Below are 114,680 nucleotides of genomic sequence, written 5' to 3' on the forward strand. Positions count from 1 at the left end.
CCCGGACGTTCGGCTTCGAGCCTTTAGTGGCTCGAAGCCGAACTTTTCGTACCGCTGGCCCGATCTCCGCAGAAGACTGCGCGAGGCTGATCTTCGTGCGTGCCGGATCGGTTCTGTTGCACAACGAGCTGGGTGTGCAACAGGCGAACGTTGGAGACGTCATCACATTGGGGTCAAATGCCATGTTCGGCTATGAACCGGAAGGCTTCGTGACCGTGACAACGATCTGCCTTGATCTCGACTACGTTATCGACCAAGTGTTCTGGCAACATGCCGCCAAGTTCACCGACCGGCTGGAGGCAAGAACCTTTTACGAACTGGAGTATGTCAAGCCTGCTCAACTTCTTCGGATTGGCGAACATCGAACGGAAATGCTCGCGCCTTGGCTGGACAACCTTGTTGCGTTGAGTCTCGACGGGTTGTCGTCAGACCGCTTTCACCGGGCGCAATCGTTGCTTTCCGCAATCCTCGACGTCGTCTTTACTTACCACAACATGGAGACTGAACCTGTCGGCGCCGTCCGGCCTGCGCGTCGCGAAGCCCTACATGTTTCGGGCCTACTCGCCTCTGATCTCTCGCGCCGCTGGTTAGCCTCTGAACTTGCTGAGGCGGTGTACCTCTCAGAATCACAGCTGCGACGGGTGTTTTCAGAAGCCTTTGGGAAACCACCGCTTGCATACTTGACGACACTCCGAACGCTCAGAATGGCGCAGCTGCTGAGAGACACGGCTATGCCGATCGCAGAGATTTCTTTCACGGTGGGGTGGAGTGATCCTGACTTCGCTGCCCGTCAGTTTCGTCGGTATGTTGGGCGTTCACCAAGTGAGTACCGACGATTCGAGCAGAGCCGAAACTCGCAACCGTACCCGGAGTGAACACGCAATCCCGCACGGCGAAACGATCGTACTTACAGAGTGGCTCAGTGGGATCACCGCTTATGCGATAGACCAAGTCTGACCACGTCGGGTTCAGTGATGCACCTGGCGGTCGCACACTTTAATGTCCGTCGTCCGTCTCGATTTCGTTTCCTGAGCTCCTTCGCGCACCTTCTGGTCGCAGAGGTCACCCGTCGTGTGTGGGTGTCTGCGGGAGGAGGATGCAATGACAACGGTCGAGGAGGCGCGGGCGGCGCGGGATGCGAAACTCGACGCCCTGCACGAACAGCTCACTGGCGCGGTGGAGTCGTTGGTATCGGGCGAGGATTGGAAACGAGCGTTGGAGTTCGCGGCTCGGTTCCGTGCCCGGTCGTTCAACAACACGCTGCTGATCTTCGTGCAGCATCAGGCGGCGTTCGAGTCGGGCCGGGTGCCGGAACCGGTGCCGTCATATGCGGCGGGCTTCAAGCAGTGGCAGGCACTTGGCCGGCAAGTCTCAAGGGGCCAGTCGGGGTACATGATCCTCGCCCCTGTGACGGGCCGGTTCGCGTCGTTCACGCCGAAGGTGGCGGAGTCGTGGCGCAGGCTCGGCCGGTTCGAGAAACCGAAACCGGGTGAGGCAGTGCGCTCCCGCATGGTCGGCGTCCGCCCCGCCTACGTCTGGGATGTCTCCCAAACTGCCGGCGACCCGATTCCCGCGCCGCCATCACCGCGGCTGCTGGAAGGCGAAGCGCCCGACGGGCTGTGGGAGGGCATCGCACGTCTCGTGGAGGCGGAGGGTTTCAGCGTGTTGCGGGTGCCGCATGAGGGCATGATCCACGGTGCAAACGGTCTCACTGACTTCGGTGCGCGGTCGGTGGCGGTTCGGGAGAACATGCCCGAGGCGGCACAGGTGAAGACTCTCGTGCACGAGCTCGCCCATGTGCTGCTGCACGGGCCGGACAACGTGGATGCGACGGGGCATCGCGGGATTGGTGAGGTGGAGGCGGATTCGGTGGCGTTGATGGTCGCCGCAGCGCACGGCATGGACACCAGCGACTACACGGTCCCGTATGTGTCGGGGTGGGCGGCGACAGTGCCGGAGAAGTCTCCGGTCGAAGTCGTCCAGGCCACCGGCGAACGAGTCCGAAAAACCGCAGCTAGCATTCTTGATCAGCTCCCCACCGTGCAGATCGGCAACGGTGACCCTCCTGGCCTCACCCGGGACGCCCCAGCGAACAAACGCTCCGATCCGGTGGTCGAGGCGACTGCTGATCCGTTGGCGGAGGGACCGCGCCGCGCGGTGGCGTCGTCGGTGAGGAGCCTGTGATGGGTGCCGCCGATCTGTTCACCGAAGTCGGCGGGATGCCGCTCTCGGAGGCAGCGGCGCGGTTCGCTGCGGCGGGGGTGCCGGTGTTTCCATGCTTGCCCGGTGAGAAACGCCCTTTGGTGCTCCGCGGGTTTCATGATGCCACCGCTGATCCGGCGCAAGTCGCGGAATGGTGGTCAAGGTGGCCGTCCGCGAACATCGGCATCCCCACCGGTGCCGTGTCCGGGGTGGAGGTTGTCGATGTCGACGTGCATCCGACTGGCACCGGATTTCCTGCTTTCCGCGAAGCGCACCGTCAAGGCCATGCCGCGGGGTGGGCTGCGCTCGTGCGCACCCCCTCCGGTGGCCTCCACGCTTACTACCCGGTGAACCCTGACCGTGCGCAGTCGTCCTGGCAGGCCGCGCGGGCGCATGTTGATTTCCGTGGTGACGGCGGCTACATCATCGCGCCGCCGTCGAAGGTGCTGCGCCCCGGCGGGGTGCGGGCAGCGTACCGGCTCATCGTCGCATCAGGTGATACCCCGGTGCCAGTGGATGCGGTGCGGCTGCGCGAGTTTCTGGACCCGCGCACTCCGATCTCTATCGACCGTGTGCGTGCTGCTCGGTTTGAGCGGCGGGGGTCGGATGCGAAGGTGCTCGCCGGCTGGGTGGCGGGGCGTGGTGAGGGTGAGCGGAACCGGGGCCTGTTCTGGGCCGCGTGCCGACTCGCAGAATCCGGCACCCCACTCGACGCAACCCTCGACGCCCTGGGCCCTGCGGCGGAGCACGCGGGACTGGGGCCGCGGGAGATCATGGCGACGATCCGATCCGCCTACCGCACCACCCACCCCACACCGCATACGTCTGTAGAGCCCGGAGCGGACGAGCGGCGTGTGGTGCGCGGATCACCAGGGCGGGTGATCTTATGAACACCACCGAGGCTGTTTCGCCGCGGGGTCGCCGGTTGGCGGTGGTGACGGCGATCACGGGCACGGTGTTCATCGCAGCCGGCGCGTTCTGGCTCAGCTTTACGGCGCTTGCCGACCTTGCCCGCCGGTCTGGGATCGATGCGGGGCAGGCGTGGGCGTGGCCGTTGATCGTGGACGGCATCATCGTCGTCGCAACTGTCGCCGTCGTCGCCCTCGCCAGCCAGTCCCGCCCGACCTGGTACCCCTGGACGCTTCTCGCCGCCGGCGCCGTCGTGTCGGTGACGGCGAATGCGATCCACGCGATCATCGCCTCAGACACCGACGTCCCGCCGGTGCTTGCCGCATCGGTCGCGGCGATCCCGCCGCTGGTGCTGCTGTCGATCACACACCTCACCGTCTTCCTCACCCGCCCCACCACCACACCGGGCGCAGACGTGATCGAGGCCGCTCCTGCCGAGACGGTCGCCCCGTCTCAAACGGTCGCCGTACGAGAAATGGAGCCGAAATCGGCAATGGAGTTTCCGGTGGTATCGGTGAGTGAGCGGCGGGCGGAGGCGACGCAATTGCGGGACGTGGAGGGGTGGTCGAACAAGCAGATCGCCCGGCACCTGGGCGTGCACCCCTCCACCGTCGGCCGCTGGTTCACCCCAGCCATCAGCAAGGAGGAAACCCCATGAACGACCACACAGAGACACACCGCACTGAGCTACCGGAGACGCGGCCAGAAATGGTCGAGGGTGCGGAGGCGGAGCGGTCTGCGTTCGCCGTGCACCGCGACCCCTCACTCACCAAAGTAGGCGCTGATCCTGGTTCGCTGGTGGGGCGCGGGATCGCGTGGGTGCGTCCGACTGATCTGATCGCGTCGAGCACCGCCAGGATCGCGGGCCGCGGCATCAACTTTCAGACCGCCCTCGCGCACCGTGCCCGCCGCGCGCCAGGTCACGCCTACCGTGCGACCCGGGATCATGCGCGCGACATTCGGGATCGCCGAGCCGAACGAGCGGCACCCGCGGGGCCGGCAGTATTCGAGTCATTCGATGTGTTCGAGCCACAGGATCGTCCGCGCTCGTCGTCGTGGGTGCGGCCGTCCGGGATCGGGCTGGGGTGAACGGCTATGCGCAGAAGACGGTGGTGGGGTGGCGGTGGGGAGCCGGTGCGCACCTGCCTGTCAGGAGGTGCCACCATGCCACAACGAAACACTCCACGTCGCGATGGTCGCGGGCGTGGGTTCGAGAACTCAGAACGACTCCGCGAACTCCTCACCCGCCTCGACGCTGAGGGGCCGGACGCCTGGCGGAATGACCCGGTCGCTACCGAACTCATGCGGTACGCGGCCGACAAGTACGCCGCGCTCGCGCGCAAGCACGGTCTTGATCCGTGGGAGGCGGCGACCGCGGCGTTCGAGGCGATGCGTGCGCCCTCGGTGCGGCGGGCGGATGATCCGTGGGCGGTCATCACCCGTGCCGTGCAGATCACCTGCATCGCAGAAAACCGCGCCAACGGACTCCTGTGCTCCGTGCACCAGGCACGCAGACCCAGATACTCGAGTTTCCATGACGCCGAACGCTTCTCCGACCGCGAAAACCTCCTCACCGACTACCACCCCGCATTCCGCGCCGACCCCTTCACTGACGACGACGAAGACGACGCTGACGACGAGGTGGAAGCGTCAGGGGCGACGGGAGTGGAGTCAGCGGTCGAAGACACAATCGCACTGCTGTGCTGGTACGGGTGGGAACCAGTGGTCGCCCGCGCGGCGATCGAGTGCATCTGCGCACGCCTCGCAGAATCCGTCTCACGAGCGGGAGCATATGAATCGCTGCGGCGTGATCGTCACGCCCGGGCACTCCTCGATATCCCCGCACCGTCCTGGTATCGGCTGCTGCGCATCGTCCTCGGATCACCAGACGCAAGCCTGACCGGTACGAATGCGAGCCGTGGCGTGCTGCTGCGGCTCCTGATTGGCGAATCACTCCGGCATCTCCTCACTGATGTTGACCTCGCGGTCGCCGTCACGGTTGCCGCGCCCGGGGTGATGCGAGACCGGCCATGACCACGCCGGGGCATATCGAGCTGGAGCGGGCCGTCGAGTCGATCTGGTCCGGCCGCCGCCACCGCGAGGACTACGGCGACATCGACGCGCTGGTGGAGTCGATCACGCGGGATGGGCTGTTGCAGCCGATCACGATCACCCCGGACGGGATGCTGATTTGCGGTGCCCGCCGTTTGGCTGCGATCCGCAGGCTCGGGTGGAAGACGGTGAACGTGTGGGTGCGCTCCGGTATCTCCACCACCCTCGGGCAGCTCCTCGCCGAACAGGACGACAATCTCCTGCATAAGCCCCTCACCCGTACCGAGGAAGCCGCTCTCTATGCCGAATTGAAAGCGCTCATGGTCGAGGATGCGACGGGCCGACAGGAAGCGTCACGGTTCACCTCGAAACAAGAAAACCCCAGGTCACACGGTGGGGCCACGGTGGCCCCACCGTCGGCCGGGAGTATCGGGAAGACCCGCGAGCAGGCCGCGCTCATGGTCACCGGCCGCAACGCCTATACCTCGCTCGAACGCATCAACGAGTTGCAGAACCTTGCCGCTGACCCGGCACAGACCGACGACGTACAGCAGCGGGCACGGGAGGAACTTGACCGGATCGACGCGGGCGGGTCGATCACCGGAGCGCAGCATCGCATCAAAGCCGCGCAAGCCCTCGCCGAACTCGACACCCTCGCGGGCGACCTCGCACAACCGGCAGGCATCCGCGACACCGCAGCCGCAGGCGCGACCCGGATCCGGGAGCTCGAAGACACGGCACGGCCGGCCGATCTGGAACGGCTCGCGGTACTCGCTGTCGAGCGTGCGAGGACTGCGACGAAGAAGCGCCCCTCCCAGCTCGCATCCGCACGCCTTCACGCGGTTGAGGAGCAGCCGCGGGAGTTCCTGCCGGTGCGGTCGTTCGTCTACCTCTGGGATGAACTCTCCACCTGGACCGAACGCTACGACCCCGAAACCATCGGCCCAGCCCTGTCTGGTGAGCAGTGGGCGATGTTCGAGAACGCCGTCACTGCAACCGTCGCGTTCCTGGATGCCGCCCGCACTGCACGAAACGTGCGCCGCGAAACCGCCTGACCCTCCGCCGCCTCCCTGCCCTGAATGCTGTGGTGCACCTGTCTGGTGATCCGAATCTCGTCGGGAAGGACACCAGGATGGACCCCACCGCTCGCCGCCGCCGCACCGTGCTCATCGCCGCCACAGCTGTCGGCCTGATCCTGCTCCTCCTCATCGGCGTCGGGGTCTACGGACTCACCCGCGGCCCCCAGACCACCGAACCCGCCCGTCCCGATGGGCCGACGGCAACGAACCCGGCACACGTCCCGGCAGAACCGGAAGCCGTGGTCACCCTCGGTGGGTCGGAAAAGTTCGCAGGCGCGGTTGCGGAAGCGCTGTTTACCTGGGATACGACCAGTGGGTATGGGCCTGCCGATTACGCGCAGATGCTCGCCGATGTAACCGCCGACACGGAAGCCGACGCGGCTGCATCCGATGTCCGTTCCTATCTGCCGACCCAGGAGGCATGGACGCAGCTCCGCACGCATCAGACGCGGCAGTGGCTCACCATCGACACGATCGAGATCCCTGCCGCGTGGGAGGATGCGGTGGTGCAGGCGGCGCCGGGGCAGATTCCTGACGGTGCGGTCGCGTATACGATCACCGGCACCCGCCACCGCACCGGCTACTGGGGCACCGACCCGGTCACGACAACGCACCCGGTCGCGTTCACCGTGTTCCTCACCTGCACACCCGAACGCACCTCCGCACCGGCGCCTGCCGCTCCAATCACTGAAACGTGCGCGGTGTTGCGGTTGTCGCAGCTCGACAACCCGCTGCGGTGACCGGCCATGCTCAAGAAACTCCTCGCCGCCCTCACCGTCGCCGCCGTCTGTTTCGGCCCCGCGACCGTGCTCCTGTCCGTCGCTGTCCTCGTCAATCCTGCTGTCGCTGCGTGCGCGCCGGGGTCGTTGATCGTCGGGCCGATCCCGGACTCGCTCACTGCGACGACGCGCAATGGTGAGACGGTGACGTTGAATCGTCAGCAGCTCACCCACGCTGCGACCGTCATCACGGTTGGTGGGCAGACGGATGGGGTGGGGCGTCCGGGGGTGGTGATCGCGTTGATGGCGGCGCTCACGGAGTCGCACCTGCGGATGCTCGCCAACACCGGCACCTACCCAGAATCCGCGAACTACCCCAACGACGGGGATGCGTCCGATCACGACTCTCTCGGTCTGTTTCAGATGCGCCCGCAAGCAGGGTGGGGCTCTGTCGCGGAACTCATGGACCCGAACTATCAAGCCCGCGCCTTCTACGGCGGACCCACCGGACCCAACTACCCCTCACCGCGCGGGCTGCTCGACATTCCGGGGTGGCAGCAGCTCGACCCAGGCGAAGCGGCGCAGGCCGTTGAGGTGTCGGCGTTCCCGGACCGGTATCAGAACTATCAGCCCGTCGCCGAAGCGATCCTCACCGCACTCACCCGCCCCGCGCCATCAACCGGCGGCGGTGGAGGCGGTGAGGTGGTGGTGCCGGAGACCACCAGGGTCGTGTTCCCGTTGCCGGAGGGCTCCTGGGTGCGGACCAGCCCGTTCGGGTGGCGCACCGACCCGATCACCTTCGAGACCGCGTTCCACTCGGGCAGCGACTTCGCCGCGCCTGACGGCACCCCGATCTACGCTGTCGCCGATGGGATCGTCACCCAAGCCGGATACACCGGCTCCTGGGGTGGGCTCATCATCGTGGAGCACACCGTCGGCGGAGAGCGGGTCGCGTCCTATTACGCGCATATGTGGGAGCACGGCATCCACGTCACCGAAGGCATGACCGTCACCGCCGGGCAACACATCGGCGATGTCGGCTCCTCCGGAAAATCCACCGGGCCCCACCTCCACCTCGAAATCCGGCCCGGAGGTCAAGGGCAGCCCGCGATCGACTCCGACCAATGGCTCACCGACCACGACGCCGAAGGCATCACCGGCGGCAACACCTCCCGTGCATCCTGCACCCTGAACGGAGGTGGGCGCTGATGGACGTGTTCCCTGACTTCGGCGGCGTCGGCGCAGCCGACGACCTCCGCACGGTGATCGGTGCGCTACTGATGTTCGTACTCATCATCGCCGTACTGATGCTGATTATCTCCGCGATCATCTGGGCCATCTCATCTTCGACCGGTAACCCGCACACCGCCACAAAAGCCCGGCTCGGGGTCTGGGTGGCACTCGGCACGGCAGCCCTCGCCGGAGCCGGTGTCGCCTGGGTCAACTTCCTCCTGGGCGTCGGCGACCGCTTGTAGGCGTGTCGGTGACAGGAGGTTGCGAGGTACCAGTCTTCCTAGAACGGGAGTGCGGGCGAGGATGCATCTGAAGCGGTCTGTGCTCGTTCGTCTTCGGTGTCGTTCTGCCACTCAGTTTTGATCGCGATGATGAGTTCACGGTCGGAGCCCAGTTTTGCCATTGCCTTCTTGAACGCCTGAGAACGCGTGCTTGCTGTTCCGATGAATCCGCGTGAGATGAGCTGGGTGAAGGCCCCTCGCCCGAGGTACTTGGTGTTGTTGTAGGTCACTCGGAAGCCAGATCGTGGGCCGGCTTTGAACGTCGAATCAGTCATGGCGAGCCGCATCCAGTCAGCGGAGACATACATGCCTTTGAGCGTCTTCCCGTCGAGTTTTCGACCAGCGTCTCCGCGCACGAACTTGAACCAAAATGGGGTATCGAAAGCTCGCCAGTCGATGGTCTTCCTCGGGACTTCACGGCCTTTCGGCATGAGATTGAGTTGTTTCTCTATCTCGTTCTTACGTCGATAAACCCACTCGTAGCTGCCGCTCCCGTCGCCGCTGTCAGCTCGTTCCAGTCTCTTGTATTGAACGAAGGTGAAAGCGTCGTGAACCTGATCCCAGTAGAGAAGGTCGACACCAAGCTCTTCCTCTATGGGTTTCTTGTTGACAGACATGACGAGGAGCTTCCGTTGGCCGCTGCGATCCTCGAACACGGCGAGGCTGGCCGCCCGTTGATCGGCGATCAGCTTGCCATCGAAACGTTGAAGATCGAGCGGCAGAAGCTCCTCCTCCATATCTCGCTCATACCCAGCGTTTAGCACGGTATCGAGAAGTGTCTCTTTTTCCTCGACGCTGGGCGGCTCGCTGAAAGCATCCGCGGGCAACGGAATCTCAGCAATCTGCGAAGCCAGCAAGACCGCATCACGCGCTTCAACTCTCGATTGCTGCACCTCGTCATCGAAGGTGCGCGGCGATCTGAATACGGAATCCAGCCACGGTCCGACCGTTGGGTCAACCTGTCTGAGATGTTCGAGGAGAGCTCTTGCTGTAGGACTATCGAGTCGACGTGCGTAGAAGCGCTGCGGCATTGACGGCATCGAGACTGCCTGTTCTCTCAGTTCTCCGAACTCAAGAGGCGCGAGCAGACGAAGGATCGGCGACAAGGTCGCGCGTAGCGTTCCGCTCGCAATGCCGGCGACGCCGCGCGTGACAGCCAACCCGATCAGATAGTCCCCGGTGCCGAGTTCTTCATCTCCTTCGCGCACGATGGCGCAGAGGGAACCGAAGGTCGGGGTGGATTCTTTGTCGAACGCTTCGCTGATTTTCTCGACGCTCAGATAGCTGATCCGGTTCGCGCCCTTCGCGTGGACGACGTACATCACTAAAGGCGGCATCGTCTCGGTGCGTCCGGTCATCTCCTCATTTTAGGTGAGCTCCCAGATGCGCGATGGGGGCGCGGGTGCACCTGGCTGGCAAGTTCGCCATTCCCTGGCGTTTGTGAGCTGAAGGAGCATCCCTGTGATTGATATTGACCCGAACGGTACCGGGCTTCCCGGTATCGAGCAGTTGCGCATCATCGTCGGCGCGGTGATGACCGTCGGCCTGATCCTCTCCGTCCTCGCCCTGATCGTCTCCGCGATCGTATGGGGCTTCGGCGCGAACAGCAGCAACCCGCATCTCGCTTCGCGCGGGAAGGTCGGCGTGCTCGTGTCCTGCGGCGCGGCGATCATCTGCGGCGCGTCGGTGACGCTCATCAACTTCTTCTGGGGCGTCGGCCAAGCCGTCTAACCCCACCACGGACGAGGGAAGGAGGATGCGGTGAGTGTGTGTGATGTGCCGGTGATCTCGGCCGTATGCGACACCGTCGGGCAAGGAGCAGCGACGTTGATCGCGGCCCCGTTCGACTGGCTCGCCCAGGCAATGGGCGGGGCGGCGGCGTGGCTGTTCGAGGCGGTCTGGACGGTATTCGACACCACTACCCTCGTCGACGTCACCGACGAAGGCTACGTCGGAGTCTACAACATCCTCTTCGGGGTCGCAGTGTTCGTGGTGCTGATCTTCTTCTGCCTGCAACTGATCACCGGCCTCGTCCACCGCGACCCCACCGCCCTCACCCGCGCCGCCCTGGGAGCTGCGAAAAGCATCCTCGGCTCGTTCGTCGCGATCGGTCTCACGGGGCTGTTGTTGGAGATCACGGATCAGCTCGCGGTCGGGATCGTGCAGGCCACGGGGAACACGATGGAATCTATCGGCGACCGCATCACCCTCCTCGCGGCAGGGTTCGCGGGGATCAACATCGCCGCCCCCGGTGTCGGGGCGATCGTCACGATCTTCCTCGCAGGACTCGCCATCAGTGCGGCTGCGATCGTGTGGTTCTCCCTCCTGATCCGCAAAGCCCTCCTCCTGGTCGCGATCGTATTCGCCCCGATCGCTCTCGCGGGGTTCTCGTGGGATGCGACCAAGGGGTGGTTCGGGAAATGGGCGACGTTCGTGATCGCGTTGATCTTGTCGAAGCTCGTGCTGGTGGTGATCTTCCTCGTCGCGATCACCCAAGTGTCTGCGCCGATTGAGCTTGATCTGGCGTCGATCAGTGATCCCATCGCAGGTGTGGTGTTGATGTTCATCGCTGCGTTCGCCCCATACATGACGTACAAGTTCGTCACGTTCATCGGCTTCGATATGTATCACTCGATGAGCGCCGAACAAGAAGCCAAATCCGCCCTCAACCGCCCCATCCCCGTCCCGTCAGCACCGAAGGCGGACGGGACGAAGAAGGTACTCGACGGCGCCGACAACGGCGGTGGTGCGGCACCACCCAGTGAAGGCACCCCACCCGCAACGACGGCCACTCCCGCTACAGGAGGGGGCGCAGCGGGTGGTTCTGGTGCCGCAGCTGGTGCGGGGGCTGGGAGTGCGGGCGGCGGTGCTGGCGCAGCTGGTGCCGGGGCCGGCGGGGCTGCTGCTGCGGGGCCTGCGGCGGCGGTCGTTGTCGGGGCTCAGGTGGTCGGTGCGGCAGCGACCGCGGGGCCGAAGCTCGGTGGCAAGGTCGGCGGTGCTGCGGAAGGGCACGCGGCCGGGGCCGGTGAGACCGTGCAACCCGCACCACCACCTGCGCCGAATCACACACCGACCGCACCACCGGCACGACCTACACCCTCGACGCCGCCGCCTGTGCCGTCACCGAAGCCGTCTGCCGGGAAGGAATAATCGATGTCGACTCAGCAGAACACGAGCAGTGCAGGGTTTGGGCTGCGGGCGGTGCAGTTCTCCCGCCTCACCCGCCGCGGCATCCTCCTCGGCCTCTCCCTCCCGCAACTCATCGCCCTCGCCACAGGCGTCCTCTCCATCGTCGGCGCCCTCTACGCCGGCGGCGGGATACTGCTGGCCTGGACCGCACCCATCTGGCTCCTCTCCGCCGTCCTCGCCTGGACCCCGGTCGGGGGCCGGAAACTCATCGAATGGGTGCCCGTCACCTTCCGGTGGGTTGCCCGCACGCAGGCACGGCAGACGGTGTTCCGGCGGCGGGTCGTGAAACCGCGTCCTGCGGGGACGCTCGCTCTTCCAGGTGATGCGGCGTCGCTTCGGGAGTGGGAGGACCCGGAGACCGGGGCGGCGATGATCCACGACCCCCATCACCAGACCCTCACCGCGATCGTCGGCGTCTCACATCCCGCGTTCGTGCTCCTCGACCCCGGAGAGCAGGAACGCCGCGTCGCCACCTGGGGGCGCGTGCTCGCCACCACCTGCCGGTCCGGGCGGATCGCCCGCCTGCAAGTGTGCGAACGCACCCTCCCCGATGGGGGTTCCGGGCTGGTCGAATGGTGGCAACGCCACGGCACCGATGACGGTTCCTGGACCTCCACCGTGTACCGGGAACTCATCGACCGTGCCGGTCCCGCCGGGGAACGCCACGCCACCACCATCAGCCTTGCCCTCGACCTCAAAGCCTCAGCCCGACAGGTACGCACCAACGGCGGCGGAATCAAAGGTGCCGCCGCCGTCCTTCGCCAAGAGATGACAACGCTCGTGACCGCGTTTCGGGCGGCGGAGCTCACGATCACCGGGTGGCTCACCCCCGCTCAGGTCGCGGTGATCCTCCGCTCCGCCTACGACCCCGCTACCGCGGCGATCCTCGAACGGAACACCGACATCGGGCGTTCCCTTGCGACTGCGGGGCCGGTCGCGGTCACCGAGTCGTGGGATCGCCTGCGGTCGGATTCCGCGCACCATGCGGTGCTGTGGGTGTCGGAGTGGCCGAGGTCGCAGGTGTATCCGGGGTTTCTCGCCCCGGTGTTGTTGTCGTCGGGGATTCAACGTTCGTTCTCGCTGGTGTGCACGCCGATCCGGTCGGATCAAGCAGCCCGTGACATCAGGAAGAAGAAGACCGAACTGATCTCAGATGCGGCGCAGCGGCAGAAAATGGGGCAGATCGAAGACGCCTCTCAAACCGCCGAATACGGTGATGTCCTCCAACAAGAAGCCGACCTCACCGCCGGCCACGGTGTGCTCCGCTACACCGGCCTCATCAGCGTCAGCGCGCCGTCCCCGGAAGAACTCGACACCGCGGTCGCGGCGATCGAACAGGCCGCGATCCAAGCGTCTTGTGAGACCCGCCGTCTTGTTGGGCAGCAGGCGCAAGCCTTCACGGTCGCAGCGTTGCCGCTGTGCCGCACCGTCTGAGAGCAAGTAGGAGCCCGTCATGCCGACCTTCCAGAACCCGACCGCCGACGCCGCGGAAGCGTCCGAAGCGCTCCGCGGCCTCGCACATGCGACCCGTACGTTTGAGAACCCCGCCGACACCTACACTGTGCTCGGTGATCTCCTTGCCGGGGTGCGATCCCTCCGGCAAGTGCTCGACCAGCTCGCCACCGCCCACTCCACGAACCAAGTGCGCGCTTATGACGACGCCGGGAACCAAGGTGTCGGCGCAAGTCACGCTTTCACCGCGGCCGCCGAACTGCGGCAGGCCGCGGCGTTGCTCGATGGGGTGCACGACCAGGTGGATGCCGCCATGGGCGCCTCGGGGCGTATCGCATGGCGCCCCGCCCCTTCAGACTCTGTCCCTGCCCGGCGGGTGGGGATCGTGTTCCTGCAAGGACAGGACGCCGACGAGGTGCTGGCCATCATCGACCGTGACGGCACTGATGCGGCGATCGAGCACCTGGCCGGGTTCGACATGGGCGAAGAGACCACACAGGCGGCGCTCGTCAACGGATACGTCTACGACACCATCCCCGCCGGCCCGCTCGACCGCACCACCACCGCAGGCATCTACACGCTGACGTACAACCATGACCACGGGCACGTCTCCCTCCTCCGCACGCACCCGGAGACACGAGAACCGGATGCCGGAGCTCCGGCGACGCGGACTGCGCCGAGCCATCCACAGCCACGCCGCCAAGCGCCCGTGGTCGAAGACGAGGATGACTGGTTCGCACCGTCGCAGTCCTCCTCGGTGTCTCGGGGGCGAGCGCTGTGACCGATCGGCAGAAGCTCCATACCGCGGCGTTGGTCGAACCGGCCGGGGAACGCCGCCGGCAGCGGAAAGCACGCAAGCACGCGGCCACGAAGATCGAGACCAACGCACGCCGCACTGAGCAGTCGGCAGAGCGTGAACGGGTGGCCGCTGAGCGTGCCGAACGCCGAAACACCACCTACCTGCCCGCCGCAGGCGAACCAGGGGCAGCGGCGTTACGGACGCCGGGCAGGTTGCGATTGCCGCGGCATCAGGACACGTCCGCGACGCTCGCGGGCGCCTACCCGTTCCTCGCCGAAGGTGGCCTCGGTGCTGACGGCGTGTTCATCGGCCAGGACCTGTACTCGGGTGGCTCGTTCGTCTACGATCCCTGGACTCTGTACGCCCGCGGGGTCATCACCGCACCCAACATTGTCCTCGCTGGCATCGTCGGGTCCGGTAAATCCTCACTCGCGAAATCGCTCTATGCGCGGTCGATCCCGTTTGGTCGCCGTGTGTATGTGCCCGGCGATCCGAAGGGTGAGCATACGGCGGTGGCGGAGGCTGTTGGTGGGCGAGCGATCGTGCTCGGGCATGGGCTTCGCAACCGGCTCAACCCGCTCGATGAGGGCCACCGCCCGTCCGGGGTGAGCGATGCGGAATGGGCGGCGCAAGTCGCGTCCCGCCGCCGGGAACTCATCGGCGCGCTCGCAGAAACCGTGCTGGATCGGGTGCTGTCGCCGTTGGAGCACACCGCGATCGACCTCGCTCTCCAAGACAGCGTCCGCACCGCTGACGTGCCGATCCTGCCTATGGTGGTCGACCGCATCCTGAGCCCCGATCCTGCGACCGACACGGATGGCCGGCTGGCAGAAGACGGCAGGCTCGTCGGCCACGCCCTCCGCCGCCTCGTGGCGGGCGATCTTGCCGGATTGTTCGATGGGCCATCGACGGTCAGGTTCGACCCATCGCTCCCGATGGTGAGCTTGGACCTGTCCCGCGTCGCGGAGAACTCGACGCTGATCTCCGTGCTGATGACCTGCTCCAGCGCGTGGATGGAGTCGGCGTTGATGGACCCGAACGGCGGGCACCGGTGGGTGATCTACGACGAAGCCTGGCGACTCATGGCCTACCCAGCTCTCCTGCGCCGTATGGACGCGCAATGGCGGCTCGCCAGGCATTACGGGATCGCGAACATGCTGATCTTCCACAAACTCACCGACCTCGACAACGTCGGCGACCAAGGCTCCGCGATGCGCGCCCTCGCCAACAGCCTGTTGGCGAATGCGGAGACCAGGATCATCTACCGGCAAGAACCCGACCAGCTCGGAGCCACCGCCGCAGCCCTCGGACTCACCGGCACCGAACAGAAACTCCTCCCAGGACTCGGCACCGGGCAAGGACTCTGGCGCATCAAAGAACGCTCCTTCGTCGTCCAGCACCAACTTCACCCGGCCGAGCTCGCCGCGTTCGACACCACCGCGAGGATGAAGGGCTAAATGCTCAGGTTCAGGATTTCTGAACTCTGATTCCGCGTGATTCTGCGGGTTTTGGCCGATCTGTGGGGTGTTGTGAGGGTGCAAGTTCCCGCGCCCACCGATCCTCTCGTAATGACTGTTTCGGCGTGCCGGTTCGCACCTATCCCTCGATTGACACGCCATGACCGAGGGAGCAGCACTGATGGACACGATCAACGAACTGGCAGCAGATGAGAGCACCGCGAGGATCATCCTCGCTATCGCGTCCGAACCAGGAGATGCGGTGACGGGGCGGATGATTCGCACCGTCGGCGCATCCGAAACGGTCGCCCGCGTCCTCGCCGATGAAGTCCCGGCAGGGCCCGACGGTGACACCTGGCAGCGCCGCCTCGCACCACGCCTCGACGCCGCACAAATCCAGCGGGTGCTTGCTGAGACAGAGCGGCACGGGATGCGGGTGCTGATCCCCGGCGATGCTGAATGGCCTGCCGGGATCGACGCGCTCGGTGATGGCGCGCCGGTGGCGTTGTGGGCGAAAGGCAACCCAGGGCTGCTGACCGGACCGATGTGGGATCGCCTCACCATCACCGGAGCCAGGGCGTCCACCGCCTACGGGGAACACGTCACCACGGAGCTGGTGCAGTCGGCGGTCGCCGACTCCCGTGTGGTGTTTTCGGGCGGCGCGTATGGGATCGATGGTGCCGCGCACCGTGCCGCACTCGCCTCGAATGGCTCAACGGTCGCCGTGCTCGCAGGCGGCTTGGATCGGCTGTATCCGGCAGGGCACACTGATCTGCTGACCCGTGTCGGCAAGGACGGCCTGTTGCTGTCGGAGTTGCCGCCGGGTGCGGCGCCGACGAAGTGGAGGTTCCTGCAACGAGGCAGGCTCCTCGCCGCGCTCTCCGGCACCGTCCTCATCGCCGAGGCCGGGTACCGTTCCGGCACCCTCCACACCGCCGCCCGCGCCGCCGAACTCGGCCGCCCGGTCGGGGCTATCCCCGGGCCGATCACGAGCGCCACCTCTACGGGCTGTCATCGGTTGCTGCGTGACGGCCTCGCCACGGTGGTGACTGGCTATGAAGATGTGCGCGAGTTGCTGCATGGGGTTCGTGACCGGGCTCACCGTGCCGTGCGGGAGCGTGCGGGACTCGAGTCCGACCCGCTCGAGGCTGGGCCGTCGGCGCAGGGGCGGGATTTGAGGGGGCCGGTGTTGTGAGGCGGGTGGTGCACCTGGTGTGAAGGCGGCCGGCTCTGGTCGCTGATGAACACACACCAGGAGGTATCTCGTGTCAGGATCACTCGCCCACATCACGCAGCCGGAGGCTGCGCCACCCAGAACGGGGGTGCGGCGCTGGCTGTCAGCGCTGCTCGCGCTCCTGGTCATCGCGGGTTCGTTCGCGCTTGGCTCCCAGGCTGCCCATGCGGGCAGTGAAGGGGTCGGGTACTGGTCAGATGGTGCGTTCCTCGGCGCGTACAACACGGATGTGGACGGCCGGCAGGCGTATTGCGCGGACCTGGACGCGGACCCGCCCTACGGCAACACATCGGGGCCGGAACGGATCACGGCGTTGGATTCGCTGTCGCGGCAGCAGCTTGCCGAGTTGAACTATGTGATGGACCGGTGGGGGCAGTCGGGCGATCCGAACGTCACCGCCGCGGTCGCGCTGCATGTGTGGTCGGTGGCGAGCCCTGGCCGGTATAACTCGCACGGCATGTCCGGTGACGACTACTACGTTGCCCGAGCCCCCGCGTCGGAGCGGGGAACGATCCTCGCGAACCTCGCCGCGATGCGGCAGGAGGCCGCAGCAAACGCGGTCACCGACCCGTCACTGTCGCTATCGCTTGAGATGTCGGATCAGTACGCGGGCACGCTCACCGTCGCCACCCACCCCGCAGGCCTCACCGGTGCTGCGACCTTGTCGGATGCGGTCTTCGCTAACGGTTCCTCGGCGCGCACGATCGGCTCCGGGGCGCACCCGATCACCGGCACCCCCGCAGTCGGTGTGCCGTCCTACCGGGTTGGCGCGTCGATGAGCATCGATGCGGCCGGGTATGGTGCGGCGCTTGATCTCTACACGACTCCTGGGAAGCAGCGTTTGATCGCCGCCGTCGCAGGGTCATCCACCGGGTTGTCGGCGTCGGTGGAGTCGCCGGTGATTGAACTGGATTTCCAGCCGGAGATCACCACCCAGGTCGCCTCCCGCTACGTCGCGGAGGGTGATGCGTTCGTGGATGGGCTCACGGTGTCGGTGTCGAAGGGTACCTGGATTCACCTGGACGGCAACCCGATTGAGGTGACCGCGACCGGCACCTTGTATGGGCCGTTCGATGAGCAGCCTGCCGAAGCCGACACCCCACCTGCCGGAGCCCTCGTCGCAGGCGTCGAGACGGTGACGTTGACGGGTGCGGGGTCGTATACATCGCCGGGCACGATCGTTGCGCCGGAGTCGGGGTTCTACACGTGGGTGTGGAGCATCGACAAGACCGCGCACGGTGAGAACGCGAAGTACCTCACCGACTCGTTCACCGACCGCTTCGGCCAAGTCACTGAGACGTCGGTGGTGCCGTTCCAGCCCGAAGCTGTCTCCAAGGCGGATCAGCGTCTCGCTGTCCCCGGTGATGCACTCACGGACACGATCACCGTTAGTAGCAGTAATGGTGCGTGGTTGAAGAAGGACGGCGCGCACATTCCGGTGGTGTTCGAGGGCACCGCCTACCAGGTGCCCGGCACGCTGCCCCCGGCGCAGAACGCCGCGATCGACCCGAACGCGGTGCCGCTCGGTACCGTGACGGTCACCGCAGACGGCCCCGGCGTCTACACGTCCCCGTCGGTGGTCGCGCCGACGGGCGGGTTTGTGACCTGGGTGTGGGAGGTTCGGAAGACTACGCAGCCGGAGTGGGTGCGCGACTACCTCGCGAACGACTGGCAGGACGAGTACGGGATCACGGTGGAGACGACGTCGGTGCGGTGGCCGGTCACGGTGACCTCGCTGATGCGGGAGTACAACGTGCACCCCGGCGGACGCGCCTTCGATGTGATCACCGTCACCGGGTTCCCGGCGAACCACGGCGATTTCACCGGCGACGGCTACTGGAACGCCGATGTCGATGAACTGCATCACACCGTCTACGGCCCCTTCGCGTCAGATACGGAACTCACCGACGATCTCGACCTCACCAGCGCGCCGGTGCTGGCGGAACTGATGACGCCGGCACGCAATGGGGTCTACAAGCTCGGGTACACGGATGACGACAAGATCGTGCCGACCGAGCCCGGCTTCTACGTCCTCGTCACCACCTTCACCGGCGACGACCGCGTGCAGCCTTACTCCTCGTCTCCGGTGGACGTGCTGGAACGCTTCTACGTCCCACCCACCGGCAGAGAGGTGCCTGTGTCCGTGGTGACGCAGGCGACACCGGAAGCGTTCGTCGGCGAGCCGTTCTCGGATACCGCGCTCGTGCAGGGCACGAAGATTCCCGACGGTTCCTACCTGGTGTTCCGTGCCTACGGACCCCACCTGGCAGACGCGGAAGCCCTGTGTGAGGCGCCGTTCTACGAGAGCGAGGAGATCCCGGTCACCCAGGCCGGTGTCTACCGTTCCGGCACCACCACCGTCGATACCGCGGGGAACGTGTACTGGGTCGAATCCCTCTACAACGCCGACGGCGAGATCATCGCCGAGGGTCTTTGTGGGGCGTCGGGTGAGACGACGGTGGTGAAGGAGCAGCCGGAGGAGCTGATCGTGAAGACGAACGCCATGGCGAACGTGAAGCTGGGTGATCCGGCGCATGATGTTGCGACCGTCACCGGCACCGTCCCCGACGGGGCACGCCTGATCTTCGAGGCGTACCGGCAGGACAGTGACACCGCGACCTGCACCCCGGAAGAACTCGTCTTCACCTCCACCACGATTGATCTCGATGGGCCAGGTGAGTATCGCTCCGACGAGGTGATCTTCGACACGGTCGGCATCTACTACTGGGTGGAGACCGTCACCGATGAGGACGGCACGATCCTGCACCGTGGGGTCTGCGGTGCACCGGATGAGACCACCACCGTCACCGACACCCCAGACGTAGCAGGCACGCCGGGTGAGCTCGCGCACACCGGCGGCGGTGACTGGTGGCCGATCGGTCTCGCTGGTGGGCTGATCGCTGCGGTTACCGGTGGGGTGTTGCTGTTCGGGCGTCGCCTCGCGATCACGCGCGACCGCGCCGGGTACGTCCGTGACGAGGACCTGTCGTTCGAGGAGTTCAAGGCCCAGTTCGAGGGAGCAAAGGAGGACTAACCACAGGCTGCCGACCCTCCGGCACCCCCACCCCAGGGCGGGTCGGTATGGGAGGGCACGAACCACCCCAGGTTCGTGCCCTCCCACCTGCGTTTCGGGGGCGGTGCTAGTGCACCTGCCTGGCGACACCCCTGCACTCCACGGAGAGGAACCCTGTGACGCCGAAGCCTCGCTACCGCCGCACCCACCCCGACCACCAACCCCCGAAAGCGCCGAAGCCACCGAAGACTGAGCCCGGTGGACCGGTCGTCGTGCCGGTGGTGGAGTTCACCATCACCGCTGATGGTGCGATGACGGTCACGGTCGACGGGCGCCCGTATCTCCCGGAGCCGTTCGCTCCGGGATGGCGGCGCGAAGCGTTCCCGACCATCCTCGACGCCCTCACCGCCCAGTACCGGTCGCCGCTGCGCGTGCAGGTACACGAGGCCGACGGGTCAACGTTCACCGACATCATCACCCCGCCCCGCGAACGCACCACCCCAAAGCCCTGGGAAGCATCAGCACCGGCACCGGTGGCTGTGGTGTCGCCTCCGGTGCCAGCCGCGCAGCCGGTGCTGCATCAGGTGGCAGGGGCAGGGTTCGTTGCGGGTGAGGATGTCGCCGTCGCGATCATCCACGCCCACACCGACGCCAGCAGCGACGGCACCGCCCGCACCCTCCTCACCGCAGAGCAAACCGCGCTTGCGGTGACGGGTGAAGTGATCCTCCTCGGCCGCATCTCCGGCACCCTCACGGTCGGGAGAATCCAATGAGCACCCCGCGGCAGGGTGGGGCGCTTGGGGATGAGCTGGCGAACCTCGGAATCATCGCCCTCATCGCCGCCGCCGTCCTCGCCGTCATCCTCCGCGTTGCGGGAACGATCACCGCGTGGGTTACCGGGATTGCGCAGCCGCCGGGCGGGATCGAAGCCGGCCTCGGCGTGCTCCTGCACCCCTCCGACCCCGGTAGCGCACTCGCTGCCGACGAGCTGAACCCGGTCGCGTACTGGATCGTCACCGGCATCCTCATCGTCGCGGTCGGGAGTGCGGGGTGGTGGGTGTGGCGGTTCTTCCGCGAGCACGCACGACAGACGAAGGTCGACCCGTACCGGATCGTCGGGATCGCCACCCGCACCGACGTCACCACCGCCGCATCAGAGAAAGCACTGCTGCGTCGGGCCGGGCAACTCCGCCCCTCCATCCAGCAGCCTGCGGTCACCGATGTCGGATACCTCCTCGGCGCATCGAGGAACGTAAACGTGTGGGCGAGTGTGGAGGATTCGATCCTGCTGATCGGGCCACCACGATCGGGGAAGGGGTTGCATGTGGTCATCAACGCGATCCTCGACGCCCCAGGCGCCGTCGTCACGACCTCCACCCGCCCCGACAACCTCACTGCCACTCTCACAGCACGCCGTGCGGAGGGGCGGCCAGTGGCGGTGTTCGATCCGCAGCACCTCGCCGAAGGCGTCCCCGCAGGCTTGCGGTGGTCACCGATCCGGGGATGCGAAGACCCGCTGACTGCGATGATCCGCGCCACCGGCCTCGCCGCAGGCACCGGCCTGTCCGCTGGCGGTGTCGAGGGCGGGGATTTCTGGGAAGGGAAAACCCGCACCGCCCTCCAAGCACTCCTCCATGCCGCAGCCCTGGACCAGCGTGCGCCTGCCGAGTTGTTCCGGTGGACCCTGGACCCGGCTGCGGCGTCCGATGCGGTCGCGATCCTTACCGCGAACCCTCGGGCGGCGACGGGGTGGGCGGATTCGTTGCAGGCGATGATCGACTCAGACCCCAGAACCCGCGACTCCATCTGGCAAGGCGTGTCCCTGTCTCTTGCCGCGCTCGCAGATCCCCGCGTCCTCGACGCGGTCAGCCCAGGCCCGGAGGAGCGGTTCGATCCGGAGGAGTTTCTGCGCAAGCGCGGCACCGTGTATCTGCTCGCGACAGGCGCCGGGGCGAACAACAGTGCCGCACTGGTGTCAGCGTTCGTGGAAGACCTCGTCGAAGCCGCCCGTCGCCTCGCCGCACGCTCACCGTCAGCACGTCTCGACCCGCCGCTGCTGCTGGCGCTGGATGAGATCGGAAACCTCGCCCCACTGCCATCGCTCCCGACGTTGATGGCAGAAGGCGGAGGTACCGGGATCACGACCATGCCGGTACTGCAATCCCTCGCACAGGCACGCGAGAAGTGGTCGGATAACGCTGCCGGCGCGATCTGGGACGCATCGATTGTGAAGATCATCCTCGGTGGCGCATCCAACTCCCGTGACCTTCAAGACCTCACCACCCTCATCGGTGAACGCGACGAGATCACCGACTCCACCACCATCGGCGACCACGGCTCCCGCACCGCACAACGCTCCATCCGCCGGGTAGCGATCATGCCTCCCGACGTGATCCGCACCCTCCCATTCGGTACCGGACTGATCCTGCTACGCGCCGCGCCACCGATCGTCGCGAAACTGCGTGCTTGGACGCGCCGCAAGGGCGCGAGCGACCTGCAGGGTCAGCGGCGCGTGGTGGAGAAGCTGCTACAAACCGGTTCTCCGGCATCCGCGGGTGATGAGGGGCCGGTGGGCGCACCTGAGTGACAGAGCACCCTGACCGGGGGTGCCGCTGTCACGAGGAGTGTCCAATGGCTATCCACACACAAGAGTCCCTGTCCGGGTTCATCGCTTCCGAACCGCACCTGTCGTTCACCGAGAAAGGTGACGCACGACTGTTCGTGAAGATCGGGCAAGAACACTACCGCCGCGAAGACGATGGCTCGTTCACGCAGACCGAGACCACCTTCCACGACCTCGTCGCGTTCCGGAAGACCGCCGAACGCGCCCACCAGCGCTTCGCGAAAGGCGACAAGTTCGTCGCCGAGGGCTACACCCACCACTACGACCGCACCGACGACACCGGGCAGACCGTCAAGGCAGAAGAGTTCATCGCGAAGAAAATCGGGCACGACCTCGCCCGCACCCGCTACACAGTCGACCGTCCCCGACGCACACAAGCAACCGACTCATTGGATGCCGGACTCGAGGACGCTGCACTGTCACCCGGCGCACCACGCCGCGCGCCCGCTGGTGCAACCGCGGTCGGAAGGTGAGGACGGATCATGGTCGATGAACTGCCCGACACGGGCGAAGTTGATCCGGGCGAAGTGGCGGAGGACGAGTTCGATGAGAGCTACGACCCCGACACCGAACCCTCCACCGCGGAGGATGAGGGGATGGCGGGTCCGCCGGGGCCGGTGAACTGGAATCTCCTCACCGCCGACGCCGCAGAAGAAGAATGGCTCGCGCTCAACGAATGGGTGCACTGGCTTCGCCACACCTACGGCCTCTCTGTCGCCGTCTGCCCGCCGTTCTGGCACCGCCACCCGGCACTGGTGTGGGAACTGTCCGCGTTGCACATCCACTGGCTGTGCGCGATCCACCCCGAAGCCAAGGGCTCCGCCATGCTCATCTGGCATCGCGACTTCACCGAAGCCCAAGAACGCCTCCGGCACTGGACCGCAGCCTGCGGCACGCGCCTGACCACCGACCGCCCCACCCGCCGCATCGCCTGGCCCGGAGAATCCGACACCGACACCATCGATGACATCGTGATCCCGAACCGCGAGGAAGACTTCGTGGAATACATGCACGCTGATGTGGAAGCGCGGCGACGTGCCGAGGACCAGTTCATCGCAGGTCTCGTCCTGAGCACGGGAGAAGTACCATGAACCGGCGTGAGCGCAGGCGGGGTGAGGATCGACGCTTCACCGTCAAAGCAGTGCCACGCAGTCAACCTGACCTGCACAAGCTCGCGCAGGTGTTCCTCGGCATGGCGGTCAGCAGATCGAAGGCGAACGACGCGCCCACGCCGGATGACGCCGATCCTGGGCGTTCTGAGCCCGACAAGGTAGAATAGAACCCGACGCCGCGGCCTTACCGGGCCGGGTGCGCAGTCTCTTTGCCCTTGTGGCTTACCCCGGTTCCTTTCCGGCGGACGTGTTTCCCGTTTACGAGTCGCACCGCGTGACGCTTCGCCGTCGCGTTGGCTCCCACCCTTCCGGTGAGAGGAAACAAGACTCATGACTCTGGCACCCCCAGCGCCACCCACCAGCATCGACCGACTCGGTGAGACCACCACCCTCGCCGTCTCCTACCTCCGCGTCTCCACCAAGGAGCAGGCAGAGCGCGGCGGCCGCGACGAGGGATTCTCGATCCCCGCGCAACGCGACGCGAACCTCCGCAAGGCCCGTGATCTGAACGCGATCGTCGTGGAGGAGTTCATCGACGCAGGCGAGTCCGCACGCAAGGCCGACCGGCCAGAACTGATGCGGATGATCGAGTACGTCAAGACCCACCAGGTCGCGTACTGCATCGTCCACAAAGTCGACCGGCTCGCCCGCAACCGTGCCGACGACGTAGCGATCCACCTCGCGCTTAAAGACGCCGGCGTGATCCTCGTGTCCGCGACGGAGAACATTGACGAGACCCCGTCAGGGATGCTGCTGCACGGCATCATGTCCACGATCGCGGAGTTCTACTCCCGCAACCTCGCCAACGAGGTCGCCAAGGGCATGACCCAGAAAGCCGCCATCGGCGGCACCGTCGGTCGCGCCCCCATCGGCTACCTCAACGTCCACAAGCGCGACGAACTCGGGCGCGACATCCCCACCGTGATCCCTGACCCCGACCGCGCTGCTTTGGTGCGGTGGGCGTTCGAGGCGTACGCGACGGGGAACTACTCGACCTCGATGCTGCACAGAGAACTTGTCGACCGTGGCCTCACGACCGTGCCGACCCCGAAACGGCCTGCGAAGGCTCCGGGACTGTCCACGATCCAGCAGATGCTCTCCAACCCGTACTACAAGGGCGACGTGATCTTCCGTGGCGCCCGCTACGACGGACTCCACGAACCGCTGGTGAGCGCGGAGCTCTGGTACCGGGTGCAGAACGTCCTCACCGCGCACCAGGTGTCCGGGGAGAAGACGCAAACCCACGAGCACTACTTGAAAGGCTCGGTGTACTGCGGCGATTGCGGCTCCCGTCTGATGGTCACCCACGCGAAAAACGGCAAAGGCATCGTCTACCCATACTTCATCTGCGCAGGCCGGCACTCCAAGCGCACGAACTGTGTCCGCCAGGCCATGCCGATCGAGCACATCGAACGACAGGTCGAGGACTACTACCGGCGCGTGCAGATACCCGAGCACATCGTCACCGCGCTGCGGCACATGCTCGTGCGCCAGTTCGATGACCTCCACGCCGCGAACAAAGCAGAACGGCACACCCACGCCGTCGAGCGCGACTGGCTCCGTGACGAACGCCGCAGCCTGCTCCACGCCCACCACGCCGGAGCCGTCCCGCTGGACCTCCTCAAAGAAGAACAAGACCGCATCGCACGCCGGCTCGCGTTCCTCGACGCGCAGATCGATGCAGGGCAGATCGAGTACGATCAGGCCAAAGCACACCTCGAAGACTGCCTCGCTCTGGCCGGTGACATGCACGCGATCTACATGAGCATCGATGACTCACTCCGGCGCATCTGCAACCAAGCGTTCTTCGAGCGCATCCATGTCTACGAGGTCGAGAACGCCGATCGGGTGGAAACGGAGCCGGGTGAGCCGTTCGACACGCTGCTCGATCCGGCAGTCCACGCGGCAGCGCTGGCCTATGAGGCCAGCGTGCGCGCGGGGAAGGATGTCAAACCTGCGGATGTCGCATGTTTGAACATCGACACTTGGGTGGGCCCGGTGGGGCTCGAACCCACGACCAGCGGATTAAAAGTCCGACGCTCTACCGACTGAGCTACAGGCCCGTGCGACAAGCGTAACCTCGCGAACGGGGGTCATCCTCCAGACGGACTCCGGGAACCCGCCCTGTTGCCGAGGCCGCGCATCCGCCAATGTGGGGTCGTCCCTCCCCGCTGACAGGAACCCGCATGACCGCTGACACCCCCGCGCGCACCACCGAGCCGTCGACTGAGGCGGTCATCGGGGCTCCCACGGGGGCGGCGGTCGGCGAGGTCGAGCAGCAGCGGCTGCTGACCACCACCGACCCGCGCACCGGCCTCAGCGACGCCGAGGTGGCGGCGCGGGTCGCCGACGGCCGCGTCAACCGCATCCCGGGCGCGAGCAGCCGGTCGCTGTGGTCGATCCTGCAGGCCAACCTCTTCACCCTCTTCAACCTGGTGATCGCGGTCTGCACGGTGGTGCTGCTCGTCCTCGGCCGCTGGCAGGATGCGCTGTTCTCGTTCGCGGCCATCTCGAACGTCGTGATCGGCGTGGTGCAGGAGTACAGCGCGAAGCGCAAGCTCGATCGGCTCGCGCTGCTGCACGTGTCGCGCTCGACGGTGCTGCGCGAGGGCGAGCAGCGCGACATCGCCATGGAGCAGCTCGTGCAGGACGACATCCTGCTGCTGCGCCGCGGCGACCAGGTGCCCGCCGACGGCGTGATCGTCGAGAGCACGGGGGTCGACCTCGACGAGTCGCTGCTGACGGGGGAGTCGGAGCCGCAGCTGAAGCACGTCGGCGACGGCGTGCTGTCGGGCTCGGCGGTCTCGTCGGGCTCGGCGTCGGTGCAGCTCACGAGCGTCGGCGGCGACTCGTTCGCGGCTCGGCTCACCGCCGAGGCGCGTCGCTTCTCGCTCGTGCACTCCGAGCTGCGCAGCGCCCTCGACCGGGTCGTGCGCTGGATCTCGCTCGCGCTCATCCCGCTCATCGCGATCGTGCTGAACGGCCAGATGCAGGCGCGCGGCGGCTGGCAGGCGGCCATCGAGACGGGCGCCTGGGAGGAGGCGGTCGTGCTCGCGGTCGCCGCGATCTCGGCGTCGGTGCCGCAGGGCCTCATCCTGATGACCTCGATCGCGTTCGCGGTCGCCGCCGTCAAGCTCGCGCGCAGCCAGGTGCTCGTGCAGGAGCTCGCCGCCGTCGAGGGCCTCGCCCGCGTCGACGTCATCTGCCTCGACAAGACCGGCACGCTCACCGAGGGCGACATCGAGCTGCTCGACGCCACGCCCGTCGATGCCGACGGGGTGGTGGCGGATGCGGTGCGCGCCGACGCGCTGCACCTCCAGTCGGGCGCATGGCTGGCGGCGCTCGGCTGGTTCGGGCACGACCCGAACGCCAACCCCACCGCGCTGGCCGTGCGGCCCCACGTCGCCGATCCATCGATCGGCGACCCGGCGCTGCGCACCAGCTCCCAGATCGGCTTCTCCTCCGCCCGCCGCCTCAGCGCGGTGGCGTTCGCCGACGGCGCGCTGCGCGGCACCTGGATCCTCGGCGCGCCCGAGTCGCTGGTCACCGAGGAGGCCGCGCACGCGGCGGTGGTCGAGCGCGCGCTCGAGACCGCCGCGATGGGGCGCCGAGCCCTCGTGCTCGCGCACGCACCGCATCCGCTCTCTCCTGCAGAGGCCGAGCGGCTCGAGCTGCCGGAGGCGCGACCGGTGGCGGTGCTGGGCTTCGGCGAGCACGTGCGCGACGACGCGGCCGAGACGCTCGACTACTTCCGCGACCAGGGCGTGGAGGTGCGCATCATCTCGGGCGACCACCCGCGCACGGTCGGCGCCGTCGCCCGCCAGGTGGGCATGCCGCTCGTCGGCGACGCCTTCGACGCGCGGCACCTGCCGAGCGATCCGGAGGCGCTCGCGACGGTGCTCGTCGACCACCACGTGCTCGCCCGCGTCACGCCCGGCCAGAAGCGCGGCATCGTCGAGTCGCTGCAGGCGCTCGGCCACACGGTCGCGATGACCGGCGACGGCGTCAACGACGCGCTGGCGCTGAAGACCGCCGACCTGGGCATCGCGATGGGGGAGGGCGCCGCCGCGACGAAGGCGGTCGCGCGGCTGGTGCTGCTCGACGGCCGCTTCTCGCACCTGCCGCGGGTGGTCGACGAGGGGCGGCAGGTGATCGCGAACATCGAGCGGGTCTCGCGCATCTTCCTGACGAAGACCACCTACGCGTTCACGATGGCGCTGCTGTTCGGCGTGCTGCTGCTGCAGTACCCGTTCCTGCCGCGCCAGCTGTCGGCCACCGACGGGCTCACCATCGGCATCCCCGCGTTCTTCCTGGCGCTGATGCCTGCCGCCACCCGCTACGTGCCCGGGTTCCTGTTCCGCAGCCTGCGCTTCACGGTGCCCTCGGGCGTCACGGTCGCGGTGGCGATCCTGGCGACCACGATCCTCGGCCGCTCGATGCAGCTCGACGAGCGGCAGGTGCAGACCGCCGCGGTGCTCGCGCTGACGGTCGCCGGCCTGTGGGTCCTGGGCATCGCATGCCGCCCCTTCACGCCGGTCCGGGCGCTCATCATCGTGGTGATGGTCGCGGCGCTGATGGTGGCGGTGACGGTGCCGCTCATTCGCGACTTCTTCGAGTTCCAGCTGCCGCCGGCCGACATGATCGGCTGGGCGGTGGGCATCGGCCTGGCCGCGAGCGCGCTGATCGAGGTCTGGCACCGGCTCGCGCCCAAGCTGCCGCCGGCGGTCGTCCGCACCACCTGAGCCGCGATCGGCCGCGCCGCGCACCGCGCGGGTTTGGGATGATGGAGGCCATGGCTGACGACTTCCACCGCCCCACCCGCTTCTCGAACGACTGGTTCGAGCGCGTCGAGGGCGACGTCGACCCGCTGCTGCGCCTGCAGCTGGCGAGCGAGACCGCACAGGCGCTGCTCGCGCGCGTGCGCACCGGCGCCGACCCCGAGGTGGTCGAGCGGCTGCTGCGCCTCGCGAAGGTCGACGGCATAGACACGGTCGCCGAGCTCTGGTCGCACGCGCGCCCCCACTCGCTGCCCGGCGCGCTCTGGCGGGTGCACCTGCTGCACGCGCTCGTGTCGCAGCGCGCCGACGAGGCGGCGCTGCTGTACCAGCGGGGGGCGGATGCGCTCCACACGGCGGCACCGGTGGTCGCGGGAGTGCCGGCGCCGGCGAGCCCCGCTGAGCTGCGGGCGCTCACCGAGACGATCCTGCGCGGGGTCTTCGCGGGCGACTTCGCGCTCGCCCTCGAGCGCGCCGCCGCCTTCGCGGTGGTGACGGCGGCGGGCGCGGTGGAGGCCGCGCACCTGGACGAGGCGACGCATCCGGAGCGCGCCATCGATCGCACGCGGCTCGCGGCCTCGCTGACCGACATCGCCGGAGACCTGACGGTGTGCGCGCGGATGTGGCGCTCGGACAGCCTGGACTGACGGCGGGTTCCGCGCGCCGGCGGGCGCCGCGCCGTAGGCTCACAGCGGCCGGTGTGCTGTCCCGGCGTCGCTGAACAAGGAGATCCGCCATGGCCCGCCGCCCGCTCGCAGCCCTGCTCGTCGCCGGAGTCGGTGCTCTGACGCTCTCCGGCTGCCTGATCCTGCCGCCGCCGATCCCCGAGGCGCCCGTGCTGCCGACCGCCGCACCGCTCGAGCCGACCGTCGAGCCGCTCGACCCCAGCGAGTCGGGCGAGGCCGACCCGGGGCAGCCCGTCGACGACCTGGCACCCACCGCCGGCTTCGGCGAGCCGGTCACGATCGACGACGGCGCGGGCGACGCCTGGACGGTGACCGTGACGCAGCTCGAGCCCGACCCGCCGCTGCAGGGCGGTGGCGCCGAGCCCGGCACGCGCATCGTCGCCGTGGTGCTCGATGCCCAGCGCGTGGAGGGCGACTTCGCGTTCCTCGACCTGTTCGAGATCTTCGTGGTCGGCAGCGACGGCGTGGCGTACGACTACTTCGACACCATCACCGAGATCACGCCCGAGAACGACGTCTACCTCGAGGAGGGCGACAGCTTCACGGGTGCCCGCGCGGCGGTGCAGCTGCCCGAGGGCGTCGACCCCACCCACGTGGTGGTGCGCTCGTACTACGGCAGCCCGGAGGTCGCCGACACGGTCATCGCCGTCCAGTAGCGACGCGGCCGGCACGCTGGCCCGGCATCCTGGCCCGGCATGCTGGCCGCAGCGTGGAACGCCCGGCCCCGGCCGGGCGTTCCCGCGTTCGCGGGGAGCGCATCCGCCGTAGTGCCTCACGTCAAGATGCTCGCGAACGTTGATCGCGTGCCTCATCTGGTTTTGCTCGCGAAACGGTCTTGTTGAGGACGTCGGTCTTGGCGGCGGCGAGGTGGATGAGGCGGGTCTGGATNCACCGACACCGCCGCCGCCGTGACGGGCGCTGCCCGGTCGGCCGACGCATCCGCCACCGATGCCGGCGCGCCCGACACCGGCTCGGCGACCGGCCTGCTGCGCGCCGTCGGCGCCGCGACCCTCGTCGCGGGCCTGCGCTACGGCGAGAACAGCCACCAGCAGGCGGGCCTCTTCGCGCTGCCCGGCGGCACGGGCATCACGCAGGCCGAGCTGCTGCACGGCAAGCCGATGTCCTTCAACAACTACGTCGACGCCGACGCGGCCCTCCGCGCCGCCTTCGACTTCAGCGAGCCGGCCGTCGCGATCATCAAGCACGCGAACCCCTGCGGCATCGCAATCGCGGCGCCGAACGCCGCCGATCCGATCGCCTCGGCGCACGAGCGGGCGCACGCGTGCGACCCGGTCTCGGCGTTCGGCGGCGTGATCGCCGCGAACCGCGTCGTCACCCGCGCGATGGCCGAGACGGTGAAGGACATCTTCACCGAGGTCGTCGTCGCGCCCGACTTCGAGCCCGAGGCGCTCGAGCTGCTGACGGCCAAGAAGAACATCCGCCTGCTGCGCCTGCCCGCCGGCTATGCCCGCGAGGGCAGCGAGCTGCGGCAGGTCTCGGGCGGCGTGCTCGTGCAGCAGCCCGACACCTTCGAGGGCTTCTCGTCGCACACCTGGCGCCGCGTGACGGGCTCGCACGTGTCGGATGCGGTGCTCACCGACCTCGAGTTCGCCTGGCGGGCCGTGCGGTCGGTGAAGTCGAACGCGATCCTGCTGGCCTCGGGCGGCGCCTCGGTGGGCGTCGGCATGGGGCAGGTCAACCGGGTCGACTCGTGCAAGCTGGCCGTCGAGCGCGCGGGCGACCGCGCCGCCGGCTCGGTCGCCGCCTCGGATGCGTTCTTCCCCTTCGCCGACGGCCTGCAGATCCTGCTCGACGCGGGCGTCTCCGCGGTCGTGCAGCCGGGCGGGTCGGTGCGCGACGAGGAGGTCATCGCCGCCGCGAACGCCGCCGGCATCACGATGTACTTCACGGGCGAGCGCCACTTCGCGCACTGAGCCGGCTGGGCGGCCCGCCCACCCCGAACACAACGCAAGCCCAGCAGCCGAGATCAGCGGCGAATCCTGGCGCAGTGCCTGGAGCACCGCTGGTCGGGCTGCTTCGGCTTGCGTTGTGCATCGGTGGTCTCGGCGGCGGCGGCGGCGGCGGCGGGGCGGCGGTACGGTCACTGCGTGAGCGCGGCGACCATCGACGACGTGCGGCGTGCCCGCCGCATCCTCTGCTTCGGCGCGACCGGCTCGGGCAAGTCGACGATGGCGCAGGCGCTGGGGGAGCGGCTGCGGCTGCCGGTCACGCTCGTCGACGACCTCTGCTGGGATCCCGGCTGGGTGCAGCGCACCCGCGAGCAGATCGACGCGAGCGTGCTCCCCGTGCTCGACCGCGAGGCGTTCGTGATCGACTCGGTCTACCGCTTCCACAACGAGCATGCGCTCGCGCGTGTCGACGCGATCGTCGCCCTCGACTACGACCGGCACGTCTCCCTGACGCGACTCGTGCGCCGAACGGCACGACGCATCCGCACCCGTGAACCCGTCTGCAACGGCAACGTCGAGACGCTCCGGCTCGCGCTCGCGCCCGACTCGGTGATCTTCTGGCACTTCCGCTCGTGGCGCTCGAAGCGCGAGCGGATGCGTCGGTGGCACGCGGATGCGTCGGCCCCGCCCGTGCTCCTCCTGTCGCGTCCCGCCGAGGCCGAGGCCCTCCTGGCGCGGCTCTGACGGCCGGTCCGAGGGGACTGATTGGGAGATGCCGATCAGGGGGCGTAGTGCCTCATGTCAAGATGCTCGCGAACGTTGATCGCGTGCCTCATTTGGTTTTGCTCGCGAAACGGTCTGGTTGAGGATGTCGGTCTTGGCGGCGGCGAGGTGGATGAGGCGGGTCTGGATGTCGACGATGCGGCGGGTCAGCTCGGCCGGGTTGGTCGCGTCGAAGATCGCCTCGAGCTCGGCCTGCTTCTGGTCGCTGAGAACGCCGCTGTCGATCACGCGCTGGTACGGGGTGCGGGGCTTGTCGTAGACGCGCGTGGCCTTGCCGTTGCGGTTGACGCGCCAGCCGGTCGCTTTGGTGGTGGCGGTGAACATGTTGAACCGGATCCGGACCAGGTCGTAGAGCTCGTTCAGCAGCCGCAGCTCCATCGCCGTNTTTGAGCTCGGCGCGTTTCTGGTCGGTCAGGACGCCGCTGTCGATCACGCGCTGATATGGGGTCCGGGGCGCGTCGTAGACACGCGTGGCCTTGCCGTTGCGGTGCACGCGCCAGCCGGTCGCGTTGGTGGTGGCGGGGAACATGTTGAACCGGATCCGCACCAGGTCGTAGAGCTCGTTCAGCAGCCGCAGCTCCATCGCCGTGTCGTAGCGGTAGTGGAACGCGAACCGGCGGACGACGTCGCCGTTCTTCTGCTCCACGTGCGCGTTGTCGTTCGAGTGGTAGGGGCGGGCGCGGGTGAAGAACAGGTCTCGCTCGCCGGCCCAGTTGATCAGCGCGTCGTTGATGAACTCGCCGCCGTTGTCGGTGTCGATGCCGGTGAGCGGGAACGGCAGGCGCTGCTCGATCAGCGGCATCGCTTCGAGCACCCATCGGTGCGCGCCGTTGCGCAGCGCCCGGTTCTCGGTCCAGCCGGTGGCGACGCTGGTGACCGTCAACGAGCGGCAGAACTCGCCCTTGAGCGTCGGCCCGCAATGCAGCACCAGATCCAGCTCGCAGAAGCCGGGATCCTGCTCGTGCTCGTCGCCGGCCTTGCGGACCTGGATCGAGTTGCGCAGCAGCGGTCCGGGCTTGGTGCCCGAGATGCCGGTCAGCCGCATCCCGTCGCGGGTGGGCTTCAGCAGCCGGTCGATCGTCGCGCCCGAGACCGCCAGCAGCTGCGCACGGGTGTGATCGTCGAGCCGCTGCGTGTCCTCGCCGAACTCGTGGTGCTGCTCGAGCTTCGGCAGCCACAGCGGCATCGTCACGGCCAGATACTTGCCGGCGGGCTGGCCCGCGAGCATCCAGACACGGATCAGCAGCCGCAACGTGTCGTAGCCGTACGTGCGCGGCCGCGGCGCACGTTGCACGGCCCGCTGCGGCCCCTTCCGCGCCATCGCCGCGTGCACCTGCCGCGCGAATGGCTCATCGCGGCTTGACAGCAATAGGAGCATCATGGCCTGTCGCCGTTGCGACGACTGTAGGTGGGGCCACCATCACGCGATCCCGTCGCCGCGAGTGCTCTGGTGCGCCGCGCAGACTCGGCCTAGCGTGGTCGCCATGTGCAGGAACATCACCGAGCTGCGCGGCCTCGAGCCCGCCGCGAACGACGACGAGGTCGAGGCCGCCGCCCGACAGTACGTGCGCAAGGTCTCGGGCATCACGCATCCGACCGATCGCACCCGGGACGCCTTCGAGCGCGCGGTCGCCGAGGTCGCCCACATCACGCAGCACCTCCTGGCCGACCTGCCCGACCGGCGGCAGCCGCCCAAGACCGTGCCGCCGCTGCGTCGGCCCGAGGTGCAGGCGCGCATCGCCGCCCGCGAGGCTGCGAAGGCGAGCGCCGCGTAGTCAGTCGGCCAGCTGCCGCCTGATCTCGTCCATCACCCGCATGATGGCGACGGTCTCGTCGAGCGGCATGAGGGGGCTCTCGAGCTCGCCGGCGGCGATGCAGCGCTCCACCTCGATCGCCTGGAACTGCATGCCCCGACCGGCGATCTCCGGCACGAAGCTCTCCTTCTCGAGTGTCGCGCTGCGGCGGGTGAAGCCTGTCCACACATAGAAGGCCGGATCGAGCTCGATGACGCCCTGCGTGCCCGCGATGGTGGCACGGTTCGAACCGAGCGTCTCCATCGAGAACGTGACCGTCGACATCCGTCCGCCCTCATGGGTCAGCATGGCGGCGCCCCGATGGTCGACGCCCGCCGCGTCGACCACGCCGGCGGCGCGCACGCGCGTGACCGGTCCGAGCAGCGCGTGGGCGAGCGAGACGCAGTAGACGCCGAGGTCGAGCAGGGCGCCGCCGCCGAGCGAGGGCTCGATGAGGCGGCTGCCGGGGGAGAGGTCGAGCATCTGCGAGTGGTCGGCGGTGACGCTGAGCAGATCGCCGAGCTCGCCGGCGGCGATGCGCTCGCGGACGGCGACCATCGTCGGAAGGAAGCGCGTCCACATCGCCTCCATCGCGAAGAGGCCGCGAGCGCGAGCAGCATCGACCACCGCCTGCGCGTCGTCGCCGGTCGTCGTGAACGCCTTCTCGACGAGCACGTGCTTGCCGGCCTCGATCGCGAGCAGCGCGTGCTCGCGATGGTGCGAGTGCGGGGTGGCGATGTAGATGACGTCGACGTCAGGGTCGGCCACCAGGGCCGCGTATCCGGCGTGCGCGTGCGGGATCCCGTGAGTGCCGGCGAAGTCGCGGGCTCGCTGCTCATCGCGGCTGCCGACGGCGGCGACGCGGTGGCCGCCGAGCGTGAGATCGCGCGCGAAGGCGCCCGCGATGCCGCCCGCCCCGAGGATGCCCCAGCCGGGGGAGTTGGTCGTCATGGCGCGACTCTAGTGCTCGCTCCGTCGCCTGGTGGAGGTGGTGCTCGACCGCCGCTCGTAGCGTGGAGGCATGGCGAGCAAGCGCGACTTCAATCCTTCGATGATGGGGGTGGGGCTCGTGCTGGGCATGTCGATCGGCGTCTCGATCGGCGTCTCGCAGGACAACCTCGGGCTGTGGATCGCCATCGGCGCCGCGATGGGCATCTCCTTCGGTGTCGCGCTCGGCTCCGCCAACAAGGAAGAAGGCGAGGAGCCGGACGGCGCGCATCCTGGCGCCGAGCCGGACGAGCCCTCGCGCTAGCCGCAACCGGCGGCTGCAGGGTTCGCAGCGCAGTCTCCGTTCGTGAGCACGGTGTCGACCTCGAACACCTTCACCGCCACCGCGGGAGCCTGCACGGGAAGCGTGCCCGGCACCGCGAACCAGCCGGCGCCGGCGTTGACCTCGGCAGTGAAGACGACGGTGACGGATGCGTTCACGTCGTCCCTGCTCGCATACGCGTGACTCGTGGCCGTCTCTGTCCAAGACTGGTCGGCGCCGCTCCATGCGGTGCCGGATGCCTCGGTCTCCTCGACGGTGCCGTCGCCGTAGTCGAAGACGTAGCTCGTGGGCGTCCATCGCACCTGGATCGGCACGTCGAACAGCTCGCCGTCCATCGTGTGGGTCTCGGCGGTCGCGTAGAAGTTGGTGGGCGTGCCGATGACGCCCCAGCCGTCGGGTTCGACGACGAGCTCGCCGACGATCGGGCGGAACGCGGCGAGGTCGCTGATGGTGATCGGTTCGAACGCCGCGGCGTCGATCGGCTCGCCAGGGGGCGGGGGTGGCGGTGGGCACACCGCCGGATCCTCGCCCATGGCGACACAGCGGTCATGGAGCATCTGCAGGTACTGGCGGTACGCGAGTTCCGCTGCTGATGTGTCGATGGGAGCGCCTCCGACGGTTCCTGCGCCGCTTCCCGGGCTTCCGCCGATCGGTTGGGACCCTGCCACGATCACCGAGCCGATCTCAGATGGTGGACAGACTCCAGCAGCAGCCAGCTCTTCGTTGCAGATCAAGCCCGGCGTCTCCATGTTGCCGAAGAGAGCCGGCACGCTCAGGAACAGGAGAGCGATTAGTCGCATGGATCTGACAGTTCGTCGACCCGCGAGGATCGTCCAGCAGCGATCAACTGCCCGTCCTCAAGGATGAAGTCCACAGTCCAAGCGGTCGTGGTCGAACTCGTCGCCGGTAGTTCGACGCCTGATTGTGGATCGACCACGCGAACCGCTGCGGCATCGAGACAGAACCCCGCCGACAGTGCGTCGGTTGATCGCACGTCCAACACCGCTTGGGTGATCTGGGGCGCTCCGAGGAGTTGAAGCCGCTGAGCAAGATTCTCGTCGATCTGTGAGGCCAGATCTGCGGCAAATTCGGCGGTTGCGTTGGAGCGCAACGACTGGGGGTCGGAGGTTTGAGCTTCGTACTGAGCACTGACCGCACGCAACAGGTCCTGGTAGGAGGCTTGTGCGGCGACCAGCATCTCGTTGTCGGACAACGACGCCGTTGGAGGCGCCGACGGCTCGGCCGCCGATGTCGTCGCGGTCGGCGCCGGCGGCGAGCAGCCGACCAGCACGAGTGCCGCCATCGATGCGAGCGCGACGCCGGTTCCGAGCCTCCTGAGCATGCGGGCAGGTTACGCGAGCCAGCGGAGCCGCCGCCGACCGTCTCCACAGGCTGGCCCCATCGCCCCATTCGATGCGCTTCTGGGGGACAGCAGGAACTGGCGCAGAAAATCTGGAAAGAATGTTGGAGATGCGCTTGCCATTCGCTATGACCCGGGTATATCTTCGTGAACGCGAACTTCCACGCCGACCGAAAGGAGGAGCTCGCGATGTTTGACACCGTCACCATTCCCACCGCTGGAGCCCTTCTTCCCGGTGGGGCGTCCTAGCGGCGAAGCGCAGCGGCTGAACGATCTCCGTGCTGCACCAGCACCGAGTCTGCCAGGCCACAGCAGGCTTGCTCCCCCTGCGTCTTCCCCCATCGCCCCTCGCTGACCGCGACGCGATCGCTCCCTCTCGCCTTACCGGCTGAGCGCGCGCACTCGTCGCACCGCAACGCATCCGCCCATTCTTGGGTTCATTCGTTGCGCAATCTCCGCAATTCATCCAGCGATATCTCACGCCCACCAGAGGGCGATATCGCCATGCCAGAAAGCAGTACCACCATGTCGAATTCAGCATTCGCGCTGCCGGCTCCTCGCCGGGCCGCGCTGAGCGCATCGCGGCAGCTCGAGCGCTGGGCACTGAAGCCCCAGCGATCAGAGCAGCTCCGCCGTGAGGCTGTGGCCTACGAGCAGTCGCTTGCAGACCGCGAGCAGCACGCACGCGACGCACTCGCACTCCACCTGCTGCGGTGATCGCAGCACGAGCGGGGCCGTCCTGACCGGGGCGGCCCCGCTCTTCGTCGAACGGCGATGCCGGCGCCGGCCGCCGGGGCCAAGCCGCGCGGTCGCTCCCACGCCCTCACGGCGACGCCGTACCGCTCACGCGCAGTTGCGCTCCTGCTCCACGACCGGCACCCTGACGTCGACGAGCAGCGTGCCCGACGAGCTTCGCACGAAGCCGACCAACACCTCGCTCAACCCGAGCTCTTCACCGGAGAACACCTCGGCGCCGGTCTCGATGTCGAACACCGCGACATCGCTCACGTCGGCGCACACGTGCGCCATCGGCTCGTCGGGCTTCGAGTCGATGAGCAGGTCGAACGTCACGGTGCGAGCAAGGCCGTCGACCACCCCGCCGTCTCGCCGCCACCGAGCGACGTCGGCGGCCACCTCGCCGGCCATCGTCGTCGTCGCGACCTGTTCCAGATCGCGCGAGTTCAGCACCGCCGACCGCGCAATGCCGCGCTCGGCGAGCAGGAAGTGCTCGTAGGCCGTGAAGGCCTCTGCAGTGAGCTCGTCGGCGACCCGCACGATATGGGGTGTCGGCACGGGCGAGGCGACGGACGGCCGCGCGCTCTCGCCGACCTCGGCGACCGGCTCTGGATCACCGCCTGGCAGCCGTACGGTGCAGGCGCTCAGCAGCAGCGCCGCGGCCAGAGCGATGGTCGAAGTGAGGGGTCTGCTTCTGGGCATGCGGGCAAGGTAGGCGACCGCCGACATCCGCCGCACTCGCTCTCCACAGTCGCTCTGGAACGACGCGACTCACCTCAGGTGCCGGGTCTAGGTTGGGCGCGTGGCCCCGTCTGACCGAACGCGAGCCGAACCCCACGGCCGCGGCGACGCATCCGCCCGCGTGCGAGCGCAGCGCTTCCTCGTGCGCTGGCTGCCGCCCGGCCGCGTCGCCAACGCCGTGCGCGCTGCACTCGCGGCGATGGCCGCATGGCTCGCCGGCAACACCCTGCCGGGCGACATTCGCGACTATGCCTACGCCGCGGCGCTCGGCGCCTTCATCGCCACCGGCACCACCATCTTCACCATCGCGCGCACCGCGCTGCAGCAGGCCGTCGGCCTCGCGATCGGCGCCGCGCTGGGCCTCGCGATGGTCGCGCTGCAGTTGCCCGCACTCGTCGAGATCGGCATCATCGCGGCGGTGGGCGTCGCGCTGCAGGGCGCCGCCGCCCTCGGCATCGGCGCCGGGGTCGTGCCGGTCGTGGCGCTGCTCGTGATCCTCTTCGGCGGCGTCGACGCCGACGGCTACGCGGTCGGCTACGTCGGCCAGTTCACGGTCGGGCTGCTCGTCGGCGTGCTCGTCAACGCCATCGCGCTGCCCCCGCTGCACGACCGCGAGGCGCACCGGCGCATCGACGCGGCCGTGCACGACCTCGCCGATCGCGCCGACGCGCTCGCCGAGCTGCTGCGCGGCGACTGGCCACCCGAGGACGACGCGTGGAGCATGTGGGGCGCCGAGCTCGAGCAGCGCGTCGCCGACCTCGAGGCCGACGTGCGCGAGGCCGGCGAGAGCCGCCGCTTCAACCCGCGCACCCTCTGGCGCGAGCACGACGTCGAGCACGACCGAGCCGCCGTCGATGCACTGAAGGCTGTCGTGCACCGGGTCATCGACCTGCTCGACGCGCTCGCGGGCGCCGCGTGGGCGACCCCTGTGAAGGTGAACCTCGACGCCGACGAACGGATGAAGGCAGCGGATGCGGTCACGGCGCTGAGCGCGCACCTGCGCGCTTGGGCGCGGCTCGAGGGCGTCGCCGACGCGTCGGCCGCCTCGATGGAGGCGATCGATGCGCTCTACGAGCACGTCTCCGCACAGCCTCGGCCCGAGTCCGGGGCGGGCGCGGTGGTGTTCGCGCTGCGAGCGATCCGGGCGCGCGTCGATCGCGCGGCGGGCGTCGAGGCGGCGCGCGAGGCATAAGCGCGGCCCGGGTGGCGCCGACGGCGGCTCCGCTGCGCAGCGACGCGACGCGAGGCGCGGCTGCCCTGACTCGCCCGGCCTCAGCCGCCCGACCTCAGTCGGCCGGCAGCGTCGCGGCGATCACGTGCTGCGGGCGCCCGGCGAGCGCGACCTCACGCACGCTGCCGCTCGAAGGGTCGACGACCGTCAGGCCGTCCCACCAGCCGTCGCGCGTGTAGCCGCCGGCGAGCACGATCGACCAGGCCGCGGCAGCCGCGGTCGACGGTGCTGCGGTCGGCGTTGCTGCGGTCGCCGGTGCTGCGGGCGCCGGCGTCGCAGTCGCCGTCGTCGACGGCGCCGCGGCGTCCGCACCTGCGCCACCAGACGCATCCGCCCCCTGCCAGATCGCGACGGTCTCGTGCGGTCGCTGGAGCGGGATGACCTGCTCGGCGCCGGTGAGGGGATCGAGCAGCGACACGTTCGTCGAGCCCGTGGCGGTGCCGAACGCGCCCGTGCCCGAGGTCACGAGCCTGCCGTCGGGGGCGGTCGCGACGCCGTGCTGGTGCGAGTTCGCGGTCGCCTCGACGCGCTCCGTCGCGCCGGTCGCAGGGTCGAGCAGCACGGTGACGAGCCCCTGGTAGGGCAGCGCGATGCGGCCATCCGCGGTGATCGCGGCGTAGTGCGGCTTCTCCCAGCCCGAGAACCCGAGGTTGCCGAAGGGCGCGATCTCGACCGTGCGCACGACCGTGCTCGGCGACGCCGGGTCGATGAGCGTCACGGTGTAGCTGTCGTGATCGACGGTCGCGACCCACGCACCGCCCGGGTCGGCGAGCACGTCGAACGGGCGGATCCCGACGTCTGCCGACGCGACGAACGCGCCGCTCGCGACGTCGTAGACCTCGAGCCACGCCGGATCGGGCCAGCGGTGCACCGCCACGTAGACGCGCGCGCCGTCGGGCGAGACGGCGATGCCCAGACCGCCATCGCGGTACTCGCCGAAGCCGACGCTCGCCGGCTGGTGCAGGTAGGGCACGAGCGCGGCGCGGGTGCGCGCGGCGAGGTCGACGACCGCGAGCCCCTCGGCGGTCGCGACGTAGGCGGCGGCTCCCTGCGCGGCGACGCCCCACGGCGCCTGGCCGACGGGGATCACGCCGAGCACCGGGTCGGCGGCGTCGGGGTCGACGATGGCGAGGCCGTCGGATGCGGCCAGTGTCGCCAGCAGGACGGGCTGGGGCTGGGCTTCGGGTGCGGGAGTCATCACAGGGCTCGGGCTCGTCTCAGTGGTCGGCCGCGCAGTCGCGGCCTCGGATGGAGAGGGCGAAGGGCTCGTCTCGAGCGAGCCCGGGGTGCAGCCGACGAGCGCGGCGGCGGCGAGGAAGATCGTCGCGCTGCGCCATGCCGTCTTCACGACGCCATCCTCCCGCACCGGCCATCCGTGCGCACCGGCCATGCTTGCGGTCGGCCATCCTTGCACCGGCCCTGGGGCAATGCGGCGCCTCGGTCGTCAATCGCGCCGCTGCTCCGCGGAAGCGTCGCGCAGCCGCATCGGCGCGACGAGCAGCCCGCGCTCCTCGCGCATCCACACCTGCCCCGTCGCGCGGTGCTCGACGCGGGTCGCGAAGCGGTAGCGGTAGACGCGCGCCCGCACCCACTCGGGCCGCTCGCCGCCGAACGGGTCGTGCCCGAGCAGCCGCAGCGTCGGCGCATCCGCCTCGAGCAGCCGCTCGAGCAGCACGCGGAACCACGGCCCGCGCTGCCCCAGCGCCAGGAACCACATCAGCCAGTCGAGCCGCAGGTGGTAGGGCGCGAACCAGCCCGGCACGCGCCGCACGTCACCCGGCTTGCCCTTGAAGCCGTACTCGACCCACTCGTCGCGACCCGGCGCATCCGCCCCTCTGCTCTTGTCGGAGGGTCTGGTCTCGTCGAAGGGCGCACCCTCGATGACGATCTCGTCGCGCACCTTCGTCACCGTGCCGAACGCGCCGTAGGCGTTCGCGAGCCGCAGCCGGTTGAACGAGGCGTTCATCAGCTGCCGCCGCGACGCGAGGTTGCGCGCCGAGGGGATCGACAGCCACAGGTAGACGACGAAGATCAGGGCCACGAGGATGCTGAACCACACCTCGGTCGGCTGGTAGGCGCGCGTCGATGGCCAGGCGGGCACCGCCCAGGCGACGACGCGATCGTCGACGGCCGCGAACGCCATGACGATCGTCAGCCAGTTGAGCCAGGCGAAGTTGCCGGTGAGCACGAGCCAGCCCTGCGTGAGGATCATGATCGCGGCGGCCGTGGTCGCGATGGCGGCGAGCACGGCGCTCACCCCCTCCGCCGGGCCGGTGGCGGTGCCGATCGCGCCGATGGCCGCGACCAGCAGCACCCACGGCGCCACCAGCTGCGCCACGTGGTTGCCGACCACCTCGAGCCGGTGCCACCACGCCGGCGCCAGGTGCGCCCAGCGGCTGAACGGGCCGGGCATCGGCTGCGTCTCGTGGTGGAACATCAAGGCCGTGAGATCCCGCCACTCGCGCCCGCCGCGCAGCTTGATCATGCCGGCGCCGAACTCGAGCCGGAACACGAGCCAGACGACCAGCAGCAGGGTCAGCGTCGGGGGAGCGGTGGCGTTGGAGCCGAGGAGCGCCACCAGGAAGCCCGCCTCGCACAGCAGCAGCTCCCAGCCGAAGCCGTAGAAGACTTGGCCGATCGGCAGGATCGACAGGTAGACCGCCCAGAGCACGAGGAACCCGAGCATCGGCAGCCAGGGCGGGCCGAGCTGCGGCACGCCCGCGACCAGCGCGAGCGCGATGGCGATGCACACGAGGCAGAGGATGCGCAGCATCCGGTCGGAGTAGTGCCAGCGGAAGATGCTCGGCACGCCGTCGAGGCCGCCCGCGGCGATGTAGCGCGGGGCGGGGGAGAGGCCGCGCTCGCCCAGCAGTGCCGGGAACTGCAGCAGCGTCGAGGTGAACGCGACCGCGAATATCGCGGCGGTGCCGCGCTGCAGCACTTGCCGCGCGAGCTCGGCGTGCGGGGCGTCGAGCCAGGCGATGATCGCCGACCAGTCCATCGCGCACCTCCCGTCCGATTCCGCCCGCCGTGGCGCAGCGCGACCCGCACCGCCAGCGTCGCGCGACCGCTCGGCAGAGACAAGAGGCGAGCTCGCAACGGCGTCGATCTGCTCAGGATCGGCCGCAGATCGCCCGAGAGCCGCGGCGGCGCGGGGAGGCCCGACGTACGCTTCGGGGACCCCGGTCCGAGCGTCGACCCCACCGACGGAGGTGCCCATGCGCAGTCGAGCTCGAGCGCGCGCGCTCATCGCGATCGTCGCCGCGGGCGTGCTCGCGCTCACCGGGTGCGGCGCGGAATCCGCTCCTGAGCCCGGGACGGCATCCGACCCGCCTGCCGCGAGCGCATCGCCGAGCGCTGCGGCTTCGCCGACGCCCGACGCCGCCGCTGCACCTGAGGCCTCCGCTGCACCCGACGCCTCCGCTGCCGCAGCTGGGCCATCGGCGGCGCAGCAGCGCCTGCTCGATGCGTGCGAATCGAACCTGATGGCGGCCATGGAGAGCGATCGGCCGGAGCGGGGCCGGAACGACGATCAGATCCAGGTCTATGAGGCGATGGGCACCTTGCTGCCGACACGGCCGACCTGCTGGTTCTCGCAGGCGGAGGGCGACCGACGGGCAGTCGTGATGGTCTGGTTCGACGCCCCCGAGACCGGGCCGGCCGTCATCGCCGGGCTCGAGGCGCTCGACTGGTCGGCCAGCACGACGCCGGCAGACGGCTACGAGACGACCACGCTGACCGACGGCAGCACCGACGTCGAGGTCTCACCGCTCGGCCTCGAGAGCGGTGAGCAGGGTGTCGGGCAGCTGTGGGAGGGCGACGTGACGCTGATCGAGGTGCTGCTGCCGGCACCGGCGGAGTAGCGCCGGCGGACTGGCTCGGGGACTGCGGCCGGCGTCTGGCTGCGCTCGGCGGCGCGGGCCCATGCGCCGCGCCCGGTCCGCGGCCGTGCGGAATCGCCACGCGCGCACGGGTGTTGCAATCTCGAAGAACCCACCGCATCCGCCCCCATCGCCTCACCGGCGATCGCGAGCGTGCGCGGGCACCCGCAACGAGAGTCAGGATCCCCATGCAGATCGGCGCGTACAGCTTCGGCGACACCCAGGTCGATGCCGACGGCACGGAGCGGTCGACGGCCGAGGCGATCAAGAACCTCTTCGACGCCATCGTGCACGCCGACGCCGCGGGGCTCGACTACTTCGGCATCGGCGAGCACCACACGTCCTCGATGCCGGCGTCGTCGCCCGGCACGATCATCGCCGCGGCTGCAGCGGCCACGAAGCAGATCGTGCTCGGCAGCGGCGCCTCGATCATCTCGACCGACGACCCGGTGCGGGTGTTCCAGCAGTTCGCGACCGCCGACGCGATCTCGGGCGGCGGGCGCGTCGAGATCACCGCCGGCCGCGGCTCGTCGGTCGAGACGTTCCCGCTGTTCGACTACTCGCTGACCGACTACGACGAGCTCTACGCCAGCAAGCTCGACCTGCTGCAGACGCTGAACGAGGCCGAGGGCACCGCCATCACCTGGAGCGGCACCCGCCGCCCGGCGATCGACGGGCTCGACGTGGTGCCGCGGCCCGTGCGCGGCAGGCTGCCGCTCTGGATCGCGACGGGCGGCAGCACCGGCTCGTCGGTGCGCGCCGGCCAGCTCGGCCTGCCGATCTCGTACGGCATCATCGGCGGCGCCCCGCACCGCTTCGCGCCGCTCGCCGACCTCTACCGCGCGGCCGCCGCGCAGGCCGGGCACACGGGGCCAGACATCAAGGTGTCGGTCGCCGCGCTCGGGCTCGTCGCGCCGACGAAGCAGGAGGCGCTCGATCGCTTCTACCCCGGCTGGTACCGCCTGAACGCCGAGATGGGCCAGCGTCGCGGCTGGCCGGCGCCCCGCAAGGAGCAGTTCCTGGCGCAGGCGGATGCGCCCGGCGCCTACTACGTCGGCGACCCCGACGAGGTGGCCGAGCGCATCGTGCACCTGCACGGTCACATGGGCCACGTGCGCCACTTCCTGCAGATGGACATCGGCGCGCTGCCGCAGGAGCATTTCCTCGAGGCGCTGACGCTGCTGGCGACCGAGGTGAAGCCGCGGGTGGAGCGGCTGCTGGCGGCGAAGTAGGGCGGGGCGCGGCCTCCAGAGGCAGGGACGCCGCCGGCCCGGAACTTCTCGGGCTGTGGGTGCACCGGGCTGGACTATCCAGACGGCGGCGCGCTCTGCCCGAGATTCTCCGGGCAGCGCGAGGCCCTGCGCCGGGCGCGCGGGCGCGCCGGGCTTAGCCCTCGTGCACGCCGATCTCCTTGAGCGCCGCGTGCGCCGCGTGCCATCCGCTCATGCCGTGCACGCCGCCGCCCGGCGGCACCGACGACGAGCAGAGGAAGACGCGCCCCGGCATCGGCACCCGGTAGGGGTTCGCGAGCTTCGGGCGCGCGAGCTGCTGCGTGCCCGCGAGGGTGCCGCCGCCGATCGAGCCGCCCACGAGGTTGGGGTTCCACAGCTCGAGCGCCGCCGGTGTCATCGGCCGCCGCTCGAGGATCCGGTCGCGGAAGCCGGGCGCGAACCGCTCGACCTGCGCCTCGATGGCGGCGGATGCGTCGCCGGGCCACCCGTGCGGCACATGCGCGTAGGCCCACAGCAGGTGCTTCCCGGCAGGCGCCCGCTCGGGGTCGGCGGCGGTCGGCTGCGTCGCGAGCACGAAGGGCTGCTCGGGCATGCGGCCCAGCGCCACCTCGCGCTCGGCGTGCGCGATCTCGTCGAGCGTGCCGCTCAGGTGCACGGTGCCCGCGCGCGCGACCCGCTCGTCCTGCCACGGCACCGGGCCGTCGAGCAGCAGGTCGAGCTTCGAGACGGCGGGTCCGTAGGTCCACCGCTCCATGCGCTTCCGGTAGAGCCCGTCGATGCTGCCGTGCGCCACGCGCAGCAGCTGGCGCGGCGTCAGGTCGAGCAGCACGAGGTCGGCCGCCGGCAGGTCGCGCAGGTCGGTCACGTCGACACCCGTCTGGATCCGACCGCCATGTGCCTCGATGACGCGACCCAGGGCATCCGCGATCGACTGCGACCCGCCCTTCGCGAACGGCCAGCCGGCCGAGTGCCCGACCCCGCCGAAGGCGACGCCGAACGCGCTCGTCAGCGGATGCCCGAGCGGCAGCGTCGCGTGCGTGACCGAGCCCGCGAAGAGCGCCCGCGCAGCGCCGGAGCGGAACACCGTGCGCGCGAGCAGCGTCGCAGGCCATGCGCCGCGCAGCCCGAAGCGGGCGAGCAGCAGCGGATCCTTCGGCCAGCGCAGCAGCGGCCCCAGGATCGCCGCGGCGGTGCCGTTCGGGTCGTCGGTGGCGGGCTGGTGCAGCCGCAGCCAGGCCTGCGCGTCGACGCCCAGCTCGCGCGCGGTCTGCTCGGCGTCGCGGTGCAGCACCGCAGCGCGGCCGCCCGGCAGCGGGTGCGCCATCGGGAACTCGGCGTGCGCCCACTCGAGCCCGTGCTGCTCGAGCTCGAGCGCGCGGAACGCGGGGCTCGTGATGCCGAACGGATGGCCCGAAGCGCCGGGGTCGATGATCGCCTGGTCGCCGAAGGCGGGGATCGACGCGCTCGCGCCGCCGATGGTGTCGGCGCGCTCGAGCACCGTCACCTCGAGGCCCGCACGGGCGAGCACCGCGGCGGCGGTGAGGCCGTTGGGGCCAGCGCCGACGATGACGGCGGATGTCATGCGGCCTCCTGAGGGTCTGGTGATGGGCGGTCGGTGATGGGGCAGTCGATGGCCCTGGCGGGCCGCCTCTAGCCTCGCCTCCGCACGCTACGCGCACAACCTCCGCCTGCCCGGCGGCACAGCGGTTGCGATCAGGCGTCGCGAGGCGAGAACCGCTCCCGCACCGTCTCCCGGTTGATGCGCTGCAGCTCGTCGATCTGCTGATCGGCGCGCAGCTGCAGCGCCGCCAAGAACCGGCGGTCGAGACGCGGGTCGTCCTCTGCGAGCTCGAGCAGCGCATCCCACATCGACCGCTTGGCGCGAACGGCCCCGGTGAGGAAGTCGAGCTCGAACTGCGCCATCGAGCCGCGGCGGATGCGCAGCAGGTTGATCGGGTTGATGCTGCCGACGGCGCGGAAGACGAGGGTGAACAGGCGCTTCCAGCCCTTGGGACGGAAGCCGAGCTGCTGGATCAGCTTCGCGAGATCGCGCCGGTCGCGGGCGATCTCGTCGGCCAGGGTGAGCAGCGCCGCCTCGTGCGCACTGCCCTCGAACGTGCGGGCCGCTGCCTTGAACGCGTGCACGCCGCCCTCCGAGGCGAGCAGGTGCTCGTTCAGGTAGGCCGCGAGGTGGTCGTCGGCGTCGCTGGCGGATCGGCCGCGGCCGCGAAGCTCGTCGCTCATCGGTTGCCTCCCATCGGCTCTGTGCCTGGCCAGCCTGGCGCTGAGCGTCGGCGTGTGCAAGTCCCGCGGCCGACGTCGTCGTCACGGAGACGACCCCGTCCCGAAATACGCCCGATGCCATGATTCCCACGGGGTAAGAACATTTGCCCCATCACTTGAGATACCTCGACCATCCCAACAGAGTCTCCACATGCGAGAAAGCCTCCCTCGCATGTTGAGAACGAAGGAGAGCGACCGCATGGATTCCGCTGACATCACCGCCCGCGATGTGACGATGACCTTCCACAGCCGCGGCGTGTCCACGCCCGTGCTCGACCGTCTCTCCATCGACATCGAGGCGGGCAGCTTCGTCTCGCTGCTCGGCCCGTCCGGCTGCGGCAAGAGCACGCTGCTGAAGATCCTCGGCGGCATCCTCGCTCCGACCGGCGGCGACGTGCGCATCGGCGGCGTCGACGCCGAGCAGGCGGTCCGCGCCAAGGAGATCGGCCTCGTGCTGCAGCGGCCGGCGCTCATGCCGTGGAAGACGGCTCGCGAGAACGTCGCGATGCTGCGCTCGATCGCTCGCGGCGGGAAGGTCGGCGACGCCGCCATCGACGAGGCGCTCGAGATGGTGGGACTGACCCACGCGGCCGACAAGCTGCCCCACGAGCTCTCCGGCGGCATGGCGCAGCGGGTGTCGATCGCCCGGGCGCTCGCGATGGAGCCGTCGATCCTGCTCATGGACGAGCCCTTCGGTGCGCTCGACGCCATCACCCGCGACTCCATGAACGAGACGCTCGCCGAGATCTGGGCCGCGACGAAGAAGACCGTGGTGTTCGTCACCCACTCCATCTCGGAGGCAGTGTTCCTCTCGGACGCGATCTATGTGATGGGCGTCAACCCGGGCCGCATCATCGAGCGCATCGAGATCGACATCCCGCGACCGCGCGGCCCCGAGACCTTCGACCGCGCCGACTTCGGCGACTACGCCGCGCACCTGCGCGAGCTCCTCCACCCCGCGCCCAAGAAGGAGGTCGTCCGATGACCGCCACGATGCAGCTCGCCGTCACCGAGGCCCGCCAGATCGCTCGCCGACCCTCCCGAGCGAAGGCCGTCTGGCACAAGGCGTGGCCACCGCTGCTCGTGGTCGTCTTCGTCACGCTCGCCTGGGAGCTCGCGATCCCGCTGCTGGGCATCTCCACCTTCATCATCGCCGCGCCGAGCGCCATCGCGGCCGAGATGGTGATCGCTGCGCCGCTGCTGCTGCAGGCGACGTGGGTGACGACCCTCGAGATCTTCTGGGGCTTCCTCATCAGTGTCATCGTCGGCGTGGCGATCGCGCTGCTGGTCGTGCGCTACAAGTGGGTCGAGCGGGCGATCTACCCGCTCATCATCCTGTTCCAGACGGTGCCGAAGGTCGCGCTCGCCCCGATCTTCATCCTCTGGTTCGGCTACACCATGACGCCCAAGCTCGTGCTGATCGTGGTGATCGCGTTCTTCCCGATCACGATCAACATGGTGCTGGGGCTCAAGCGCACCGACGACGACCTGATCCTCCTGATGCGCTCGGTCGGCTCGAGCCGCACGCAGATCCTCACGAAGGTGCAGCTGCCCAACTCGCTGCCCTACCTCTTCGCCGGCACCCGCATCGCGATCACCCTCGCGGTCATCGGCGCGGTGGTCGCCGAGTTCGCCGGCTCCCAGGACGGCTTGGGCCACATGATCCAATTCGCTTCCACGCAACTGGACACCGCGCAGATGTTCGCCGCCCTCATCGTCGTCTCGCTGCTCGGCCTCGCCTTCTACTACGCGGTCGGTCTCGTCGAGCTGCTCATGCGCCGCCGCTTCCCCCACATCGCCACCGACGCGGTCTGATCGCGCCGCGCATCCGCCCCCTTCCTCACCAGTACCCCTCACCTCACCCCCACCCTCAGGAGCACACCCATGCGCACTCGCACCTCCTTCATCCCCGCGCTCGCAGCCGGCAGCGTCGCCGTGCTGGCGCTCGCCGCCTGCTCTGCCAACGCAGCGGCGCCCTCCTCATCGGGCGGCGCGCCGGCCGAGCTCGACACCGTCACGGTGCAGCTCGACTTCCAGCCGCGCGGCCTGCACTCGACCATGTTCGTCACCGACGAGAAGGGCTTCTTCGCCGAGGAGGGCATCGAGATCGAGCAGATCCTGCCCGGCACCAGCTCCGGCGACACGCTGCGCCTCGTCGGCTCGGGCCAGGGCGACTTCGGCATGGCCGACCTGCCGACGCTGGTCGTCGCGCAGAGCCAGGAGATCCCGGTGCAGGCGATCGGCGCGGTCAACCAGACCTCCCCGCTCGCGATGTGCACCCTCGCCGATGAGCACACGCTCGAGTCGCCCGCAGACCTCGAGGGCCTCACCGTCGGCGTGCAGGCGTCCGGCTCCACCTACGTCTTCTACAAGGCCCTCCTGGCGACCAACGGTGTCGACGCATCCGCCCTCACCGAGCTCACCGTGCAGCCGCCCTACGAGCAGTACCTGCTCACCGGCCAGGTCGACACCGTGCCCTGCTACGTCGACGCCGAGATCACGATCCTCGAGGAGCACGCCGGCGGCGAGGGCTCGCTCAGCGTGCTGCGCGGTCCGGAGTGGGGCTACGACGCCTACGGCACCGGCGTCTTCACCAGCGACCGCATGATCGCCGAGGACCCCGAGCTCGTGCAGCGCTTCATGAACGCGTACGTCAAGGGCCTGCAGTACGTGATCGACAACCCGCGTGAGGCCGCCGAGATCCTGGCCGCATCGGCACCCGACCGCGCGCAGAACGTCGACCTCTACGAGCGTCAGATCCAGGCCGACATCGAGGAGACCTTCACCAGCGTCGACGGCGCGGGCCTGGCCGGCATGACCGACGACACCTGGGCCGCGATGGTCGAGATGCTCGCCGCGCAGGGCGTCATCGAGACGAGCCCGGCCGTCGAGGACCTCGCTGACGCGTCGTTCGTGACGCAGGCCAACGAGCAGTGACCCGAGCGATGACGACGACACAGGAGACGAACCCATGAGCGCACAGCAGAGGCACGCGGAGATCTCGGGCGCAGGCTTCGCCGGGCTGACGGCGGCGGCCGCCCTCGCCCAGCGCGGCTGGAGCGTGCGGCTCCACGAGCGCTCCGACGAGCTGCGGGCAGAGGGTGCGGGCATCGTGCTCTGGGGCAACAGCCTCAAGGTGCTGCAGCGGCTCGGCGCGCTCCACGACCTGAAGGCGCGCGCGATGCGGCCGCCGGCCTACGAGACCCGGACCGACAACGCGATCGTCTCGCAGGAGCGGCTCGAGGGCGTCGACTGGATGACCATGACCCGCCCGCACCTGCACGAGACGCTCGTGCGGACGGCACGCGAGTCGGGCGTCGAGCTCGTCGCCGGCTCCGAGGTCACCGGCGCGACCGCCGACGGCACGGTGACGTTCGCCGACGGCAGCACCGCCGAGGCCGACCTCGTCATCGGGGCGGATGGGGTGGGCTCGGCCGTGCGCGACTCGCTCGGCTTCCAGGTCGACCGCCAGCGCTCGCGCGACGGCATCACGCGCTTCCTCGTGCCGCGCCGCAAGGCAGAGCTCGCCGCGCTTGAGCCCGACACCGAGTGGGACAACGTCATCGACTTCTGGAACATGTCGGGCCGCGTGCTGCGGGTGCTCTACACGCCGGCGAACGACGACGAGCTCTACATCGCCCTCATGTCGCCGGCCGCGGACGCCCAGGGCTCGCAGGTGCCGATCGACCTGGCGCTGTGGCAGCAGGAGTTCCCGCAGCTGGCGCCGGTGCTCGAGGACGCCGCGACGATCGCGGGCCGCTACTACGGCTACCAGACCACCCGCCTCGACCGCTGGACCGAGGGCAGCGTCGCGCTCATCGGCGACGCCGCGCACGCCATGTGCCCGGCCCTGGCCCAGGGAGCCGGCTGCGCCATGATGAACGCCTGGACGCTGGCGGAGGCCGCCACGCGGGCCGACGCCACTGACGTGGCCGGCGCGCTGGTCGAATGGGAGCGGGTTGAGCGCCCCTTCACCGACCGCTGCCAGGACCGCTCGCAGCACTACGCCGACAGCCGTTCGATGTCGCAGGGCGGCCAGTTCGCCGGCGACATCCTCGAGACCGCCCAGTATGACCCGACCGACGCCCGCCGTCACGACCTCCAGGAGGTGGCGCGATGAGCGCCCTGCAGCACTACACCCCCCGCCGCTGGCACCACGTGCTCGAGGAGATCGAGCACGACGGCGGCCCCGCCGGCGAGCCGCTGCGCAAGGCGGCGGTCGCGGTGGTCGTCGCCAACCCGTACGCCGGCGAGTGGGTCGAGTCGCTCGAGCCGCTGACCGCGCCGAGCGCCGAGCTCGGCACCGAGCTGGGCCGCCGCGCGGCCGCGCTGCTCGGCTTGCCGGTGCAGGGCTACGGCAAGGGCGGCATCGCCGGCATCGGCGGCGAGCAGGAGCACGTCGTCGCCTGCGTCACCACCATCTTCGGCGACGCCTTCCGCGACGCCGTCGGCGGCGGCGCCGCGTGGATCTCCTCGGTCACCAAGCTGGGCGGCCCCGGCACCCAGATCGACATCCCGCTCGCCTACAAGGACGAGGTCTACGTGCGCTCGCACTACGACTCGATCTCCTTCCGCATCGACGACGCACCGCGCGCCGACGAGCTGCTCATCGCCGTGGCCGTCTCGAGCGGGCCCCGCGTGCACGCCCGGGTGGGCGGCATGACGGCGGCAGAAGCACAGGAACGACGCAGCCTCGCTGCAGAAGGGGCGAATGTCGCATGAGCTACACGCCAGGCATCTACCAGCAGGACGAGTCGATCTCGGCGACGCTCGCCGACCTCGGCCGCGCGCACCGGATCCTCGAGATGGAGGGCCACGGCGACATGTCGATGGGCCACCTCTCCTACCGCGACCCGTTCGGCCGCGGCCTGTGGCTCAAGCGCGGCAACCTCGCGCTGAGCGAGGTCGACGGCGACGACTTCATCCTGATGGACTTCGACGGCAACGTGCTCGAGGGTCAAGGCCTGCGTCACCTCGAGTGGCCGCTGCACGCCGAGATCATGAAGGCACGACCCGACGTCAACTTCGTCGGCCACTCGCACAGCCACGCCGCGACCCTCATCGGCGCCACGAGCGGCGTGATCCAGCCGCTCAACAACCACGGCGTCTGGTTCGGCGGCAAGGGCGTGCCGCTCTACCGCGACACCAGCCACATCATCACGACGGTGCCGCTGGGCGTCGACGTGGCGCAGCAGCTCGGCGACGCAGACGCCATCCTGCTCTCCAACCACGGCGTCGCCTTCGTCGGCGCTGACGTGGCGCAGGTCACCCTGGCGGGCGTCTTCCTCGAGTGGGCCTCGCGCTTCCAGCTCGACGCGCACGCCTCCGGCCTCGAGGGCCACGTGCCCGACCCCGACGAGACCGACGAGAAGAAGGCGCGCATCTACCCGCCGAAGGCGCAGCGCAACTACTGGATGTACTTCAACCGCAAGCTCGATGCCGTGGAGCAGCACGGCGGAAGGATGTTCCCGTGAGCGTTCCCACCATCGTCACCGTCGTCGGCTCGGGCATCATGGGCCCCGGCATCGGCGCCGTGCTCGCCGCCGCCGGCGCACAGGTGCGCATCTACGACATCAGCGAGGCCGCCGTCGCGGCCGCCGAGACCGCCTACGACAAGGCGCTCGGCGTCGTCGAGCAGCTCTCTGGCCCTTCGGGCGCCCCGGATGCGGTGTTCACCACCGACATCGCGGTCGCCCTCGAGGGCACCGAGCTGGTTATCGAGGCGGTGCCCGAGCGCATCGAGATCAAGCGCTCGGTGCTCGCCCAGATCGAGGAGCTCGTCAGCGACGACACCGTCGTCGCCACGAACACCTCGGGCATCCCGATCTCGACGATGGCCGAGACGATGCGCGTGCCGGGTCGCTTCGTCGGCATGCACTGGTCGAACCCGCCGCACCTCATCCCGATGATCGAGGTCATCCCCGGCGCCGCCACCGACCAGGCGGTCACCGACCGCATGATGGCGATCGTGCGCGCGATCGGCTACGAGCCGGTGCTCGAGAAGGAGATCGCCGGCTTCGTCGAGAACCGGGTGCTCTACGCGATCATGCGCGAGTGCCTCTCGCTGGTCGAGCAGGGCATCGTCACGCAGGAGGATCTCGACACCTGCGTGCGCTGGGGCATCGGCTACAAGCTCGCCGTGGTCGGACCGATGCGGCTGCTCGACATGGCCGGCCTCGACACCTACCGCAACGTCTCGAGCTACCTCAACGCCGAGCTCGACTCGAGCGCCGGCGTGCCCGAGATGATCGAGCGGATGACCGCCGATGGCCGCCTGGGCATGAAGTCGGGCGACGGCCTCTACGAGTACGGCGAGGGCGACGTCGCAGCCACCCGCGGCCGCATCACCTCGGGGCTGCTCGAGGTGCGCAAGGTGCTCTCGGGCCTGGAGCGCGTGTGACCACGATTGACGAGGTCGTCGTCGACGGCCCGGAGTCGCAGCTCGCCGCTGCGATCTCCGGGCCCGCCGACGGCACGCCCGTGCTCTTCCTGCACGGCACCTCGGCGAACCGGCACGGCTGGGACGCCGTCGTCGACGCGATGGCCGAGCCCGCTCGCGCCGTGCGGCTCGATCAGCGCGGGCACGGCCTTTCGGGCGACGGCGACGCGTACGACGCGGATGCGTTCGCGCGCGACGCCGCCGCCGTCATCCGTGCGCTCGACCTCGGTCCGACCCTCGTGGTCGGCCACTCCATGGGCGCGCGGAACGCCTGGGTTCTCGCCGCGCGCGAGCCGGAGGTCGTCTCGGGCGTCGTGGCGGTCGACTACACGCCGTTCGTCGAGGCCGAGGTGCTCGACGCGCTGGACGCGCGCGTGCGAGGCGGCGACCGCGCCTTCGACGACCTGAGCGCCGTGCACGCCTACCTCGCCGACCGCTACCGGCGCCTGCCCGCCGACGCGATCGAGCGCCGAGCGCGATTCGGCTACGCGCCCGCCGACGACGGGCTGCGCCCGCTCGCCCGGCCGGCAGCGCTCGCCGCCCTCGTCGAGGGCCTCCGCACCGACTTCCCCGACGAGTTCGCCGCTGTCGCCGCCGAAGGCCCCGCGATGGTGGCCGTGCGCGGCGAGCACAGCGCGATCGTCTCTCCCGCCGCCTGGGCTCGCGCCCAGGCGCTGGCGCCGACCGCCGGCTTCGTCGAGCTGGCCGACGCCGACCACTACGTCCACGAGGAGCAGCCGCAGGCTGTCGCCTCGATCATCGACGATCTCATCCGCACTGTCCGGCGCACGCCGGTCAGCGTCCACAACGCAAAGGAGCAGCCATGGGACTGAACATCGCCGACCTCAAGGTCACCACCGACGACTTCGAGCCGGGGGGACGCATCCCCGACCGCATCAGCGCCGACGGCGGCAACACCGAGCCCCGCCTGACCGTCACCGGCGTGCCGGCCGACGCCGTCGAGCTGGCGCTCATCGCGCACGACCCCGACGCGCCCTTGCCGCACGGCTTCACGCACGGCACCACCTACGGGCTTCCGGCCACCGACGGGCCGATCGACACCGCATCGGCCCGTCGTGGCCCCAACGGCATGGGCGAGGCAGCGTGGACCGGGCCGCAGCCGCCGCACGGCCACGGCGACCACCGCTACTACTTCTGGGTCTACGCGCTGTCGAAGCCCGTCGAGGGCACGCCGAGCCGCGAGGAGTTCCTCGAGCAGTACGCTGACGCCATCGTCGAGCAGAACAGGGTGGTGGGCGTCTTCTCGCGCTGATCATGCCTCCCCCCGCCAAGACCCCCGGAGTCGACAGCGCGCGTCGCGTGCTGCAGGTGCTCCTGCTGTTCACCGAGGAGCAGCCCACCTTCAGCGTCGACGAGATCGTGGGTCGCACCGGCATCCCGCCGCAGAGCGTCTACCGGTACGTGTCGCTCCTGCGCGAGCTCGGACTCGCGGAGGAGCACTCGTACGGTCGCTACGCCCTCACGCCGCAGGCTCTGGCGCTCGGGCGGGCGGCAGAGGTCGTGTACGCCCAGTCGTCGGTGGTGCACGAGCGGCTCGACCACCTCGCGCACGTCAGCGGCGAGACCTCGCTGCTGCTGCGGCGGGTCGAGGATCACGCGATCTGCGCAGAGCTGGTCGAGACGCCGCAGACGGTGCGGCTGTCGTTCCGCATCGGGCATCGCATGCCGCTGCATCGTGGAGCGGCGCCGAAGGTGCTGCTCGCGGGGCTCGGCGAGGAGTGGGCGCAGCGCTACTTCCGTCGGTGCATGCCGGTGGTGCCCGAGGCTGAGCGCACCGAGCGGCTGCGCGAGCTGTCGGTGATCCGTGAGCGCCGCTGGGCCGAGTCGGCGAGCGAGGTAGACGAGGGCATCTGGGCGGTGGCGGCGCCGATCTGGAACGGCGACCGCATGATCGCCGCGCTCACGGTGGCGGGTCCGCAGTTCCGCATCACGAGCCGCAAGGCCAAGACGATCCGCGACGAAGTGGTGCGGGTGGCGGCCGATCTCTCGGCGTAGCGCGCGGCAGTCGTCGAGCGCTGCCGCCCGCGCCTGCCGGCAGGAGTTCTAACAGACACATCCATTAACGAAACCCCGCCCCAGGTGTTGACTCGGCCCAAGAGGTCTCGACGAAGGGCCGCACCATGAGCATCGTGATCGTCGGAGCCGGACTCGCGGGGGCCACCGCCGCGACCGAGCTCCGCAAGCAGGGCCACACCGGCGAGATCGTGCTGATCGGCGCCGAGTCGCATGCCCCCTACGAGCGGCCGCCGCTGTCGAAGGACTACCTGCTCGGCAAGCAGCCCTTCGAGAAGGCGCTCGTGCACCCCGAGCCCTGGTACGCCGAGCACGACATCGACCTGCGGCTCGGCACCCGCGCGACCGCCGTCGACCTCGAGCGGCGCGTCGTGCACACTGAGCCGGCGGCAGGCGAGGGTGCGCCCACCGAGGTCCCCTACGAGCAGCTGCTGCTCGCCACCGGCGCCACCCCGCGGCAGCTCGACCTCGGCGCCGGCCCCATGCTGACGCTCCGCACCGCCGACGACAGCACCCGCCTGCGCGAGGCGATCGGCCCCGGCACGCGCGTCGTCATCGTCGGCGCCGGCTGGATCGGCCTCGAGGTCGCCGCGGCCGCGCGCCAGGCAGGTGCCGACGTCACCGTCTTCGAGACCGCCGAGCTGCCGCTGCTGCGCGTGCTCGGCGCAGAGATCGCGACGGTCATCGCCGAGCTGCACCGCGGCCACGGCGTCGACCTGCGGCTGGGCACCCAGGTCACCGCCGACGACCTCGACGAAGCCGACCTGCGCATCGCCGCCGTCGGCGTGAGCCCCGCGGTCGAGCTCGCCGAGGCAGCCGGGCTCGAGATGGGCAACGGCGTGCTCGTCGACGCGACCCTGCGCACGTCTGACCCGCACGTCTGGGCGATCGGCGACATCGCCGACCACGCGCATCCGACCCTCGGCCGCCGCATCCGCGTCGAGCACTGGGACACCGCGATCGAGCAGGGCAAGGTCGTCGCCCGCAATCTGCTCGGCGCCGACGAGCCCTACGAGCGGCTGCCCTACTTCTTCACCGACCAGTACGACATGGGCATGGAGTACGTCGGCAGCGTCGGCCCCGACGGCTACGACCGGGTCGACATCGAAGGGCCGACCGACGTGCTCGCGGGCGACGCGTTCCGCGCCTTCTGGGTGCGCGACGACCGGGTGGTCGCGGCGATGCACATCAACGACTGGGATGCGTCCGACGCGATCCGAGACAGCATCGGCACCGTGCGTGCGGGCGTCGGGACGGCCACGTGAACCGTCGCATCGGGCGCCGCGACTTCGACTTCGACCGGCAGGTGGCGGTGATGGCGGTGGTGAACCGCACGCCCGACTCCTTCTTCGACCGCGGCGCGACCTTCGCCCTCGACCGCGCGGTCGAGCACGCGCTGCGTGCGGCCGAGCTCGGCGCCGACTGGGTCGACGTCGGCGGCGTGCCCTTCGGTCGCGGCCCCGCCGTCTCGACACAGGAGGAGATCGATCGGGTGGTGCCGGTGATCGCCGCGGTCACCGCGGCACGCGACGCCATCGTCATCTCGGTCGACACGAACCGCGCGGCGGTGGCGCGGGCGGCGCTCGCGGCCGGCGCCGCGGTCGTCAACGACACGAGCGGGCTAGGCGACCCCGAGATGGCGGCGGTGATCGCCGCCGCCGATGCGCACGTCGTCATCACCCACAGCGTCGGCCCGCCGCGGGTCGAGAAGGCGGCCGCCCACTTCGACGACGTTGTGAGTGACGTGCGCGCCTTCCTGCTCGAGCGCGTCGCGCACGCCGAGGCCGCCGGCGTCGCCCGCGACCGCATCATCGTCGACCCGGGCCACGACCTCGACAAGAACACCCTGCACTCGCTCGAGCTCACCCGGCGGCTGAGCGAGATCGCCGCGATCGGCCTGCCGCTGCTGGTGGCGGTGTCGAACAAGGACTTCGTCGGCGAAGCGACCGACCGCCCGCGCGCCGAGCGGCTGGCGGGCTCGCTCGCGGCGATGACGGCGTGCATCCTGGCGGGGGCGCGCATCGTGCGCATGCACGACGTCGCAGCGACGATCGACGCGGTGCGCATGACCGAGGCGATCCTCGGCCTGCGGGTGCCCACCCGGCTCGAGCACAACACCCATCCCACCCACAACGTCTGAGGCCCCGCATGTCAGGTCCCGCCGCCGCTGCCACCCCGGCTGTCGAAGCCGAGCGCACGCTAATCGATCGCCTCTGGCCCGACCCCGCGGCCGACCTCGACGACGAGGCGCTGCTCGCCACCTACGCCTTCCCGGCCGACCGCCCATGGCTGCGCATGAACTTCATCAGCAGCCTCGACGGCGCCGCCACCCGGCAGGGCCGCTCCGGCTTCCTGGGCGACGACGCCGACCGGCGGGTCTTCGACCTGCTGCGCAGAGAGGCGGATGCGGTGCTCGTCGCCGCGGGCACGGTGCGCACCGAGGGCTACGGGGCGATGCGGCTCGACGCCGCAGCGATCGCGTGGCGCGAAGCCCACGGTCTTCCTGCCCAACCGGTGTTCGTGCTCGTCTCGCGCAGCCTCGATCTCGACCCTGACGCATCCGTCTTCACCCGTGCGCCGATGCGGCCGATCGTCGTCACGGTCGACGAGGCGCCGGCCGACCGACGGGCGACGCTCACGGCGGTGGCCGACGTGGTGACTGCGGGTGCCGGCTCGGTCGACCCGGCGCGGCTGCGCGCCGAGCTCGCGTCGCGCGGCCTGCAGCGGGTGCATGCGGAGGGCGGCCCGACGCTGTTCGGCTCGTTCCTCGCGGGCGGCGGCGTCGACGAGCTGTGCCTCACGCTGGCGCCGGCGCTCGAGGCGGGCGACGCGGTGCGCATCGCCCACAGCGCGGTGGCGGCGCCGACCGAGATGCGGCTGAGCTCGGTGCTGCGGGCCGGCAGCGAGCTGCTGCTGCGGTACGTGCGCGATCGCTCGGCGGCAGTCTGAGGCAACCTGCTCGCCCGCAACTGCATAGGCTTGACGCAGAGCGAACCGAAGGAGATCGGGCGATGCCAGACCGGGCCAACGGGAAGTACGTCTCGAACGTCGACGCGCTGGCGGTGTGGTGGCCGGCCGCGCGCGAGACGCTGCTCGAGGTGTCGCGCGACCCGGGCGCGAGGATCAGCGAGCAGCAGCTGGCCGAGCGGATCCAGGCGGCGACGGGCGTCTCCACGCGGCAGCCGGCCTCCGAGTGGATCGGGCGCGTGCTCGATCGGGTGGCGAGCGACGCCGAGTCAAGGGGCGAGCAGAGTCTCACGTCGCTGTGCACCCGGCCGTCGGCCGAGCCGGCACGGCGCACGGCGACGCGCTCGACCACGCGAGCGACGCCTCGCGCTTCCGCGCCGAAGGCGCCGCCCGCCGCGGTGATGCGCGAGACCACCTGCCCGCACTGCTTCATGGTCGTGCCGACTGCCGACACGTGCCGAGAGTGCGGCGGTGCGCTCGCGGCCTGACGCGCGACAGGGCGTTCCTGCCAACAGGAGAGGCGGGAGCCGGTTCGACTCCCGCCTTCACCGTGTCGGCGTCAGAGCGCCGCGGCGCCCGCCTCGGCGACCGAGTGGTCCTGCTCGCCCGAGCCGCCGCTAACGCCCACGGCGCCGACGACGACGCCGTCGCGCGAGAGCGGGATGCCGCCGGCGAAGATCGCGACCTTGCCGCCGTTGGTGGTGTGGATGCCGAAGAACTGCTGCGTCGGCTGGGCGTTGTCGCCGAGGTCCTTGGTCGAGATGTCGAAGGCGCGCGACGTCCACGCCTTGCTGATCGAGATGTCGACGCTGCCGATCCAGGCGCCGTCCTGGCGCACGTGCGCGACCAGGTTGCCGCCGGCGTCGACGACGGCGATGTTCATCGGCTGGCCGATCTCGTCGGCCTTCGCCTCGGCGGCGGCGATCACGCGGCGGGCGTCCTCGAGCTTCACGGTCATGGTGCTTCCTCTCGTCGGCGGCGGCCCGGTCGAGCCGTTGCGCCTCGACTCTCGCAGGCGAGCGGATGCGTCACCACAGAGTGCGCTGAGCGCGGAACGACGGGCTGGGGCGTGCCTGCGGTGAAGCCGAACCGAGGCGGTCGCAGTGGAGCGGGCGGCCCGCCGATAGGTTGACCGCATGTCACCCCGCACCGTCCACGTTGGCGTCGATCTGGCGTGGGGTCTGGCCAGCGGCCGAACGGGAGTCGCGGCGCTCGACGAGTCGGGCGCGTATCTGGCTTCGGCGACGGTGCGCACCGACGACGAGATCGTCGAGTGGACGCGCGGGCAGGTCGGCGAGGCGAAACTCGGTGTCGTTGCGATCGATGCTCCGATCGTGGTGCCGAACGAGGTCGGGCGCCGCGACTGCGAACAGGAGATCCACCGTCATTTCGGACGATTCGATGCTGGCGCCCACAGCACGAATCGCTCGAAGCCCACGATGAACCCGCCGAGAGCCGAGACGCTCGTAGAGCGGATAGGGCTCGGTTTCGATCCCGCATCCAATTCCCGTACCGACGTCGCGATCGAGGTTTACCCGCACCCCGCGATGGTGGGGCTCTGGGGCCTCGACCTGATCCTGAAGTACAAGCACAAGACGAAGTACGAGTTTGACTTCCGTCGCACGGAGTTCCTCATCCTCCTGTCGCGCCTCGCGGCCATCGAGTCCCTCGCATTGCAGGGCGCGCCGAGGTGGACCGAGATCGTGCGGGTCGTCGATGGTGCCACAACGCACGGGGAGCTGAACCGGGTGGAGGACGAGGTCGACGGCATCGTCTGCGCCTACCTCGCGTGGCTCTGGGCCGAGCGCGACGAGCGCTTGACCGTCTACGGCGACGTCGAGCGCGGCTACATCGTCGCGCCTCTGCCACCAAGCCACGCAGCACGGGGCCGTGCTGCTCGCGTCACGCCGAGGCGTCAGGTGCGATTCGAGGAGGCTGGCGAGCCAGGCCCGCGAGCGGTCCAGGCAGCGCCAGCGTTCTCGCTCGACGGCCCTACGGACCTTTGGGAACTGACGCCCGACGAGGCGCACCTCCTGGAACGAACGCTCACTGAACGGCGCAGTTCGATGATCGGCGTTAGGGCGTAGTTCGGCGCATCACGGCACAGGGTCACGCCGACGCGACCGGCAACCAACTGACGGCCGGGTCGCAAATGGCGCTCGACGTGGTGACGAAGCTGCGACACTATCCTCGTCGAGGACCGACGTACGTCGGCGCGCTCGGCATCTTCGGCGGCGCCGGGCTGCGCGTGGAGCACGTGCCCATGGACGCCGACGGCCTCGTGCCCGAGGCGCTGCGGGAATGCATCCGCCACCTGGCGAGCGAGGGCCGTCGCCCGCGCATGCTCTAAACGATCCCGAACTTCCAGAACCCGCGCGGCGTGACGCTGGCGGAGGCGCGGGGGCCCGAGATCGTCGAGATCTGCCGCGAGGCGGTCATCCCGATCGTCGAGGACATCCCCTACGGCATGCTCTCGTTCGAGCCGCGCAAGCTCACGTCGTTGCATGAACTCGACCCCGAGCACGTCATCTATCTGGGCTCGTTCTCGAAGGTGCTGGCGCCGGGGCTGCGGGTCGGCTGGGCGGCGGCCCCCGAGTGGATTCGGCGCCCGCTGCAGCTCGCGTCGGAGTCGACGGTCATTTGCGCCTCGCCGCTGAGCCAGGCGCTCGCGGCCGACTACATCGCGCACCACGACTTCCGCGGCATCATCGCCCACGCGGCCGCCGTCTACGCCGAGCGTGCCGCGGCGCTCATCGGCGCGTTCGATGGGCGACTCCCGGAGGGCTCGACCCTCACGCAGCCGCACGGCGGCTTCTTCAGCTGGGTGACGCTGCCCGAGGGCTGGACGACGGCTGCGCTGCTGGATGCGGCGATCGAGGAGCAGGTGGTGTTCGTGCCGGCGCCTCGTTCTGTGCACCGGGCGAGGGTGCGCGAGAACTGCGGCTGGCGTTCTCCTTCGAGTCGCCGGAGCGGCTCGCCGAGGGGGCGCGGCGGCTGGGGCTGGCGGTCGAGCGCACCGCCGGCTCAGTGCTCGGGGCTCGCTGAACCCGTCGCGGGCGCCTAACGGGAACGGAGGTAGCGCTCCATCAGTTCGGCGGGCAGGCGTCCGCGGACGCCGACCGGGATCCCCTGCTCTCGCGCCCAGCGTCGCACGTCCGCGGGGTCTACGCCGGGGCCGCCCTGTGACGTTGCTGGCGCCGACGACGAGAGAACTGCCACTTCGCTCCTGGGCTGAAGATTGTCGAGCAAGGCCTCGAAGACCTTGGGGCCGACGATCCTCGTGCCGTGCTGTTGTGCTGCATCGAGCTTCGTGCCCGCGAACGAGCCGTCGGTGACCAGCACGTCGGTCAGGCGAGAGACCGTGCTCGTCACTCGCACTCCCAATCGAGCGGCTCGGGTCTCCATGCGCTCTCGCCAGGCGTCATCACAGCCTGTGAAGGCCACTCGGTCGCCGACCCGCAGCGGTTCTCCGAGCGACCAGCCCTCCGGTATCGGGCGGAGCGTCGTTGCAATCATCGCCTCCCGCTCGCCGTCAGCCTCGTCGAGCACGGTCTTGACCAGCGAATCGGGCTGGCCGAGCAGATCAGCCAGTTTGCGCAGTTGGCTCGTCTCGTCACGCGAGACTCGACCGTCGTCGACGGCTCGGTGGGCAGCTGCGAGAAGGAGCGACCGATGCGCGGCATCCAAGTCGGCCAGGCCCAGGTCGTGCAGCTCCGCCAGATCCTGCAGCGCTTCTCGCTCCCCCGCCGTCAGAGCACCATCCTCGAGTGCCTCGAGAAGCGACTCCAAGTAGGACATGACGCCCGGCGCCGCGTCATCAACGAGCTCGAGCAGCGACGGCGTGGTGACCTGCGTGAGCAAAGGCGGTTGCTTCGGGGACGGCTTCGCGATGCGTCGCGGCTGCTGCGGTGCGGAGCGTGACGGTCGTGAGGTGGGCGAGGGCCGGGAGCGTGGAGGCCTCGACGGCTGCAGCAGAGCGGCACCGTCACCTCCGCTCACCTGCAGGTAGTGACGCAGAAGTCCAGCCGTCGCTCGCGCATCGCCGAGCGCGGAGTGTGCGCCGCTGAGCGAGACGTCCGCGGCGGCGCAACAATCTGCCAGCCGGCGTCGGTCGAGGTGCGGCAGGTACCGGTGGCTCGCCTCGAGCGTGCAGATGGCATCCATGTATGGCAGGTCGAATCGGGCGTTCGAGAACTCCGCGCGCAGGAACGCGAGGTCGAACCGTGCGTTGTGCGCGACGACCGGCACTCCGCCGACGAGGTTGCGGACGTCGTGAGCCAAGTCGCGGAACAGCGGCGCATGCCTCACGTCGGCGTCGGTGATGCCGTGGATGTGCGTCGCTCCAACAGGACCCTCAGGATTGAAGCGAGTGCTCCACTCGTCGATCACGTCGCCTTCGGCGCCAAGCCGGATGACCGCGAGCTCAAGGACGCGATGCTGCCGCGGCGACAGCCCGGTCGTCTCGACGTCGATGACGGCGAAGCTCGGACGGGCCGACTGCTCCTCCGTTGCTGGTGAGCCGGGCGAGGCCTGCCTCAGTATTGGGCCCCGCACCGCCGTGGAAGCGGGGAAGATCCAATCGGAAATACGCTGGTATAGGCTTCGCGACTCGGGCACAGGGGCTCCTCACGTGGGCGGTGCATCGCCGGCTCCTGCGCCGACCTTACGATGCTCGCAGATGCGTGTGACATGCGCTCACCGTCGGTCGCCTCAGTCGTTGGAGCGCCGTACGCGGTGCCGCCCGAGCCGCATGAGGGCTAGCGTGAACGCATGAGCGGCAAGCGGGCAGAACGGTTGCGCGCACTGTTGCTGAGGGAGGGACTGCGTCTCGCTCCCGCGAAGCTGAAGGCTCCCCGCATGGCTGACCTCTCCACGTCGAGTGCAGACCACATCGGGGTCCTCTTCAGAGAGTTCGGCGGAATGGGGGTTGCGGAGCGTCTGCGGCCCGGGCCCTGGGACTTCGAGCTTGCGTCCGGCGTTGTGGTCGAGCTCGACGAACAGTCGCACTTCACTCGCTACCGAGGGAGGACCCTTCAGGACGCATTTTCGGACGGGCTGCCTTGGGCGTCGACCTACCGGGGCTTATGCCGAACACAGGAGGCGCATGCGCTTCGGCACGGCGGCTACTGGCGGAACCCCTCGACGGATGCCATGTTCGGCCCGTCCGATGCCCCAGGCACGTTCATGGGACTCGGGAGTTCCCGCTGGAAGCAGCGGGCCGTCTACGACGCAGTCAAGGATGCCGCCGCACACGACGGACTCATCCGACTCGCACGCGTCTCGATCTACGACGTCCTCGCCGGCGTGCAACTCGGACGAGTGCTGGAGGGCAACGGGGCTCTCGAGCCGGGAGTCCTCGCTGCCTGGATCGCTTCGCGCACCCTCGGAGCGCCCGGGAAGGGCAGCGCTGCCGAGCCGTCCGCTGCATCCCGCTTAGGCTGATGCCAGCGCGCACGCGGTCGTCCGAACCGCTCGAGACAAGGATCAACGATGAGTGCAGACATCGAACTGCTGAGTGACGGCAAGGGGTTGGCTGTCATGGGCTCGCCGACAGATGTCGACCGGTTCCTCGTGGATCAGGGCCTCAGTGACATGCCCGCAGAGAGACTCGACCTGTCAGGGCTCGGGCAGCTGCTCGGGTTCGGGGCATCAGCGGTGGAGGTCGCTGGACACTTCTACGCACACTCGGGCCGTTGGTTGCCGATCACGCCAGAATCCGCTCAGGCGGTCAAGGAGTTCGGACTGATGCCGACGAAGTCGCTCGGCATCAGTCACGCGATGATCGGCAAGCCCGGTGATATCCAGCAGTGGTTGCAGGTTGACAACTCCCTCCTCCTTGCAGGCGGGCCGATGCTGGTCCCCATGATCGCGACGGTGATGTCGCAGCAGGCACTGCAACGACAGATAAAGGAGCTCGAGCAGTACCTCGAGAGCATCGACGAGAAGATCGACGACATTCTCCGGTCGCAGAAGGACGCCGTGCTCGCCGAGATGATCGGCGCCGACCTGACGATCGAAGAGGCGATGACGGTGCGCCAGCGAGTCGGTCGGGTCTCCGAGGTCACGTGGTCGAAGGTGCAGGCCACGTCGATGGTGCTCGCCAAGACGCAGTCATACGCGATCCGCCAGTTGGACGGCCTGGCCGAGAAGCTCGAGAAGAAGGCCGACATCGGCGACCTCGAGAAGGCGACGCGCGAGATCGAGCCGAAGGCGCGCGAATGGCTCGCCGTGCTCGCGCGCTCGTTCCTGCTAAGCGATGGTGCGGCGATCCTGGAACTCGACCGCGTGCTCGACTCAGCGCCCGAGGAAATCGATCGACACCGGGTCGGCCTCGAGGCCGCGCGTCAGGATCGCCTTGCCCTGATGTCGCGCACCACGGCTCGCCTCCTCAAGCGCATGGACGAGACGATCACCCTCGCCAACCAGAAGGTGCTGCTGAACCCATTCGACGCCCCGGCGGCCGTCCGCTCGAGCAATCGCGTCGCTATCGGCGTGCTCGAATTCCGAGACCGGGTGGGCATCGAGTCGGACTACTCGGCAACCGATGCGAAGCGCTGGCGACAGGCGGCCGTCGAGACGCGAGACAAGGTGTTCGCTGCAGGTGCCGACGGCGCGGCTGCGGCGAAGCGGTTGGGCGACGAGTCGTTCAGCAAGGCGACCGAGCCCTTCCGGGCCGTGGACGTCGACGGCGATGGCATTCCCGACAAGCCTCGAGCCGCGGCGGCGGCGGAGGAGGCCGGAGCAGCCCTGAAGGGCGCCGCCGCCGGTGTTGCAGGTGCGTTCAGCACACTCTTCCAGCGCAAGCGCGCGGCTCCGGCGATCACCGCTGACACCGATGCGCCGCGTGAATCCGAGCGCAGACCGAAGTGAGCTGGCGTGGCGCCGGACGCTGGTCCCTGGGCGCCGAACGTCCGGCGTCACGGATACGCTCACCACGAGGCTAGGAGGAGCGCCCGTGAGCGACCGCATGGACGTCGAGGCGCAAGAGCGCGAGATTCAGCGCCGATGGCACCAGGCACACGCCGCGCGATTCGACGCCGAAGCCGACAAGCCCGAGTTGTCATGGCGCGATCGATACATGTCCCCGCACGCGGATGAGGCGCGTCCCTTCCTCGACGCGCTCCGTCGTTCTCGCGACCTGCACGCGTTCCAATCGGGAACCGCCAAGTGGGTCCGGAGCTTCAGCTCCGGCTATGCCGGCACCGCCGGGCAGATGATCATCAACCAGATCACCAAGATGTCGCCCGATCCGGACGCGTCCGTGACCGTCCTGCTCGACGCGCTGACGACGCCGGCCGATCTTCTTGACGCGATGCGGAAGATTCGCGTCCTTGCCGACCACTTGCAGCACATCCGGGTAGGCGCGCATCCCAGCCCCAAGCGCGCACCCTTCGTCGCTTCGTACTACTGGGGCCTCGACGCACCAGGCGCCTGGCCGGTGGCGTGGCCGAAGTCGACCGACTACGTGGAGTACTGCACGGGGTCGCCCGGGGACGAGGATCAGGGCGAGCGCTACGCCGAGCTCTACTCCTTCGCCATGGAGGTCGACGGCGACCCGCTGCGTTTCGAACAGGTTGCTGCCTGGTGGGCAGATGGGCGGCCAGTGGTGATGCACGAGTCACTGTGCGATCGCGCAAGACTCCGCGAAGGCGCGAACAAGCGCGCTGACGACCCTGCTCTCTACCTCGCCAACGCCCGAGCGCTAGTGGCGGCTGCGCATCACATCGGCGGCACGCTCGAAGTCGAGGTCGCAGAGGCGGCAGGTCGCACGCTCAAGGCCCAAAAGCCAGCGGTCATGTGGGATGCGGTCTGGCCGCGAGGAGACGTCTGGATCGATTGGCGAGTCCCCGGTCGCTTCGGCCTGGCCGTGCGCGTGTGGCTCAACGGACGCGGCCTCGCGATCGGCCTCCGCCCGTATCCGGACGGCGAGGCGCGGGGCACCGAACGTGCCGTCGAGGTCATCGAGGCGAGCAGGTTGCCCGGCTACGAGATCCTCGCCGGTGGCGCGTCACGGATCGGCAAGGACGTCGGCTTCGTCGGTGGTGGCTCGGGTGAGGTGGTCTATGCGCGCTGGTTCGACCGCGCAGCGCTGCAGGCACTGGACTTCAGGGCGGAGGTGCTCCAGACCGCGCGGGACGTGGCTCCCCTGATCGCTTCCTTGAACGGCGACGTCCCGAGCAACCAGGAGCACGATGCGCTCGCCGACGCTGCGGCCGAGTTCAAGGCAACGACCGGCTACCCCACGCCTGGACATGACCAGGACAACGCCGACCGGAGGGATTTCGCCAAGCTGCTCGACCCCGATGAGCTCGAGATTGTCGATCGAGCCGAGCTCCGTCGCATCTGGAACACCGGGCGCTACGGCGGCACCGGGCCGATGTCGAGCCTCAACACCAGCCTGCGGGACGCCGATGAGGCCGAATACCACCGGATCATCCAGACCTTCTCCTACCTGTGTTGGGGCGCGGACGCGCCCGCGACTCGCATAGATCGAGTCCTCGAGGAGGAAGACCTCCGAGTCAAGGGGTTCGGGGAGTCGGTCATCATGAAGATGCTGGCCATCACGCAACCCGAGCAGTTCATCACCGTGTACCCGTACACGGGGCCGAAGGGCAAGCTCCGTATGCTAAAGCTCCTCGGCATCCCGGCTCCCACCGCATCTTCGCGAGGCGAGCTGCAGGTCGCCTCGAATGACGCCCTTCGGGCACGGCTCGATCGCTTCTTCCCGGGCGATGCGCTGGGGGTCGGCGCGTTCCTCTATTGGTACGCGGAGCGCGACGAGCTGCCCGTTGTCCAGCCGGTCCTCGATCCACTCGACGACCTGGCCGAGGAACTTCTCGTCGACCGGTCGTTCCTCGACGACGTCGTGGCGCTGTTGGAGGACAAGAAGCAGATTGTGCTCTACGGTCCGCCCGGCACGGGCAAGACGTACTTCGCCCGCAAGCTCGCGGAGGTCTTGGTTCCCGACGCCGCGCGTCGGCCGATCGTCCAGTTCCACCCGTCGACGTCGTACGAAGACTTCTTTGAGGGTTACCGTCCGGAAACGGACGCCGAAGGCGTGATGACCTACCGCTTGCAGCGAGGCCCCCTCGCAGACCTCGCTGCTCGCGCTAGCGACGCACCTGGCCGTCGCCACCTGATGATCATCGACGAGATCAATCGGGCCAATCTGCCGAAGGTGCTCGGGGAGATGCTGTTCCTGTTCGAGTATCGCAACACCCCGGTGCGCACGCTGTACCGGCCCGACGACCCCTTCGAACTGTCGAAGGACATCTGGTTCATCGGAACCATGAACACGGCTGACCGTTCGATCGCGCTGGTCGACGCCGCGCTGCGGCGTCGGTTTCACTTCATCCCGTTCTTCCCGAATCACGGGCCGATGGCTGGACTGCTCGATCGGTGGCTCGAGCGCCAAGGCGAGCCAGCGTGGGTGGGCGAAATCGTAGCCCAGGTCAACGACGAGCTCGAGCAGGAACTCGGCGGCCCGCATCTGCAGCTCGGTCCTAGTCACTTCATGAAGCGAGGTCTCGACAAGGGGGTGCTTCGTCGCATCTGGGAGTACGACATCGAGCCCTTCATCGAGGACCAGTTCTTCGGCGACCCGGCCCGCATCGCCCGATTCCGGTTCACGCAGGTCTGGGCGCGCTTCAGCGAGCTCGCTGCGGAGTCGATCGGTGAGGACACGGTCCTCGACCAGGCGGCCGGTCTCGAGACGGTGGGCTGACGATCTTGCCGGTGCTCCTCGAGTACGGCTCGATCGACCTGGACCTGACACGTGGCCAGGCCGAGGTTGTCCAGCGGACGGGCTTCGTCGACGTTCGCCCCCTCACGGGTGGTCGCTGGCGCCTGACCGCCAAGTCGTACGTGGGCTCACTGGTCGCAGACGGGATCGAGCTCCTCATCCGGCCCAAGATCAACCCTGAGAACCTGTTCCTACTGCTCGAGCCCGGTCTGCCTCCCGCGGCTTGGCGGCAGGAGGCTTTCGACTACGACACCTCCTCCGACTTGCTGCCTTCCGTCATCGCGTTTTTCGCGCGAACCGTCGAGACCACGCTCGGCCGAGGCGTCCTGCGGTCGTACCAGGCCCGTCAGGAGTCCTTGGTCGCGCTGCGCGGTCGAGTGGACGTGGTTGGGCAGGTGAACCGCGCGGGTGTGCTCACCCCTGTGGCTTGCATGTACGACGAGTTCTCGGACGACATTTTCGAGAACAGGGTGCTCAAGGCCGCCATTCGTCTGGCGCTCCGAGTGCCCCGTGTGGATGCGGTCGATCGGCGCCGCTTGATGCGGCAGCTGGTGGCGCTCGAGAGCGTGGCGGATGCGGCGGTCCGGCTTGAGGCAGTCGATGCCGTGCCGATGACGCGATTGAACCAGCACTACGCACCGGCCCTCGGGTTGGCCCGACTGGTGCTCGCGAACCTCACGTTGACGGACGTTCGAGGGGGGACGCCCGCGTCGTCGTTCATGGTGGACATGAACGACTTGTTCCAGCGCTTCGTGACGGAGCGCCTACGCCGAGCGCTCCGAGGCAGGCTCGAGGTCGTCGATGAGCCTACAGTGCATCTTGGGCTCGGGAACCGGGTGGCGATGCAGCCCGACCTGGTGTTCCGCGACACGGCGGGTGCGGTGCGGTTCGTCGGAGACGTCAAGTACAAGCTGGCCGACGACGCTCGCGGGCGAAGCGACGACTACTACCAGCTGCTGGCGTACACCACCGCGATGGACCTGCCCGAGGGCATGCTGATCTACTGCCGACGAGCTGACGGCCGCAACCAGAGCACAGTGACCGTCAAGCACTCGGGCAAGAGGCTCGTCGCTCGCGCGATCGACCTGAGCGGTTCGCCGGCGGAGGTGGAGCACGAGATCCTGCTGCTCGCTGGGGCGATCGCTGAGGCGTCGGCGCGCTGACAGGGCATGTCGACCCTTTCCGGCCGCCGAGTCGATTCAGGCGTGCAGCTCGACGTAACCGAGCCGGTGCCAGTGCTCGAAGCGCTCGCGCAGCTCGCGGTCGACGCGCTCTACCGCATCCACGGGAAGCGTGCAGGGTCCGCGGCCACCGCCCTGCGTCACGCCCGACGGTTCACCCTCAGGCCAGCGCAGCTCCATCGGGAAGCCCCGACGCGAATCGAGCCCGATGAAGTGCTCGGTGCCGTCCTTGCAGATGAACTTGACGCGGACGCGGAAGCGCTGACCGGGCGCCGCGTTTTCCTCTCGATGCAGCAGCATGGTCGTCAATCGAGCGTGACGAAGCCCTGGGCGCCGCCGATCATGCCGACTTCGACGCGCAGGAGCCCATCGGCGATGCCCTCGGAGGGCACCATCAGGTACTCGTTGAATGACGCTGAGCCACCGCTGTAGAGCTCCTGCATCTGGTTGTCATCGGGCACGGCGACCGATGCGTCCCAGGCCTCGTACGTCTCACCCGAGGCCGCGACGTATGCGACCTGGATCTCCATCGTGCTGGCCGACTCGTCGCCGACGTACGTGACCGAGAGAGGCACCTGGATGTACTGGAAGCCCGGCTCCGGCGGGTCGTTGAACATGTTGCCGTCGGCGACGACCGCGTTCGCGTCGAGGTTCGTCGCGCCGACGACGAGCTCCCACTCGTCGGTGACGAGCTCGTCGCCCGCACGCCACGGGTTGTCGCGGGTGCCCTGCTCAGCCGCCGCGGCCGCCGCCGCCGCGCTGGAGGTAGTCGGCTCGGCCGCAGCCGGCTCAGCGGCCGCCTCTTCGGTTTCTGCCGAAGGGGCGCTGTCGGCAGGCGTGGAAGCGGCAAGCGAGTTGGGCGGCATGAAGCATGCGCTCAGGCCGAGGCTTGCGATCAGCGCGGCACTGAGTGCGGCGCTGCGGGTGAGGGTCGAGTTCATCGGATGCTCCTCTCGATCGACCTTCATGCGTCGCGGGTTGCGACCTGACGAGCATGGAGCCGATTTGCGACCGCCGCACCGATTGAGGCTGATAAGCCGCCTTATCGAGTACGCGCGGCCGAAACTGCGGAATGCTACGTATGCTGAACGCGATGGAAGGGAACCCCGTGACCACGATCGGCATGCAGGGCATCGCGCGGCTCGCTCGCGTGCAGCGCCCCGTCGTCTCGATGTGGCGCAGCCGCTCGCGATCCGCTGACGATCCGTTCCCGGCGCCGATCAACCACGATCCCCAGCGTCCGACGTTCGATGCGGCAGAGGTAGCGGCGTGGCTCGTGCGCACGGGGCGCGGCAACAACCCGGAGGCGCCGCTCGACGCCGCGGCCTACGCCACGCCCGCCGGTGGCGGTGCCGACTCGAGCGCGTCACTGGCGGCGCTGATGACGCTACGCGAGCTGCACGGAGCACCCATCGCGGCGCTGGACGCCGCCGAGCTGCGGCGCTTCGCCCTCGAGATCGATCCTCACGACGCGATGCTGCGCGCCGAGATCATTGCCTGCGCCGATGACCTGTCGCAGCTCGCACGTCACGTCGACGCAGCGGTCGATGCCGACTACACGACGATCGCGGCCCTCTCCCGTCTGCTGGATGCATCCGACACCGACCGCGCGCTCGCGTTGACCGAGCCGGCGCTCGATCTCATCGAAGCGGTGGCTCGGGGCATGGTTGCGTCGGCCCTCGAAGGCGGCGGCGCCGCTCCGACGCTGGTGCTGCCCGTCGCAGTCACTGGCCCGCTCATGCGGCGCCTGGCCACCGCTGCCGACCGCGAGGTGGACATCGCGGTGCGCGGCTCGGCCGACGGCGAGGCGCGGGCGCTGAGGCGCATGATCGCCGTGTCCGGCCAGGCGAGTGGCACGAGGTCGCTCGCCGACGAGCCAGGCGGCGAGCCCGCGCTGCACATCGTGCAGCTGCCGGCTGCCGGCGACGTCGACGCCGTGCGAAGCCTGACCGAGATCGACGACGTCGCGCTCTCGATGACCGACGGCCAGCACGCGCTCGTCATCGGGCCGGCATCGCTGTTGATCGAGTCGCTCACCGGCGATGCCGATCGGCTACGCGCGAGCATCCTTCGCCTCGGTCGACTGCGCGCGATCGTGCGCCTGCCGCGCGGATCCGCACCGGGAGCGCCGCGCGCGCACCTGGCGATCTGGGTGCTGGGCTCGCCGCAGCACGACGTGCCGGTGGCCGACCGCTCGGTCGTGACTATGGACCTCGACGGCCTCGAGCTGAGCCCCGAGGTGCGCCACGATGCGGTGTTCGACGTGCTGAGCAGCCTCGGCGACCGCCACGAGCGCCATCTGCGCGCCTTCCGATTCGGCCGGCCGATGCCGCTGCGCACCCTGCTCGCGCTCGGCGGCCGGCTCGTGCCGACCAGGCTCGCACGCATGGGCGTCGCCAACGACGCCGAGCTCGTCTCGCGCTTCTTCGACGCGCGCAGCCGCCTCGAAGCGGACGGCCAGCGGCTGCCCGCCATCGCTACCCGCGAACGGGCGGCCGCGCCGCTCCCGGCCGCCGCGCTCGGCGACCTCGTGCGCGACCGGGAGATCCGGCGTATCCCGGGCACGCGCATCCCCGCCGACATCTTCACCGACAACCCGCAACGCGGCTTCCGCGTCGTCTCGCCGAGCGAGCTGCACGGCCCTCGCCAGAGCCGCTACGTCGACCGACTGCAGTTCGCGCAGCTCGGCCGCAGCGCCCGGCTCTCCGAACCCGGCGACGTCATCGTGGTCGGTGGTGAGCGCCCGGCGGCGATGCTCGACCACTACGGCGCGCTCGTCGTCGAGGCGCCCGCGGCGATCCTGCGCGTCGACCGGGCGGCGCATGCGTCCCTCGATCCGGCGCTGCTAGAGCACGACATCGAGCGGTTCGCGCACGGCGACTGGCAGACCTGGCCGGTGCGACGGCTCGCCCCGGGCGCGCACCAGGCGATGCACGAGTCGCTCGTCGACATCGTCGACCGCATGGGTCTGCTGCACCAGCAGCTCGCGCGGCTCGAGGAGTACGAGCGGGCGCTCGTGGATGGATTCGTCGCCGACGTGCTCGCCCCTTCGAGTGAGCAGGCTGACGAGCAGACCGAAGAAGGAGCTCACTAGGTGGCACGCAAGGCAACGGTCGAGGCAGCACCCTCGACGATGAAGGAGCTCAAGGACACGCTGTGGAAGGCGGCCGACAAGCTGCGCGGGTCGATGGATGCGTCGCAGTACAAGGACGTCGTGCTCGGCCTCGTCTTCCTCAAGTACGTGTCGGATGCCTTCGAGGAGCGCCGCGGGAAGATCCGGTCGGAGCTCGAGGCGGATGGGCTCGACGAGGGGCAGATCGCGCAACTGATCGACGATGTCGACGAATACGTCGGGCACGGCGTCTTCTGGGTGCCCGAGCACGCGCGCTGGTCGTTCCTCGCCGCCAGCGCGAAGGGCGCCGAGGGCACCGAGGCTGAGGGCCGCAAGTCGGCCGGGCAGCTGATCGACGACGCCATGAAGGCACTCATGGACGAGAACCCGCCGCTCGCCGGCACGCTCCCCCGCGCCTTCAACCGCGACAGCGTCGACCAGCGTCGCCTGGGCGAGTTGATCGGCCTGCTCGACAACGCGCGCTTCTCGGGGGCGGGAGCCAAGCGGGCGCGCGACCTGCTGGGCGAGGTCTACGAATACTTCCTCGAGAAGTTCGCCGCCGCCGAGGGCAAGCGAGGGGGCGAGTTCTACACGCCCGCTGGTGTCGTGCGCGTGCTCGTCGAACTGCTCGAGCCGAAGAGCGGCCGCGTTTACGACCCGTGCTGCGGCTCGGGCGGCATGTTCGTGCAGGCCGAGAAGTTCCTCGAGGCGCACCACCGCGAGGGCAGCGACATCGCCGTGTACGGGCAGGAGCTCAACGAGCGCACGTGGCGCATGGCGCGCATGAACCTCGCGATCCACGGCCTGCAGGGCAACCTCGGCTCGTCGTGGGGCGACACGTTCGCGCGCGACCTGCACCCGGGCCTCGAGGCCGACGTGATCATGGCGAACCCGCCGTTCAACATCAAGGACTGGTCGCGCAAGGAGGACGACTCGCGCTGGCGCTTCGGCTTACCGCCCGCGGGCAACGCGAACTACGCCTGGATCCAGCACATCCTCTCGAAGCTCACCCCCGACGGCCGCGCCGGCGTCGTGATGGCGAACGGCTCGATGTCGTCGAACTCGGGCGGCGAGGGCAAGATCCGCGCCGAGATCGTCGAGGCCGATCTGGTCTCCTGCATGGTCGCGTTGCCCGGCCAGCTCTTCCGCTCGACGGCCATCCCGGTCTGCGTCTGGTTCTTCGCGAAGGACAAGTCGGCAGGCAAGAACGGCTCGATCGACCGCACCGGTCAGGTGCTCTTCATCGACGCGCGCAACCTCGGCTACATGGTCGACCGCGCCGAGCGCGCCCTGAGCGACGACGACATCGCTCGCATCGCCGACACCTTCCACGCCTGGCGCGGCACCGAGTCGGCACCCCATGCCCCCTACGAGGACGTCGCGGGCTTCTCCTACTCCGCGACGCTGGCCGAGATCAGGGACGCCGACTACGCCCTCACCCCCGGCCGCTACGTCGGCAGCCCCGAGGCCGAGGCCGACGGCGAGCCCATCGAGCAGAAGCTCGAGCGCCTTACGGCGCAGGTCCTGGCGCAAATGGACGAGGCCCACCGCCTCGCCGCGGTAGTGCGCGAACAGCTCGGGAGGGTGTCGTGAGGCTGGGTGAGGCCATCGAAGTGCGCCACGGATACGCCTTTCCTGGAACGGGGTTCGGCGAGGATCCCCACGCCGACCAAGTCCTGACGCCCGGCAACTTTGGAACGGACGGCGCCTTCCGCGACGGTAAGCCCAAGTCGTTCGCGGGCGACTACCCAGCCGAGTTCTTGCTCGAGAACGGGGAAGTCGTCGTGACCATGACCGACCTCAGTAAGAACGCAGACACCTTGGGCTTCGCCGTTCGGCTCCCCAGGCACCGCCGCTTCCTTCACAATCAGCGCATCGGCCTCCTCGTGGAGCGCATACCCGGCGTGATTGACCTGCGGTATCTCACGTACCTCACGCGCACCGCGTCTTATCGTCGCTACATCATTGGAACGGCCAGCGGAAGTACTGTTCGCCACACGAGTCCCAAGCGGATCGAGGCTTACGCGGTACAGCTCCCGCCGCTCCCCGAGCAGCAGGGGATCGCCGAGGTACTGGGCGCGCTCGACGAAAAGATCGTCGCCAATGCGAAGCTGGTCGCAACGTGCGACCGGCTCGCGGAGGTGAAGACAATGGCGGCCGTGGACCCTTCCACGCGAGTGCCGCTCACGGAGCTCGCCGCTATCACGATGGGTTCTTCGCCTCGTGGCGAGTTCTTGAACGAAGAGGGCACCGGAACCGTCTTCTATCAAGGTGTGCGGGACTTCGGCATCCGGACGCCTACCCCACGGGTTTGGACGGAATCGGTCACGAGATGGGCGCAGGCGGGCGACACGCTCCTTAGCGTCCGCGCCCCCGTGGGCCGGGTGAACGTCGCAGACGGTGCCGTGTGCATCGGGCGCGGGCTTGCGTCCGTCCGGAGTGCTACGTCCGCGCCTTGGACGCTCTTCAATCTCCTGAAGGCTCACCCCGAGCTGTGGGTTCCTTTTGATGCGGAAGGCACCATCTTCAGCTCAATCAACCGCGCTGCACTCGAGGAGCTTGCAGTTTCGACTGTGCCTTCAGCCAGCGCGGCCGGTTTGGAAGACGAGCTCACGGCCATCGAGTTGCTCATCGCAGCGCACGACCGAGAATCCAACCGCCTCGCCGCCTTACGCGATGCACTGCTGCCTGAACTGATGTCTGGCAGGCTTCGGGTCAAGGACGCTGAGCGGGCAGTCGAGGAGGTGCTGTGAGATGGCGCTGATCTCGGAGGCCACGTGGGAGGAGATCGCGCTCGAGACGCTCGCGGAGCCGCTCGGATGGCTGCCCAAGCACGGCACCGATATCGCGCCGGGCACTGACGAGCGCGAGCGGTGGGACGACCCGCTCATCCGGCCCCGACTGCTCGCGGCGATGCAGCGCCTCAACCCGCACGTGCCGCCGCAGCACCTCGCGCAGGCGCTCGGCGAGATCGCGCAGCCGACGAGCCAGGATGCGATCACCGAGAACCACCGCATCCACGACATCCTCGTCGACGGCTACCGCTTGACCTACATCGACGAGGAGGGCGTCGAGCAGCACCCGACGATCCGGGTGCTGAGCGAGCGGCCGGAGGAGAACGACTGGCTCGCCGTCAACCAGGTGACGGTGCGCGATCGCGAGCACCACCGGCGCTTCGACGTCGTGCTCTTCGTCAACGGCATGCCGCTGGGCATCGTCGAGCTCAAGCGCTCGAGCGCCGACGACCAGACGGCCGCCGCCCACGCGCAGGCGCAGACGTACGTGCGCGAGCTGCCGATGGCGTTCCGCTTCACGGTCTTCGTGATCTTCAGCAACGGGCAGACAGCGAAGTACGGCACGCCGTTCACGCCGCTCAACCACATCGCGCCCTGGAACGTCGACGAGGACGGCAGTCCCGCCGAGTACGGCACGCCGGGTGCTCCCGACACCGGCCTCGAGCAGGTGCTCGACGGGCTCGGCAACCAGGAGCGGTTCCTGCAGCTCGTGCGCCACTACACCGCCTTCGACGGCGGCGACGAGGGACTCGCCAAGCGCATCGCCAAGCCGCACCAGTACTTTGCAGTGACGAAAGCGGTCGCCGCCACCATTGAGGCGGTGCGCTCGAACGGCAAGGCCGGCGTCGTCTGGCATACGCAGGGCTCCGGCAAGTCGATGGAGATGGAGCTCTACTCGGCGCTCATCGCCCGGAAGCCGCAGCTCGGCAACCCGACGATCGTCGTCATCACCGACCGCAACGAGCTCGATTCGCAGCTCTTCGACGGCTTCGCGCGCAGCCTGCTGCTGCCCGAGCGGCCGCAGCGCATCGGGTCGCGGCAAGCCCTGCGCGACGCGCTCGAGGGACGATCCACCGGCGGCATCCTCTTCACGACCCTGCAGAAGTTCGCACCCACGCGGGCCGAGCGCGATGCCGGCCTCGCGCATCCGCTGCTCTCGGAGCGCCGGAACATCGTCGTCGTGGTCGACGAGGCGCACCGCAGCCACTACGACGACCTCGACGGCTACGCGCGGCACCTGCGCGACGCGTTGCCGAACGCGACGCTCATCGCCTTCACCGGCACGCCCATCTCGTTCGCCGAGCGCAACACCCGCGAAGTTTTCGGCGACTACATCGACATCTACGACCTCACGCGCGCGGTCGACGACGGCGCGACCGTGCCGGTCTCGTTCGAGCCGCGACTCATCGCGGTCGAACGCGAGCTGAGCGAGGAGCAGATCAACGCGGCCGCCGACGAGGCGACCATTGGGCTCGATGAGGCCGAGCGGGCGAAGCTCGAGGCCTCCGTCGCCGTCCTCAACGCCGTCTACGGCGCACCCGAGCGGCTGCGGGCGCTCGCCGCCGACATCGTCGAGCACTGGGAACGGCGCCGCGCCGCCATGACGCCGTTCATCGGCACGCACGGCAAGGCGCTCATTGTCGGCGCCACGCGCGACATCTGCGCGCGGCTCTATGCCGAGATCGTCGCGCTGCGGCCGGAGTGGCATGCAGATGCCGACTCGGCCGGCGTCATCAAGGTCGTCTACTCGGGCACACCGGCCGACCCTCAGCCGATCAGCGACCATGTGCGGCGCGACAGTCAGAACGCGGCGATCAAGGAGCGGCTGAAGGACGTCGACGACGAGCTCGAGCTCGTGATCGTCAAGGACATGATGCTCACCGGCTTCGACGCGCCGCCGCTCCACACGCTCTACCTCGACCGGCCGCTGAAGGGCGCGCTGCTCATGCAGACGCTCGCACGGGTGAACCGCACGTTCCGCGGCAAGCGGGACGGCCTGCTCGTCTCGTATGCGCCGCTGGTGGAGAACCTCTCGAAGGCCCTCGCCGAGTACACGCAGACCGACCAGGTGGAGCGGCCCGTCGGCCGTGAGATCGACGAGGCCGCGGTCGTTGCGCGCACGATGGTCGACGAGCTGCGGCCGCTGCTCGGCGGGTACGACTGGCGCGGCGAGCTCGCCCGGCGCGACCCGCGCTCGATGGTGCGCGCCGTGACCGGCGCGGCCAACCACATCCGTGATGCCGCAGACCCGGCGAACGCTCCCGAGCTCGAGCAGGAGACTCGCGTGGCGACGTTCCGGCGGCTCACGGGGCAGCTGGCTCGTGCATGGGCGCTGGCGGGCGGCATGGCGACGCTCGCGGAGCTCAAGCAGGAGATCCGCTTCTACGAGGAGGTGCGGATCCTCGTCGCGAAGTTCGACGCCCGTGAGCGGCAGGCTCGCGGTGAGCCGGTGCCCGCCGACATCGCACGCCTGCTCGGCGACCTCGTCGCGAAGGCGACCGGCACCGGTGACATCGTCGACATCTACGAGGCGGCCGGCATCCCGAGACCGTCGCTGCACGAACTGCACCCCGAGTTCATCGCGAAGGCGCAGGCTGCGCCCAACCCGCAGCTCGCGATCGAAGCCTTGCGCGCGATGCTCATCGATGAGTCGAAGCGCACCTCGGCCTCGAACCTGGTGCGGCAGCGGGCCTTCTCGGAGCGGATCGCCGAGGTGATGAACCGCTACACGAACCAGCAGCTGACGTCGGCCGAGGTGATCGCCGAGCTCGTCGAGCTCGCGAAGGAGATCGCCGCCGACGCCGACCGGGGGAACCGCTTCTCGCCGCCTCTGAACGACGACGAACTGGCGTTCTTCGACGCGGTCGCGCAGAACGAGTCGGCCGTCGAGGTGCAGGGCGAGGGCGTGTTGGCCGACATCGCGCGAGAGCTGGTCGCGGTCATGCGGCGCGACGTGCGCACGGACTGGACGGTGCGCGACGACGTGCGGGCGAAGCTGCGCTCGTCGATCAAGCGGCTGCTCGTCAAGCACGGGTATCCGCCGGACAGACAGCCCGAGGCGATCCGCCTGGTCATGGATCAGATGGAGTCCATGGCGCCTCGGTACTCGAATCGGAGATCGCGTTGAACAAGCAAGGCCCTACTCCAGCGCTATTTGCGGGGCCGCGCGTCACCGCCCCGACTCTCGGCGTGCCCGTCGAGGAGCTTCGCAGCCGTCTTCTTGGGACCGCGCCTGAGATCCAGACGATAGCGAGTCGACTCGGACTGGATCTGACTAAGGAACTCCAACGCTGGGTCAATATGACCTCGCTGAACGACGTGACCGCCTGGGTCTCGGACGATGCAAGTCGCGACGACCTGATGGGAGCCTGGCTGCGGATGAAGGGAACCCGCCCGGGGCTCCTCGCGGCCGTCACTTGCGAGATCAGACTGTCCCGTGAAGCCTCGTGGCTCGGGCCTTTTAGTACGTTCAGGTTGGATCTTGTGAAAACGATCCAACGTGTTCGCGAAGACGTGGCTCGCGCCGCGTCCTGGATTCCCGACGACGACTGGGGCCAACGGACCAGCACGTCTCGCCGTATGGCGCTGGCGGCCGCGTACTTCGCGCAGCTCGCCCAGGACGCAGCACAGGAGGCAGATGTCGAGCGCGAGAATCGACTGCTACGCGGATGGGCTCGCGCGACCGTCCTCTCAGCACGATACGCGCTTGCAGACCAGCACCTATTGAATGAAGTTCGCATCGCATCTCAGGCCTGGCAGGACCTAGATCCGCGCGAGTCGGCTCTGGTCCTCGAGAACCTCCTCTACCTCTATGACGTGTTTGATGACCATAGGGCGCTGCGAGACGCGGTCGACGCGAAATTCGACCAAGATGCGCCTGCGATTCTGCTACTCCGCGCCGAAGCCTGGATCAAGTTGTCTGCCACCGCCTCTGCGGCGGCTGCGGAGAAGTTTCTCGACAAGGCGTTGACTCTCTTGGGCCGAGTCGAGAAAGAAGGGACTGAGCTGTCGGACGCTGACTTCGCGGCTCTCGAGTGTTGGACGGAGATCGCGAACGCATATTCTGGCAGGCGGCGACAAGGGTTGAGAACCAGACCGCTGAAGGGCCTTCGATTTCCTTGGGGTTTTCGAACCCCCGGGTTTTCCGCGCCCGCGGCGCTGGAGGACGTGGGACATTATGGGCTCTTCGCCGTTGAGTGTGGGTCATGCGAATAGTCCGCCGAATTCTCCGAGCGCGAAGCCGCACGTCTGCGACTGCCCGCCGAGGAGCGGCGCCGGCTCGAGGCCGAGGAGCGCATCGCAGCAGCGCCGATCGAGCCACCCGGATCCGCCTGGGGTGACCGCGAGCCCGAGCCCGAGGATCCACCTCATCCGTTCTAGCGTTCGGTCGCGGTGCGCCGCCGTGCTTCACCCACGCACGATCACCAGGGGACGAGGTCGCGGGAGAAGGCTTCGAGCGCCATGTGTGACGAAGCATGACCGGCCGCCTTCCGCCTGCGCGAGCCGCGTCGATAGCGTCCGAAGCACACGACCTGGAGGACTCATGACCCGCATCGACGTCTCGCACGCCGGCAGCCTGCCGCGCACCCCTGAGCTGATCGCCGCGAACGCCGCTCGCGCCTTCGCCGACGACGGCCTGACGCTGCAGCGCACGCCAGAGTTCGAAGCGCTGCTCACCGAGGCGGTCACCGACCTCGTGCGCCGGCAGCGCGACCTCGGCATCACGATCATCGGCGACGGCGAGTACGGCAAGGCCATGTCGAGCTCGCTCGACTACGCCGCCTGGTGGACGTACGCCTTCCAGCGCGTCGCAGGCCTCGAGGTCACCGGCGAGGACATCTTCACCGAGCCAGTGCAGCGCTCGGCCCCCGGAGACGTGCGGCTGACCTCCTTCCCCGACCGTCGCGACTGGGTGCGCTTCGCCGACGCCTACCAGGACCCCGAGAACCCGGTGCTGGTGCAGAAGCCGGCGACCGCGTTCCCCGCCACCACCGGGCCGCTGCGCTACATCGGCCAGGAGGCGATCGCGACCGACATCGCCAACCTCACCGCGGGCCTGCAGTCGGCGCGCGTCGAGCACGGCTTCCTGACGGCCCTCTCGCCCGGCTCCGCCGCCCGCATCGCGAACCGCCACTACGCGACCGAGGAGGAGCACATCTGGGCGTGGGCCGACGTGCTGCGCGAGGAGTACAAGGCCATCACCGACGCAGGCCTCATCGTGCAGATCGACGACCCGTCGCTGGCCGAGAACTTCGACCAGATCAACCCCGAGCCCTCCATCGAGGACTACCTGGCGTTCACGCGCATCCGCGTCGAAGCACTGAACCACGCGATCCGCGGCCTGCCCGAGGAGCTCGTGCGCCTGCACCTGTGCTGGGGCTCCTGGCACGGCCCGCACACCACCGACGTGGCCTTCGCCGACATCGCGCCGCTCGTGCTCGAGGTGAACGCCGGCAGCTACTCGTTCGAGGCGGCCAACGCCCGTCACGAGCACGAGTGGCGGGTGTGGGAGCAGGTCGAGCTTCCCGCAGACAAGCGCATCGCTCCCGGCGTCATCGGCCACGCGACCAACGTCGTCGAGCACCCCGAGCTCGTCGCCGACCGCATCGAGCGGTTCGCCCGCATCGTCGGACCGGAGCGCGTGATCGCGTCGACCGACTGCGGACTGGGCGGACGCATCCACCCCTCCATCGCGGTCGCGAAGCTCGAGTCGCTCGGGCAGGGCGCGCGCCTCGCCGAGCAGCGCCTCGGCGCACCGGTATCGATCGTCTGATCGGTCAGCACGGCTGCTGATCGAGGAATGCAGGCTCGCGGGGCGGGCAGCGGCGTGCACCGCTGCCCGCCCCGCGCTCGTGCCCGAGCTCAGTCAGAGCCAGACCTCAGTCAGAGCCAGACCTCAGTCAGAGCCAGACCTCAGTCAGAGCCAGACCTCAGTCAGAGCCAGACCTCAGTCAGAGCCAGACCTCAGTCAGAGGATGCGTCGACCGCGGCACCCGCGTCGTCGAGCACGAAGGTGACCTCCATCGTCACCTGCCACGAGGTGATCGCCCCGTCCTTGATGTTGACGACGTGGTCCTTCACCCACGCCCCCTCGACGCCGCGCAGCGTCTCGCTGGCGCGCGTGATGCCCTGCTTGACCGCGTCCTCGAAGCTCACGTCCGAGCGCGAGCTGATGGTGGTGATCCGTGCGACAGATGCCATTGCCGTCCTCCTTGACCGCAGCGCGAGGGCCGTCCTCGCGCCGCCAGCCAATCGCGGATCGCCGCACGGCGGAAGTGCCGATTACGGCTCGGGCTGCTCGTCGTCGACGCCGGCGGGCAGCGCCGGCAGCGTGCCGGTCGGGTGCTGCCGGCGCGGCGTCAGCACCGAGGCGACGTCGGTCTCGGCCGAGTAGGCGAGGAACCCGAGGTGCGCCTCGTAGCGGTCGAGCACGTCGTCGACCACCTGCTGCTTCGTCAGGCCCATCAGGTCGTAGCCGCCGGATCCCGTCTGCGTGAACACCTCGAGCCGGTAGTAGACGTCGGTCTCGCGCGACATGCGGCCGCCGAACATCGGCACCGGCGCCTCGACCAGCGCCACCTGGTAGTGGAAGTCGCGGTGCTCGTCCATCGACACCCGCAGCAGCGGCTCGTCGACGCCGGTCGTCTCGCTCGCCATCGACGAGCGCTCGACCTCGTAGCCCTGCGCGCGGAACTCTGCCGCGACGTCGTCGAGCGCGACCCGCACGGTGCGGTCGAGGAACTGCGCGGCCTGCTTCTTCGAGGGGAACGCGCGCATGCGCTCGAGCCGTTGCGCGAGCGTGCGCTCGGGCGCCCTGCCGCCCGCCGGCGCCATCGAGCGGCGCCGCAGCACCAGTCCCTCGCGCTCGGCGCGCTCCATGCGCAGCGCCTTCGAGAACGAGATCATCACGAGGTAGGCGATGATCGTCACCGGCAGCGCGAAGATCAGCGTCGCGTACTCCATCGTCGTCACGCCGCCCGCGATCAGCATCGCGATGGTCAGCAGGGCCGTCAGCAGCGCCCAGTAGATGCGCAGCCACTTCGGGCCGTCCTGCGACGGGTCGGGGATGGAGGAGGAGAAGTTCGACATCACCATCGCGCCGGAGTTCGCGCTCGTCAGGTAGAACAGCAGACCTGACAGCGTCGCGAGGCCGATGAGGAACATCGCGCCCGGGAACATCTCGAGCAGCGCGTACCAGCCCTGCTCCGGGCTGTCGACGGCGAGCTGCGCGAACGCCTCGTTGCCGTTCGCGATCACCTCGAACAGCGCCGAGTTGCCGAACAGCGACACCATGAAGAAGTCGCACAGCACCGGCGCGGTGATCGCCGCGATCACGAACTCCCGCAGCGTGCGACCACGCGAGATGCGCGCGAGGAAGACGCCCACGAACGGGCCCCACGCGAGCCAGAACGCCCAGAAGAACAGCGTCCAGCCACCCATCCACTCGGCGCCGTCGGGCTCGTAGGCGAAGGTCTGCAGGGTGCGCTCGGGCAGCGTCACGATGAAGCGGCCGATGTTCTCGACCAGCGCGTTCAGCAGGAACGCCGTCTGGCCGGTGAAGAGGATGTAGAGCATCATCGCCGCGGCGCTCCACAGGTTGAGCTCCGAGATCCAGCGGATGCCCTTGTCGACGCCCGAGGTGGTGGCAGCGATCGTGAGCACCACAGCGACGATCACGAGGGCGATCTGCAGCGCCAAGCCCTGCTCGAGGCCGAAGATGAGCGAGAAGCCCACGTTGAGCAGCACGACGCCGATGCCCATCGAGGTGGCGACGCCGAACACGGTGCCGATCAGCGCGATGGCCGAGATGCCGTCGCCCAGCGGACCGCGGACGCGCTTGCCGAGCAGCGGGTAGAGGGCAGCGCGGATCGACAGCGGCATGCCCCAGCGGTAGGCGAAGTAGCCCATCGCCATGCCGAGCAGCGCGTACATCGCCCAGCCGGCGACGCCGTAGTGGAACATCGTCCAGACGACCGCCTCCTGCGCCGCGGCCATCGTCTCGCCCTCACCGGTCGGCGGGTCGAGGTACTGCACGACAGGCCCGGTGACCGAGTAGAAGAGCATGTCGATGCCGACACCGGCGGCGAAGAGCATCGCGACCCAGGTGAACAGGCCGTACTGCGGCCGCGAGTGGTCGGGCCCCAGGCGCACCTTGCCCTCCTTCGAGAGCGCCACCCAGAGAACGAAGGCGATCACGAGGGTCACGGTGAGCACGTAGTACCAGCCGAGGTTGGTCGCGATCCAGGTGACGACGGTCAGCATCACCGACTTCGCGATCTCGGGCATGAGCAGCGCCCAGACCGAGAAGGCGACGACGACCACCGATGACACGATCAGCACCGCCCACTTCACCCGCGGCTTCGGATCCTCGCTGAGCTCCGCGGGCGCCTTGCTCAGATCGCTGCGCGAGACGGGCGCGTCATCCTCGACGCGCCGCTCGGGCTTGCGCTCGGTGCCGCCGAATCGGGTGCGCTCGATCGGCGGCGGCGACGAGCGCCACTGGCCGTCGGCACCGGTCGCGGCGCCGGGCGTCGCGTCTGCGCCGGTCGCTCCGGGGATCCGATCGTCGTTCGCTGGCATGCGCACCTCTCCTCAGCGGGGCACGCCGCATCCGCCCTCGTGATCATCGCGGCGAAGCGGTGATCATGGCGTTCGGCTCGATCTGGGCTGGCCCCGGATTGCCGATCAGCGGCGCGTCGTGGCTGCCGCAGATCGTCGGCTCAGGTTCCCATGCTAGCCGGGGCGGCACCAGAGGCCTCCTTCACCGGCTCAGCGCAGCGTCGCGATGCCGCCCTCCACGGCCACGTCGAGCTCGAGCCCGTCGGCTTCGGCAGCCACAATCTCGAGGCCTTCCGGGCCGGTGCCCACCTCGATGCCGAGCGCCGTGAGCCGCGCCGACTCCGCCGCCGGATCGCGCGCCAGCCGCCGCACGGCGACGAGCTCGAGCGTGGGGATCTCGTCGAGCGCGGGATGCGCGGTGGAGCCCCAGTCGATGAGGAACGGCGGGCGCGTCTCGTCCTCCGGCAGCCCCAGCCGCCAGGCGAGCTCGCGCCCGTCGGGCGTGCTGCGCGAGAGCGGCGCGACCTCGAAGCCGAGGCCGGCCGCTCGGGCGCGGTCGACGGATGCGTCGAGGTCGTCGGGCGCGATTGCGAAGCTCGCGAGCCCGGGCGCCCGCCGCTGCGCGATGCCGAAGCGGGCGATGTCTGCGGCCGCGAAGCCGGCCTCGGCGTCGGGCCCGATCACCTCGAGGTACTGCCTGCGGCGCTCGCCGCCGACGGTGAACGCGATCAGCGCGTTGGCGGTGCCGCCCGGGTGGCGGCCGCTCGGCACGGCGCGCGCGCCGGTGCGGAGCGCGACGTCGTCGATCGCCGCCGCCAGGTCGGGGCCGGCCAGCACGACGTGGTCGAGCACGCGGGGCACGCCCATCAGGAGGCCCCGACTTCCTCGGGCTCGCCGAGCGACAGCATCAGCCGGTTCGCCCAGTTGAAGAACGCGGCACCCGCGATCTGGTCGGCGATGCCCGCATCGTCGACGCCCGCCGCGCGGAGGCGCGCGACGTGCTCGGCACCGAAGGCCGAGGGCGTCAGCGTCAGTGCGGCCGACGCATCCACGATCGCGTCCCACCGGTCGTCGACGCGCGCGTCGACCCCCTCGTCGAGCAGCCGCTGCACGTCCTCCGGCCGGCCCCCGAGCCGCGAGGCGGCCTTCGCGTGCACCGAGGCGCAGAAGACGCAGCCGTTGACGCGCGAGGTGGCCGCGGCCGAGAGCTCGCGCTCCCAGCGGGGCAGCCCGCCGGCCTCGTTGGTGAAGATGTCGAGGTCGGTGAGCGTGCGCGCCCGGAGCGCCTCGGGGTCGCGCGCCAGCAGCCGGAAGTAGGGGCTGGCCGAGCGCGACGCCTCGACGAGCGCGTGGCGCTGCACGTCGCTGAGCTCGGCCTCGGCCACGGGCGGCGCCCACGGCACCCAGCCGAGGCCGCGCTGGGTGAACCCCTCGGGGCGGCGCAGCTGCGGGTAGTCGGTGATGGTGGTCATGCGCGGGCCTCCTGCAGATCGGTGGCGGGATCGGTGGCGGGGGCGGGGGAGTCGGCGAGCACCCGCAGGCCGTGCACGAGCCGCAGCTGGAACGCGAGGAACGCGACCAGCTGGCTGAGCGACACGAGCGCGTCGGCCTCCCAGCCGGCGTCGACGAGCGCCTGCAGCGCCTCGGGGCGCGCGTCGCGCGGGTGCAGCACCAGCAAGTGCGCGTGCTCGAGCGCCGCCGCGAGCCGGGTGCCGAGCACGCTGCAGTCGATCGCCGCGACCGGCCCGGCGACGGCCTCGGCCTGCAGGCCGGGCTCGCGGTAGTCGCCGTAGGGGCCGGATGCGCGACCCGCGTCGGCCGCGTCGCGGACAGCCGCGACGACGGCCGGCTCGGTCGCGTCGGCCAGCAGCTCGAGGTAGAAGGCGCTCGGCCGGGTCGGCGCGGCCGCTCCCAGGCCGCCGCTGCCGTCGGGGTCGGAGCCGTCGCCGGCCGCGGGGTCGGAGCCGGCGGCGGGGCCGGAGCCGGAGGCGCGGTCAGGGCGGTCGGGGTCTGGGTCGTGCAGCAGCGCGACGTACGCCGCGACCGCGTAGCGGTCGGCGAGCTCGAGCTGGCCGGGCTCCGCGGGCTCGAGCAGCGCCAGGAAGCTCTGCTGCGCGTGCTCCCGCGCGTCGGGGCGGGCGTGGCGGATCGCGTCGAGCGGCGATCCGGGCGCGATGCCCGCGAGGTGGTCGATGACGTCATGCGACATGGGTGAGCTCCTTCTGGACGAGCAGATCGGCGTCGGGCCGGCCGACGCGGTAGCCGAGCGCCGGCGCGACCTCGGTCGCGAACAGCTCGAGCGAGCGGGCGGTGATGGCGGGGTCGGGATCGACGGAGTGCACCTGGATCGACACCTCGGTGGCGCCCGCCGCGACGGCGTCGGCGCCGAGCGTCTCGGCGACCTCGTCGGGCGTGCCCAGGTGGGTCTCGCTGCGCACGAGCAGCTCGTCGAGCGTCAGCGAGCCGGGCGTCACGCCGTGCAGCTGCTGGAGCTGCCGGGTGAGGCCGCCCTCGGCGTGCGCGCGCACCGCGTCGCGCTGGTCGGCGTCGACGACGACGACGCTGCGCGAGGCGAGGATGTGCGGGGCGACGCCCGCGGGCAGGGCCTCGAGGTAGGCGTCGACGAGGCGGCGCTGCACATCCCACACCCGGGGCCACACCCGGGGCGGCGCGCCCTCGGTGCCGGCGGGCGTCGGCTGCACGCGCGAGAGCATCAGCCCGTCGCCCTGCGCGCCGATGGCCCCGGCGCCCTCGGCCGAGAAGGTCGCCTGCCAGATGCGGCGGTCGAGGCCCTCGGCGCGGGGGTGCAGCTCGACATCGGCGGTGCCGGCCAGCAGCGTGCGCAGCCGCACGAGCTTCGCGTCGTAGATCGCGCGCCGGTGCTCGGGGTCCTCGCCGAACGCGCTCAGCGTGCGGGGGCTGCCGCCGGTGCCGAGGCCGAGCTCGACCCGGCCGCCCGAGATCGTGTCGAGCACCGCGGCGTCCTCGGCGGCGCGCGCGGGGTGCTCGTGCGCGAGCGTCAGGATCGCGGTGCCGAGCCCGATGCGCGAGGTGCGCGCGGCAGCCGCGGCGAGCAGCACGAACGGGGAGGGCAGGCCGCCCTCCGCGCCGTCGAGGTGGTGCTGCGCCACCCACGCGTTCGCGTAGCCGAGCCGCTCGGCCTGCGCGATCTGCTCGAGCGCGATCCGGTAGCGCTCGGCGGGCGTCGCCTCGTCGAGCAACCGGGTGAAGAATCCGATCGTGGGCGCCATCACGCCACCTCCAGGGTCTGGGTCGTGGTCCGGATCGCGGACTCGGTCGTGCCGGCGCGCGCGTCGCGCAGCCAGTCGGGGGCTGGCACCGCGTCGAGCAGCGCCCGCGTGTACTCGTGCTGCGGGTCGCGCAGCACCTGCTGCGCGGCGCCGGTCTCGACCGCGATGCCGCGTCGCAGCACGGTGACGGTGTCGGCGATGCGACGCACGACCGCGAGGTCGTGGGTGATGAAGAGATAGGTGAGGCCGAGCTCGCGCTGCAGCCGCTCGAGCAGCTCGAGGATCTGCGACTGCACCGTCACGTCGAGCGCCGAGACGGCCTCGTCGAGCACCACCACCTCGGGCTCGATGATGAGCGCGCGGGCGATGGCGACCCGCTGCCGCTGGCCGCCCGAGAGCTCGCGCGGCAGCCGCTCGGCGATCTCGGCCGGCAGCGCGACCTGCTCGAGCGCGGTCGCGACGCGCTCGGCGAGCACGCGGCGGTCGCGCACGCCGCCCTGCGCGGGTGACAGGTTCTGCAGCGGCTCGCCGATGGTCTGGCCGATCGTGCGGCGCGGGTCGAGCGACGCGAAGGGGTTCTGCGAGACGAGCTGCACGGTGCGTCGGAGCCTGCGGCTGCCGCGCTCGGCGAGCACGTCGAGGTCGCCGATCGCGATCGAGCCGGCCGTCGGGGCGTGGAAGCCCGCGAGCGCGCGGCCGATGGTCGTCTTGCCGGAGCCCGACTCGCCCACGAGCGCGTGCGTGGTGCCCCGCTCGATGACGAGACCGACGTCGTCGACGGCACGGAACGCATCCGCCCGACGACCGCGCGCGTGGCCGTACTCGTGCACGAGCCCCGCGATCGTGACCAGAGGGGCGGATGCGACCCGCGGCACCCGTGGGGAGGCGTCGGCCAGGCCTGTGAGATCGGCCAGTGCCGGGGCGTCGGCGAGCAGCGCCGCCGTGTAGTCGCTCTGCGGGTCGCGCAGCACGGCGCGCGCGTCGCCTGCCTCCTCGAGCCGCCCGGCGCGGAGCACCGCGATCGCGTCGGCCCGCTCGGCGGCGACCGCGAGGTCGTGCGTGATGAGCAGCAGGCTGGAGCCCAGCTCGCCGCGCAGCTCGTCGAGGAGGTCGAGGATGCGGCGCTGCACCGTCACGTCGAGCGCGCTCGTCGGCTCGTCGGCGACGATGAGGTCGGGCTCGAGCGCGATCGCGGCCGCGATGAGCGCGCGCTGGCGCATGCCGCCGGAGAGCTCGTGGGGGTACTGCTTCGCGCGCCGTTCGGGGTCGTCGAGCCCGACGCGGTCGAGCAGGTCGATGACGCGGCGCCGGATCGCCTCCTTCGTGCCCCAGCGGTGGATGCGCAGGGGCGCGGCGACCGAGGCGCCGATGGTCTGCACGGGGTTCAGCGAGGTGCCCGGATCCTGCGGCACGAGCCCGATGCGTGCGCCGCGCAGCTGCTGCAGGGCGCCGGCCGAGAGCCTCGTGAGGTCGACGGGGCCGCCCGCGAGCTGCAGGTGGATGCCGCCGCGCTCGACCCGGCCGCCCTCGGGCAGCAGCCCGATGATCGACTGGCCGATGGTGGTCTTGCCGGAGCCCGACTCGCCGACCAGCGCCAGCACCTCGCCGCGCTGCAGCTCGAGGCTGACGCCGTGCACGGCGGTGCGGCGCTCCCGGCGGGCGGCGTACGAGACGGCCAGGTCGTCGATCGTGAGCAGCGCGCTCATGCGGTTCCCTCTCTGACTGCTGCCGCGACGCGGTTCGCCGACAGCACGACGGCGGCCACGACGATGCCGGGCAGGGTGGTGAGCCACCAGGCGGTGGCGACGTAGTCGCGGCTCTCCGCGATCAGCAGGCCCCACTCGGGCGTGGGCGGCGGCGCGCCGTAGCCCAGGAACCCGAGCGTGGAGATCTGCAGGATGGCGCTGCCGAACTGCAGCGCGGCGAGCGCCAGCACGGCGCCCAGCGAGTTGGGCAGCACGTGCCGCCACAGCACCGCCAGGAACGAGCCGCCGGAGCCGAACGCGGCCTCGACGTAGTCGCTGCGGCGCACCCGCACCACCTGCGAGCGGGCGAGCCTGGCGAAGACCGCGATCGAGGTGACGCCGACGGCGATCGCGGCGTTCGTGACGCCGAAGCCGAGCAGCACGATCACGCTCAGCGCCAGCAGCAGGCCGGGGATCGCCAGCAGCACGTCGACGACGCGCATCAGCGCCTCCTCGACGATGCCGCCGGTCGAACCGGCCAGCACGCCGATCGCGGTGCCGACGACGAGCCCGACGAGCACGGCGATGGCCGCGCCCGAGAGCGAGTTGCCGGCGCCGAAGATGACGCGGGCGAGCAGGTCGCGACCGGTGGCGTCGGTGCCGAACGGATGCGCGGCGCTGGGCGCCTGCAGCGCCTCGGCGGCGATGCCGGCGATCGGATCCTGCGCCGTGAACAGGCCGGGCAGCACCGCCCAGGCGAGCGCGATCGCCAGCACGGCGATGGCGAGCAGCAGCGTCGCGCGGGGGCGCGGGCGGGTGCCGGCTGCCCGTCGTGGCGGCAGGGTGGCGGTGATGGCGCTCATGCGTGCACGGCCTTCCGGAGCCTCGGGTCGATCGCCGGGGCGACGAGGTCGACGAGCAGATTGATGACGACGAAGCCGATCGCCGAGATGACGACGATCGCCTGCAGCACGGGGATGTCGCGGGTCGCGACCGCCTCCTGCGTGAGCCGACCGAGGCCGGTGCGTGCGAAGACCGTCTCGGTGACGACCGCGCCGGCCACCAGCTCGCCGAAGAGCACGCCGGCGATCGTCAGCGTCGGCAGCAGGGCGTTGCGGGCCACCTCCTTCGACAGCAGCCAGCGCGGGCTGGCGCCCCGGGCCTTCGCCACCGTGATGAACGGCTCGGCGACCGTGTCGTCGATGCTGCGGATCAGCACCTGCGCCAGCGGCGCCGCGATCGGCACCGCGAGGGTCAGCACCGGCAGCACCAACGCCTCGAGCGGGTCGGCGTTGATGACCGGGATCAGCCCCAGCCGGAACGAGACGACCTGCAGCAGCACGATGCCGAGCCAGAAGACCGGCACCGAGACGAACAGCGGTGGCAGCGAGCGGAACGCCCGGCGCAGCCACTCGGCGCCCGAGAAGGTGGCGGCGACGGCGATGCCGACGGCCAGCAGCACCGCGGCCAGGAAGCCGAGCGAGGCGAGCGCCAGCGTCGACGGCAGTGCCGAGGCGATCAGCTCCTCGACCTCGGCGCCGCTCTGCAGCGAGGTGCCGAGGTCGCCGGTCAGGAAGCCGAGCGCCGACTGCCCCAGCTGCACCCAGACGGGCTGGTCGGTGCCGTACACGGTGCGCAGCTCGTCGAGCTGCGCCTCGGTCAGGCCCAGCTCCGGGCTGGCGTACCGGGCGACGATCGCGTCGCCCGGCAGCGCCTGCAGGAGGAGGAAGGCGAGCACGAAGGTGGCGACCACGACGAGCGCCGCCTATCGTCGAAGCTGTCGAAGACGTAGCCGGCGCTCTGGTAGATCGGCGTGATGCGCGCGCCGGCCTCGGCGTCGACGATGGCGCCCGCGTGGATCTGGCGCGTGGCGAATCCCCAGTCGGCGCTCATCGGGCGGCACCGGCGACGGCCGGTTGCAGGGCGGCCGCGATGCGGTCGACGGCCTCTTCGAGCACCGGCGCCGGAGTGGCGAACACGAGCCGCACGTGCTGCGCGAAGCCCGCCCCGCACAGAGCGCCGTCGGTGAGGGTGACGCCGGCGCGCTCGCGCAACAGCGTCGCAGGCGAGGTCGCGAGGCCGCGGGCATCGAGCTCGAGGTCGGCCAGGTCGAGCCAGGCGAGATAGGTGGCCTCTGGCGGCGTCCACCGCACGTCGGGCAGGCGCTCGGCGAGCAGCGCGCCGAGCAGGTCCCGGTTGCGCTGCAGATAACCGACGGCATCGCCCAGCCACGCGCGGCCATCGCGGTACGCGGCGGTCGAGGCGATGACGCCGAGCGTCGAGGCGCCGTGCGCGACGGCAAAGCCGAAGCGGCGGTAGACCGCCTCGTCGGCGTCGTTCGAGGTGATGAGCTGCGCCGCTTTCAGGCCCGGGATGTTCCAGGCCTTCGACGCGCTGGTGCCGGTGACCGCGTGCGCGGCCGCGGCGGCCGAGACGGAGGCGTAGGGCACGTGCGCGCGCCCGTCGAAGCGGATCGACGCGTGGATCTCGTCGGCGAAGACGCGGCCGCCGTGCCGCTCGACGACCTCGGCGATGCGCTCGAGCTCCTCGCGCGGCAGCACGGTGCCGGTGGGGTTGTGCGGGTTGCACAGCACGAGCGTGCCCGCACCGGCGGCGAACGCCCGGTCGATGCCGTCGAGGTCGTGCTGCCAGCGGCCGTCGACCACGACCCCTGGCACCTCGACGACCCGACGGCCGATGCGCTCGAGGTAGGTGAGGAACGGCATGTAGGCGGGGGTCGGCACGATCACGGCCGAGCCCGCTGGCGAGAACTCCTCGACCGCGACGCCGAGCGCCGCCATCACGTCGGAGACGGCGTGCACCCGCTCGGGGTCGACCAGCCAGCCGTGCTCGGCGGCCTGCCATGCGGCGGTCGCCTCGCTGAGCTCGCCGGCGGTGGCGGGGGAGAGATAGCCGAGCACGTCGTCGTCGACCGCGCGCCGCAGCGCGTCGCGCACCGCCGGTGCGGTGCCGAAGTCCATCTCGGCGACCCAGGCGCCGATGGTGCCCGGGTGCAGGCTCCACTTGCGGCTCGACGGCCGCTCCAGGTCGACCCGCCGGATCCCGTCCCACGCGTGCTCCACGCGACACTGCGCCGCCATCCCTGCCCCCTCGTCGCTGCTCTCTGCAGCCAGACTCGCACCGGGCCCGGGTCGCCGGCGAAGGCGTCGGTAACGCGGCGCAACACGGCGCAGCACGGCGAGGCGAGCGAGCGCTCTGGGGCTGGATGCGGGGCGTCAGTCGTGCGCGGCGGCGCCGTTGCGGCGCACGAACCAGGCGAGCGACCATAGGCCCACGACCACCGCGGCGCACACCACCGACGCCCAGATGCCCGCGCTCGACGACAGCACGACCTCGAAGATGAAGCTGGTCACGCCGACGACGAGCACCGACACGACGGCGAGCGTGGCCATCAGCAGCACGTTCGCGAGCTGCACGATCTCGGTCTTCAGGCTCTTCTGGAAGTGGATGCGGTGCACCACCACCGGCGTCATCCCGAGCAGGGTCGCGAGCGCCGCGATGCCGACGAGCACCAGGTAGTGCACCACCTCGTCCTGGTCGAGCTCGGTGAAGCGCGACTGGAAGGCGACGGCGAGCAGGAAGCCCGAGATCAGCTGCGTGCCGGTGAGGACGACCCGCAGCTCCTGCAGGATGTCGGCGAAGTTGCGATCCGCTCGCTGCTCAGGCGTCTCGTCGCGCCCACGCTCCGCTCTGTCCACGGCAGGATCATGCCACGGACTGCTCGACGCGGCCTGAGCGATCGCGCTCGGCGCTCAATGGTTGCGCAGGCGGTCGATCAGCTCGGACTTCTTGAGGTCGGAGTAGCCCTCGAGGCCGAGCTCCTTCGCGCGGTCCTTGAGCTCGTCGACCGTGCGATCCTCGTAGGACTCCGCCTCGCCGCCGCGCTCGCCCACCTCGGAGCGCCCGTCGCGGGCCGCGGCGTTCGAGATCCTGGCCGCCTTCTCCTTCGAGCTGCCCTCGTCGCGGAGCTTCTCGTAGAGCTGCTCGTCCTTCAGGTGCGGATCAGGCATGGCACCCTCCTCTCGTCTCGGCCTGTACCCCGAACCTACTCGGGCGTGCCGTCGCGTCAAGGGGCGGGGCAGCGCCAGCAGCGCGATGCCGACCGCGACGACGGCGAGCCCGATCCAGCCGACCGCGCTGGGCCGCTCGCCCACGACCAGCACGGCCAGCACCGTCGCGACCACCGGCTCGGCGAGCGCGATCGTGGTGGCGCTCGACGACGGCAGCACGCGCAGGGCATAGCCGAACAGCAGGTAGGCGAGGGCCATGGGCACCAGGCCCAGGTAGCCGATCGTCAGGATGCCGGCCGGGGAGAGCAGCGGGCCGAGGCCGCCGGCGGCCGTTTCCGTCGTGCCCCGGTCGATCGTGCCCAGCCCGATCGCGACGAGCCAACCGAGGCAGGCGGTGCCGCCGACGAGGAAGAGCGCGCCCATGGCGCCGGTCGCCGGCGCGCCGCGGCCGATGAGCCGCGCGCCGGCGAACGAGTAGAGGGCGTAGCCCAGACCGGCCACGAGCGCGAGTGCGACGCCCGCGGGCGCGGCGGACGCATCCGCCGTCGTGCCGGTCGCGCCGTGCCCGCCGACCGTCAGCAACGCGATGCCCACGACCGCGACCCCGGTGGCGATCGCCCATCGGGCGTCGGGCCGGCGGCGATCGATCGCCCCCTCGAGCAGCGCGGCGAAGATCGGGCCGGAGCCGAGCGCCACGATGTTGCCGACCGCAACGCCCGCGAGCGTCATCGACGGGTAGTAGGCCGCGGGGTAGAGCACGACGCCGACAGCGCCGGCGAGCACCCAGCCGAGGTCGGCGCGGGTGCGCAGCACCGCCAGCACACGGCGCAGCGAGAGGGCTGCGAGCACGCCGCCGCCGATCGCGAAGGTGGCCAGGCCGATCGCGAGCGCCGACGAGCCCTCCGGCGCGAAGTGGGCGACCGTGCCGGTCGTGCCCCACAGCACCGCTGCCAGCAGCACCGCCATCGCGTGCGATCCGCGGGGCGGGGTGGGGACCGGCATGGGTCGATCCTAGGGAGCGCGGGGCCGGTCGCGGTCCAGCCGCGCGTGCCGGCCCAGCCGCGCCTGCCAGCCCAGCCGCGCGTGCCGGTCCAGCCGCGCGTGCCGGTCCAGCCGCGCGTGCCGGTCCAGCCGCGCGTGCCGGTCCAGCCGCGCGTGCCCGTCCAGCCGCGCGTGCCAGCATGGAGGGCATGCGACAGCGCGTCTCCGATCTCCTCGCCGGAGCCGGCATCTTCCTGCGCGGCTTCGGCACCTGGGCGAAGGATCCCGGTCTCATGGCGCTGGGGGCCGTGCCCGCCCTGATCGTCGGCTCGATCATGCTGGCANCGTCCAGCCGCGCGTGCCAGCATGGAGGGCATGCGACAGCGCGTCTCCGATCTCCTCGCCGGAGCCGGCATCTTCCTGCGCGGCTTCGGCACCTGGGCGAAGGATCCCGGTCTCATGGCGCTGGGGGCCGTGCCCGCCCTGATCGTCGGCTCGATCATGCTGGCAGCGGTCGTGCTGCTGGGCTTCCAGGTGGGCGGCTGGGCCGAGGCGCTCACGCCCTTCGCCGACGGCTGGGACGAGCAGTGGTCGGGCCTGCTGCGACTGGCCCTGGGGCTCGGGATGCTGGTGGGCGTCGTGGTGCTCTGCGTGCTCACCTTCGCCGCCGTCACCCTCGCCGTCGGCGACCCGTTCTACGAGCGCATCTCGCGCGCCGTCGACCGACGCCTGGGCACCGCCGGCGAGCCGGTCGACCTGGGGCTGTGGGCATCGATCCGCAAGGGCGTGCGCGACACGGCCGTGCTGGTCGGCATGGCCATCGGCACGGCCGCCGTCGTCTTCGTCGTGGGGCTCATCCCGCTCGTGGGCACGGTGCTGGGCCTCACGCTCGGCGCGATCCTCGGCGGCCAGGCGCTGGCGCGCGAGCTCACCGGCTACGCCGGCGACGCCCGCGGCATGACGCTCGTCGAGCGGCGCGCGCTGCTGCGCACCAACACCTGGCGCTCGATGGGCTTCGGCGTCGTCGCCTACCTGCTGCTGCTGATCCCCGGCGTCGCGGTGATCGCCACGCCCGTCGCGATCGTCGGCGCCACGCTGCTGGTGCGCGACCTGCGCGGCGAGCCGACCCACGCCGCCGACACCGCCGACGCCGCCGACCCCGCCGATCCGAGCGCCGCGCCGGCGCAGCCCTGAGGCCCTGTCGCTCTCTAGACTCTGGACGTGCATGCACCCCGCCGCCCCCTGATCGTCGCCGCTCCCGACTCGTTCAAGGGCAGCTGCTCCGCGGCGGCAGCGGCCCGAGCGATGCTGCTCGGCGCCAGGAGCGTCTTCGGCGACGACGCCGACTACCTCGCCCTGCCGCTCGCCGACGGCGGGGAGGGCACGCTCGACGCGATGCTCGAGGCGTGGGGCCAGCAGTCGCGCGGCGTGCGCGCCGCCGACGCGCTCGGGCGCCCCCGTGACGCCCGATACGGGATGAGCGCCGACGGCGCGACCGCGATCATCGAGGCCGCCGAGGCCAACGGCCTGCCGTGGATCGCCGATCGCCCGCTGCAGCCGCTCGACGCCGACACCGCGGGCGTCGGCACCATCGCGCTCGCAGCCCTCGACGGCGGCGGCCGTGAGCTGCTGCTCTGCATCGGCGGGTCGGCGACCAGCGACGGCGGCGTCGGCCTCCTGACGGCGCTGGGCGCGCGGTTCCTCGACGAGCGCGGCCAGCAGGTGCGGCCGGGAGCGCGCGGGCTCGCCGACATCCGCAGCGTCGACGCCGCAGGGCTCGACCGCAGGGCGATCGCGGCGGGATGGCGGATCGCCGTCGACGTCGACAACCCGCTCTGCGGGCCCCGTGGCGCGGCCGCGGTGTTCGGTCCCCAGAAGGGCGCCGGCCCCGACGACATCGCCGCGATCGATGCGGGGCTCGCGCACCTGGCGCGAGTGCTCGCCGCCACCACCGGCGCCGAGCTCGAGGACTACCTCGATCGGCCCGGCCTCGGCGCGGCCGGCGGGATGGCGCTCGCCGCCGTCGCGCTGCTGGGCGCCGAGACCGTCGCTGGCTCGGACCTCGTCGCCGAGGCGATCGGGGTGCGCGCAGCGATGCGCGGGGCCTCGCTCGTGCTCACGGGGGAGGGGCGCTTCGACAGCCAGTCGCTCGGCGGCAAGGTCGTCGACCTCGTGCGCCGCGAGGTGCCGCACGGCACGCCCATCGTCGTCATCGCCGGCAGCGTGCGGCTCACGGCGGCCGAGACGCGCGCAGCCGGCGTGACCGCCGCGTTCTCGATCGCCGACGGGCCGGCGACGCTCGACGAGCTCGTGTCGCGCGCCGAGGAGTGCGTCGCCGAGACCGCGGCGCACGCGTGCGCCCTGATCGCCGCCGCGCTGCCGGGGCGCGAGCGCGCCTGACCCGGCCGCGCCGACCCCCGCGCTGACCCGACGCTCGCGGCGTCCCGTTCGAGCGCGCGGCGCGCGGCGCACCCGCACGCCCGGTGGGGTCGCCGTAGGCTGGGGGCTGCTAGCCACCTCGAGAGGTTCCATGCCCACTCCAGCTTCCGTGCGCCGCGCCACCCCCGAAGAGATCGCCGACTGGGATGCGCGCATCGAGTCGAACCCCGACGGCGGCCACATGGTGCAGTCGAGCGCGTTCGCCGAGACGAAGCGCATCGACGGGCTGACGCCCGTGCACCTCGTGATCGACGCCCCGACGCCCTCGGGCGCGACCGAGCGCATCCACGCCCTCGTCCTCGAGGGCAGGGTCTCGCTCGGCCGCTACTGGTACCTGCCGATGGGCCCCACCGCCACCGACATGGCGCCGGTGGTCGAGGCGCTGCGGGCCTTCGCGAGCGCGGAGTCCGGGCTGCTGGTGGTCAAGATCGAGCCGCACCTCGAGCGCTCCGAGGAGCGCATCGCCGAGCTCGTCGCCCTCGGACTCGAGCAGAGCCGCGACATGCAGGTGATGACGCACACGGTCGTGCTCGACCTCGCCCAGGGCGAGGAGGAGCTCTTCGCCTCGTTCTCGCAGATGATCCGTCGGCAGGTGCGCGGCGCCGTCAAGAAGGGCTACCGCGTCGAGCGGCCAGAGCCGACGCAGGAGACCTTCGACCGCATGCACGCGATGATGCTCACCGTCGCCGGCGGCAAGGGCATGGCCGGCATGCGCGAGCGCGCCTACTACGACCGCTTCTGGAGCGAGTTCACGAAGGCCGGCACCGGCCGCGTCTACTTCGGCTACGACGACGACAGCGGCGAGCCGCAGGCGGGCATCTTCGTCACCACCGCCGGGCGCACCGCGCTCTACAAGGACGGCGGCTCGCGCCCCGACCGCAAGATCAACGGCGGCTCCGCGCTGCTGCTCTGGACGGCCATGCAGGACTGCATCGCCGACGGCAGGCTCGCCTTCGACCTCGCCGGCACACCGCCGGCCGACCGCGCCGACGACGAGACGCATCCGTTCTACGGCCTTGCCCAGTTCAAGCTGCGCTTCGGGCCCATCACGAGCTTCCTGCCCTCCTTCGACCTCGTGCTGCACCCGCTGCGGCACCGCCTGTGGGAGCAGGTCGTGCGGCGCGTCGAATGGCGCATCACGAAGGGGCCGGACACCCTGCGATGACCGAGATGCGACTGCGACGGGCCACCGATGCCGAGCTCCGCGACTGGGACGCCCTGGTGCTGCAGAACCCCGACGGCGGGCAGTTCACCCAGACGCTCGCGTTCGCCGAGCTGAAGCGGTGGGACGGCTTCGCCACCCACCACCTCGTCTACGAGGCCGAGCAGCCCGTCTACGCGCTCGCGCTCGAGCGCAACGGCTGGGTCGGCCGCTTCTGGTACTTCCCGTGCGCCCCGTTCCACCCCGACATGGGCGCCGTCGTCGCCGCCACGCGTGCGTTCGTCGCGCGCGAGGAGCCACGCCTCATCTCGGTGAAGGTCGAGCCGCGGCTGCCGCGCACCCCCGAGACGATGACGATGCTGGCGGATGCCGGGCTCACCCAGGCAGAGGACGTGCAGCTGCACACGCACACCGTCGTCATCGACCTGGAGCGCACCGAGGAGGAGATCCTCGCCTCGTTCTCGAAGACCGCGCGGAAGCTCATCCGCCGTGCGGAGCGCGACGGCTTCACGATCGAGCGGGTCGAGGGCGACGAGGCGCTGTTCGACCTCGCCTGGCAGCGGATGCAGACGATCCGCGGCGGCCAGGGGCTCGAGGGCATGCGCGACGAGCAGTACTACAAGACGATCTGGCGGGCGTTCACGAAGCGCGGCCAGGCCGACTGGTGGCTCGGGCACGACGGCGGCGACGGGCCGCAGACGGTGACCTTCACCATTCCGTTCGGCTGCACCGTGATCGACAAGGACGAGGGCTCGCGCCCGGAGCGCCTGATCGAGGGCGGCGCGCACCTGGGCCGCTGGACGCGCGCGAAGCACTACCGCGAGCGGGGCTTCACCGGCATGGACATGATGGGCGCCCCGCCCACCTGGGCGAAGGACGACCCCGACCACTGGATGGCGGGACTGGCGCGCTTCAAGCAGCAGTTCGGCGAGATCGTCGACTTCGCGCCGAGCCACGACATCCTGCTCCGCCCCGGCGCCCAGCAGGTGTGGCGGAAGTACGTGCGGCCGGTCGAGTGGCGCGTCAAGAAGCGGTACACGGGCCTGTGGTGATGGCCTGCGGTGATCTGGGCTCGGTGATCGGCACGTGGTGAAGGAGACGACGGCGATGAGCTGGACGGTGCGCGACGCGACGAGCGCCGAGATCGGCGACTGGGATGCGCTGGTGCGCACGAACCCCGACGGCGGGCAGTGGACGCAGTCGAGCGCCTACGCCGCGGTCAAGCGCACCGAGCGGCTGCACCCGCGGCACCTGGTGCTCTCGTCGACCGACGGCGCCGCGGTCTACGCGCTCGCGCTCGAGCACCGCTCGCTCGCGGGCCGGTTCTGGTACTTCGCCAGCGGCCCCGGCGCCGCGCTGGCCGACTTCCCGCAGCTCGCCGCCGCGCTCCGCGCCGCGACGACCGGTGCCGCCAAGGGCGTGTACGCCGTCAAGGTCGAGCCGTTCGAGATCGACACGCCCGAGCACCGCGCCGTGCTCGCCGACGCCGGCTTCCGCGCCGCCAACCCGGTGCAGCAGAACACCTACACGGTGCTCGTCGACCTGACGCGCCCGGTCGACGAGATCTTCGCCGGCTTCAAGAAGAGCCTGCGCAACCACATCCGCTACGCGGAGCGCAACGGCTACCGGGTCGAGAAGGTCGAGCCCGGCGAGGCCACCTACCGCACGATGTACGAGCTCATGCAGACCGTCTCGGGCGGCAAGGGCGTCGAGGGCATGAAGCCCTACGAGTACTACCGCACGCTCTGGGGCGCCGCCATGGCGCAGGGGAGCGGCCACTTCTGGTTCGGGTACGACGGTGCGCACGACGGCCCCCAGGCATCCGCCTTCATGCTCCGCTTCGGGCGCTACGCCCTCGCGAAGGACGGCGGCTCGGTGCCCGACCGGGCGATCCGCGGCGGCGCGCACCTGATCCGCTGGACGGCGATGCAGTGGTTCAAGGAGCAGGGCGCCGAGGTCTACGACGCCTACGCGACACCGCCGTCGTGGCAGGCCGACGACACCTCGCACCGACTGCACGGCCCCGGGGTCTTCAAGCGGGTGTTCGGCCCGATCGTCGACCACCTGCCGACCCACGACCTCGTGCTCGACGCCGCCCGCTACCGCCTCTTCCTGCGGCTGCTGCTGCCGATCGAGCGGCGCGTGCGGCGGCGGCCGTTCGGCATCTGGTAGCGGCTGGGGTCAGCGCAGCGGTCGTCAGTGCACCGGGCGTCAGCGCACTGGCCGTCAGCGCACCGGGCGACCGCAGAGCTCGTCGAGCGTCGTGCCGAGCAGCTCGGCGGCGCGGCGGTACTGCCGCAGCATGCGCTCGCGCGTCTCGGCATCGGGCATCGCGTCGAGCCGCCACTGCTGGGCGTTGTCGCGCAGGTCGGCGCGCTTGACGGCCGCCGCGAGCGGCAGCCGGCGGATGCGCGCGATGGCCTGCTCGAGCGGCTCGTCGTGCCGCACGGTGAGCGCGTCGACCGCTTCGATGATGGCATCGGGGAAGTGCTCGCCGAGCAGCCCGTGGGCCGTCATCGAGCCCCACTCGATCACGTCGTGCAGCATCGCCACGGTTCGGGCCTCGTCGCCCTCGACGTCGAGCATGACCCGGATGGCGTGGGCCACGTAGGGCTCGCCCTGACGGTCGGTGCGGCCCGCGTACGCGCGCGCAGCCACCGTGATCGCGTGCGTCAGCTCGCCGGTCGTCATGCCGTGAGCGTAACCGTTGGCTATCCTGAACGCATGTCACGCGTCGCCGATCCCGCAGAGCTCGCTCGTCTGCTGCGCGGCACGTGGGCGATCCGCGCCACGACGTTCCCGTACTGGGCCAACGCGCAGCGCAAGAACCCACGGGTCACCTTCGAGCTGGTGAACCCCTCGCCGCTCGAGCTGCGCGAGGTCTACGAGTACCACCGGCCCGACAAGGGCGACCGCGAGGTGATCGCCGAGGCCACCTGGGCCGGGCAGCACTTCTCGTGGCGCATGCTGGGCCGCTCGCGGCTGCTGGCGAGCGCCTACGTCGTCTCCGACACCCCGGCGACCGGCGACATCCTCGCGATCCACTACGGCCGGTCGTCGCTGCTGGGGCAGAGCGCGGTCTCGATCCTCGCGCGGCCGCACCTCGACCCCGACGACGTGCGGCGTTCGGTCTCGATCGACACGCACTCCTTCGAGCTCTCCGCCGAGGAGTTCTGGCGGCTGCAGTGGCTGACGCCCTACGCGCCGTCGCCCTCCGCCTCGAGCGACTCGCGAGCCTGACGGACGTCCTCGAGGAGCGCGCCGATCAGCACCCAGTGCTGCGGATGCGGCCGAGGCACCACGATCGGCTCGGTCAGCAGCGGGCCATCCACCGCGGGCATCGAGCGGGTGCGGCCGTCGTCGACCGCCTGCCGGTCGACGAGCAGCCGCACGGCGCCGGCGATCTTGCGCGTCTCGCCGGCGATGCGCGCCACCGTCGGATCGGAGGAGAGGGATGGCTCGAAGCGGTCGACGATCGACCTCGACATCCCGATCACCCGGTTCACGAGCACCGTGAGCGCCAGCAGCAGCCGCTCGTCGCGCTCGATCCGCTCCCGCAGCGCCTTCGTGCGCGGATTGAGCCGCGTCGACTCCTCGAGCGCGTCCATGGCGGCGCGGGCGCGCTTGATGCTGTCGCGGAGGTCTCTGGCGTCCTGCAGCAGCGCGTCGCCGCGCACGGGCTCGGGGCTGCGGAGCGCGGCGGCGGCGCGCTCGTAGGCCTCGGCGACCTCGTGCGCGAGCCCGCGCAGCTCGCGCTCGGCAGGCTCGTGGTGCACGGGCGGCACGACGACGAGGTTGATGAGCAGGGCGACCGCCGCCCCGATGACGGTCTCGACCACTCGCTCGAAGCCGAACAGCGGTCCTGAGCCGGCTCCGAGCGCGAGCAGGATCATCGCGCTGATGGGCAGCTGGTTGGCTGCCATGGGCGCGAGCCGCAGCACCCGGGCCAGCACCACCGCGACGATCGTGACGAGCAGCACGATGAGCGGACCGCTCGGGAGCACGAGGCTCGACAGCCACGCCAGCACGACGCCGCCCAGCACCCCGACCGAGCGCTCGATGCCCTTGCCGACCGATTGGTTGACGCTCGGCGCGACCACGAGCAGCGCGGCGATGGCGGCGAAGATCGGCAGCTCGACGCCCGTCAGCAGCGTGCTCGCGAACCAGGAGAGCGCGATCGCGACGATCACCTTGAGCAGTTGGATCCATGACTCCTGCTGGCCGGTCGTGAACCGCTCGAGCCATCGCATGCCCTCACGATACGCGCGCCGTGCAGGCGATCCGCATCCGCGCGGTGTTTGATGGGTCAATGCTCGACAACGCCGCCGCAGTGCTCATGCGGCTCGTCTCCGAGAGCGGGCGCGAGCTGGTCGACTTCACCCAGAAGGACGTCGAGCCGGTGAACGAGGGCTTCATCATCGGCTACTCGTGCGGCGTGCGCACCCGCGACGACTCCATCGAGCGCGTCACCATCTATGTCAACACCTCGCCGAGCGCGCCGGTCGACGAGCACACGGTCGAGCTGCTCGACGCCGCCGGGCGCCGGCTCACCGCGTGGGCGTACCCGCAGGATCCAGCGCTGCCCTCGCTGCCGGCCGTGTCGTACCCCGAGGCTGCGGGCGTGGTGCTGTCGAAGTTCGGCATCGCCGCGGAGGGCGCGCGGCTTCGGATGGAGGCCTATCGCCCAGGCAAGCGCGCTGTGCTGCGGGTCGACACGGCCACCGAGCGCTGGTTCGCGAAGGTGGTGCATCCGTCGCTGGCCTCGACGATCCACGACCTCCACGAGCGCTTCCGCGCGGCCGGTGTGCCGGTGCCGCGCTCGATCGGCTTCTCCGATGCCGGGCTGGTGCTGCTGGGCGAGCTGCCGGGCGTGCCTGCGATCGACGTGTTCGAGCGCATCGACCGCGCGCGCTTCGCCCAGGGGCTCGAGCAGCTGACGCAGCACATCGCCCAGGTGTCGGTGACGGTGGGTGCGCGCGAGTCCCTGGCTCGCCGGGTCGAGTGGTACGCGGAGCGGATGGAGGAGACCGCGCCGGTCTTCGCCCGTCAGACGGGGCTGCTGGCGCGGGTCGTGCACGAGCGGTACGCGGCGACCGAGGTGCCACGGCCGGTGACGATCCACGGCGACCTGCACCTCGGTCAGATCTTCGTGTCGGAGGACGACCCGTCGGTGATCACCGGCATCCTCGACATCGACACCGCAGGCCTCGGCGACCCGGCCGACGACCGCGGCGCCCTGTTCGGGCACGTCGTGGTCTCGGCGGTGGAGCGCTCTGCGGGCACGCCCGCGGGGGCCTCGCTCAGCGCGTTCGCCGACGAGCTCCAGGCCGGCTGGCGCGGCGACCAGCGCGTCGCGGCCATCGCCGCGACGCACCTGATGGGCCATGCGCTGGCGAGCGCCGGTCGCGGAGACGACCGCGGCGCGGCCTCGGCGCAGCTGCTGCTGGAGCGCGCCGTGGCCGTGCTCGGCTAGGCCGTCTCGCCCAGCAGCTGCCGCACGCGGGGCACGACCTCGTTGCCGAACAGCTCGATCGAGCGCAGGTTGTCGGCGTGGCTGGTGCCGGAGTCGTACTTCAGGTCGAAGCGCTCGACGCCGAGCGTCTCGACGGCCCAGACGATCTTCTGCGCGACCGTCTCGGGGCTGCCGACGAAGTTGGCGCCGTGCTCGGCGGCGCTGGCCTCGAACTCGCGCTCGGTGGCATCGCCCCAGCCGCGCTCGCGCCCGATGCGGTTGCGGTAGACCATCCACTGCGGCATGAGGATGCGCTTCGCCTCGGCGTCGGTCTCGGCGATGAGGCCGGGGGAGTGCATGCCGACTCGGCCGCCCTCGTGCCCGAACTCCTGCATCGCGCGCCGGTAGAGGCCAGAGAACGGCGCGAACTGCGCGGGGCTGCCGCCGATGATGGCGAGCATCATGTCGAAGCCGTGGTGGGCGGTGCGCACGACCGAGTCGGGGGTGCCGCCGACGCCGACCCACACCGGCATGGTGCCGCCGTGCTCGGCGACGTGCGAGCGCGGGAACACCGGCTGCTCCTTGAGCGGTGAGCGCAGGCGACCCGACCAGGTCACGGGCGTCTCCTTGACCAGCTCTGCGAGCAGCTCGAGGCGCTCCTCGAAGAGGGCCTCGTAGTCCTCGAGCCGATAGCCGAACAGCGGGAAGGACTCCACGAACGAGCCACGGCCCACGATCATCTCGGCGCGACCGCTCGAGAGGCCGTCGAGGGTGGCGAACTGCTCGAACACCCGCACCGGGTCGTTCGACGACAGCACAGTGACGGCGGTGCCGAGGTTGATGCGCTCGGTCACCGAGGCGAGTGCGCCCAGCACGATCTCGGGCGCGCTCGCCGCGAAGTCCTCGCGGTGGTGCTCGCCGAGGCCGAAGAACGCCAGGCCCGCGCGGTCGGCGGCGATGCCCTCCGCGACGGTGTCTCGCAGCGCCTGCGCGTGCGGGACGGGCTTGCCGTCCACCTCGGGGATGGCTGCGAACGTGTGGACACCGAACTCGATGGGCATGGGCTTCCTCTCCACTGCAGGAGAACGTCCGGAGCGTCCCGGCATTCCTTCGAATGGAAACGACGAAGGGCCCGGCGGTGAACCGGGCCCTTCGCGTGCAGCGCCTTGGCGCCTAGTGGTGGCGCTTGGTCGCCTCGAGCTCCTTGGGGGAGACGGGGCTGATGCGGTCCTCGAAGAACCAGCGCGTCAGCGCAGCGCGCAGGTGCGTGGCCGGGGTGATCCTGCCCTTGGCGTTCGGGCGGACCATCACGGGCTCGTAGTCGTCGAACGCCTTGAGCTTCCACGACTCGTACTCGTCGAGCTGCTCGTGCACCTCGACGAACTCGCCGCCGGGTCGGCGCACGATGCGACCGGACTCGTAGCCGTGCAGCAGGATCTCGCGGTCCTTCTTCTGCAGGCCGAGCGCGATCCGCTTCGTCAGCAGGTAGGCGATGATCGGGCCGAGGATGAGCGTCGCCTGCAGCCACCAGGTGACCTGGAAGACGTTGAGGCGGAAGTGGGTCGCGATCAGGTCGGACGAGGCCGCGGCCCACATCACGGCGTAGAACACGATGCCCGCGGCGCCGATGGCCGTGCGCGTCGGGTTGTTGCGGGGACGCTCGGCGATGTGGTGCTCGCGCTTGTCGCCCGTGATCCACTGCTCGATGAAGGGGTAGAACATCACCAGCACGATGAAGGCGCCGAGCACCGCCATCGGCAGCAGGATGTTCCACGAGAACGTCAGGCCGAAGAGCTCGGACTCGAGGCCGGGCGCCAGTCGCAGCGCGCCGTCGGCGAAGCCGATGTACCAGTCGGGCTGGGTGCCCGCCGAGACCGGTGATGGGTCGTAAGGGCCGTAGTTCCAGATCGGGTTGATCGTGAACAGCGAGGCGATCAGCACCAGCACGCCGAAGACGATGAAGAAGAACGATCCGGCCTTCGCGGCGAACAGCGGCATGATCGGCGCGCCGACCACGTTGTCGTTGGTCTTGCCCGGGCCGGCGAACTGGGTGTGCTTGTTGACGACCATGAGCACCAGGTGCACGCCGATCATCACGATCACGATCGCCGGCAGCAGCATGATGTGCAGCACGAACAGCCTCGGCACGATGTCGTCACCGGGGAACAGCCCGCCGAAGAACAGGTACGAGATCCAGGTGCCGACGATCGGGATGCCCTTGACCATGCCGTTGATGATCGCGAGGCCGTTGCCCGACAGCAGGTCGTCGGGGAGCGAGTAGCCGGTGAAGCCCTCGGCCATCGCGAGGATGAAGAGCACGAAGCCGATCACCCAGTTGATCTCGCGAGGCTTGCGGAACGCGCCGGTGAAGAACACGCGCAGCATGTGCAGGCCGATGGCCGCCACGAACAGCAGCGCCGACCAGTGGTGCACCTGCCGCATGAGCAGGCCGCCGCGGATGTCGAACGAGATGTCGAGCGACGAGGCGTAGGCGGCCGACATCGCGATGCCCTTGAGCGGCACGTACGAGCCCTCGTAGTGGACCTCGGTCATCGACGGGTCGAAGAAGAACGTCAGGAACGTGCCCGAGAGCAGGATCGCGACGAACGAGTAGAGGATGATCTCGCCGAGCATGAACGACCAGTGGTCCGGGAAGACCTTGCGGCCGAGGGCCGCGACCATGGTCGAGATGCTGGTGCGCTCATCGAGGTAGTTCGACGCCTTCGAGGTGAAGGTGTCACGCGTGGCTGTCGCGGTCATGCGCGGTGCTCCGTCTCAGCTGCCGACGCCGGGATGTGCTCCGGGTCGACGTGGCCCAGGCGCTCCCAGTACGACGGGCCGATCGGTTCGGTGAAGTCGCTCTGGGCGACGAGGAAGCCGTCGGCGTCGACGGTGATGGGCAGCTGCGGCAGCGGGCGCTTCGCCGGGCCGAAGATGACCTTGGCATGCTCGGTGACGTCGAAGGTCGACTGGTGGCAGGGGCACAGGAGGTGGTGCGTCTGCTGCTCGTACAGCGCCACGGGGCAGCCGACGTGCGTGCAGATCTTCGAGTAGGCGACGATGCCGTCGTACGACCAGCCGGCGCGATCCGGGTCCTCCTTGAGGCGGTCGAGCGGCAGGCGCATGAGCAGCACCGATGCGAGCGCCTTCTGGTCGAGGTAGCCCTCGTCGTGACCGACGTCGGCGAGCGACTCGGGGATGACGTGGAACGCGGAGCCGACCGTGACCTGGTCGGCGCGGATCGGGGTGCCGGTCGGGTCGAGCGCGAGGCGCTCGCCTGCCGTCCACATCGTGTTGGAGATGGCCTCGACGGCGTCCTGCGCCGGAGCGAGGTCGCGGAAGAGCACGATCGCCGGCAGCGGCGTGAGCGCGACGGCGCCGATCAGCGTGTTGCGGATCAGCGTGCGACGCGAGAACCCGGACTCCTGGTCGCCGAGCTGGAAGATCTCGACCGAGCGGGCTCGGCTCTTCTCGGAGCCGCGCGACAGGTGGCGCTCCTCGACGACCTCGTGGCTGCTCATGAGCTGGCGGGCCCAGTGCATGCCGCCGATGCCGACGCCCAGCAGGGCGAGGGCGATCGCGAGGCCGAGGAACAGGTTGTTGAACCTGACGCTGGTCATGTTGCCGGGCTCGATGGGCACGGCGATGTAGGCGACGATCGCCAGCACCGAGCCGAGCATCGAGGCCAGGAACCAGCCGACGACCTGGCGCTCCGCGCGCCGCTCCTTGTGCGGGTGGAGATCGGTCTGGCGCGGGCGGTGCGGCGGCAGACCGGGGTTCTCGAACGCGTCCGTGCGCTCGATCGCGGCGCCACGGTCGTAGACGACGACATCGTGCCCAGCGGGGGCGGACTGGTCTTCAGCCGACATGCTGGTCCTTCCTGTGTCCTGCGCCATGGATCAGTTCGGCTTCGAGGTGAGCCACACGGTCACGGCGACGAGGCCGCCGAGGCCGAAGATCCAGATGAAGAGACCCTCGGAGACCGGGCCGAGCCCGCCGAGGTCGAAGCCTCCGACCGACGGGTTGTTGTCGAGGTAGTCGAGGTAGGCGAGGATCTCGCGCTTCTCGTCGGGGGAGATGTTCGCGTCGTTGAAGACGGGCATGTTCTGCGGACCGGTGAGCATCGCCTCGTAGACGTGCGCGGGGTCGATGTCCTTCAGATGCGGGGCGAACTTCCCCTCGGTGAGCGCACCGCCGGCGCCGGCCACGTTGTGGCACATGGCGCAGTTGATGCGGAAGAGCTCGGCGCCGCGGGCGACGCCCTCGTCATCGACCTGCGAGACGTCGAGCAGCTCCTCGTCGGGGATGCCCGGCCCGGGGGCCAGCGAGGCGATGTAGTCGCCCATCGCGTCGGACTGCTCCTGCGAGAACTGCGGTTCGCGCTGCTCTGCCTGCGGGCCCTGCATGGCCATCGGCATGCGGCCCGTCATGACCTGGAAGTCGACGGATGCCGCACCGACGCCGATGAGGCTGACGCCGTTCTCGGTGCCCTCGGCGTTCAGCCCGTGGCACGTGGCGCAGTTGGCGCGGAACAGCAGCTCGCCGTCCTCAGCCGTCAGCTGCTGTGCGAGCGGGGCGCCTGCGGGCTCCGCGTTCGCGACAGAGCCGACCGCGACGGAGGCGCCGCCCGCGGCGACGAGTCCGATCATGAGCAGTGCCGCGCTGGCGAGGGGGTGCCTGCGACCGGTCTTCTTGCGTGATGCCAACGTTCTCAGTCCCAACCGTTTACTTGAGCCAGTAGATGACGAGGTACAGGCCGATCCAGACCACGTCGACGAAGTGCCAGTAGTAGGAGATGACGTGCGCGCTCGTCGCCTCCTTGTGCCCGAATCGCTTCACCGCGTACGCGCGGCCGATGACGAACAGGAAGGCGAACAGCCCGGCCGTCACGTGCAGGCCGTGGAAGCCGGTCGTGATGTAGAAGGCGCTGCCGTACGAGTTCGACTGGATCGTCACGCCGTGCTGGACGAGCTCGACGTACTCGAACACCTGCAGGACGACGAAGATCGCGCCCATCGCGTAGGTGAGGTAGAACCACTCGATCATGCCCCACTTGGCGAACTGCAGCCGGCCGCCCGAACGACGCACGAGGCCGTGCTCCGCGGCGTTCGCGCCCGCCTGGCAGGTGAAGCTCGACGCCAGCAGGATCGCGGTGTTGATCGTGGCGAACACGACGTTCAGCTTCTCGGCCTCTGTGGCGAACAGATCACCCGACATCGATCGGAGGGTGAAGTAGATCGCGAAGAGACCGGCGAAGAACATGACTTCGCTGCCGAGCCAGACGATCGTGCCGACCGCGACGGTGTTCGGCCGCCGGATCATCGGCACCGTGGGCGACGAGGAGAGCGCAGTAGTGGACACGCTCTCATCCTAGTGACAGATGCGCCGGTGGTCTCGACCCGACGGGCCAGCGTGCCGCGAAAAGATAGGCTGGAGCAATGGATCGCCTCTTGACCTGGCCAGTCGTCCTCGAATCCCTGCTGGCAGGTGAGGATCTCGCGATCCGCCAGGCTGAGTGGGCCATGGCCGAGGTCGTCGCGGGACGCGCCACCGAGGCGCAGATCGCCGGCTTCCTCATCGCGCTGCGCGGCAAGGGCGTCGTCGCCGAGGAATTGGTGGGCTTCCGCGACGCGATCCTCGAGGCCGCCGTGCCGCTCGCCGGCGACACCCGAGTCGTCGACATCGTGGGCACCGGCGGCGACCGGCAGCACACCGTCAACATCTCCACCACAGCCAGCATCGTGGTGGCCGCCAGCGGCGTGCCGGTGCTCAAGCACGGCAACCGCGCCGTGTCGTCATCCTCGGGCGCGTCGGACGTGCTCGAGGCGCTCGGGCTCGTGCCCGCCGACGACGATCCGGCGGTCGTCCGCCGCATCCTCGAGCAGGCCGGCATCTCCTTCGCCTGGGCCACGCGCTTCCACCCCGGCTTCCGCCACGCGGGCCCCGTCCGCGCGCAGCTCGGCGTGCCCACCGTCTTCAACTACCTCGGCCCCCTGGTGAACCCCGCGCGACCCGAGGTGTCGCTCGTCGGCGTCGCCGACAAGCACGTGATCGAGCAGTTCGTGGGGGTCTTCGCCACCCGCGGCGCGACCGCACTGGTCGTGCGCGGCGAGGACGGCCTCGACGAGCTGACCACCACCGGCCACTCCGAGCTCTGGGAGGTCGCGCGCGGCGACGTCGTCGAGCACGACATCGACCCCCGCGAGCTCGGCATCCCGCGCGCCAGCCTCGACGACCTGCGAGGCGGCTCCGCCGAGCAGAACGCCGACGTGCTGCGACGCACCCTGGCCGGCGAGCAGGGGCCGGTGCGCGACATCGTGCTGCTCAACGCGGCCGCCGCCCTGGTCGCCTGGCGCCTCGACCGCGACCCTCGGCAGAAGGACCGTTCGCTGGTCGAGCGGCTCTCCGAGGAGCTGGTGATCGCGCGCGACGCCGTCGACTCCGGCGCCGCCACGCGCACGCTCGAGGCGTGGCGCGCCGCCGCAGGCGCCTGACCCGGCCGTGAGCACCCAGACGGTTGAGCGCCCCCGCGCGCAGCGGCAGGCCAGATGGGTGCGCGAGGAGGTCTGGTTCAGCTGGCCGCTGCGCTGGGCAGACCGCACCTCCCGCTCGCTCCTGCTGGTGTCGCTCAGCCTGGGCGGGCTGCTGACCATCTACGGCCTGACCCTGCTGCTGCATCGCCCGCCGGTGCTCACGCCGTCGGTGACGCTGCGCTCGATCGGCGTGCTGCTGCTGCTGCTGGCCGCGTTCGCGGCACCGGCGTCGCGGGGCTATCGGGTCGGCGCGCTCTACTGCATCGTGCTGTTCGCGAGCGCGCAGGTCGTGCTCGTGCTCATGCAGTCGACCGACGTGCTCGGTGCCACCACCTACGGCATGCACTCGGCCGTGGAGTTCAGCGCCGGCGGCGCGCTCATCGTCGCCTGGATGCTGGTGCGGATGCGGCACCCCGTGACGCTGCTGATCGTGGTGCTCGGCTACGCCACCGCCGGCGCGGCGTTCTTCGGCCGTGTCATGCCGACCGTGCGACCGCGACTGGCGGCCACGACCGCGCAGGAGGCGGCCAGCGCGGTCGACGAGCTCATCGTGCGCTCGGTGATGCTGGTGCTGCTGCTCGGCCTGGTGCTGCTCGGCTGGTGGCTCGACGGCTGGATGCGTGCGCTCCTGCCGGTCGCGAACGTCGCGGAGCCGCACGGGTCGGGCAGGGCGTCGCGCACCGGCGAGCGCCCCCGGCTGCGCTACGCCTTCGTGACCATGCTCGTCGGCCTCGACCTCATCGCGATCGCGGTGGCGATCTCGGCCAAGCAGCCGGTCGAGCGCGGCAGGCTGGCGAGCGAGGACGACTGGTGGGCGTCGATCATCCTCGCCATCTCGACGGGCCGGGTGGCGATGATCGCCGTCGCCGTCGGGGCGGCGATCATCTGGCTGAGCGACCCGGCCTACCGCGCCGGCTGAAGCACAGCGAGAAGGGGGCGACCGCAGTCGCCCCCTTCTGCTCGAGCTGTCAGCTCCAGTCAGTCGACGTCGTCGTCGACCCAGTCGAGCGTCTTCTGCACCGCCTTCTTCCAGTTGCGGTAGGTGCGGTCGCGCGCCTCCTGCTCCATCTGCGGCTCCCAGCGCGAGTCCTCCTGCCACTGCTGGCGCAGCTCGTCGAGCGAGCTCCAGAAGCCGACCGCGAGGCCGGCGGCGTAGGCGGCGCCGAGCGCCGTCGTCTCGGCGACCACGGGGCGGATGACCGGCACACGCAGGATGTCGGCCTGGAACTGCATCAGCGTGTCGTTGGCGATCATGCCGCCGTCGACCTTCAGCTCCGTCAGGTCCACGCCCGAGTCGGCGTTGACGGCATCGACGACCTCTGCCGTCTGGAAGGCCGTCGCCTCGAGCGCGGCGCGAGCGATGTGCCCCTTGTTGACGTACCGGGTGAGTCCCACCAGCGCGCCACGCGCATCCGGCCGCCAATAGGGCGCGAAGAGCCCCGAGAACGCGGGCACGAAGTACGCGCCGCCGTTGTCGTCGACCGACTTGGCGAGCGTCTCGACGGCTGGCGCGTCGGGGATGAGGCCCAGGTTGTCGCGCAGCCACTGGATCAGCGAGCCCGTCACCGCGATCGAGCCCTCGAGCGCGTAGTGGGTGGGCTCGTCGCCGATCTTGTAGCCGACGGTCGTGAGCAGGCCGTTCTTCGAGTGGACGATCTCCTCGCCGGTGTTGAAGATCAGGAAGTTGCCCGTGCCGTAGGTGTTCTTCGCCTCGCCCTTGTCGAACGCCGCCTGCCCGAAGGTCGCGGCCTGCTGGTCGCCGAGGATGCCGGTGATGGGCGTCTCGCGCAGCAGCGACTCCGACGAGGCGACGCCGAACTCGCCGGACGACGAGCGGATCTCGGGCAGCATCGACCTCGGCACGCCGAAGTCGGCGAGGATCTCGTCGTTCCAGCTGGTCGTCTCGAGATCCATGAACAGGGTGCGCGAGGCGTTCGTGACGTCGGTCGCGTGCACGCCGCCGTTGACGCCGCCGGTGAGGTTCCACAGCACCCAGCTGTCGGTGGTGCCGAACAGCAGGTCGCCGGCCTCCGCGGCCTCACGGGCGCCCTGGACGTTCTCGAGGATCCAGACGATCTTCGTGCCTGAGAAGTAGGTCGCCAGCGGCAGGCCGACACGCTGCTTGTAGCGGTCGGTGTCGCCGTCGGCGAGCCGGTCGACGATTTTCTGCGTGCGGGTGTCCTGCCAGACGATGGCGTTGTAGACCGGCTCGCCGGTGCTCTTGTTCCAGACCACGGCGGTCTCGCGCTGGTTGGTGATGCCGATGGCCTTCACGTTGTGGCGCGTGACGTTGGCCTTCGAGAGGGCCTGGCCGATGACCTCGCGGGTGTTGTTCCAGATCTCGACCGGGTCGTGCTCGACCCAGCCCGCCTGCGGGAAGATCTGCTCGTGCTCGAGCTGGCCGGAGGCGACGATGCTCCCGGAGTGGTCGAAGAGGATGGCACGGGTGGAGGTCGTGCCCTGGTCGATGGCGATGACGTAGTCGTTCACCGGGACTCCTTCGTGGGGTGTTGGTGGATGTGGTGGGTTCCCTGACGCGCGCATGCGGGCGCGGACAGGGCGAGGAGGGGATCAGCGGACCCCCTCCTCGCAGGGTCAGCCCGCTGCGATCATCGCGACCAGCGCCGGCGCGGCGACGCCGCCGAGCACGCCGCCGATGATGGGCCCGACGACCGGGATCCAGGAGTAGCCCCAATCGCTGGAGCCCTTGCCTCTGATCGGCAGGATCGCGTGCGCGATGCGCGGGCCGAGGTCGCGCGCGGGGTTGATGGCGTAGCCCGTCGGGCCACCGAGCGAGGCGCCGATGCCGACGACCAGCAGGGCGACCGGCAGCGCGCCGAGCGATGCGAGGCCGGCAGGAGCGACCGCGTCTGCGTCGCCGCCCTGGGCGCCGAAGCCGATCACCACGAACACCAGCACGAACGTGCCGATGATCTCGGTGACCAGGTTCCAGCCGGTCGAGCGGATCGCCGGGCCGGTCGAGAAGGTGCCCAGCTTGGCGCCCGGGTCCTCCTCGGCGTCGAAGTGCTGCTTGTAGGCGAGCCAGCAGAGCACCGCGCCGAGGAACGCGCCGATCAGCTGCGCGATGAGGTAGACCGGCACGGCGGCCCAGTTGAACTCGTCGCCCGTGACGAGCGAGTTGGCCGCGAGCCCGAGGGTCACCGCCGGGTTGATGTGCGCTCCGGAGTAGATCGAGACGACGACGCCGGCGAACACCGCCAAGCCCCAGCCGAAGTTGATCATGAGGAAGCCGCCGCCGAAGCCCTTGTTGCCCTTGAGCACGACGTTGGCGACCACGCCGCAGCCGAGGAGCACGAGCATCGCGGTGCCGACCAGCTCTGAGAGGAAAACCAGACCGAGGTTCTGATCCACAGATCCCTGCTTTCGTGTCTACGGGCGCCGTTGCCCGTACCGCCCGCTCGAGCGGTGAGGCCACCTAACCACGTCGGGCGCGGCCGCGGTGGAACCGGTTGTGATTTGTCCGGCGACCGTCGAGATTCCAGCCCGCGGGGCGTAGCGTGAGGCTCGCCGGACACCCCGAAGGAGAGGCCCCACCGTGAAGAAGCTGATCAACGATCCTGCGAAGACCGTCGACGAGGGCATCGCGGGCTTCGCGCTCGCGCACCCCGATCTCGTGCGCGTCGTCGTCGACCCGCCGTTCGTGATCGTGCGGGCGGATGCGCCGGTCGCCGGCAAGGTCGGGATCGTCTCGGGCGGTGGGTCGGGCCACGAGCCGCTGCACGGCGGATTCGTCGGCTACGGCATGCTCGACGCCGCGGTGCCGGGCGCCATGTTCACCTCGCCCACGCCCGACCCGATCCTCGAGGCGACCAAGCAGGTCGACGCCGGCGCGGGCGTGCTGCACCTGGTGAAGAACTACACCGGCGACGTGCTGAACTTCGAGACGGCCGCCGAGCTCGCGCTCGCAGAGGGCATCGAGGTGCAGTCGGTGATCGTCGACGACGACGTCGCCGTCAAGGACTCGCTCTACACCGCCGGTCGGCGCGGCGTCGCGGGCACGATGCTGGTCGAGAAGATCGCCGGGGCGGCCGCCGAGCGCGGCGACAACCTCGACAAGGTCGCCGAGATCGCGCGCACGGTGAACAGCCGCGTGCGCTCGATGGGCATGGCGCTCGCGCCCTGCACGGTGCCGCACGCCGGGGAGCCGAGCTTCGTGCTCGCCGACGACGAGATCGAGATCGGCATCGGCATCCACGGCGAGCCGGGCCGCGAGCGCATCGCGCTCGAGCCGGCCGACCGCATCGTCGACCGGCTCATGGAGCCGATCCTCGAGGACCTGCCGTTCGAGCGCGGCGACCGGGTGGTGCTGCTGGTGAACGGCATGGGCGGCACGCCGCAGTCGGAGCTCTACATCGTCTTCCGCCGCGCGGCGGAGGTGCTCGCCGAGCGCGGCATCGAGCTCGCGCGCTCGCTGGTCGGCTCCTACGTCACCAGCCTCGAGATGCAGGGCGTGTCGATCACGCTGCTGCAGGTCGACGACGAGCTGCTGGGGCTCTACGACGCGCCGGTGCACACGGCCGCCCTGCGGTGGGGCCGGTGACCGCGCTCGACGGCGCGTGGACCCGCCGCTGGTTCGAGGGCGTCGCGGCCGAGGTCTCGCGCCGCAAGGGCGAGCTGACCGCCCTCGACCGCGCGATCGGCGACGGCGACCACGGCGAGAACCTCGACCGCGGGTTCCAGGCGGTGCTGGGCAAGCTCGACGCGCTCGACGACGCGCCGACCCCGGGCGCGGTGCTCAAGCTCGTCGCCACCACGCTCATCTCGACCGTCGGCGGCGCGGCCGGTCCGCTGTACGGCACGGCGTTCCTCAAGGGCGCGATGGCGGCCGGCGACCGAGCCGAGCTCGATGCCGCCGCGCTCGTCGAGGTGCTGACGGCCGCGCGCGACGGCATCGTCGCCCGGGGCAAGGCCGAGCCGAACGACAAGACGATGGTGGATGCGTGGACCCCGGCCGTCGAAGCCGCCCGGTCCGCAGGCGGTGACGTGCGCGCCGCCCTGTCGGCCGCCGCTGAGGCCGCGGCCGCCGGCGCCGTCGCGACCGAGCCGCTCGTGGCCCACAAGGGTCGGGCCTCCTACCTGGGCGAGCGCGCCGTCGGCCACCGCGACCCCGGCGCCGAGTCGACTGCCCTGCTGCTGCGGGTCGCGGCGGAGACGGCGTGACGGTCGGGCTGGTCATCGTCTCCCACTCGGCGAAGATCGCCGAGGGCGTCGTCGAGCTGGCCGGCCAGATGGCGGCGTCGGTCGCGATCGTCGCCGCCGGCGGCACCGACGACGGCGGCATCGGCACCAGCTTCGACAAGGTGCAGGCGGCGCTGACGGCGGCCGAGTCCGGCGACGGCGTCGTCGTGCTGTGCGACCTCGGCTCGGCGGTGCTGACGGCCGAGACCGCAGTCGACCTCGTCGACGCACCCGAGCGCATCCGCATCGCCGACGCGCCGATCGTCGAGGGCGCCGTCGCCGCAGCCGTGGCGGCGCAGGGCGGCGACGCGCTCGACGCCGTGGTGGCTGCGGCCGAGGACCGCGTCGCGCAACCTGCGGCACCGGCGGGGGCCGGCACGGCGCTGCCGGCGGGTGCCGACACGGCGCGGCTCGAGGTGGAGCTCGAGAACGAGCACGGCCTGCACGCACGCCCCGCAGCGGAGCTCGTGCGCACCGCGGCCGCCTTCGACGCGGCGGTCACGGTCGAGGGCGTCGATGCGACGAGTCTGCTGCGGGTGCTGGCGCTCGGCCTCGACCGCGGTCGGCGGATCACGTTCGAGGCGAGCGGACCGCAGGCGGCCCAGGCGATCGAGGCGATCGAGGCGCTGGTGCGCGCCCGATTCGGGGAATGACCCGGCGTTACTGCACGACGTGCGCGGCGAACTCGTCGGCGGCCGAGCGGGCCACGACGAACGAGCAGCGGGGGAGGATCCGCTTGCCCTCGGCGATCGTGGCGCGCAGCGCCTCGTCGACCAGTTGCGAGCCCACGCCGCGCCCGCCGAACGACGGGTCGATCTCGGTGTGCACGAAGGCGCGCACCCCGTCGCGGTCGCGGTAGTCGGCGAAGCCGGCGAGCGCGCCGTCGATGCGTGCCTCGAAGCGGGTCGCCTCCGGGTTGTCGGCGATCTCGATGGACTCCTGCGGCTGGCTCATGCCCGTCACGCTATCGCCCTAGGCTGAGCGGATGGCAGGAACGGGCACCGCGCGACTCGCGACGGTGCTGCTCATCGCCCTGACCGTGGTGTGGGGCTCGACCTTCTTCCTGATCAAGGATCTCGTCGAG

106 protein-coding genes, 1 tRNA gene and 3 pseudogenes (1 of these 110 cut by a window edge) are annotated in these 114,680 nt (G+C 70.0%); 72 read left to right on the forward strand and 38 right to left on the reverse strand.

The genetic code is table 11. The annotated features are described in order from the left end of the window. The 9 genes from Q9250_RS10710 to Q9250_RS10750 form a co-directional block, all read left to right on the forward strand. Positions 1–875 (forward strand): helix-turn-helix transcriptional regulator (locus tag Q9250_RS10710; protein WP_306231889.1); only part of this gene is annotated, 875 nt, incomplete at its 5' end. 226 nt (positions 876–1,101) lie between these two features. After that, entirely contained in the window at positions 1,102–2,184 is a 1,083-nt protein-coding gene (locus tag Q9250_RS10715; RefSeq protein WP_130455632.1) for an ArdC-like ssDNA-binding domain-containing protein, read from the forward strand. Then, entirely contained in the window at positions 2,184–3,092 is a 909-nt protein-coding gene (locus Q9250_RS10720) for a bifunctional DNA primase/polymerase (protein ID WP_130455634.1), read from the forward strand. Before Q9250_RS10715 ends, Q9250_RS10720 begins: the two co-directional genes overlap by 1 nt. Beyond that, positions 3,089–3,769, forward strand: a complete 681-nt coding sequence (locus tag Q9250_RS10725; RefSeq protein ID WP_198677603.1) for a DUF2637 domain-containing protein — start codon at positions 3,089–3,091, stop codon at positions 3,767–3,769. The genes Q9250_RS10720 and Q9250_RS10725 overlap by 4 nt, the downstream gene beginning before the upstream one ends. A 506-nt stretch (positions 3,770–4,275) precedes the next feature. Next, positions 4,276–5,145, forward strand: coding sequence for a hypothetical protein (locus Q9250_RS10730; RefSeq protein WP_306231891.1), 870 nt, complete (start codon positions 4,276–4,278; stop codon positions 5,143–5,145). Beyond that, the gene (locus Q9250_RS10735; RefSeq protein WP_130455640.1) at positions 5,142–6,218 is read left to right on the forward strand and encodes a ParB N-terminal domain-containing protein; all 1,077 of its coding nucleotides are present in this window, start codon (positions 5,142–5,144) and stop codon (positions 6,216–6,218) included. The genes Q9250_RS10730 and Q9250_RS10735 overlap by 4 nt, the downstream gene beginning before the upstream one ends. A 77-nt stretch (positions 6,219–6,295) precedes the next feature. Continuing rightward, positions 6,296–6,982: a hypothetical protein gene (locus Q9250_RS10740; RefSeq protein WP_130455642.1), complete on the forward strand. Its 687-nt coding sequence runs from the start codon at positions 6,296–6,298 to the stop codon at positions 6,980–6,982. Positions 6,983–6,988: 6 nt separating this feature from the next. Beyond that, on the forward strand, positions 6,989–8,170 hold the full coding sequence (locus Q9250_RS10745; protein WP_130455644.1) for a M23 family metallopeptidase: 1,182 nt from the start codon (positions 6,989–6,991) through the stop codon (positions 8,168–8,170). Beyond that, positions 8,170–8,436 (forward strand): DUF6112 family protein, encoded by a 267-nt coding sequence (locus tag Q9250_RS10750; RefSeq protein WP_130455646.1) that lies wholly within the window; start codon positions 8,170–8,172, stop codon positions 8,434–8,436. Before Q9250_RS10745 ends, Q9250_RS10750 begins: the two co-directional genes overlap by 1 nt. 38 nt (positions 8,437–8,474) lie before the next feature. Here Q9250_RS10750 and Q9250_RS10755 read toward each other — a convergent pair whose 3' ends face one another. Further along, positions 8,475–9,833 carry a hypothetical protein gene (locus Q9250_RS10755; protein WP_130455648.1) on the reverse strand — a complete coding sequence of 453 codons (1,359 nt, stop codon included), beginning with the start codon at positions 9,831–9,833 and terminating at the stop codon, positions 8,475–8,477. Positions 9,834–9,936: 103 nt separating this feature from the next. Between Q9250_RS10755 and Q9250_RS10760 the strand changes: the two genes are divergently transcribed. The 13 genes and pseudogenes from Q9250_RS10760 to Q9250_RS10820 all read left to right on the forward strand — a co-directional run. After that, positions 9,937–10,206 (forward strand): DUF6112 family protein, encoded by a 270-nt coding sequence (locus Q9250_RS10760; RefSeq protein ID WP_024355940.1) that lies wholly within the window; start codon positions 9,937–9,939, stop codon positions 10,204–10,206. Positions 10,207–10,236: 30 nt separating this feature from the next. After that, positions 10,237–11,625: a TrbL/VirB6 family protein gene (locus Q9250_RS10765; RefSeq protein ID WP_130455650.1), complete on the forward strand. Its 1,389-nt coding sequence runs from the start codon at positions 10,237–10,239 to the stop codon at positions 11,623–11,625. Between the two features lie 3 nt (positions 11,626–11,628). Continuing rightward, positions 11,629–13,098, forward strand: a complete 1,470-nt coding sequence (locus tag Q9250_RS10770) for an SCO6880 family protein (RefSeq protein ID WP_130455652.1) — start codon at positions 11,629–11,631, stop codon at positions 13,096–13,098. A 19-nt stretch (positions 13,099–13,117) separates the two neighbouring features. Further along, positions 13,118–13,897, forward strand: a complete 780-nt coding sequence (locus Q9250_RS10775) for a hypothetical protein (protein WP_130455654.1) — start codon at positions 13,118–13,120, stop codon at positions 13,895–13,897. Beyond that, positions 13,894–15,372, forward strand: a complete 1,479-nt coding sequence (locus tag Q9250_RS10780) for an ATP-binding protein (RefSeq protein WP_130455656.1) — start codon at positions 13,894–13,896, stop codon at positions 15,370–15,372. The genes Q9250_RS10775 and Q9250_RS10780 overlap by 4 nt, the downstream gene beginning before the upstream one ends. A 181-nt stretch (positions 15,373–15,553) precedes the next feature. Next, positions 15,554–16,567, forward strand: coding sequence for a DNA-processing protein DprA (gene dprA, locus Q9250_RS10785; RefSeq protein WP_157993058.1), 1,014 nt, complete (start codon positions 15,554–15,556; stop codon positions 16,565–16,567). A 70-nt stretch (positions 16,568–16,637) separates the two neighbouring features. After that, a complete protein-coding gene (locus Q9250_RS10790) occupies positions 16,638–19,640 on the forward strand; it encodes a hypothetical protein (RefSeq protein ID WP_130455660.1) in 3,003 nt (1,000 codons plus the stop codon). 260 nt (positions 19,641–19,900) lie between these two features. Continuing rightward, positions 19,901–20,392, forward strand: coding sequence for a hypothetical protein (locus Q9250_RS10795; protein WP_306231892.1), 492 nt, complete (start codon positions 19,901–19,903; stop codon positions 20,390–20,392). Then, the gene (locus Q9250_RS10800; protein WP_130455662.1) at positions 20,389–22,206 is read left to right on the forward strand and encodes a type IV secretory system conjugative DNA transfer family protein; all 1,818 of its coding nucleotides are present in this window, start codon (positions 20,389–20,391) and stop codon (positions 22,204–22,206) included. Before Q9250_RS10795 ends, Q9250_RS10800 begins: the two co-directional genes overlap by 4 nt. A gap of 44 nt (positions 22,207–22,250) precedes the next feature. Beyond that, positions 22,251–22,715, forward strand: coding sequence for a single-stranded DNA-binding protein (locus tag Q9250_RS10805; RefSeq protein WP_130455664.1), 465 nt, complete (start codon positions 22,251–22,253; stop codon positions 22,713–22,715). 9 nt (positions 22,716–22,724) lie between these two features. After that, the gene (locus Q9250_RS10810; RefSeq protein WP_130455666.1) at positions 22,725–23,333 is read left to right on the forward strand and encodes a hypothetical protein; all 609 of its coding nucleotides are present in this window, start codon (positions 22,725–22,727) and stop codon (positions 23,331–23,333) included. Beyond that, positions 23,330–23,521 carry a hypothetical protein gene (locus Q9250_RS10815; protein ID WP_130455668.1) on the forward strand — a complete coding sequence of 64 codons (192 nt, stop codon included), beginning with the start codon at positions 23,330–23,332 and terminating at the stop codon, positions 23,519–23,521. The genes Q9250_RS10810 and Q9250_RS10815 overlap by 4 nt, the downstream gene beginning before the upstream one ends. A 163-nt stretch (positions 23,522–23,684) precedes the next feature. Further along, positions 23,685–24,731, forward strand: a pseudogene (locus Q9250_RS10820) (recombinase family protein); the annotation flags it as partial. A 399-nt stretch (positions 24,732–25,130) separates the two neighbouring features. On the opposite strand, the gene Q9250_RS10825 reads toward Q9250_RS10820, so the two are convergent. Then, positions 25,131–25,256 (reverse strand): hypothetical protein, encoded by a 126-nt coding sequence (locus Q9250_RS10825; protein WP_263970280.1) that lies wholly within the window; start codon positions 25,254–25,256, stop codon positions 25,131–25,133. 88 nt (positions 25,257–25,344) lie between these two features. Next, positions 25,345–25,417: transfer RNA gene (locus Q9250_RS10830), tRNA-Lys, on the reverse strand. Between the two features lie 123 nt (positions 25,418–25,540). Between Q9250_RS10830 and Q9250_RS10835 the strand changes: the two genes are divergently transcribed. The 6 genes and pseudogenes from Q9250_RS10835 to Q9250_RS10860 all read left to right on the forward strand — a co-directional run bounded on the left by Q9250_RS10835 (position 25,541) and on the right by Q9250_RS10860 (position 33,283). Further along, complete coding sequence (locus tag Q9250_RS10835) at positions 25,541–28,096, forward strand: HAD-IC family P-type ATPase (protein WP_306231893.1); 2,556 nt, start codon at positions 25,541–25,543, stop codon at positions 28,094–28,096. A gap of 50 nt (positions 28,097–28,146) precedes the next feature. Further along, positions 28,147–28,776, forward strand: coding sequence for a DNA-directed RNA polymerase subunit beta (locus tag Q9250_RS10840; protein ID WP_306231894.1), 630 nt, complete (start codon positions 28,147–28,149; stop codon positions 28,774–28,776). Between the two features lie 89 nt (positions 28,777–28,865). Beyond that, a complete protein-coding gene (locus Q9250_RS10845; protein WP_306231895.1) occupies positions 28,866–29,471 on the forward strand; it encodes a hypothetical protein in 606 nt (201 codons plus the stop codon). A 237-nt stretch (positions 29,472–29,708) separates the two neighbouring features. Beyond that, positions 29,709–30,749, forward strand: a pseudogene (gene purH, locus Q9250_RS10850) (bifunctional phosphoribosylaminoimidazolecarboxamide formyltransferase/IMP cyclohydrolase); the annotation flags it as partial. Positions 30,750–30,923: 174 nt separating this feature from the next. Beyond that, positions 30,924–31,469, forward strand: coding sequence for a P-loop NTPase family protein (locus tag Q9250_RS10855; RefSeq protein ID WP_306231896.1), 546 nt, complete (start codon positions 30,924–30,926; stop codon positions 31,467–31,469). Between the two features lie 1,523 nt (positions 31,470–32,992). Continuing rightward, entirely contained in the window at positions 32,993–33,283 is a 291-nt protein-coding gene (locus tag Q9250_RS10860; RefSeq protein ID WP_306231897.1) for a DUF2277 domain-containing protein, read from the forward strand. Here the strand turns inward: Q9250_RS10860 and Q9250_RS10865 are convergent, their stop codons facing one another. Beyond that, a complete protein-coding gene (locus Q9250_RS10865; RefSeq protein WP_306231898.1) occupies positions 33,284–34,252 on the reverse strand; it encodes a Gfo/Idh/MocA family protein in 969 nt (322 codons plus the stop codon). A 70-nt stretch (positions 34,253–34,322) separates the two neighbouring features. Between Q9250_RS10865 and Q9250_RS10870 the strand changes: the two genes are divergently transcribed. Then, complete coding sequence (locus Q9250_RS10870; protein WP_306231899.1) at positions 34,323–34,553, forward strand: glycine zipper domain-containing protein; 231 nt, start codon at positions 34,323–34,325, stop codon at positions 34,551–34,553. On the opposite strand, the gene Q9250_RS10875 is transcribed toward Q9250_RS10870, so the two are convergent. From Q9250_RS10875 to Q9250_RS10885, 3 genes are all read right to left on the reverse strand, one after another. Beyond that, positions 34,550–35,086 (reverse strand): hypothetical protein, encoded by a 537-nt coding sequence (locus Q9250_RS10875; protein ID WP_306231900.1) that lies wholly within the window; start codon positions 35,084–35,086, stop codon positions 34,550–34,552. The genes Q9250_RS10870 and Q9250_RS10875 overlap by 4 nt on opposite strands. A 275-nt stretch (positions 35,087–35,361) precedes the next feature. Further along, positions 35,362–35,913 (reverse strand): hypothetical protein, encoded by a 552-nt coding sequence (locus Q9250_RS10880; protein WP_306231901.1) that lies wholly within the window; start codon positions 35,911–35,913, stop codon positions 35,362–35,364. 861 nt (positions 35,914–36,774) lie between these two features. After that, on the reverse strand, positions 36,775–37,368 hold the full coding sequence (locus tag Q9250_RS10885) for a hypothetical protein (RefSeq protein WP_306231902.1): 594 nt from the start codon (positions 37,366–37,368) through the stop codon (positions 36,775–36,777). 100 nt (positions 37,369–37,468) lie between these two features. Here Q9250_RS10885 and Q9250_RS10890 point away from each other — a divergent pair, with 100 nt between their 5' ends. After that, positions 37,469–38,599 carry an FUSC family protein gene (locus tag Q9250_RS10890; RefSeq protein ID WP_306231903.1) on the forward strand — a complete coding sequence of 377 codons (1,131 nt, stop codon included), beginning with the start codon at positions 37,469–37,471 and terminating at the stop codon, positions 38,597–38,599. Positions 38,600–38,693: 94 nt separating this feature from the next. Here the strand turns inward: Q9250_RS10890 and Q9250_RS10895 are convergent, their stop codons facing one another. Together Q9250_RS10895 and Q9250_RS10900 are read right to left on the reverse strand one after the other, a co-directional pair. Continuing rightward, positions 38,694–39,986 carry a YncE family protein gene (locus tag Q9250_RS10895; RefSeq protein ID WP_306231904.1) on the reverse strand — a complete coding sequence of 431 codons (1,293 nt, stop codon included), beginning with the start codon at positions 39,984–39,986 and terminating at the stop codon, positions 38,694–38,696. 96 nt (positions 39,987–40,082) lie between these two features. Next, entirely contained in the window at positions 40,083–41,639 is a 1,557-nt protein-coding gene (locus Q9250_RS10900; protein ID WP_306231905.1) for a lipase maturation factor family protein, read from the reverse strand. Between the two features lie 217 nt (positions 41,640–41,856). Between Q9250_RS10900 and Q9250_RS10905 the strand changes: the two genes are divergently transcribed. Next, the gene (locus tag Q9250_RS10905) at positions 41,857–42,501 is read left to right on the forward strand and encodes a hypothetical protein (protein ID WP_306231906.1); all 645 of its coding nucleotides are present in this window, start codon (positions 41,857–41,859) and stop codon (positions 42,499–42,501) included. 206 nt (positions 42,502–42,707) lie between these two features. Continuing rightward, a complete protein-coding gene (locus Q9250_RS10910; RefSeq protein WP_306231907.1) occupies positions 42,708–43,751 on the forward strand; it encodes an LLM class flavin-dependent oxidoreductase in 1,044 nt (347 codons plus the stop codon). Positions 43,752–43,905: 154 nt separating this feature from the next. Here the strand turns inward: Q9250_RS10910 and Q9250_RS10915 are convergent, their stop codons facing one another. Together Q9250_RS10915 and Q9250_RS10920 are read right to left on the reverse strand one after the other, a co-directional pair. Continuing rightward, positions 43,906–45,333, reverse strand: a complete 1,428-nt coding sequence (locus Q9250_RS10915) for a phytoene desaturase family protein (RefSeq protein WP_306231908.1) — start codon at positions 45,331–45,333, stop codon at positions 43,906–43,908. Between the two features lie 131 nt (positions 45,334–45,464). After that, the gene (locus Q9250_RS10920; RefSeq protein WP_306231909.1) at positions 45,465–45,995 is read right to left on the reverse strand and encodes a hypothetical protein; all 531 of its coding nucleotides are present in this window, start codon (positions 45,993–45,995) and stop codon (positions 45,465–45,467) included. 238 nt (positions 45,996–46,233) lie between these two features. Between Q9250_RS10920 and Q9250_RS10925 the strand changes: the two genes are divergently transcribed. From Q9250_RS10925 to Q9250_RS10990, 14 genes are all read left to right on the forward strand, one after another. Further along, a complete protein-coding gene (locus Q9250_RS10925; RefSeq protein ID WP_306231910.1) occupies positions 46,234–47,019 on the forward strand; it encodes an ABC transporter ATP-binding protein in 786 nt (261 codons plus the stop codon). After that, positions 47,016–47,849, forward strand: a complete 834-nt coding sequence (locus Q9250_RS10930; RefSeq protein ID WP_306231911.1) for an ABC transporter permease — start codon at positions 47,016–47,018, stop codon at positions 47,847–47,849. Before Q9250_RS10925 ends, Q9250_RS10930 begins: the two co-directional genes overlap by 4 nt. A gap of 69 nt (positions 47,850–47,918) precedes the next feature. Next, a complete protein-coding gene (locus tag Q9250_RS10935) occupies positions 47,919–48,971 on the forward strand; it encodes an ABC transporter substrate-binding protein (RefSeq protein ID WP_306231912.1) in 1,053 nt (350 codons plus the stop codon). Positions 48,972–49,005: 34 nt separating this feature from the next. Continuing rightward, positions 49,006–50,154 carry an FAD-dependent oxidoreductase gene (locus Q9250_RS10940; protein WP_306231913.1) on the forward strand — a complete coding sequence of 383 codons (1,149 nt, stop codon included), beginning with the start codon at positions 49,006–49,008 and terminating at the stop codon, positions 50,152–50,154. After that, the gene (locus Q9250_RS10945) at positions 50,151–50,756 is read left to right on the forward strand and encodes an amino acid synthesis family protein (protein ID WP_306231914.1); all 606 of its coding nucleotides are present in this window, start codon (positions 50,151–50,153) and stop codon (positions 50,754–50,756) included. Before Q9250_RS10940 ends, Q9250_RS10945 begins: the two co-directional genes overlap by 4 nt. Next, complete coding sequence (locus Q9250_RS10950) at positions 50,753–51,508, forward strand: class II aldolase/adducin family protein (protein WP_306231915.1); 756 nt, start codon at positions 50,753–50,755, stop codon at positions 51,506–51,508. The genes Q9250_RS10945 and Q9250_RS10950 overlap by 4 nt, the downstream gene beginning before the upstream one ends. Continuing rightward, positions 51,505–52,434 carry a 3-hydroxyacyl-CoA dehydrogenase NAD-binding domain-containing protein gene (locus Q9250_RS10955; RefSeq protein WP_306231916.1) on the forward strand — a complete coding sequence of 310 codons (930 nt, stop codon included), beginning with the start codon at positions 51,505–51,507 and terminating at the stop codon, positions 52,432–52,434. Before Q9250_RS10950 ends, Q9250_RS10955 begins: the two co-directional genes overlap by 4 nt. After that, positions 52,431–53,306, forward strand: a complete 876-nt coding sequence (locus tag Q9250_RS10960; RefSeq protein ID WP_306231917.1) for an alpha/beta fold hydrolase — start codon at positions 52,431–52,433, stop codon at positions 53,304–53,306. Before Q9250_RS10955 ends, Q9250_RS10960 begins: the two co-directional genes overlap by 4 nt. Further along, on the forward strand, positions 53,297–53,746 hold the full coding sequence (locus tag Q9250_RS10965) for a YbhB/YbcL family Raf kinase inhibitor-like protein (RefSeq protein WP_306231918.1): 450 nt from the start codon (positions 53,297–53,299) through the stop codon (positions 53,744–53,746). The genes Q9250_RS10960 and Q9250_RS10965 overlap by 10 nt, the downstream gene beginning before the upstream one ends. Before the next feature lie 47 nt (positions 53,747–53,793). After that, on the forward strand, positions 53,794–54,489 hold the full coding sequence (locus Q9250_RS10970; RefSeq protein WP_306231919.1) for an IclR family transcriptional regulator: 696 nt from the start codon (positions 53,794–53,796) through the stop codon (positions 54,487–54,489). 125 nt (positions 54,490–54,614) lie between these two features. After that, positions 54,615–55,772: an NAD(P)/FAD-dependent oxidoreductase gene (locus Q9250_RS10975; RefSeq protein WP_306231920.1), complete on the forward strand. Its 1,158-nt coding sequence runs from the start codon at positions 54,615–54,617 to the stop codon at positions 55,770–55,772. After that, a complete protein-coding gene (gene folP, locus Q9250_RS10980) occupies positions 55,769–56,647 on the forward strand; it encodes a dihydropteroate synthase (protein WP_422665042.1) in 879 nt (292 codons plus the stop codon). Before Q9250_RS10975 ends, folP begins: the two co-directional genes overlap by 4 nt. An 8-nt stretch (positions 56,648–56,655) precedes the next feature. Then, the gene (locus tag Q9250_RS10985) at positions 56,656–57,456 is read left to right on the forward strand and encodes a pyrimidine reductase family protein (RefSeq protein WP_306231921.1); all 801 of its coding nucleotides are present in this window, start codon (positions 56,656–56,658) and stop codon (positions 57,454–57,456) included. Positions 57,457–57,518: 62 nt separating this feature from the next. Next, positions 57,519–57,962 carry a hypothetical protein gene (locus Q9250_RS10990; RefSeq protein ID WP_306231922.1) on the forward strand — a complete coding sequence of 148 codons (444 nt, stop codon included), beginning with the start codon at positions 57,519–57,521 and terminating at the stop codon, positions 57,960–57,962. Between the two features lie 71 nt (positions 57,963–58,033). Here the strand turns inward: Q9250_RS10990 and Q9250_RS10995 are convergent, their stop codons facing one another. Then, on the reverse strand, positions 58,034–58,432 hold the full coding sequence (locus Q9250_RS10995) for a GlcG/HbpS family heme-binding protein (RefSeq protein WP_306231923.1): 399 nt from the start codon (positions 58,430–58,432) through the stop codon (positions 58,034–58,036). A gap of 178 nt (positions 58,433–58,610) precedes the next feature. Here Q9250_RS10995 and Q9250_RS11000 point away from each other — a divergent pair, with 178 nt between their 5' ends. The 3 genes from Q9250_RS11000 (at position 58,611) to Q9250_RS11010 (ending at position 60,538) form a co-directional block, all read left to right on the forward strand. Continuing rightward, on the forward strand, positions 58,611–59,561 hold the full coding sequence (locus Q9250_RS11000; protein ID WP_306231924.1) for a DUF429 domain-containing protein: 951 nt from the start codon (positions 58,611–58,613) through the stop codon (positions 59,559–59,561). 65 nt (positions 59,562–59,626) lie between these two features. Continuing rightward, positions 59,627–59,824 (forward strand): hypothetical protein, encoded by a 198-nt coding sequence (locus Q9250_RS11005; protein WP_306231925.1) that lies wholly within the window; start codon positions 59,627–59,629, stop codon positions 59,822–59,824. A 3-nt stretch (positions 59,825–59,827) separates the two neighbouring features. Beyond that, positions 59,828–60,538, forward strand: a complete 711-nt coding sequence (locus Q9250_RS11010) for an aminotransferase class I/II-fold pyridoxal phosphate-dependent enzyme (RefSeq protein ID WP_306233985.1) — start codon at positions 59,828–59,830, stop codon at positions 60,536–60,538. On the opposite strand, the gene Q9250_RS11015 is transcribed toward Q9250_RS11010, so the two are convergent. After that, positions 60,535–62,091, reverse strand: coding sequence for an exonuclease domain-containing protein (locus Q9250_RS11015; protein ID WP_306231926.1), 1,557 nt, complete (start codon positions 62,089–62,091; stop codon positions 60,535–60,537). The genes Q9250_RS11010 and Q9250_RS11015 overlap by 4 nt on opposite strands. Before the next feature lie 153 nt (positions 62,092–62,244). Here Q9250_RS11015 and Q9250_RS11020 point away from each other — a divergent pair, with 153 nt between their 5' ends. The 4 genes from Q9250_RS11020 to Q9250_RS11035 all read left to right on the forward strand — a co-directional run bounded on the left by Q9250_RS11020 (position 62,245) and on the right by Q9250_RS11035 (position 68,379). Next, positions 62,245–62,916, forward strand: coding sequence for a DUF7255 family protein (locus Q9250_RS11020; RefSeq protein ID WP_306231927.1), 672 nt, complete (start codon positions 62,245–62,247; stop codon positions 62,914–62,916). 48 nt (positions 62,917–62,964) lie between these two features. After that, entirely contained in the window at positions 62,965–64,344 is a 1,380-nt protein-coding gene (locus Q9250_RS11025) for a hypothetical protein (RefSeq protein WP_306231928.1), read from the forward strand. Between the two features lie 85 nt (positions 64,345–64,429). Continuing rightward, positions 64,430–67,198, forward strand: coding sequence for an AAA family ATPase (locus tag Q9250_RS11030; RefSeq protein WP_306231929.1), 2,769 nt, complete (start codon positions 64,430–64,432; stop codon positions 67,196–67,198). Positions 67,199–67,209: 11 nt separating this feature from the next. Beyond that, positions 67,210–68,379 carry an McrC family protein gene (locus tag Q9250_RS11035; protein ID WP_306231930.1) on the forward strand — a complete coding sequence of 390 codons (1,170 nt, stop codon included), beginning with the start codon at positions 67,210–67,212 and terminating at the stop codon, positions 68,377–68,379. Between the two features lie 36 nt (positions 68,380–68,415). Here Q9250_RS11035 and Q9250_RS11040 read toward each other — a convergent pair whose 3' ends face one another. After that, positions 68,416–68,706, reverse strand: a complete 291-nt coding sequence (locus Q9250_RS11040) for a hypothetical protein (protein ID WP_306231931.1) — start codon at positions 68,704–68,706, stop codon at positions 68,416–68,418. Continuing rightward, entirely contained in the window at positions 68,703–69,338 is a 636-nt protein-coding gene (locus Q9250_RS11045; protein ID WP_306231932.1) for a hypothetical protein, read from the reverse strand. Before Q9250_RS11045 ends, Q9250_RS11040 begins: the two co-directional genes overlap by 4 nt. Before the next feature lie 152 nt (positions 69,339–69,490). Between Q9250_RS11045 and Q9250_RS11050 the strand changes: the two genes are divergently transcribed. The 6 genes from Q9250_RS11050 (at position 69,491) to Q9250_RS11075 (ending at position 80,077) form a co-directional block, all read left to right on the forward strand. Further along, entirely contained in the window at positions 69,491–71,491 is a 2,001-nt protein-coding gene (locus tag Q9250_RS11050; RefSeq protein WP_306231933.1) for a hypothetical protein, read from the forward strand. Between the two features lie 39 nt (positions 71,492–71,530). Next, positions 71,531–73,102: a class I SAM-dependent DNA methyltransferase gene (locus tag Q9250_RS11055; RefSeq protein ID WP_306233986.1), complete on the forward strand. Its 1,572-nt coding sequence runs from the start codon at positions 71,531–71,533 to the stop codon at positions 73,100–73,102. Continuing rightward, entirely contained in the window at positions 73,099–74,262 is a 1,164-nt protein-coding gene (locus Q9250_RS11060) for a restriction endonuclease subunit S (protein ID WP_306231934.1), read from the forward strand. The genes Q9250_RS11055 and Q9250_RS11060 overlap by 4 nt, the downstream gene beginning before the upstream one ends. 1 nt (position 74,263) lies before the next feature. After that, positions 74,264–77,431: a type I restriction endonuclease subunit R gene (locus Q9250_RS11065; RefSeq protein WP_306231935.1), complete on the forward strand. Its 3,168-nt coding sequence runs from the start codon at positions 74,264–74,266 to the stop codon at positions 77,429–77,431. Between the two features lie 62 nt (positions 77,432–77,493). Continuing rightward, positions 77,494–78,519 carry a hypothetical protein gene (locus Q9250_RS11070; protein WP_306231936.1) on the forward strand — a complete coding sequence of 342 codons (1,026 nt, stop codon included), beginning with the start codon at positions 77,494–77,496 and terminating at the stop codon, positions 78,517–78,519. A 328-nt stretch (positions 78,520–78,847) separates the two neighbouring features. Then, positions 78,848–80,077 (forward strand): cobalamin-independent methionine synthase II family protein, encoded by a 1,230-nt coding sequence (locus Q9250_RS11075; protein ID WP_306231937.1) that lies wholly within the window; start codon positions 78,848–78,850, stop codon positions 80,075–80,077. A 191-nt stretch (positions 80,078–80,268) separates the two neighbouring features. Here the strand turns inward: Q9250_RS11075 and Q9250_RS11080 are convergent, their stop codons facing one another. From Q9250_RS11080 to Q9250_RS11140, 13 genes and pseudogenes are all read right to left on the reverse strand, one after another. Next, positions 80,269–80,505, reverse strand: coding sequence for a dodecin family protein (locus Q9250_RS11080; protein WP_306231938.1), 237 nt, complete (start codon positions 80,503–80,505; stop codon positions 80,269–80,271). An 81-nt stretch (positions 80,506–80,586) separates the two neighbouring features. After that, positions 80,587–82,884: a choline BCCT transporter BetT gene (gene betT, locus Q9250_RS11085; RefSeq protein ID WP_306231939.1), complete on the reverse strand. Its 2,298-nt coding sequence runs from the start codon at positions 82,882–82,884 to the stop codon at positions 80,587–80,589. Positions 82,885–83,073: 189 nt separating this feature from the next. Beyond that, positions 83,074–83,730: a VOC family protein gene (locus Q9250_RS11090; protein WP_306231940.1), complete on the reverse strand. Its 657-nt coding sequence runs from the start codon at positions 83,728–83,730 to the stop codon at positions 83,074–83,076. Continuing rightward, complete coding sequence (locus Q9250_RS11095) at positions 83,730–84,335, reverse strand: alkylhydroperoxidase domain protein (RefSeq protein WP_306231941.1); 606 nt, start codon at positions 84,333–84,335, stop codon at positions 83,730–83,732. Before Q9250_RS11095 ends, Q9250_RS11090 begins: the two co-directional genes overlap by 1 nt. Continuing rightward, positions 84,332–85,072 carry a CMD domain protein gene (locus Q9250_RS11100; RefSeq protein ID WP_306231942.1) on the reverse strand — a complete coding sequence of 247 codons (741 nt, stop codon included), beginning with the start codon at positions 85,070–85,072 and terminating at the stop codon, positions 84,332–84,334. Before Q9250_RS11100 ends, Q9250_RS11095 begins: the two co-directional genes overlap by 4 nt. Continuing rightward, a complete protein-coding gene (locus Q9250_RS11105) occupies positions 85,062–86,114 on the reverse strand; it encodes an LLM class flavin-dependent oxidoreductase (protein ID WP_306231943.1) in 1,053 nt (350 codons plus the stop codon). The genes Q9250_RS11100 and Q9250_RS11105 overlap by 11 nt, the downstream gene beginning before the upstream one ends. After that, positions 86,114–87,820 carry a dipeptide ABC transporter ATP-binding protein gene (locus Q9250_RS11110; protein ID WP_306231944.1) on the reverse strand — a complete coding sequence of 569 codons (1,707 nt, stop codon included), beginning with the start codon at positions 87,818–87,820 and terminating at the stop codon, positions 86,114–86,116. The genes Q9250_RS11105 and Q9250_RS11110 overlap by 1 nt, the downstream gene beginning before the upstream one ends. Beyond that, positions 87,817–88,662 carry an ABC transporter permease gene (locus tag Q9250_RS11115; RefSeq protein ID WP_306231945.1) on the reverse strand — a complete coding sequence of 282 codons (846 nt, stop codon included), beginning with the start codon at positions 88,660–88,662 and terminating at the stop codon, positions 87,817–87,819. Before Q9250_RS11115 ends, Q9250_RS11110 begins: the two co-directional genes overlap by 4 nt. Continuing rightward, the gene (locus Q9250_RS11120; RefSeq protein ID WP_306231946.1) at positions 88,659–89,552 is read right to left on the reverse strand and encodes an ABC transporter permease; all 894 of its coding nucleotides are present in this window, start codon (positions 89,550–89,552) and stop codon (positions 88,659–88,661) included. The genes Q9250_RS11115 and Q9250_RS11120 overlap by 4 nt, the downstream gene beginning before the upstream one ends. A gap of 136 nt (positions 89,553–89,688) precedes the next feature. Next, positions 89,689–90,882, reverse strand: a complete 1,194-nt coding sequence (locus Q9250_RS11125) for a MalY/PatB family protein (protein ID WP_306231947.1) — start codon at positions 90,880–90,882, stop codon at positions 89,689–89,691. 153 nt (positions 90,883–91,035) lie between these two features. After that, positions 91,036–91,518 carry a DUF6328 family protein gene (locus tag Q9250_RS11130; RefSeq protein ID WP_306231948.1) on the reverse strand — a complete coding sequence of 161 codons (483 nt, stop codon included), beginning with the start codon at positions 91,516–91,518 and terminating at the stop codon, positions 91,036–91,038. Between the two features lie 54 nt (positions 91,519–91,572). Continuing rightward, positions 91,573–91,830: a DUF7218 family protein gene (locus Q9250_RS11135; protein ID WP_306233987.1), complete on the reverse strand. Its 258-nt coding sequence runs from the start codon at positions 91,828–91,830 to the stop codon at positions 91,573–91,575. An 84-nt stretch (positions 91,831–91,914) separates the two neighbouring features. Next, positions 91,915–92,832: pseudogene (locus tag Q9250_RS11140) on the reverse strand (DMT family transporter); the annotation flags it as partial. A gap of 354 nt (positions 92,833–93,186) precedes the next feature. Between Q9250_RS11140 and Q9250_RS11145 the strand changes: the two are divergent. From Q9250_RS11145 to Q9250_RS11165, 5 genes are all read left to right on the forward strand, one after another. Then, positions 93,187–94,005 (forward strand): EI24 domain-containing protein, encoded by an 819-nt coding sequence (locus Q9250_RS11145; protein ID WP_306231949.1) that lies wholly within the window; start codon positions 93,187–93,189, stop codon positions 94,003–94,005. Positions 94,006–94,032: 27 nt separating this feature from the next. Then, positions 94,033–95,211, forward strand: a complete 1,179-nt coding sequence (locus Q9250_RS11150) for a glycerate kinase (RefSeq protein ID WP_306231950.1) — start codon at positions 94,033–94,035, stop codon at positions 95,209–95,211. Between the two features lie 130 nt (positions 95,212–95,341). Beyond that, the gene (locus Q9250_RS11155) at positions 95,342–96,415 is read left to right on the forward strand and encodes a lipid II:glycine glycyltransferase FemX (protein WP_306231951.1); all 1,074 of its coding nucleotides are present in this window, start codon (positions 95,342–95,344) and stop codon (positions 96,413–96,415) included. After that, positions 96,412–97,464 (forward strand): lipid II:glycine glycyltransferase FemX, encoded by a 1,053-nt coding sequence (locus tag Q9250_RS11160; RefSeq protein ID WP_306231952.1) that lies wholly within the window; start codon positions 96,412–96,414, stop codon positions 97,462–97,464. The genes Q9250_RS11155 and Q9250_RS11160 overlap by 4 nt, the downstream gene beginning before the upstream one ends. Positions 97,465–97,519: 55 nt before the next feature. Next, complete coding sequence (locus Q9250_RS11165) at positions 97,520–98,584, forward strand: lipid II:glycine glycyltransferase FemX (RefSeq protein ID WP_306231953.1); 1,065 nt, start codon at positions 97,520–97,522, stop codon at positions 98,582–98,584. 54 nt (positions 98,585–98,638) lie between these two features. On the opposite strand, the gene Q9250_RS11170 is transcribed toward Q9250_RS11165, so the two are convergent. After that, positions 98,639–99,103 carry a phosphohydrolase gene (locus Q9250_RS11170; RefSeq protein WP_306231954.1) on the reverse strand — a complete coding sequence of 155 codons (465 nt, stop codon included), beginning with the start codon at positions 99,101–99,103 and terminating at the stop codon, positions 98,639–98,641. A gap of 33 nt (positions 99,104–99,136) precedes the next feature. Here Q9250_RS11170 and Q9250_RS11175 point away from each other — a divergent pair, with 33 nt between their 5' ends. Continuing rightward, the gene (locus tag Q9250_RS11175) at positions 99,137–99,652 is read left to right on the forward strand and encodes a hypothetical protein (RefSeq protein ID WP_306231955.1); all 516 of its coding nucleotides are present in this window, start codon (positions 99,137–99,139) and stop codon (positions 99,650–99,652) included. On the opposite strand, the gene Q9250_RS11180 is transcribed toward Q9250_RS11175, so the two are convergent. After that, a complete protein-coding gene (locus Q9250_RS11180) occupies positions 99,610–100,662 on the reverse strand; it encodes an FUSC family protein (protein ID WP_306231956.1) in 1,053 nt (350 codons plus the stop codon). The genes Q9250_RS11175 and Q9250_RS11180 overlap by 43 nt on opposite strands. A gap of 59 nt (positions 100,663–100,721) precedes the next feature. Here Q9250_RS11180 and Q9250_RS11185 point away from each other — a divergent pair, with 59 nt between their 5' ends. Next, positions 100,722–101,885 (forward strand): phosphotransferase family protein, encoded by a 1,164-nt coding sequence (locus tag Q9250_RS11185; RefSeq protein ID WP_306231957.1) that lies wholly within the window; start codon positions 100,722–100,724, stop codon positions 101,883–101,885. On the opposite strand, the gene Q9250_RS11190 is transcribed toward Q9250_RS11185, so the two are convergent. The 5 genes from Q9250_RS11190 to ctaE all read right to left on the reverse strand — a co-directional run bounded on the left by Q9250_RS11190 (position 101,882) and on the right by ctaE (position 107,225). Continuing rightward, positions 101,882–102,925, reverse strand: coding sequence for an LLM class flavin-dependent oxidoreductase (locus tag Q9250_RS11190; RefSeq protein ID WP_306231958.1), 1,044 nt, complete (start codon positions 102,923–102,925; stop codon positions 101,882–101,884). The two genes, Q9250_RS11185 and Q9250_RS11190, sit on opposite strands and share 4 nt — an antisense overlap. A 112-nt stretch (positions 102,926–103,037) precedes the next feature. Beyond that, positions 103,038–104,624 carry a cytochrome bc1 complex cytochrome b subunit gene (gene qcrB, locus Q9250_RS11195; RefSeq protein ID WP_306231959.1) on the reverse strand — a complete coding sequence of 529 codons (1,587 nt, stop codon included), beginning with the start codon at positions 104,622–104,624 and terminating at the stop codon, positions 103,038–103,040. Beyond that, on the reverse strand, positions 104,621–105,733 hold the full coding sequence (gene qcrA, locus Q9250_RS11200) for a cytochrome bc1 complex Rieske iron-sulfur subunit (RefSeq protein ID WP_306231960.1): 1,113 nt from the start codon (positions 105,731–105,733) through the stop codon (positions 104,621–104,623). The genes qcrB and qcrA overlap by 4 nt, the downstream gene beginning before the upstream one ends. Before the next feature lie 30 nt (positions 105,734–105,763). Then, a complete protein-coding gene (qcrC, locus tag Q9250_RS11205; protein WP_479688794.1) occupies positions 105,764–106,579 on the reverse strand; it encodes a cytochrome bc1 complex diheme cytochrome c subunit in 816 nt (271 codons plus the stop codon). Between the two features lie 10 nt (positions 106,580–106,589). Next, complete coding sequence (ctaE, locus tag Q9250_RS11210) at positions 106,590–107,225, reverse strand: aa3-type cytochrome oxidase subunit III (RefSeq protein WP_306231962.1); 636 nt, start codon at positions 107,223–107,225, stop codon at positions 106,590–106,592. 77 nt (positions 107,226–107,302) lie between these two features. On the opposite strand from ctaE, the gene trpD reads away from it, so the two are divergent. Continuing rightward, positions 107,303–108,358 carry an anthranilate phosphoribosyltransferase gene (gene trpD, locus Q9250_RS11215; protein ID WP_306231963.1) on the forward strand — a complete coding sequence of 352 codons (1,056 nt, stop codon included), beginning with the start codon at positions 107,303–107,305 and terminating at the stop codon, positions 108,356–108,358. Between the two features lie 7 nt (positions 108,359–108,365). Then, positions 108,366–109,316, forward strand: coding sequence for a hypothetical protein (locus tag Q9250_RS11220; RefSeq protein ID WP_306231964.1), 951 nt, complete (start codon positions 108,366–108,368; stop codon positions 109,314–109,316). Between the two features lie 59 nt (positions 109,317–109,375). Here the strand turns inward: Q9250_RS11220 and glpK are convergent, their stop codons facing one another. Beyond that, entirely contained in the window at positions 109,376–110,887 is a 1,512-nt protein-coding gene (gene glpK, locus Q9250_RS11225) for a glycerol kinase GlpK (RefSeq protein ID WP_306231965.1), read from the reverse strand. A gap of 105 nt (positions 110,888–110,992) precedes the next feature. Continuing rightward, positions 110,993–111,769, reverse strand: a complete 777-nt coding sequence (locus Q9250_RS11230) for an MIP/aquaporin family protein (RefSeq protein WP_306231966.1) — start codon at positions 111,767–111,769, stop codon at positions 110,993–110,995. 184 nt (positions 111,770–111,953) lie between these two features. On the opposite strand from Q9250_RS11230, the gene dhaK reads away from it, so the two are divergent. Genes dhaK through dhaM form a run of 3 tightly spaced genes read left to right on the forward strand, consistent with a single transcriptional unit; the run spans position 111,954 to position 114,249 of the window. Beyond that, entirely contained in the window at positions 111,954–112,958 is a 1,005-nt protein-coding gene (gene dhaK / locus Q9250_RS11235; RefSeq protein ID WP_306231967.1) for a dihydroxyacetone kinase subunit DhaK, read from the forward strand. Then, positions 112,955–113,578 carry a dihydroxyacetone kinase subunit DhaL gene (dhaL, locus tag Q9250_RS11240; protein WP_306231968.1) on the forward strand — a complete coding sequence of 208 codons (624 nt, stop codon included), beginning with the start codon at positions 112,955–112,957 and terminating at the stop codon, positions 113,576–113,578. Before dhaK ends, dhaL begins: the two co-directional genes overlap by 4 nt. After that, entirely contained in the window at positions 113,575–114,249 is a 675-nt protein-coding gene (gene dhaM, locus Q9250_RS11245) for a dihydroxyacetone kinase phosphoryl donor subunit DhaM (RefSeq protein ID WP_306231969.1), read from the forward strand. Before dhaL ends, dhaM begins: the two co-directional genes overlap by 4 nt. Positions 114,250–114,256: 7 nt before the next feature. On the opposite strand, the gene Q9250_RS11250 is transcribed toward dhaM, so the two are convergent. Beyond that, entirely contained in the window at positions 114,257–114,550 is a 294-nt protein-coding gene (locus tag Q9250_RS11250) for a GNAT family N-acetyltransferase (RefSeq protein WP_306231970.1), read from the reverse strand. A gap of 31 nt (positions 114,551–114,581) precedes the next feature. Between Q9250_RS11250 and Q9250_RS11255 the strand changes: the two genes are divergently transcribed. Next, positions 114,582–114,680 carry the beginning of a DMT family transporter gene (locus Q9250_RS11255; protein ID WP_306231971.1) on the forward strand. It continues 825 nt past the right edge of the window, so the window shows 99 of its 924 coding nt (coding positions 1–99); the start codon lies at positions 114,582–114,584; its stop codon lies beyond the right edge, outside the window.

The organism is Agrococcus beijingensis, assembly GCF_030758955.1.
GTDB classification, from domain to species: domain Bacteria; phylum Actinomycetota; class Actinomycetes; order Actinomycetales; family Microbacteriaceae; genus Agrococcus; species Agrococcus beijingensis.

Bases quoted from the DNA above. Each gene is read 5' to 3' on its own strand.
- Q9250_RS11135 (WP_306233987.1), bottom strand. From the start codon at position 91,830: ATGCCTGATCCGCACCTGAAGGACGAGCAGCTCTACGAGAAGCTCCGC.
- Q9250_RS10950 (WP_306231915.1), top strand. From the start codon at position 50,753: ATGAGCTACACGCCAGGCATCTACCAGCAGGACGAGTCGATCTCGGCG.
- Q9250_RS10810 (WP_130455666.1), top strand. From the start codon at position 22,725: ATGGTCGATGAACTGCCCGACACGGGCGAAGTTGATCCGGGCGAAGTG.
- Q9250_RS11005 (WP_306231925.1), top strand. From the start codon at position 59,627: ATGGCGCTCGACGTGGTGACGAAGCTGCGACACTATCCTCGTCGAGGA.
- Q9250_RS10725 (WP_198677603.1), top strand. From the start codon at position 3,089: ATGAACACCACCGAGGCTGTTTCGCCGCGGGGTCGCCGGTTGGCGGTG.
- Q9250_RS10935 (WP_306231912.1), top strand. From the start codon at position 47,919: ATGCGCACTCGCACCTCCTTCATCCCCGCGCTCGCAGCCGGCAGCGTC.
- Q9250_RS10755 (WP_130455648.1), bottom strand. From the start codon at position 9,833: ATGACCGGACGCACCGAGACGATGCCGCCTTTAGTGATGTACGTCGTC.
- dprA (WP_157993058.1), top strand. From the start codon at position 15,554: ATGGACACGATCAACGAACTGGCAGCAGATGAGAGCACCGCGAGGATC.
- Q9250_RS10845 (WP_306231895.1), top strand. From the start codon at position 28,866: ATGGCCCGCCGCCCGCTCGCAGCCCTGCTCGTCGCCGGAGTCGGTGCT.
- Q9250_RS10995 (WP_306231923.1), bottom strand. From the start codon at position 58,432: ATGACCGTGAAGCTCGAGGACGCCCGCCGCGTGATCGCCGCCGCCGAG.
- Q9250_RS10965 (WP_306231918.1), top strand. From the start codon at position 53,297: ATGGGACTGAACATCGCCGACCTCAAGGTCACCACCGACGACTTCGAG.
- Q9250_RS11160 (WP_306231952.1), top strand. From the start codon at position 96,412: ATGACCGAGATGCGACTGCGACGGGCCACCGATGCCGAGCTCCGCGAC.
- Q9250_RS10990 (WP_306231922.1), top strand. From the start codon at position 57,519: ATGCCAGACCGGGCCAACGGGAAGTACGTCTCGAACGTCGACGCGCTG.
- Q9250_RS11065 (WP_306231935.1), top strand. From the start codon at position 74,264: ATGGCGCTGATCTCGGAGGCCACGTGGGAGGAGATCGCGCTCGAGACG.
- Q9250_RS11100 (WP_306231942.1), bottom strand. From the start codon at position 85,072: ATGTCGCATGACGTCATCGACCACCTCGCGGGCATCGCGCCCGGATCG.
- Q9250_RS10975 (WP_306231920.1), top strand. From the start codon at position 54,615: ATGAGCATCGTGATCGTCGGAGCCGGACTCGCGGGGGCCACCGCCGCG.
- Q9250_RS10735 (WP_130455640.1), top strand. From the start codon at position 5,142: ATGACCACGCCGGGGCATATCGAGCTGGAGCGGGCCGTCGAGTCGATC.
- Q9250_RS10770 (WP_130455652.1), top strand. From the start codon at position 11,629: ATGTCGACTCAGCAGAACACGAGCAGTGCAGGGTTTGGGCTGCGGGCG.
- Q9250_RS10945 (WP_306231914.1), top strand. From the start codon at position 50,151: ATGAGCGCCCTGCAGCACTACACCCCCCGCCGCTGGCACCACGTGCTC.
- Q9250_RS10835 (WP_306231893.1), top strand. From the start codon at position 25,541: ATGACCGCTGACACCCCCGCGCGCACCACCGAGCCGTCGACTGAGGCG.
- Q9250_RS10715 (WP_130455632.1), top strand. From the start codon at position 1,102: ATGACAACGGTCGAGGAGGCGCGGGCGGCGCGGGATGCGAAACTCGAC.
- Q9250_RS10865 (WP_306231898.1), bottom strand. From the start codon at position 34,252: ATGACGACCAACTCCCCCGGCTGGGGCATCCTCGGGGCGGGCGGCATC.
- Q9250_RS10860 (WP_306231897.1), top strand. From the start codon at position 32,993: ATGTGCAGGAACATCACCGAGCTGCGCGGCCTCGAGCCCGCCGCGAAC.
- Q9250_RS10870 (WP_306231899.1), top strand. From the start codon at position 34,323: ATGGCGAGCAAGCGCGACTTCAATCCTTCGATGATGGGGGTGGGGCTC.
- betT (WP_306231939.1), bottom strand. From the start codon at position 82,884: ATGCCAGCGAACGACGATCGGATCCCCGGAGCGACCGGCGCAGACGCG.
- Q9250_RS11095 (WP_306231941.1), bottom strand. From the start codon at position 84,335: ATGACCACCATCACCGACTACCCGCAGCTGCGCCGCCCCGAGGGGTTC.
- Q9250_RS10800 (WP_130455662.1), top strand. From the start codon at position 20,389: ATGAGCACCCCGCGGCAGGGTGGGGCGCTTGGGGATGAGCTGGCGAAC.
- Q9250_RS10815 (WP_130455668.1), top strand. From the start codon at position 23,330: ATGAACCGGCGTGAGCGCAGGCGGGGTGAGGATCGACGCTTCACCGTC.
- Q9250_RS11185 (WP_306231957.1), top strand. From the start codon at position 100,722: ATGCTCGACAACGCCGCCGCAGTGCTCATGCGGCTCGTCTCCGAGAGC.
- Q9250_RS11110 (WP_306231944.1), bottom strand. From the start codon at position 87,820: ATGAGCGCGCTGCTCACGATCGACGACCTGGCCGTCTCGTACGCCGCC.
- Q9250_RS11250 (WP_306231970.1), bottom strand. From the start codon at position 114,550: ATGAGCCAGCCGCAGGAGTCCATCGAGATCGCCGACAACCCGGAGGCG.
- Q9250_RS11170 (WP_306231954.1), bottom strand. From the start codon at position 99,103: ATGACGACCGGCGAGCTGACGCACGCGATCACGGTGGCTGCGCGCGCG.
- Q9250_RS10925 (WP_306231910.1), top strand. From the start codon at position 46,234: ATGGATTCCGCTGACATCACCGCCCGCGATGTGACGATGACCTTCCAC.
- trpD (WP_306231963.1), top strand. From the start codon at position 107,303: ATGGATCGCCTCTTGACCTGGCCAGTCGTCCTCGAATCCCTGCTGGCA.
- Q9250_RS11180 (WP_306231956.1), bottom strand. From the start codon at position 100,662: ATGCGATGGCTCGAGCGGTTCACGACCGGCCAGCAGGAGTCATGGATC.
- Q9250_RS10905 (WP_306231906.1), top strand. From the start codon at position 41,857: ATGCGCAGTCGAGCTCGAGCGCGCGCGCTCATCGCGATCGTCGCCGCG.
- Q9250_RS10900 (WP_306231905.1), bottom strand. From the start codon at position 41,639: ATGGACTGGTCGGCGATCATCGCCTGGCTCGACGCCCCGCACGCCGAG.
- Q9250_RS10885 (WP_306231902.1), bottom strand. From the start codon at position 37,368: ATGCCCAGAAGCAGACCCCTCACTTCGACCATCGCTCTGGCCGCGGCG.
- Q9250_RS11145 (WP_306231949.1), top strand. From the start codon at position 93,187: ATGCGACAGCGCGTCTCCGATCTCCTCGCCGGAGCCGGCATCTTCCTG.
- Q9250_RS10985 (WP_306231921.1), top strand. From the start codon at position 56,656: ATGTCAGGTCCCGCCGCCGCTGCCACCCCGGCTGTCGAAGCCGAGCGC.
- Q9250_RS10740 (WP_130455642.1), top strand. From the start codon at position 6,296: ATGGACCCCACCGCTCGCCGCCGCCGCACCGTGCTCATCGCCGCCACA.
- Q9250_RS10775 (WP_130455654.1), top strand. From the start codon at position 13,118: ATGCCGACCTTCCAGAACCCGACCGCCGACGCCGCGGAAGCGTCCGAA.
- Q9250_RS11115 (WP_306231945.1), bottom strand. From the start codon at position 88,662: ATGAGCGCCATCACCGCCACCCTGCCGCCACGACGGGCAGCCGGCACC.
- Q9250_RS11190 (WP_306231958.1), bottom strand. From the start codon at position 102,925: ATGCCCATCGAGTTCGGTGTCCACACGTTCGCAGCCATCCCCGAGGTG.
- Q9250_RS11075 (WP_306231937.1), top strand. From the start codon at position 78,848: ATGACCCGCATCGACGTCTCGCACGCCGGCAGCCTGCCGCGCACCCCT.
- Q9250_RS11055 (WP_306233986.1), top strand. From the start codon at position 71,531: ATGAAGGAGCTCAAGGACACGCTGTGGAAGGCGGCCGACAAGCTGCGC.
- Q9250_RS10930 (WP_306231911.1), top strand. From the start codon at position 47,016: ATGACCGCCACGATGCAGCTCGCCGTCACCGAGGCCCGCCAGATCGCT.
- qcrA (WP_306231960.1), bottom strand. From the start codon at position 105,733: ATGTCGGCTGAAGACCAGTCCGCCCCCGCTGGGCACGATGTCGTCGTC.
- Q9250_RS11155 (WP_306231951.1), top strand. From the start codon at position 95,342: ATGCCCACTCCAGCTTCCGTGCGCCGCGCCACCCCCGAAGAGATCGCC.
- Q9250_RS11000 (WP_306231924.1), top strand. From the start codon at position 58,611: ATGTCACCCCGCACCGTCCACGTTGGCGTCGATCTGGCGTGGGGTCTG.
- Q9250_RS10915 (WP_306231908.1), bottom strand. From the start codon at position 45,333: ATGACATCCGCCGTCATCGTCGGCGCTGGCCCCAACGGCCTCACCGCC.
- Q9250_RS10920 (WP_306231909.1), bottom strand. From the start codon at position 45,995: ATGAGCGACGAGCTTCGCGGCCGCGGCCGATCCGCCAGCGACGCCGAC.
- Q9250_RS11020 (WP_306231927.1), top strand. From the start codon at position 62,245: ATGAGCGGCAAGCGGGCAGAACGGTTGCGCGCACTGTTGCTGAGGGAG.
- Q9250_RS10805 (WP_130455664.1), top strand. From the start codon at position 22,251: ATGGCTATCCACACACAAGAGTCCCTGTCCGGGTTCATCGCTTCCGAA.
- Q9250_RS10880 (WP_306231901.1), bottom strand. From the start codon at position 35,913: ATGCTCAGGAGGCTCGGAACCGGCGTCGCGCTCGCATCGATGGCGGCA.
- Q9250_RS10745 (WP_130455644.1), top strand. From the start codon at position 6,989: ATGCTCAAGAAACTCCTCGCCGCCCTCACCGTCGCCGCCGTCTGTTTC.
- Q9250_RS11045 (WP_306231932.1), bottom strand. From the start codon at position 69,338: ATGAACTCGACCCTCACCCGCAGCGCCGCACTCAGTGCCGCGCTGATC.
- Q9250_RS10840 (WP_306231894.1), top strand. From the start codon at position 28,147: ATGGCTGACGACTTCCACCGCCCCACCCGCTTCTCGAACGACTGGTTC.
- Q9250_RS10730 (WP_306231891.1), top strand. From the start codon at position 4,276: ATGCCACAACGAAACACTCCACGTCGCGATGGTCGCGGGCGTGGGTTC.
- Q9250_RS10720 (WP_130455634.1), top strand. From the start codon at position 2,184: ATGGGTGCCGCCGATCTGTTCACCGAAGTCGGCGGGATGCCGCTCTCG.
- qcrB (WP_306231959.1), bottom strand. From the start codon at position 104,624: ATGACCGCGACAGCCACGCGTGACACCTTCACCTCGAAGGCGTCGAAC.
- Q9250_RS11080 (WP_306231938.1), bottom strand. From the start codon at position 80,505: ATGGCATCTGTCGCACGGATCACCACCATCAGCTCGCGCTCGGACGTG.
- Q9250_RS10910 (WP_306231907.1), top strand. From the start codon at position 42,708: ATGCAGATCGGCGCGTACAGCTTCGGCGACACCCAGGTCGATGCCGAC.
- Q9250_RS11090 (WP_306231940.1), bottom strand. From the start codon at position 83,730: ATGGGCGTGCCCCGCGTGCTCGACCACGTCGTGCTGGCCGGCCCCGAC.
- Q9250_RS11025 (WP_306231928.1), top strand. From the start codon at position 62,965: ATGAGTGCAGACATCGAACTGCTGAGTGACGGCAAGGGGTTGGCTGTC.
- Q9250_RS11105 (WP_306231943.1), bottom strand. From the start codon at position 86,114: ATGGCGCCCACGATCGGATTCTTCACCCGGTTGCTCGACGAGGCGACG.
- Q9250_RS11050 (WP_306231933.1), top strand. From the start codon at position 69,491: ATGGAAGGGAACCCCGTGACCACGATCGGCATGCAGGGCATCGCGCGG.
- Q9250_RS11175 (WP_306231955.1), top strand. From the start codon at position 99,137: ATGTCACGCGTCGCCGATCCCGCAGAGCTCGCTCGTCTGCTGCGCGGC.
- Q9250_RS11165 (WP_306231953.1), top strand. From the start codon at position 97,520: ATGAGCTGGACGGTGCGCGACGCGACGAGCGCCGAGATCGGCGACTGG.
- Q9250_RS10750 (WP_130455646.1), top strand. From the start codon at position 8,170: ATGGACGTGTTCCCTGACTTCGGCGGCGTCGGCGCAGCCGACGACCTC.
- Q9250_RS10940 (WP_306231913.1), top strand. From the start codon at position 49,006: ATGAGCGCACAGCAGAGGCACGCGGAGATCTCGGGCGCAGGCTTCGCC.